General features: G+C 71.4%; 108 protein-coding genes and 1 pseudogene (2 of these 109 only partly in view). 39 read left to right on the top strand and 70 right to left on the bottom strand.

Going from position 1 to position 110,919, the window contains the following annotated elements:
- Positions 1-85, top strand: partial view of a glycoside hydrolase family 43 protein gene (locus AB0M59_RS03330; RefSeq protein ID WP_364607766.1) — the 3' portion only. Its footprint begins 965 nt before the window's first position; 85 of the gene's 1,050 nt are visible here — the last part of the coding sequence; the start codon falls outside the window, past its left edge; the stop codon is at positions 83-85.
- Between the two features lie 51 nt (positions 86-136).
- On the opposite strand, the gene AB0M59_RS03325 is transcribed toward AB0M59_RS03330, so the two are convergent.
- The 5 genes from AB0M59_RS03325 to AB0M59_RS03305 form a co-directional block, all read right to left on the bottom strand.
- Complete coding sequence (locus AB0M59_RS03325) at positions 137-1,348, bottom strand: MFS transporter (RefSeq protein ID WP_364607763.1); 1,212 nt, start codon at positions 1,346-1,348, stop codon at positions 137-139.
- A 99-nt stretch (positions 1,349-1,447) separates the two neighbouring features.
- Positions 1,448-1,846 carry a DUF6294 family protein gene (locus tag AB0M59_RS03320; protein ID WP_364607760.1) on the bottom strand — a complete coding sequence of 133 codons (399 nt, stop codon included), beginning with the start codon at positions 1,844-1,846 and terminating at the stop codon, positions 1,448-1,450.
- Positions 1,847-1,912: 66 nt separating this feature from the next.
- Entirely contained in the window at positions 1,913-3,730 is a 1,818-nt protein-coding gene (locus AB0M59_RS03315) for a RiPP maturation radical SAM C-methyltransferase (protein ID WP_364607757.1), read from the bottom strand.
- Complete coding sequence (locus tag AB0M59_RS03310; RefSeq protein ID WP_364607754.1) at positions 3,727-3,993, bottom strand: hypothetical protein; 267 nt, start codon at positions 3,991-3,993, stop codon at positions 3,727-3,729. Before AB0M59_RS03310 ends, AB0M59_RS03315 begins: the two co-directional genes overlap by 4 nt.
- 21 nt (positions 3,994-4,014) lie before the next feature.
- Complete coding sequence (locus tag AB0M59_RS03305; RefSeq protein ID WP_364607751.1) at positions 4,015-6,798, bottom strand: BTAD domain-containing putative transcriptional regulator; 2,784 nt, start codon at positions 6,796-6,798, stop codon at positions 4,015-4,017.
- Positions 6,799-6,933: 135 nt separating this feature from the next.
- Between AB0M59_RS03305 and AB0M59_RS03300 the strand changes: the two genes are divergently transcribed.
- A complete protein-coding gene (locus AB0M59_RS03300; RefSeq protein WP_364607748.1) occupies positions 6,934-7,536 on the top strand; it encodes a sigma-70 family RNA polymerase sigma factor in 603 nt (200 codons plus the stop codon).
- A gap of 10 nt (positions 7,537-7,546) precedes the next feature.
- Here the strand turns inward: AB0M59_RS03300 and AB0M59_RS03295 are convergent, their stop codons facing one another.
- From AB0M59_RS03295 to AB0M59_RS03285, 3 genes are read right to left on the bottom strand one after another with little or no spacing between them, the layout of a single operon-like run.
- Positions 7,547-8,425, bottom strand: coding sequence for a hypothetical protein (locus AB0M59_RS03295; RefSeq protein ID WP_364607745.1), 879 nt, complete (start codon positions 8,423-8,425; stop codon positions 7,547-7,549).
- A gap of 5 nt (positions 8,426-8,430) precedes the next feature.
- Positions 8,431-8,712: a hypothetical protein gene (locus AB0M59_RS03290; protein WP_364607742.1), complete on the bottom strand. Its 282-nt coding sequence runs from the start codon at positions 8,710-8,712 to the stop codon at positions 8,431-8,433.
- Between the two features lie 2 nt (positions 8,713-8,714).
- Entirely contained in the window at positions 8,715-9,014 is a 300-nt protein-coding gene (locus tag AB0M59_RS03285) for a hypothetical protein (protein WP_364607740.1), read from the bottom strand.
- A gap of 232 nt (positions 9,015-9,246) precedes the next feature.
- Between AB0M59_RS03285 and AB0M59_RS03280 the strand changes: the two genes are divergently transcribed.
- On the top strand, positions 9,247-9,681 hold the full coding sequence (locus AB0M59_RS03280) for an SRPBCC family protein (RefSeq protein WP_364607737.1): 435 nt from the start codon (positions 9,247-9,249) through the stop codon (positions 9,679-9,681).
- Positions 9,682-9,687: 6 nt separating this feature from the next.
- Here AB0M59_RS03280 and AB0M59_RS03275 read toward each other — a convergent pair whose 3' ends face one another.
- From AB0M59_RS03275 to AB0M59_RS03265, 3 genes are all read right to left on the bottom strand, one after another.
- Entirely contained in the window at positions 9,688-10,713 is a 1,026-nt protein-coding gene (locus AB0M59_RS03275) for a hypothetical protein (RefSeq protein WP_364607734.1), read from the bottom strand.
- Positions 10,714-10,817: 104 nt separating this feature from the next.
- Positions 10,818-11,879 (bottom strand): hypothetical protein, encoded by a 1,062-nt coding sequence (locus tag AB0M59_RS03270; protein WP_364607731.1) that lies wholly within the window; start codon positions 11,877-11,879, stop codon positions 10,818-10,820.
- Positions 11,880-11,938: 59 nt separating this feature from the next.
- Positions 11,939-12,394: a MarR family transcriptional regulator gene (locus AB0M59_RS03265; protein WP_364607728.1), complete on the bottom strand. Its 456-nt coding sequence runs from the start codon at positions 12,392-12,394 to the stop codon at positions 11,939-11,941.
- Between the two features lie 95 nt (positions 12,395-12,489).
- Between AB0M59_RS03265 and AB0M59_RS03260 the strand changes: the two genes are divergently transcribed.
- Positions 12,490-13,365 (top strand): alpha/beta hydrolase, encoded by an 876-nt coding sequence (locus AB0M59_RS03260; RefSeq protein WP_364607725.1) that lies wholly within the window; start codon positions 12,490-12,492, stop codon positions 13,363-13,365.
- A gap of 69 nt (positions 13,366-13,434) precedes the next feature.
- On the opposite strand, the gene AB0M59_RS03255 is transcribed toward AB0M59_RS03260, so the two are convergent.
- Entirely contained in the window at positions 13,435-14,595 is a 1,161-nt protein-coding gene (locus AB0M59_RS03255; protein ID WP_364607722.1) for an alpha/beta hydrolase fold domain-containing protein, read from the bottom strand.
- Positions 14,596-14,702: 107 nt separating this feature from the next.
- On the opposite strand from AB0M59_RS03255, the gene AB0M59_RS03250 reads away from it, so the two are divergent.
- The 3 genes from AB0M59_RS03250 to AB0M59_RS03240 all read left to right on the top strand — a co-directional run bounded on the left by AB0M59_RS03250 (position 14,703) and on the right by AB0M59_RS03240 (position 17,514).
- Complete coding sequence (locus AB0M59_RS03250) at positions 14,703-15,641, top strand: dihydrofolate reductase family protein (protein ID WP_364607719.1); 939 nt, start codon at positions 14,703-14,705, stop codon at positions 15,639-15,641.
- 39 nt (positions 15,642-15,680) lie between these two features.
- The gene (locus tag AB0M59_RS03245) at positions 15,681-16,562 is read left to right on the top strand and encodes an aminoglycoside phosphotransferase family protein (protein ID WP_364607716.1); all 882 of its coding nucleotides are present in this window, start codon (positions 15,681-15,683) and stop codon (positions 16,560-16,562) included.
- Positions 16,563-16,719: 157 nt separating this feature from the next.
- Positions 16,720-17,514: a maleylpyruvate isomerase family mycothiol-dependent enzyme gene (locus tag AB0M59_RS03240; RefSeq protein ID WP_364607713.1), complete on the top strand. Its 795-nt coding sequence runs from the start codon at positions 16,720-16,722 to the stop codon at positions 17,512-17,514.
- 287 nt (positions 17,515-17,801) lie between these two features.
- Here AB0M59_RS03240 and AB0M59_RS03235 read toward each other — a convergent pair whose 3' ends face one another.
- From AB0M59_RS03235 to AB0M59_RS03225, 3 genes are all read right to left on the bottom strand, one after another.
- Positions 17,802-18,863 (bottom strand): hypothetical protein, encoded by a 1,062-nt coding sequence (locus AB0M59_RS03235; RefSeq protein WP_364607710.1) that lies wholly within the window; start codon positions 18,861-18,863, stop codon positions 17,802-17,804.
- 195 nt (positions 18,864-19,058) lie between these two features.
- Complete coding sequence (locus AB0M59_RS03230; RefSeq protein WP_364607707.1) at positions 19,059-19,679, bottom strand: DUF3159 domain-containing protein; 621 nt, start codon at positions 19,677-19,679, stop codon at positions 19,059-19,061.
- The gene (locus AB0M59_RS03225; RefSeq protein ID WP_364607704.1) at positions 19,676-20,800 is read right to left on the bottom strand and encodes an NAD(P)/FAD-dependent oxidoreductase; all 1,125 of its coding nucleotides are present in this window, start codon (positions 20,798-20,800) and stop codon (positions 19,676-19,678) included. Before AB0M59_RS03225 ends, AB0M59_RS03230 begins: the two co-directional genes overlap by 4 nt.
- 101 nt (positions 20,801-20,901) lie before the next feature.
- Between AB0M59_RS03225 and AB0M59_RS03220 the strand changes: the two genes are divergently transcribed.
- Positions 20,902-21,510 (top strand): TetR family transcriptional regulator, encoded by a 609-nt coding sequence (locus AB0M59_RS03220; protein WP_364607701.1) that lies wholly within the window; start codon positions 20,902-20,904, stop codon positions 21,508-21,510.
- Between the two features lie 51 nt (positions 21,511-21,561).
- On the opposite strand, the gene AB0M59_RS03215 is transcribed toward AB0M59_RS03220, so the two are convergent.
- The gene (locus AB0M59_RS03215; RefSeq protein WP_364607698.1) at positions 21,562-22,011 is read right to left on the bottom strand and encodes a MarR family transcriptional regulator; all 450 of its coding nucleotides are present in this window, start codon (positions 22,009-22,011) and stop codon (positions 21,562-21,564) included.
- Between the two features lie 61 nt (positions 22,012-22,072).
- Between AB0M59_RS03215 and AB0M59_RS03210 the strand changes: the two genes are divergently transcribed.
- Complete coding sequence (locus tag AB0M59_RS03210) at positions 22,073-22,441, top strand: VOC family protein (RefSeq protein WP_364607695.1); 369 nt, start codon at positions 22,073-22,075, stop codon at positions 22,439-22,441.
- 50 nt (positions 22,442-22,491) lie between these two features.
- Here AB0M59_RS03210 and AB0M59_RS03205 read toward each other — a convergent pair whose 3' ends face one another.
- On the bottom strand, positions 22,492-23,073 hold the full coding sequence (locus AB0M59_RS03205; RefSeq protein ID WP_364607692.1) for a CGNR zinc finger domain-containing protein: 582 nt from the start codon (positions 23,071-23,073) through the stop codon (positions 22,492-22,494).
- A gap of 82 nt (positions 23,074-23,155) precedes the next feature.
- Between AB0M59_RS03205 and AB0M59_RS03200 the strand changes: the two genes are divergently transcribed.
- Complete coding sequence (locus AB0M59_RS03200) at positions 23,156-24,328, top strand: epoxide hydrolase family protein (protein ID WP_364607689.1); 1,173 nt, start codon at positions 23,156-23,158, stop codon at positions 24,326-24,328.
- Positions 24,329-24,346: 18 nt separating this feature from the next.
- Here AB0M59_RS03200 and AB0M59_RS03195 read toward each other — a convergent pair whose 3' ends face one another.
- On the bottom strand, positions 24,347-25,312 hold the full coding sequence (locus AB0M59_RS03195) for a hypothetical protein (RefSeq protein ID WP_364607686.1): 966 nt from the start codon (positions 25,310-25,312) through the stop codon (positions 24,347-24,349).
- Between the two features lie 234 nt (positions 25,313-25,546).
- Here AB0M59_RS03195 and AB0M59_RS03190 point away from each other — a divergent pair, with 234 nt between their 5' ends.
- Complete coding sequence (locus AB0M59_RS03190) at positions 25,547-26,278, top strand: helix-turn-helix domain-containing protein (protein WP_364607683.1); 732 nt, start codon at positions 25,547-25,549, stop codon at positions 26,276-26,278.
- Here AB0M59_RS03190 and AB0M59_RS03185 read toward each other — a convergent pair.
- Positions 26,253-27,218 carry an Lrp/AsnC family transcriptional regulator gene (locus AB0M59_RS03185; RefSeq protein ID WP_364607680.1) on the bottom strand — a complete coding sequence of 322 codons (966 nt, stop codon included), beginning with the start codon at positions 27,216-27,218 and terminating at the stop codon, positions 26,253-26,255. The genes AB0M59_RS03190 and AB0M59_RS03185 overlap by 26 nt on opposite strands.
- Before the next feature lie 106 nt (positions 27,219-27,324).
- Between AB0M59_RS03185 and AB0M59_RS03180 the strand changes: the two genes are divergently transcribed.
- Positions 27,325-28,764 carry an FAD-dependent monooxygenase gene (locus AB0M59_RS03180; protein WP_364607677.1) on the top strand — a complete coding sequence of 480 codons (1,440 nt, stop codon included), beginning with the start codon at positions 27,325-27,327 and terminating at the stop codon, positions 28,762-28,764.
- Between the two features lie 72 nt (positions 28,765-28,836).
- Here AB0M59_RS03180 and AB0M59_RS03175 read toward each other — a convergent pair whose 3' ends face one another.
- Positions 28,837-29,610, bottom strand: coding sequence for a maleylpyruvate isomerase family mycothiol-dependent enzyme (locus AB0M59_RS03175; protein ID WP_364607674.1), 774 nt, complete (start codon positions 29,608-29,610; stop codon positions 28,837-28,839).
- Positions 29,611-29,707: 97 nt separating this feature from the next.
- Here AB0M59_RS03175 and AB0M59_RS03170 point away from each other — a divergent pair, with 97 nt between their 5' ends.
- Together AB0M59_RS03170 and AB0M59_RS03165 are read left to right on the top strand one after the other, a co-directional pair.
- Positions 29,708-30,148: a hypothetical protein gene (locus tag AB0M59_RS03170; protein ID WP_364607671.1), complete on the top strand. Its 441-nt coding sequence runs from the start codon at positions 29,708-29,710 to the stop codon at positions 30,146-30,148.
- A gap of 76 nt (positions 30,149-30,224) precedes the next feature.
- Positions 30,225-31,808, top strand: a complete 1,584-nt coding sequence (locus AB0M59_RS03165; RefSeq protein WP_364607668.1) for a long-chain-fatty-acid--CoA ligase — start codon at positions 30,225-30,227, stop codon at positions 31,806-31,808.
- Here AB0M59_RS03165 and AB0M59_RS03160 read toward each other — a convergent pair.
- The 8 genes from AB0M59_RS03160 to AB0M59_RS03125 are packed head-to-tail and all read right to left on the bottom strand — an operon-like array spanning position 31,775 to position 40,383.
- Positions 31,775-33,163, bottom strand: coding sequence for a DUF6351 family protein (locus AB0M59_RS03160; protein ID WP_364607665.1), 1,389 nt, complete (start codon positions 33,161-33,163; stop codon positions 31,775-31,777). The genes AB0M59_RS03165 and AB0M59_RS03160 overlap by 34 nt on opposite strands.
- Positions 33,163-34,416: a 2-hydroxyacyl-CoA dehydratase family protein gene (locus AB0M59_RS03155; protein ID WP_364607662.1), complete on the bottom strand. Its 1,254-nt coding sequence runs from the start codon at positions 34,414-34,416 to the stop codon at positions 33,163-33,165. The genes AB0M59_RS03160 and AB0M59_RS03155 overlap by 1 nt, the downstream gene beginning before the upstream one ends.
- Positions 34,413-35,444, bottom strand: a complete 1,032-nt coding sequence (locus tag AB0M59_RS03150) for a 2-hydroxyacyl-CoA dehydratase family protein (RefSeq protein WP_364607660.1) — start codon at positions 35,442-35,444, stop codon at positions 34,413-34,415. The genes AB0M59_RS03155 and AB0M59_RS03150 overlap by 4 nt, the downstream gene beginning before the upstream one ends.
- Positions 35,441-36,679, bottom strand: a complete 1,239-nt coding sequence (locus tag AB0M59_RS03145) for a CoA transferase (RefSeq protein ID WP_364607657.1) — start codon at positions 36,677-36,679, stop codon at positions 35,441-35,443. The genes AB0M59_RS03150 and AB0M59_RS03145 overlap by 4 nt, the downstream gene beginning before the upstream one ends.
- The gene (locus AB0M59_RS03140; protein WP_364607654.1) at positions 36,676-37,815 is read right to left on the bottom strand and encodes a CapA family protein; all 1,140 of its coding nucleotides are present in this window, start codon (positions 37,813-37,815) and stop codon (positions 36,676-36,678) included. The genes AB0M59_RS03145 and AB0M59_RS03140 overlap by 4 nt, the downstream gene beginning before the upstream one ends.
- Positions 37,812-38,597, bottom strand: a complete 786-nt coding sequence (locus AB0M59_RS03135; protein ID WP_364607651.1) for an amino acid ABC transporter ATP-binding protein — start codon at positions 38,595-38,597, stop codon at positions 37,812-37,814. Before AB0M59_RS03135 ends, AB0M59_RS03140 begins: the two co-directional genes overlap by 4 nt.
- Entirely contained in the window at positions 38,594-39,469 is an 876-nt protein-coding gene (locus AB0M59_RS03130) for an amino acid ABC transporter permease (protein ID WP_364607649.1), read from the bottom strand. The genes AB0M59_RS03135 and AB0M59_RS03130 overlap by 4 nt, the downstream gene beginning before the upstream one ends.
- Positions 39,466-40,383 (bottom strand): transporter substrate-binding domain-containing protein, encoded by a 918-nt coding sequence (locus tag AB0M59_RS03125; RefSeq protein ID WP_364607646.1) that lies wholly within the window; start codon positions 40,381-40,383, stop codon positions 39,466-39,468. The genes AB0M59_RS03130 and AB0M59_RS03125 overlap by 4 nt, the downstream gene beginning before the upstream one ends.
- 211 nt (positions 40,384-40,594) lie before the next feature.
- Between AB0M59_RS03125 and AB0M59_RS03120 the strand changes: the two genes are divergently transcribed.
- From AB0M59_RS03120 to AB0M59_RS03105, 4 genes are all read left to right on the top strand, one after another.
- Entirely contained in the window at positions 40,595-41,578 is a 984-nt protein-coding gene (locus AB0M59_RS03120) for a PaaX family transcriptional regulator C-terminal domain-containing protein (RefSeq protein ID WP_364607643.1), read from the top strand.
- Between the two features lie 272 nt (positions 41,579-41,850).
- Positions 41,851-43,407 carry an alpha/beta hydrolase gene (locus tag AB0M59_RS03115; RefSeq protein ID WP_364607640.1) on the top strand — a complete coding sequence of 519 codons (1,557 nt, stop codon included), beginning with the start codon at positions 41,851-41,853 and terminating at the stop codon, positions 43,405-43,407.
- 216 nt (positions 43,408-43,623) lie between these two features.
- Positions 43,624-44,769 carry a histidine kinase gene (locus AB0M59_RS03110; RefSeq protein WP_364607637.1) on the top strand — a complete coding sequence of 382 codons (1,146 nt, stop codon included), beginning with the start codon at positions 43,624-43,626 and terminating at the stop codon, positions 44,767-44,769.
- Complete coding sequence (locus AB0M59_RS03105) at positions 44,766-45,440, top strand: response regulator transcription factor (RefSeq protein ID WP_364607634.1); 675 nt, start codon at positions 44,766-44,768, stop codon at positions 45,438-45,440. The genes AB0M59_RS03110 and AB0M59_RS03105 overlap by 4 nt, the downstream gene beginning before the upstream one ends.
- Before the next feature lie 80 nt (positions 45,441-45,520).
- On the opposite strand, the gene AB0M59_RS03100 is transcribed toward AB0M59_RS03105, so the two are convergent.
- From AB0M59_RS03100 to AB0M59_RS03090, 3 genes are all read right to left on the bottom strand, one after another.
- The gene (locus tag AB0M59_RS03100; RefSeq protein ID WP_364607631.1) at positions 45,521-46,012 is read right to left on the bottom strand and encodes a MaoC family dehydratase; all 492 of its coding nucleotides are present in this window, start codon (positions 46,010-46,012) and stop codon (positions 45,521-45,523) included.
- Positions 46,013-46,113: 101 nt separating this feature from the next.
- The gene (locus tag AB0M59_RS03095; protein ID WP_364607628.1) at positions 46,114-47,307 is read right to left on the bottom strand and encodes an AI-2E family transporter; all 1,194 of its coding nucleotides are present in this window, start codon (positions 47,305-47,307) and stop codon (positions 46,114-46,116) included.
- 104 nt (positions 47,308-47,411) lie between these two features.
- Positions 47,412-48,320 (bottom strand): LysR family transcriptional regulator, encoded by a 909-nt coding sequence (locus AB0M59_RS03090; protein WP_364607625.1) that lies wholly within the window; start codon positions 48,318-48,320, stop codon positions 47,412-47,414.
- Positions 48,321-48,425: 105 nt separating this feature from the next.
- Between AB0M59_RS03090 and AB0M59_RS03085 the strand changes: the two genes are divergently transcribed.
- The 4 genes and pseudogenes from AB0M59_RS03085 to AB0M59_RS03070 form a co-directional block, all read left to right on the top strand.
- Positions 48,426-49,544 carry an FAD-dependent monooxygenase gene (locus AB0M59_RS03085; RefSeq protein ID WP_364607622.1) on the top strand — a complete coding sequence of 373 codons (1,119 nt, stop codon included), beginning with the start codon at positions 48,426-48,428 and terminating at the stop codon, positions 49,542-49,544.
- Positions 49,541-51,328 carry a CocE/NonD family hydrolase gene (locus AB0M59_RS03080; RefSeq protein WP_364607619.1) on the top strand — a complete coding sequence of 596 codons (1,788 nt, stop codon included), beginning with the start codon at positions 49,541-49,543 and terminating at the stop codon, positions 51,326-51,328. Before AB0M59_RS03085 ends, AB0M59_RS03080 begins: the two co-directional genes overlap by 4 nt.
- Positions 51,325-51,810, top strand: a complete 486-nt coding sequence (locus tag AB0M59_RS03075; RefSeq protein WP_364607616.1) for a nuclear transport factor 2 family protein — start codon at positions 51,325-51,327, stop codon at positions 51,808-51,810. Before AB0M59_RS03080 ends, AB0M59_RS03075 begins: the two co-directional genes overlap by 4 nt.
- A 24-nt stretch (positions 51,811-51,834) precedes the next feature.
- Positions 51,835-52,032: pseudogene (locus tag AB0M59_RS03070) on the top strand (NIPSNAP family protein); the annotation flags it as partial.
- On the opposite strand, the gene AB0M59_RS03065 reads toward AB0M59_RS03070, so the two are convergent.
- Complete coding sequence (locus tag AB0M59_RS03065; RefSeq protein ID WP_364607613.1) at positions 51,983-53,263, bottom strand: MFS transporter; 1,281 nt, start codon at positions 53,261-53,263, stop codon at positions 51,983-51,985. The pseudogene AB0M59_RS03070 and the gene AB0M59_RS03065 sit on opposite strands and share 50 nt — an antisense overlap.
- Before the next feature lie 86 nt (positions 53,264-53,349).
- On the opposite strand from AB0M59_RS03065, the gene AB0M59_RS03060 reads away from it, so the two are divergent.
- Positions 53,350-53,769: a helix-turn-helix domain-containing protein gene (locus tag AB0M59_RS03060; RefSeq protein WP_364607611.1), complete on the top strand. Its 420-nt coding sequence runs from the start codon at positions 53,350-53,352 to the stop codon at positions 53,767-53,769.
- On the opposite strand, the gene AB0M59_RS03055 is transcribed toward AB0M59_RS03060, so the two are convergent.
- From AB0M59_RS03055 to AB0M59_RS03025, 7 genes are all read right to left on the bottom strand, one after another.
- Complete coding sequence (locus tag AB0M59_RS03055; RefSeq protein ID WP_364607608.1) at positions 53,755-54,981, bottom strand: alpha/beta hydrolase; 1,227 nt, start codon at positions 54,979-54,981, stop codon at positions 53,755-53,757. The genes AB0M59_RS03060 and AB0M59_RS03055 overlap by 15 nt on opposite strands.
- Entirely contained in the window at positions 54,978-55,226 is a 249-nt protein-coding gene (locus AB0M59_RS03050) for a hypothetical protein (protein ID WP_364607605.1), read from the bottom strand. Before AB0M59_RS03050 ends, AB0M59_RS03055 begins: the two co-directional genes overlap by 4 nt.
- The gene (locus AB0M59_RS03045; protein ID WP_364607602.1) at positions 55,223-55,852 is read right to left on the bottom strand and encodes a VOC family protein; all 630 of its coding nucleotides are present in this window, start codon (positions 55,850-55,852) and stop codon (positions 55,223-55,225) included. The genes AB0M59_RS03050 and AB0M59_RS03045 overlap by 4 nt, the downstream gene beginning before the upstream one ends.
- A 292-nt stretch (positions 55,853-56,144) precedes the next feature.
- Entirely contained in the window at positions 56,145-56,858 is a 714-nt protein-coding gene (locus AB0M59_RS03040) for a TetR/AcrR family transcriptional regulator (RefSeq protein WP_364607599.1), read from the bottom strand.
- Entirely contained in the window at positions 56,855-57,607 is a 753-nt protein-coding gene (locus tag AB0M59_RS03035; RefSeq protein ID WP_364607596.1) for a maleate cis-trans isomerase, read from the bottom strand. The genes AB0M59_RS03040 and AB0M59_RS03035 overlap by 4 nt, the downstream gene beginning before the upstream one ends.
- Complete coding sequence (locus tag AB0M59_RS03030) at positions 57,604-59,259, bottom strand: AMP-binding protein (RefSeq protein WP_364607593.1); 1,656 nt, start codon at positions 59,257-59,259, stop codon at positions 57,604-57,606. The genes AB0M59_RS03035 and AB0M59_RS03030 overlap by 4 nt, the downstream gene beginning before the upstream one ends.
- Positions 59,256-60,731 carry an FAD-dependent monooxygenase gene (locus AB0M59_RS03025; protein ID WP_364607590.1) on the bottom strand — a complete coding sequence of 492 codons (1,476 nt, stop codon included), beginning with the start codon at positions 60,729-60,731 and terminating at the stop codon, positions 59,256-59,258. The genes AB0M59_RS03030 and AB0M59_RS03025 overlap by 4 nt, the downstream gene beginning before the upstream one ends.
- Positions 60,732-60,870: 139 nt before the next feature.
- Between AB0M59_RS03025 and AB0M59_RS03020 the strand changes: the two genes are divergently transcribed.
- Together AB0M59_RS03020 and AB0M59_RS03015 are read left to right on the top strand one after the other, a co-directional pair.
- Positions 60,871-62,967 (top strand): hydantoinase/oxoprolinase family protein, encoded by a 2,097-nt coding sequence (locus AB0M59_RS03020; protein WP_364607587.1) that lies wholly within the window; start codon positions 60,871-60,873, stop codon positions 62,965-62,967.
- Entirely contained in the window at positions 62,964-65,258 is a 2,295-nt protein-coding gene (locus AB0M59_RS03015) for a hydantoinase B/oxoprolinase family protein (RefSeq protein ID WP_364607584.1), read from the top strand. Before AB0M59_RS03020 ends, AB0M59_RS03015 begins: the two co-directional genes overlap by 4 nt.
- Here AB0M59_RS03015 and AB0M59_RS03010 read toward each other — a convergent pair whose 3' ends face one another.
- The 6 genes from AB0M59_RS03010 to AB0M59_RS02985 form a co-directional block, all read right to left on the bottom strand.
- A complete protein-coding gene (locus AB0M59_RS03010; RefSeq protein ID WP_364607581.1) occupies positions 65,259-65,858 on the bottom strand; it encodes a TetR/AcrR family transcriptional regulator in 600 nt (199 codons plus the stop codon).
- A gap of 28 nt (positions 65,859-65,886) precedes the next feature.
- Positions 65,887-66,957, bottom strand: a complete 1,071-nt coding sequence (locus AB0M59_RS03005) for a hypothetical protein (protein WP_364607578.1) — start codon at positions 66,955-66,957, stop codon at positions 65,887-65,889.
- Positions 66,954-68,402, bottom strand: coding sequence for an FAD-dependent monooxygenase (locus AB0M59_RS03000; RefSeq protein WP_364607576.1), 1,449 nt, complete (start codon positions 68,400-68,402; stop codon positions 66,954-66,956). The genes AB0M59_RS03005 and AB0M59_RS03000 overlap by 4 nt, the downstream gene beginning before the upstream one ends.
- A 93-nt stretch (positions 68,403-68,495) precedes the next feature.
- Positions 68,496-69,428, bottom strand: coding sequence for a GNAT family N-acetyltransferase (locus tag AB0M59_RS02995; protein WP_364607573.1), 933 nt, complete (start codon positions 69,426-69,428; stop codon positions 68,496-68,498).
- Positions 69,429-69,447: 19 nt separating this feature from the next.
- The gene (locus tag AB0M59_RS02990; protein ID WP_364607570.1) at positions 69,448-69,963 is read right to left on the bottom strand and encodes a hypothetical protein; all 516 of its coding nucleotides are present in this window, start codon (positions 69,961-69,963) and stop codon (positions 69,448-69,450) included.
- 145 nt (positions 69,964-70,108) lie between these two features.
- Positions 70,109-70,312, bottom strand: a complete 204-nt coding sequence (locus tag AB0M59_RS02985; protein WP_364607567.1) for a hypothetical protein — start codon at positions 70,310-70,312, stop codon at positions 70,109-70,111.
- Between the two features lie 244 nt (positions 70,313-70,556).
- Between AB0M59_RS02985 and AB0M59_RS02980 the strand changes: the two genes are divergently transcribed.
- Both AB0M59_RS02980 and AB0M59_RS02975 read left to right on the top strand, forming a co-directional pair.
- Entirely contained in the window at positions 70,557-71,708 is a 1,152-nt protein-coding gene (locus AB0M59_RS02980) for a N(5)-(carboxyethyl)ornithine synthase (RefSeq protein ID WP_364607564.1), read from the top strand.
- Between the two features lie 50 nt (positions 71,709-71,758).
- Positions 71,759-73,135: a PLP-dependent aminotransferase family protein gene (locus AB0M59_RS02975; protein WP_364607561.1), complete on the top strand. Its 1,377-nt coding sequence runs from the start codon at positions 71,759-71,761 to the stop codon at positions 73,133-73,135.
- 149 nt (positions 73,136-73,284) lie between these two features.
- On the opposite strand, the gene AB0M59_RS02970 is transcribed toward AB0M59_RS02975, so the two are convergent.
- Together AB0M59_RS02970 and AB0M59_RS02965 are read right to left on the bottom strand one after the other, a co-directional pair.
- Positions 73,285-74,136: an NAD(P)-dependent oxidoreductase gene (locus AB0M59_RS02970; RefSeq protein ID WP_364607558.1), complete on the bottom strand. Its 852-nt coding sequence runs from the start codon at positions 74,134-74,136 to the stop codon at positions 73,285-73,287.
- Between the two features lie 13 nt (positions 74,137-74,149).
- The gene (locus AB0M59_RS02965) at positions 74,150-74,551 is read right to left on the bottom strand and encodes a cupin domain-containing protein (RefSeq protein WP_364607555.1); all 402 of its coding nucleotides are present in this window, start codon (positions 74,549-74,551) and stop codon (positions 74,150-74,152) included.
- Positions 74,552-74,700: 149 nt separating this feature from the next.
- Here AB0M59_RS02965 and AB0M59_RS02960 point away from each other — a divergent pair, with 149 nt between their 5' ends.
- Both AB0M59_RS02960 and AB0M59_RS02955 read left to right on the top strand, forming a co-directional pair.
- Complete coding sequence (locus tag AB0M59_RS02960) at positions 74,701-75,432, top strand: SDR family oxidoreductase (RefSeq protein ID WP_364607553.1); 732 nt, start codon at positions 74,701-74,703, stop codon at positions 75,430-75,432.
- The gene (locus AB0M59_RS02955; protein WP_364607550.1) at positions 75,429-75,827 is read left to right on the top strand and encodes a hypothetical protein; all 399 of its coding nucleotides are present in this window, start codon (positions 75,429-75,431) and stop codon (positions 75,825-75,827) included. The genes AB0M59_RS02960 and AB0M59_RS02955 overlap by 4 nt, the downstream gene beginning before the upstream one ends.
- On the opposite strand, the gene AB0M59_RS02950 is transcribed toward AB0M59_RS02955, so the two are convergent.
- Complete coding sequence (locus AB0M59_RS02950) at positions 75,778-76,440, bottom strand: hypothetical protein (protein WP_364607548.1); 663 nt, start codon at positions 76,438-76,440, stop codon at positions 75,778-75,780. The two genes, AB0M59_RS02955 and AB0M59_RS02950, sit on opposite strands and share 50 nt — an antisense overlap.
- A 136-nt stretch (positions 76,441-76,576) precedes the next feature.
- On the opposite strand from AB0M59_RS02950, the gene AB0M59_RS02945 reads away from it, so the two are divergent.
- Both AB0M59_RS02945 and AB0M59_RS02940 read left to right on the top strand, forming a co-directional pair.
- Positions 76,577-76,999, top strand: coding sequence for a hypothetical protein (locus AB0M59_RS02945; protein ID WP_364607545.1), 423 nt, complete (start codon positions 76,577-76,579; stop codon positions 76,997-76,999).
- On the top strand, positions 76,992-78,116 hold the full coding sequence (locus AB0M59_RS02940; RefSeq protein WP_364607542.1) for a hypothetical protein: 1,125 nt from the start codon (positions 76,992-76,994) through the stop codon (positions 78,114-78,116). Before AB0M59_RS02945 ends, AB0M59_RS02940 begins: the two co-directional genes overlap by 8 nt.
- Before the next feature lie 78 nt (positions 78,117-78,194).
- On the opposite strand, the gene AB0M59_RS02935 is transcribed toward AB0M59_RS02940, so the two are convergent.
- The 6 genes from AB0M59_RS02935 to AB0M59_RS02910 form a co-directional block, all read right to left on the bottom strand.
- Positions 78,195-80,651, bottom strand: a complete 2,457-nt coding sequence (locus tag AB0M59_RS02935) for a beta-L-arabinofuranosidase domain-containing protein (protein WP_364607539.1) — start codon at positions 80,649-80,651, stop codon at positions 78,195-78,197.
- Positions 80,648-83,560 carry a glycosyl hydrolase gene (locus AB0M59_RS02930; RefSeq protein WP_364607536.1) on the bottom strand — a complete coding sequence of 971 codons (2,913 nt, stop codon included), beginning with the start codon at positions 83,558-83,560 and terminating at the stop codon, positions 80,648-80,650. Before AB0M59_RS02930 ends, AB0M59_RS02935 begins: the two co-directional genes overlap by 4 nt.
- Positions 83,557-86,892, bottom strand: coding sequence for a glycosyl hydrolase (locus AB0M59_RS02925; RefSeq protein ID WP_364607533.1), 3,336 nt, complete (start codon positions 86,890-86,892; stop codon positions 83,557-83,559). Before AB0M59_RS02925 ends, AB0M59_RS02930 begins: the two co-directional genes overlap by 4 nt.
- Positions 86,893-86,903: 11 nt before the next feature.
- Positions 86,904-90,104, bottom strand: coding sequence for a family 78 glycoside hydrolase catalytic domain (locus tag AB0M59_RS02920; protein WP_364607530.1), 3,201 nt, complete (start codon positions 90,102-90,104; stop codon positions 86,904-86,906).
- Between the two features lie 268 nt (positions 90,105-90,372).
- Positions 90,373-90,699, bottom strand: coding sequence for a hypothetical protein (locus AB0M59_RS02915; RefSeq protein WP_364607527.1), 327 nt, complete (start codon positions 90,697-90,699; stop codon positions 90,373-90,375).
- Positions 90,696-91,565, bottom strand: coding sequence for a LysR family transcriptional regulator (locus AB0M59_RS02910; RefSeq protein WP_364607524.1), 870 nt, complete (start codon positions 91,563-91,565; stop codon positions 90,696-90,698). Before AB0M59_RS02910 ends, AB0M59_RS02915 begins: the two co-directional genes overlap by 4 nt.
- Before the next feature lie 69 nt (positions 91,566-91,634).
- On the opposite strand from AB0M59_RS02910, the gene AB0M59_RS02905 reads away from it, so the two are divergent.
- The 5 genes from AB0M59_RS02905 (at position 91,635) to AB0M59_RS02885 (ending at position 95,074) form a co-directional block, all read left to right on the top strand.
- Positions 91,635-92,663, top strand: a complete 1,029-nt coding sequence (locus tag AB0M59_RS02905) for a nitronate monooxygenase (RefSeq protein ID WP_364607521.1) — start codon at positions 91,635-91,637, stop codon at positions 92,661-92,663.
- A gap of 13 nt (positions 92,664-92,676) precedes the next feature.
- Positions 92,677-93,171 carry a nuclear transport factor 2 family protein gene (locus AB0M59_RS02900; protein WP_364607518.1) on the top strand — a complete coding sequence of 165 codons (495 nt, stop codon included), beginning with the start codon at positions 92,677-92,679 and terminating at the stop codon, positions 93,169-93,171.
- Positions 93,172-93,279: 108 nt separating this feature from the next.
- Complete coding sequence (locus AB0M59_RS02895) at positions 93,280-93,657, top strand: hypothetical protein (protein WP_364607515.1); 378 nt, start codon at positions 93,280-93,282, stop codon at positions 93,655-93,657.
- 82 nt (positions 93,658-93,739) lie between these two features.
- On the top strand, positions 93,740-94,414 hold the full coding sequence (locus AB0M59_RS02890; RefSeq protein WP_364607512.1) for a DUF6766 family protein: 675 nt from the start codon (positions 93,740-93,742) through the stop codon (positions 94,412-94,414).
- A 51-nt stretch (positions 94,415-94,465) separates the two neighbouring features.
- The gene (locus tag AB0M59_RS02885; RefSeq protein WP_364607509.1) at positions 94,466-95,074 is read left to right on the top strand and encodes a DUF2231 domain-containing protein; all 609 of its coding nucleotides are present in this window, start codon (positions 94,466-94,468) and stop codon (positions 95,072-95,074) included.
- Positions 95,075-95,144: 70 nt separating this feature from the next.
- On the opposite strand, the gene AB0M59_RS02880 is transcribed toward AB0M59_RS02885, so the two are convergent.
- Entirely contained in the window at positions 95,145-95,612 is a 468-nt protein-coding gene (locus tag AB0M59_RS02880) for a DUF4383 domain-containing protein (protein WP_364607506.1), read from the bottom strand.
- A gap of 173 nt (positions 95,613-95,785) precedes the next feature.
- Here AB0M59_RS02880 and AB0M59_RS02875 point away from each other — a divergent pair, with 173 nt between their 5' ends.
- A complete protein-coding gene (locus AB0M59_RS02875) occupies positions 95,786-96,586 on the top strand; it encodes an MBL fold metallo-hydrolase (RefSeq protein WP_364607503.1) in 801 nt (266 codons plus the stop codon).
- 10 nt (positions 96,587-96,596) lie between these two features.
- Here the strand turns inward: AB0M59_RS02875 and AB0M59_RS02870 are convergent, their stop codons facing one another.
- Entirely contained in the window at positions 96,597-97,388 is a 792-nt protein-coding gene (locus AB0M59_RS02870; protein WP_364608488.1) for an SDR family oxidoreductase, read from the bottom strand.
- 191 nt (positions 97,389-97,579) lie between these two features.
- Here AB0M59_RS02870 and AB0M59_RS02865 point away from each other — a divergent pair, with 191 nt between their 5' ends.
- The gene (locus tag AB0M59_RS02865; RefSeq protein WP_364607500.1) at positions 97,580-98,440 is read left to right on the top strand and encodes an alpha/beta fold hydrolase; all 861 of its coding nucleotides are present in this window, start codon (positions 97,580-97,582) and stop codon (positions 98,438-98,440) included.
- Here the strand turns inward: AB0M59_RS02865 and AB0M59_RS02860 are convergent.
- Both AB0M59_RS02860 and AB0M59_RS02855 read right to left on the bottom strand, forming a co-directional pair.
- Positions 98,424-98,774: a helix-turn-helix domain-containing protein gene (locus tag AB0M59_RS02860; protein ID WP_364607497.1), complete on the bottom strand. Its 351-nt coding sequence runs from the start codon at positions 98,772-98,774 to the stop codon at positions 98,424-98,426. The genes AB0M59_RS02865 and AB0M59_RS02860 overlap by 17 nt on opposite strands.
- Before the next feature lie 772 nt (positions 98,775-99,546).
- Positions 99,547-100,161: a TetR/AcrR family transcriptional regulator gene (locus tag AB0M59_RS02855; RefSeq protein ID WP_364607494.1), complete on the bottom strand. Its 615-nt coding sequence runs from the start codon at positions 100,159-100,161 to the stop codon at positions 99,547-99,549.
- 112 nt (positions 100,162-100,273) lie between these two features.
- On the opposite strand from AB0M59_RS02855, the gene AB0M59_RS02850 reads away from it, so the two are divergent.
- Positions 100,274-101,014 carry a glucose 1-dehydrogenase gene (locus AB0M59_RS02850; RefSeq protein WP_364607491.1) on the top strand — a complete coding sequence of 247 codons (741 nt, stop codon included), beginning with the start codon at positions 100,274-100,276 and terminating at the stop codon, positions 101,012-101,014.
- 192 nt (positions 101,015-101,206) lie between these two features.
- Here the strand turns inward: AB0M59_RS02850 and AB0M59_RS02845 are convergent, their stop codons facing one another.
- From AB0M59_RS02845 to AB0M59_RS02790, 12 genes are all read right to left on the bottom strand, one after another.
- Entirely contained in the window at positions 101,207-102,223 is a 1,017-nt protein-coding gene (locus AB0M59_RS02845; protein ID WP_364607488.1) for an MBL fold metallo-hydrolase, read from the bottom strand.
- A complete protein-coding gene (locus AB0M59_RS02840; RefSeq protein ID WP_364607485.1) occupies positions 102,220-103,677 on the bottom strand; it encodes a class I adenylate-forming enzyme family protein in 1,458 nt (485 codons plus the stop codon). Before AB0M59_RS02840 ends, AB0M59_RS02845 begins: the two co-directional genes overlap by 4 nt.
- Positions 103,674-103,994 carry an EthD family reductase gene (locus AB0M59_RS02835; RefSeq protein ID WP_364607482.1) on the bottom strand — a complete coding sequence of 107 codons (321 nt, stop codon included), beginning with the start codon at positions 103,992-103,994 and terminating at the stop codon, positions 103,674-103,676. The genes AB0M59_RS02840 and AB0M59_RS02835 overlap by 4 nt, the downstream gene beginning before the upstream one ends.
- Positions 103,966-104,364, bottom strand: a complete 399-nt coding sequence (locus AB0M59_RS02830) for a nuclear transport factor 2 family protein (RefSeq protein WP_364607479.1) — start codon at positions 104,362-104,364, stop codon at positions 103,966-103,968. Before AB0M59_RS02830 ends, AB0M59_RS02835 begins: the two co-directional genes overlap by 29 nt.
- Entirely contained in the window at positions 104,357-105,604 is a 1,248-nt protein-coding gene (locus AB0M59_RS02825; RefSeq protein WP_364607476.1) for an FAD-binding protein, read from the bottom strand. The genes AB0M59_RS02830 and AB0M59_RS02825 overlap by 8 nt, the downstream gene beginning before the upstream one ends.
- Positions 105,601-105,963, bottom strand: a complete 363-nt coding sequence (locus tag AB0M59_RS02820) for a nuclear transport factor 2 family protein (protein WP_364607473.1) — start codon at positions 105,961-105,963, stop codon at positions 105,601-105,603. Before AB0M59_RS02820 ends, AB0M59_RS02825 begins: the two co-directional genes overlap by 4 nt.
- A gap of 21 nt (positions 105,964-105,984) precedes the next feature.
- Positions 105,985-107,172, bottom strand: a complete 1,188-nt coding sequence (locus AB0M59_RS02815; RefSeq protein ID WP_364607470.1) for an ABC transporter substrate-binding protein — start codon at positions 107,170-107,172, stop codon at positions 105,985-105,987.
- A 247-nt stretch (positions 107,173-107,419) separates the two neighbouring features.
- Complete coding sequence (locus tag AB0M59_RS02810) at positions 107,420-108,046, bottom strand: TetR/AcrR family transcriptional regulator (RefSeq protein ID WP_364607467.1); 627 nt, start codon at positions 108,044-108,046, stop codon at positions 107,420-107,422.
- A 114-nt stretch (positions 108,047-108,160) separates the two neighbouring features.
- On the bottom strand, positions 108,161-108,877 hold the full coding sequence (locus AB0M59_RS02805; RefSeq protein ID WP_364607465.1) for an SDR family oxidoreductase: 717 nt from the start codon (positions 108,875-108,877) through the stop codon (positions 108,161-108,163).
- A complete protein-coding gene (locus AB0M59_RS02800; protein WP_364607462.1) occupies positions 108,877-109,647 on the bottom strand; it encodes an SDR family oxidoreductase in 771 nt (256 codons plus the stop codon). The genes AB0M59_RS02805 and AB0M59_RS02800 overlap by 1 nt, the downstream gene beginning before the upstream one ends.
- On the bottom strand, positions 109,644-110,858 hold the full coding sequence (locus tag AB0M59_RS02795) for an acyl-CoA dehydrogenase family protein (RefSeq protein WP_364607459.1): 1,215 nt from the start codon (positions 110,856-110,858) through the stop codon (positions 109,644-109,646). Before AB0M59_RS02795 ends, AB0M59_RS02800 begins: the two co-directional genes overlap by 4 nt.
- 2 nt (positions 110,859-110,860) lie before the next feature.
- A protein-coding gene (locus AB0M59_RS02790) for a phosphotransferase family protein (RefSeq protein WP_364607456.1) crosses the window boundary here: on the bottom strand, positions 110,861-110,919 show its end. The gene runs 835 nt beyond the window's last position; the window shows 59 of its 894 coding nt (coding positions 836-894); the start codon falls outside the window, past its right edge — the gene reads right to left on this strand; its stop codon occupies positions 110,861-110,863.

Genomic DNA, 110,919 nt, shown 5'->3' with positions numbered 1-110,919 from the left:
CTGGTGGGGCTCGACGACGTACCACCGCGCCAACGTCCCGGGCGCGACCACCGACACCGGCTGGAGCCTCAAGTTCTTCGAATGAGCGGGCTCGACGGTGCCCGAGCGTCTCGACGTCTTCGGCGAACGGGCGCGGTCAGCGAGCCGCGCACGCCGCGCCGGCCCGGCGTGGCCGGGGGATCCATCTCCACAGCGCGCCGGCCGCCGCGAAACCGATCAACCCGCTCGCCACGATCCCGGCGCCGAGGCCGGCCAGCGCGGTCACCGCCGACAGGACCAGCGGACCCACCCCGGTGCCGATGTCCGCCAGCTCGTTCCAGATCCCGATGTGCGTCGGCCGCCCCACCTTCGGCGACACGTCGGCGCCGAGCGTCATCACGATGCCCGACCCGATCCCGTTGCCGAAGCCCATCACCATGGCCGCCACCGTCAGCAGCGCCGCGCCGCCGGCGAGCGGCATCACGAGGAACGACACGCCCAGCACGAGCGTCGCCGGCACGGCCACCCACCGCCGGCCGTAGCGGTCCATCACCTTCCCGGCCGGGTAGAACGTCAGCGCGTCGACGGCTCCGGCGACGCCGTAGATGATCGAACTGGTCGTCGGCGACAGCCCGATGTGCGCCGCCCACAACGGCACCACCGTCTGACGCGTCTGGCGGATCGCCGACAACAGCAGGATCCCGACGCCGAGCGTCGCGTAGACCCGCCACTGCCGCTTGAGCATCCCCCGCGTCGTGACCGCGGACGCGGCCGCCCGGTCGTCGGCGGTGACCTCCAAGTCGGGCACCCGCATCACCAGGGCGCCCGCCGCGAAGATCGCGGCCAGGCTCACGTAGTACGCGCCGGGCAGCCCGGCGAACTGCATCGCCGCGGCGCCGGCGAACGGCCCGAGGAAGACCCCGATCCGCATGCTCCCACCCAGCGTCGACAACGCGCGGGCCCGCATGTGCGGCGGGACGATCTCGGTGAGGTACGTCTGGCGCGCCAGGCTGTAGACCGCGCTCGCCGCGCCGATCAGCACGACCCCGGAGCCGTAGAGCGGTAGCGACCACAGTCCGTGTCCCAGGTCGACCAGGCAGATCAGGAGGCCGACGACCATGACGGCCGCCGCCAGGAGCATCGACCTGCGCTCACCGAACCGCGTCGCGAGCATGCCGGCCGGGATGTTCGCGGCCAGCGAGCCGACCCCCAGCAACGCGGCGATCAGCGCGGCCGTCGGGGTGCTCGCCCCGCGGTCGATCGCGCTCAGCGCGATGACCGGCAGCACGGCTCCCTCGGACAGCCCGAACAGGGCGGCCGGCCCGTACGCCGCCGCGGCGACCGAGCGCAAGCGGAACTCTTCGACCATGTCCGGCCATCATGCGTGACCGACGCGCGCCGCCGGCGACCGGAGTGATCTTTCTCGCTCGAACAGGCCCCTCCACCAGGGCATTTCGGACTTACCGCGTCAGCAGCTCCAGTGCATCTTCACGGCGGCGATGGCGTCCCACAGGCCGGCGTCGAAGTTCGCCCAGGCGCGGAACCGGTGGTGCTCCCCGTCGCCCGGCGTGGTCCGGACGAACTTGCGCCAGTCGCCGTCGACCGGGCGCTCGGTGGCCAATGATCCCAGGATGGTCCCGTGCGCGTCGAGCAGGTCGACGTGCCAGATCACCCAGGCGTGGCCGGGTTCGCCGGTCACGGTGCCGTCGAAGGTGGCGGTCCCGTCGGGGTAGAGCGTCCACCGGGCGCCCTCGGCCATCGTGCACTGCCCCCGCTCGAGCGGCCCCCAGGTGAACGCCCACGGCGTCCGGCCGGCGAGCCGCTCCGCCGTGGCGTTCGCCGTCGCCACGATGACCGACGGATCCATGTCAGGCGCCTTTCGTCGAACTCGGCCTTGGCGATGGACAGAGGCGCGGACGGCGCTTCTGATACGTCAGCGGCCGGGTGTCGCGGGCAGCGCGAGGGACAGGGCGAGGGTGCCGTCGAGGAACATCAGCCCGCGGTCGGCGAACCCCCGGAAAGCCTTTTCCACGGCCGAAACCGGCATCGCGAGGCCAAGATCCCGGTGCACGGCCCTGGCGGTGCGCGGACGGTCCACACAGGCCAGGTAGACGTCGGCGAGCGTGTCGTGGAAGGTGTAGGTGCCGTGGGTCTCGGGGTGGCGGCCGTCGTAGATCTGCAGGAAGCCCGGGGCGCAGCGGTACACCAGCACCGGCGGCTGCTTCGCATCCCAAGCGGCGGACCACGCCGACACCGCGTCCTTCAGGGGTGCATAGACCTCGGGTGGCAGCTCGTCTTCCGGTTCGTAGTCGAAGAAGTAGGCGATCCGGTCGATGTCCACAGTGGACGGGTAGACGTGGCGATAACTGGACTCGGGCTCGCGCGCCCGCAAGGGGAACCGGGCGGGCTGGGTGAACAGCGGGCTGAACCGCTCCAGCCACAGCCGGTTCGCGCCGGCCGGCGGCTGGAGGTGGACCAGGTGCGGGACGGCCGCCGCCTGCGCGGCGTACTCCTCGGCCGGCTCGCCCGGGAACCCCCACAGGATGTTCCAGGCGACGCCGATGCCGTAGTAACGGGCCCAGCGCAGGAAGTTGACGTTCTGGGCGGCGCGGACGCCCTTGTCCATCAGCCGGAGCACGGCGGAGCTCAGTGATTCCAGGCCCGGCTGCAGCTGCGTGACGCCGGCCTCGGCGAGGAGCTTGAGCTGCGCGCGGGTCAGGTTCGCCTTGACCTCGTAGAAGATCTGGTACTCCCGGTGCGCCTCGGTGAGCGCCGGCAGCAGCTCTTTGAGGTAGCCCGGTTCGAGGATGTTGTCGACGGCGTCGAACCGGAAGGTGCGGTGGCGGCGCGCCTGCTCGTCCAGCTCGCCGAGCACCCGGGCCGGCGACTTGGCGCGGAAGCGCATGGTGGTGCCGTTGAGCCCGCAGAACGTGCAGTGGTGCTTGGCACCCCACCAGCATCCCCGGGCCGACTCGAACGGGAGCGCGACGTGCTCGACCGGCAGCCCGAGCCGCGTCGCCCGCTCGAAGAACTCGCCGTAGTCCGGCACGGGAAGCTCGTCGAGCCGCTCGTGCGGCGGCTCGGCGGGGGTGGCGACGACATCGTCGCCGACCCGCCGCGCGACCCCGGGGATCGCGCCCGGATCCCCGCCGTCTTGCAGCGCCCGGAGCAGCCGGGGGAAGGCCACGTCGCCCTCGCCGAGCACGGCGAGGTCGACGCAGCCGACGGACCGCACCAGCTCCAGGCCCATCTCACCCTCGAAGTTCGCCCCGCCGAACACGGTGACGACGCCCGGATCGCGCTCCTTCAGCCGCCGGGCGAGCGCGAACGACGCGGCGTTCTGCTGGAAGGTCGAACTGAAGCAGACCACCGGGACGCCGACGAGTTCGTCGGCGATGGCGTCGAGGTACGCGGGAACATCCTGCTCGCGGGTGGCGAGCAGACGCTCCGGACCGTCCAAGTAGGACAGTTCGGCGCCGAGTTCGTCGAGCAGCTTCCCGTCGGGGTCCGGCGCGGCGTCGCCGAACGCCGCGACGGAGAACAGCCAGTCCCCGATCTGCCGGCCACGGTGGTCGGCGAGCCGCCGGTAGTGATCGAGCCCGATCCGCACGGCGAAGTCGAGGTTGGCGTGCAGGGTGCGCACGGAGAAGCCGTGCTGCCCCGCGATCGCCTTGAGCAGTCCGAGCTGAATGGACGGCCGATCGGCTTCGAGGAACGGCATGGAAACGAGCACCACCGGCGGCGCGGTCATGTCAGCTTGATGAAGCCTCGGTACAAGCGAGGAAGCAACTGCACGTTCTCATCGGGCGACTGGTAATCACGTACCAACGCGGCCTGCTCCGGCGTGAACGACTCGACAAAACCCTTCTCGAGCTGTTCGTCGGTCGCGGTCGCGACCCACGCGAACTTCACGGACATGTTCAGCAGTGCCTTTTGCGGCTCTGACAGGTCGCTCGTGTGCTCTTGGACAGCTTTCCAAAATCCCGCGAACTCCGCGATTTCTTCCTCTGACATGAGGCTCCTCCTGTTCGACGCCTATCCACTGTGTACTTCTGCCAGCCTCGTCCGCACCTCATCGGCTTCCGGATGAGCGAGGTGCGAGAGGATGTCTTGAGCCTGCTGCCATCCGGCCCGCGCTGATTCGGCTTCACCAAGATCGCGGTGAAGATTGGCGATCTCGATGAGCAATCGCGCTTCCGTGACAAGGCTCCCGTTGCGCCGCACGAGTTCCAGCGCTTTTTCGTAGCACGCCATCGCCTGGCCGAAGTCGCCCAGTTGCTTGTGGGCATAACCGATGCTGTGCCAGCTCTGGGTCGCGCCCAGCTGGTCACCGAGGAGCGTTTGCAGGTCGAGCGCCTGCTGGCAGTACTCGATGGCCGCGGCGTGCTCACCGAGAAGCGTGTGGAACCAGCCGACCGCGTTGAGGGCGGTCGCTTGCCCGGCCTGGTGTTCGGCCGCACGAAACAACCCCAGCGCTTGCTCGGCGTGGGTGAGTGCACCGGCGGCGGCACCCTGGCGATCGAGCAGCCAGGCGAACTGGCGGTGCGCGTAGGCCTGCCCGACTACATCGTCGCTCGCGGTGTACAACGTCAAAGCGGCCTGCAAAGAGTCGCCGGCTTCGGTGAGCCTGCCGAATCGGCCGTGTATCCCGCCGAGGTGCAGGTGTGCGAACGCCTGCTTCCGCTCATCACCCAGCCGCCGCGCCGCACCTAAGGCTGCCGTGAGCACATCGCTCTCGTCGTGCCAATGGCCGCGCATCGTGAGGAACCTGCGCAGCGCCCAAGCCAGCTCCCACACCCGCGCATCGAACTCGGCTCCAACCCCGACCGCCTGCAACAGCACCCGGTGCTCGGTCTCGAACCACGCCAACGCCCGCCCTCGGTCGACGATCCGCTCGGCCTCCGCCCCCGCCGGCAACGGCGTCAACGTGGGCGGCACCTCGAGCCGAGGATCGAGGAACCCGTCCGCGTGGTAAGCCGTGTGGGCGTAGTGGCCGAGCAACCGGTGGACCGCCGATTCCCGCTCGGGAGAAGGGTCCGACTCCTGGACCAGCTCATCCGCGTACGCACGCAACAGGTCGTGCATGGTGTAGCGACCGGGAGCGTGCTCGGCGACCAGGTGCGCGTTCGCCAGCTCGGCCAGCAACGGCCGCGTCCGGGCGATCGGCAGGCCCGCGAGGCTCGCCGCCGCGCGGGTGCCGATGTCCGGGCCGAGGTGGAGCCCGAAGAGCCGGAACAGCCGGGCGGCTGCGGGGTCCAGGCGCAGGTACGACCAGGAGAACACCGCGCGAGGGTCGGTCGCCGGGTCGGCGCCGGCGAACTCGTCGAGGCCGCCGCGCGCGTCACGCAGCTGCGCGGCCAGGGCGGCCAGGCTGAACGCCGGATAGGTCGCCGCGCGCGCTGCCACCACCGCCAGCGCCAGCGGGAGGTGGGCGCACAGGCCGATGATCTCCTCGGCCGCGGCGGGGTCGGCCGCGATCCGAGCGTCGCCGATCCGGCGGCGCAGCACCGCGTGCGCCTCGGCGTCGTCGAGGAGGTCGACGACCAGCGGGTGCGCTCCCTCGGTGACCAGGCCGGCGAGCTGGTCGCGGCTGGTCACGACGACTACGCAAGCCCGCGCGCCGGGCAGCAGCGGACGCACCTGCCCGGCGTCGCGGGCGTTGTCCAGCACGATCAGGACCCGCCGGTTCGCCAGCAGCGTCCGGTACAGGCCGACCTGCGCGTCCAAGGTGGTCGGGATCCGTTCGCCCGGGACTTCGAGCGCTTCGAGGAACCCGCGCACCGCCCCGGCCGGTGTCATCGGCGATCCGGTCGGGTCGAACCCTCGCAGGTTGACGTACAGCTGCCCGCCGGGGAACTCGCGGGCGACCGAGTGTGCCCAGTGGACGGCCAGCGTGGTCTTCCCGACCCCGGCGGTCCCCGAAAGGACGACGATCCGCGCGGCCGGCGACGGCCCGCCGGTCACCTCGCCGAGCCGGCGCAACGCGCTCTCGCGGCCCGCGAACCCCGGGGTGTCCGGCGGCAGCTGGGCCGGCGACGACGGGGATACCACCGGCGCCACCGGAGCCGTCGTCGGCAGCTCGCCCCGCAGTATCGCCTCGTGCAGCGCGCGCAGCTCGGGTCCCGGGTCGGTGCCGAGCGCGTCGGCGAGGCGCTGCCGCACGACGGCGTAGCGGTCGACGGCTTCGGCGTCGCGCCCCGCGGAGTGCAGGGCACGCATGAGCAGGACTTCGAGGGGCTCCGCGAGCGGGTACTCCGCCGCCAGGTCGGACATCGCGGCGATCACCGCGTCGGACCGGCCGAGCCGCAGCTCGAGCTCGCCCCAGCGCACGGCCGCGTCGAGCCGTCGCCGGTGCCAGGCCGCGCGCACCCCGTCGGCCCAGTCACCGTGGAAGCCGGCCAGCGGCGCGCCCCGCCACACGAGCAATGCTTCGTGCAGCGCCGCGGCCCGGTCGTCGTCGGTTTCGCGGACGTCATTCCCGCGCTCGACCAAATGAGCGAACCTATTCAGGTCAACCGCGCCGGGATCGATTTCCAGCACGTATCCCGCGCTTCGCCGGGTGACGCCGGTCTTTGTACCGGTCAGCTCGGTGACCTCGGTGAGCACCTGCCGAATTCGGCTCAGGTGGGAATACACCACATTGCGCGCTTCACCGGGCGGATCGTCACCCCAGACGCGGTCGATGAGCGTCTCGATCGACACCGGGCGTCCGGCGTCGACCGCGAGCGCCGCGAGGACCGCTTGCTGCCGTGGCGTCCCGACGTCCAGCGGCTGTCCCGCGACGCGTAGCTGCACCTCCCCGAACAGCAGGAATTCCATGCGGCGGACTCCTGAGAATCGACACGTCCCGACCGGCCCAGTCGATGCTGCTCGCCCCGCAAGGTCTCTGCAAGGTCGGCGAGCAGGGCGTGGCGAAATCGTGAACCCGGGAACATCCCAGTCCGAGGAGGGGCCATGCACGACTCGCCGGTGCCATTGCTGGAAAATGCCGCTCGAGGTGCCGAATGGGCTTGGCGGGATATCGTCGACCGATATTCTTCGCTGGTCTCGTCGGTGTGCGCGCAGTACCGGCTCGGCAATGCCGATGCCCAGGACGTCAGCGGCGCGGTGTGGCTGCGGCTGGTGGCGAATCTGGCGCACATCCGCGAACCGGAGGCGCTGCCCGGCTGGCTGCGCACCACCACCCGTCACGAGTGCCTGCGGTTGCTGCGTCACCGGAACCGGCAGGTCCCGACCGACGACCCGCTGCTCGGCGAGCTGACCGAGCCCCTGTTCGACGCCGGGCTGATCGGCGCCGAACGCCGGGCCGCCGCCCGCCGCGCGTGCGCCCGGCTGCCGGTACGGGACCGCGAGCTGCTCGCGCTGCTGTTCTGCGACCCGCCCAAGTCCTACCGGGAGATCAGCGCGACGCTCGGCATCCCGGTCGGCTCGATCGGCCCGTCGCGGGCGCGGTGCCTGGCCCGGGTGCGGCGCATGCCGACGATCGCGGCGCTGCTGGCCGACGAGCCGGGCGACTCCGGTGGTCATGCTCTCCGGAGCGGGCTGGGCGCCGCTTGATACGCCGGGTTCACGGGTGCTGGTTCTGGAACCGGAACTGCACGCGCACGGAGCCGTCGAGCGGGACGACGACCGTCGAGCTGCTCGCCGACCACCGGTCGGCCACCAGGAACATCCGGTCCTTGCCGTGGATCAGCAGGCGCAGGTTCCGGTAGCGGAAGTGGAAGGTCTGTCCTTCCGAGGCCGGCAGCTTCGTCTCCTGGACGCCGGGGCTGCGCAGGAACAGGCTTTCCTTGGTGTCGAGGATGACGCTGGGCAGCTTGTCCAGGCGGCTCGCCTCGTACATCGCGAGCCCGCGGCCGGACCACTGCGCCACGGTCGCGGTCATCCAGAACGCGCTGACGGCGATCACGACGTGGACGAGGGCCGTCGAGACCCGGCGGAGCAGCGTCGGGTCCGCCGGCGGCCGGGCGAGCCGCCGGACGAACGAGCCGTAGCGGAACAGCGTGCCGCCGGCGGCGATCAGCACCGGGGTCACGAGCCCGTAGAGCCGCCAGTCACGCAGGAAGGTGTACCCGGACAGCAGCAGGAGCCCGGCGGCCAGCGCGGCCAGGCCCGTCACCTGGCCGCCGCGGCCCAGCCGGGTCGCCGTCCGCGAGGAGGCCGCGGCGAGGGTCCGCCGTCGGACGGCGGTGTGCACCGCGACCGAGCCGGCGCCCGCCGCGGCGAACACGAGCAGCGGCGTGAGCAGCGGCTGCGGGCTGCGCATGATGTAGTCCTGCGTACCCAGCCCGATCGTGTCGACGTCGACGCCGAAGTACTCGTACTGCGAACGCGCGGAGACGTACCCGAAGTAGAACAGCAGCGCGCCGATCAGGGTCAGCGGCGGGATGACGGCCTTGCCCGCGTCGACGAAGCGCTCGAACCGGCCGGGCCCCTCCTCGGGCACCGGGGTCACCCGCTCGCGGTGGTTTCGGGCGTCGACGGTTCCGTGACGTCTTCCGGCTGAGTCAGCTCGACCGAGCCCGGTTCCACCCGGCCGCGGAGGTCCCGGCACGAGCACGTGTCCTTGCCCGAGACGATCAACCGCGTCGTGCCGCCCGTCCCGAGCGCTTTCACCGCGATCGAACACTGGTCGCCGGTCGCGTGGAAGGTGAATTTCGCGCAGGCGTCCTCTCCCCCGCAGCCGCCGCCCACGCTGAAGACACCCGGCCGGTCGAGCCGGATCCCGGTCACCTTCACGCCCGGGGCCGGCGAGAGACCGGACTGCAGCCAGCCGATCGTGACGCACTGGTTTGGGCGGTCGAATCGTCGACGCCGCCGCCGATCGGCAGCTGCGGGATCGAGATCGCGACGCCGTCGTCCCCGGATCTCGGTGTCTCGGAGCCGGTGGGCTCGGTGCTCGGGGCCGACGTCGGCGGCGGCGACTCCGCGGCGGTGGAGTCCTCGGCGCCGGGACCGGCCGGGCTCGAGCACCCGACGGCGAGCACGGCGATCGCGGCGGCGAGGGTGAGAGTGCTGGTGCGGAACGGGTTCATCGCGGTACCTCCTCGGCGTTCAGAGCCGTGCGGGAGCGCGGTGATACGCCGGGTGCGAGGCCCGCAGTAGCCGCCCGGTGTCGCGGCCGGGCTCGTCGCCGCGTACAGGCCCACCGGCTAGGTCCACTGAGGACGGACCGGGACCGGCTCGGGCCTGCGCCGGGGCCCTCGAGTTGTTTCGGCGCGCCGCTGCGGGGTAAGCGGAGACCGGCATCGAGGAAAGGACCTGCTCGTGGTCGAAGTAACCCGCACCTTCACCGTCGCGACCGGACCCGGCGACGTGCTCGAATACCTCAAGGACTTCGGGAACGCCACTGAATGGGACCCCGGCACGCAGTCGTGCGACCGCCTCGGCACCGGTCCCGTCGAGGTCGGCGCCCGCTGGCACAACGTCTCCAAGATCGCCGGCGTGGAAACCGAGCTGACCTACGAGCTCACCCGCCTCGAACCCGGCCGGGTCGTCTTCAACGGCAGCAACGACACCGCCACCACCACCGACGACATCAGCTTCACCGCGGCCGGCGAAGGCAGCACCCTCACCTACCACGCGACGATCGAGTTCCACGGCGCCGCCAAGCTCGGCGCCCCGATCGCCAAGGCCGTCTTCGAAAAAATCGGCAACGACACCGAAGACAGCCTCACGCGCGTCTTCGGCGCCCCCGCCTGACCGAGGTCATCGACCGTCCGCGGTGAGGGAGGAGCTGCCCGCGGGGCCGGTCACGGTGACGCGGACGGTGAACGGGTCCGCCGTGACCTGCCAGGTCCGCGGCGAACCGACGTCCAGGGTGCGGGTGGCCTTCCGGACCAGGTCCGGGATGCGGTCGAAGGGCAGGGCGCGGAGGTCGAACCGCGGGACGGTCACCGCGGTGGGCGCGAACACCACCGACAGCCGCCGCTCCTGGACGACGGCGGTGAGCACCCGGGAAACGTCCGCAGTGCGCCCCAGGGAATCGACGGCCCGGCGCAGTTCCCCGGCGTCCAGCAGGGTCTGGTCCGGCCCCACGGTCACGGTGGCGGAGCCCGAGGAGGACGTGACAGAGGTGGACGACGGCTCGGGCGGCCGCTCGAGGGTCTCCGGGCCGAACAGCTCGGCGCGGAACAGCACCAGGACGGCGGCCGCGGCGAGCAGCAACCCCGTCACGGTGACCGCGCCGAACGCACAGCCTTCCGGCGGAGCGTGCACCAAAGTGGACTCGGGTGCGGATTCGATGGCCGCGCCGGCCACCCGGCGCTCCCAGTCCGGCGCCGGGCGCGGCACGATCCGGGCCTGCCACGGCCGGTCCGGCGGGTAGTCGACCACGAGGACGTCTCCCCGCCGCAGGCTCGGGAGGTCGATCAGGTTGACGTGGTGAGTCACCGTGACCCGGTACGACGGCGCGTCGTCCGGGGCGACCGTGAGGACGAAGTCGACCGGCACGTCGCCCGTTTCGGTGCCGCCGGCGCGCAGGCTTTCGATCTTCGCGAGCGCCACGCGGCGAACAACCGCCGCTTCCCGGGCACGCCGCGGTATGCCGGCGACGAAGAAGAGCCCGCCGTAGACCAGCGGAAGTCCCACAGCGAACAGGATCAGGGGCACCCGCTCGAGGATGATGCCGACGACGAAGGCGCTCAGCGTCGCTCCGATGACCCCGCCGGTCAGGAATCCGCGGGCGAGTGCGACCGGGCCGCGGTGCGTCGGCGCGGCGATGTCCTGTGTCATGGGGGTGCTCCGGACTCTCGAAACGCTCCGGCTCGTCCCGGAACGCCCCCAGGCTGCACCGGCCCGGGCGCTACCGAACCCGGGTTTCGGCCGTCAGCGGCAGCTCACACCAGGCGGAAGCCGCCGACGCAGGGATAGCCCGGCACGCCGGCCTTCGCCGGTTTGCCCGGCCGCGGGTAGCCCAGCAGCCACAGCTGCCCGGTCGTCGCCACGTTCGCGGCCAGCGACACGTCCGCGACGAGCCGGAACCGCGTCTGCCGGCCGTCCGGGTGCAGCGCCCACCCGGTCAGCCGGACGACGGCGCGGGTGCGCGGCACGAACGGCGCGTCGAGCGCGACCCGCAGCTCCACCCAGGTGTCCTCGGTGATCGGCCGGCGGATCCGCAGGATCCCGGCGACCGTCAGCAAGCCCAGCAGCAAAAACACGCCGCTGCCGCCGGCGATGCCGCCCACCGCGGCCGGGCTCGTGATGCCGTCGGGGTCGAACCGCACGTTCGCCGCGGCGGCGAGCCCCGCCGCGCCCAGCACCAGGAAGGTGATCCCGGAGCCGGCCATCCGCCGGACCCGCGACGCCCGGTGCGCGGCGAGCACCGGATCGAGCCGCGGCGGCGTCGGACGGCGCGAAACGGGCTCCACGGGTGTCGCCCCTGGTGTCGGGGTGTCCTCGATCCGCCCGGCCCGCACCCACATCGCACCGGGCAAGCGGACGAACACCCGCCGGCCGGTCCCGAGCACCCACAGCCGTCGCTCCCCGGCCAGTTGCACCCGCGGCCCGCCGGGCAGCCGGGTCCGCAGCCACCGCCCGTCCGGCAGCCGCACGGACACCCGCACTCCCTTGACGAGCAACCCGTCCGGGGCGACGTCGAGCCGGCGGTACGGCTCCCCGGACAGGCGCCGGATCCGCAGGTAGAGGCTCAGGACGTAGCTCCACAGCGCCAGCGAACCGCCGAAGACGGCGAAGTAGAAGTAGGGCAGCGCGCTCCCCGGCCGTTCGGTCAGCGCGAGCAGGAGACCGAAGGCGAGGAGGACCCCGCTCAGCGCCGTGCGGAGGATGGTCGCCGAGGTCAGGTGCCGGAGGTACCCGGAGAACAGCGGCTCGGCCCCGGACGGCACGCCGGGCACGGGTTCGAGGACGCGGACTCTGTCCACGCCGGAAGCGATGTCCATGGCTCGTCGTCCCCCAGTCGGCACGTGCTCGGCCGCGGCAGCGTACCCGGCTTCGCAGGTCAGTCCTGCAGGTCCTCGGCGGTGAACGAGCGGCGCTCGGTCAGCCGGGCCAGGTGTGCTTCCAGGGTGCCGAGCTGCTCGGGTCCTATCCGGACGGCCCAGCGGTTGCGCACGTCGTCGAACAGTGCGCTGCCGATGGTCATCAGCTCGCGGCCCCGAGGGGTGACCCGCACGCGTTTGCGGCGTGCGTCGCCGGGGTCGGGCTCGCGGTTGACGTAGCCGAACTCCTCCAGCGCGGCGATGGTCTGCGCGGCGGCCTGCTTGGTCACCGACAGCCGGCGACCGAGCTCGGAGGCGGTGTCCGCACCCGCGTCCACGGCGCGCAGGGCGAACTCGTGCGCCGGGCGGACGCCTTCGTGGCCGCGCTTGGCCAGCTCCACGTGCACTTCGTCGACCATGGTGTGGAACCCGCCGAGCAGCAGAAGCGCGAGCTCGGCGCCGCTGGACTGCGTCATGGCGACGATCATACGAGACTCCCCGAGATGGACAAGTCACTTGTCTACCCTGTACGGTTCGACAAGTTACTTGTCTATCGGCTCGAAGGAACCCCATGAACCGTCTCGCCGCCACCATCCCCGGTGTCGACCACCGCCGTGTCCGCCTCGACGACACCGAGCTGCACTACGTGGCCGCCGGTACCGCCGGGTCGCCGGTACTGCTGGTGCACGGCTTCCCGGAGACCTGGTGGGTCTTCCACAAGCTGATCCCCCTGCTGAGCGAGCACCACCGGGTGTTCGCCGTCGACCTGCGCGGATTCGGCGACTCCGCCACCGCCGCCCCGGAGCACGACAGCGCGATCTCGGCCGACGACCTCAGCGCCCTGATCGCGCGACTGGACGTCGGCCCCGTCCACCTCACCGGCCAGGACATCAGCGGCCCCACGACCTTCCGCGTCGCCGCCACCCACCCCGGACTCGTCCGCAGCTACACCGGGATCGAGACCGGGCTCCCGGGATTCGGCGCCGAGATGCTGGCCGACGTCACCCACGGCGGCGCCTGGCACATCGGCGTCCTCGCTGCCCCCGGCATCCCGGAGATGCTCCTCGCCGGACGCGAACGCGCGTTCCTCACCGACTACGCGATCCCGTCGCTCACCGCGAGCCCCGACTCGTTCAGCGACACCGACATCGACGAGCTCGTCCGCACGTACGCCCGACCCGACGCGTTCGCCGGCGCGGCCGGTCTGTACCGCTCCCTGCTCTCGGAGGGCGAAGAACTCCGAGAGCTCGCGGCCCGGAAGCTGGCCATGCCCGTCCTCGCCGTCGCGGGCCGCTCGCGAGATTTCACACCGGCGACGCTGCGGCAGGTCGCCACCGACGTGACCGCGGTGCGCATCGAAGGAATCGGCCACTACGTGGCGATGGAGGCGCCCGACCAGCTCGCGGCCGCCCTCCGGTCGTTTTACGCGCGCATCGACGAGAACTGACGAGCCGGTCCACTGCGCGCCCGTCGCCGACGTATGGCCAAGCCGGGTCTTCGCTCGCGGATTCGACTGTCAGCCGGCTGCGGCCTCGGTGGCCGGTTCGCGCAGGAATTCGGCGATCTGCTCGAGCGCGGCCGCGGCTTCCGGCAGGAACGACCAGAACAGGTGGAACACGTGCGTGCCCACCGGATAGAGGTCGAGCCGGACGTCCACGCCGTGCTCGGCGGCGCGGTCGACGAAGCGGCGCGTCTCGTGCAGCACCATGTCGGCGGTGCCGGACTGCACCAGCAGTGGGGGCAGGCTCGAGAGGTCGGCCTCGAAAACGTTCAGCAGCGGGTCGCCGGCCGGATGATCGCCGACGTAAAGCGAAAGCCACCGCGCCACCGGTGCGCCGTCGGGCGGGTCCACGACGTTGACGGACGGGCACAGCAGCACCGCCCGGCCCGGCTGCGGCAGACCCTCCCGCGCGAGTTTCACCATGAGCGACACGGCCAGCCCGCCACCGGCCGAGTCACCGCTGATGGCCAGTTCGCTCGGGTCGGCGCCTTGGTCGAGTAGCCACCGGTAGGCGCGGAAGGCGTCGTCCAGCGCGGCCGGGAACGGGTGTTCAGGCGCGAGCCGGTAGTCCGGCACCAGCACGGTCGCGCCGGTCGCGGCGGCCAGCGCGCCGGCCAGCGGGCGGTAGCCGAACGCGGAGCCGGAGATGTACCCACCGCCGTGCAGGTGCAGCAGTGTCGGCGAGCCGTCCGCGCCGGGCGACACGACCAGCGCGGACACACCGCCGGCCTGCACCGGCCGCACCCGGGTTCCCTCCGGCACCGGGAACTGGGCGTTGAGGGCCTCGTACGCCTCCCGCATCGGGTGCAAGCCGGTCTTGCCGTCCTCGGCGACCGCGTCCCACAGCTGCGCGACCCGGGCGGCGACCTCGCCGCCGGCCGAACGCGTCAGGGCGACCGCGTCGTCGAGATCGGCCAGCAGCGGCACGGCGGCGCCGAGCAGCGCCTCGCCCGCCAGCGTCAGCTCTACGCGGTGGGTCGAGCGTTGCAGGAGCGGGCAGCCGATCAGCCGCTCCAGCGCCTGGATCTGCCGGCTGAGTGCCGGCTGCGACACGTACAGGCGAGTCGCCGCACGGCTGAAATTCAGCTCGGTGGCAACGGCGACGAACGCGCGCAGGTGCTTGAGTTCGATCGCGTCGACGGCGGGCAGCGGCGTCATCGACCGCAGATCGGACATGCCGTCGAGTATCCGCGACCGGCCCGGTCCGTGTCATACGGACCGCGCAAGACGGTGATGCGAGACCGGCATTTCCGTCGTCGACGACCGCCATGGCAGGGTTGGTCGTGGCTGAAGAAGCTGATCAGCGGGGCGCGAAGCTGCACCTGCGTGGCGGTGTGGCACGGGTGCAGTGGCCGTCCCGGCGCATCCTCGCGCCGCCGCTGCTGGTCTGGTTCACCGAAGCCGGTTCGGCCGCCGAACCGGCCGTCACCGGGGTCGTCGTGATCTCGGCCGGGCTGCGGGACTTCCCCGCTGCACGGGAGGTCTTGGAGTGGTCGGCCGCCCACGCCGCTGACCTGGGCGCGGATCCGGGGCGGCTGCTCGTCGGCGGTGACGGCTCCGGAGCGGCGGTCGCCGCGATGGTCGCCCGGTACGCCCGAGCCCAGGGATGGCCGACCGTGTTCGAGGTCGGCCGTCGCGCAAGGGCAGTGAAATCTCTCGAAGCAAAGGACGATCGCATGCGCAAGCTGGTGTCGAATCTGTTCGTCTCGCTCGACGGTGTCGTCGAAGCCCCGGACAAGTGGTCCCTCCCCTACTGGAGCGACGAAATCGCGGCGTCCGTCGACGCCGGCATGGCCGCCGCCGACGCCATGCTCCTCGGCCGCGTCACCTACGAGAACTTCGCGTCCGCCTGGCCCGACCGCACCGTCGAGGACGACGAAGGCGCCGATTTCATGAACAAGGTCCGCAAATACGTCCTCTCCACGACGCTGTCCGAGGTCACGTGGCGCAACTCGGTGCTGCTGCCCGGCAATCCCGCATCGGCCATCCGCGACCTCAAGGCCGAAACCGGCGGCGACATCATGACCAGCGGCAGCGGGACCACCGTCCGGTGGTTGCTGTCCGAAGGCCTGGTCGACGAGCTGAACCTGTTGCTGTACCCGGTCGTGGTCGGCACCGGAAAGCGCCTGTTCCCCGCGGAAGGACCGAACTTCCCGCTCACCCTCAAGACCTCCACCGCCTTCGGCAACGGCGTCGTCCAGCTGACCTATGCACAGGTATGAACCGGCGCATGGTGGCAGGTCGGGGGCAAACTGGCCGGCGTGGACATCGGAGAAGTGGGCGCGCGGTTGGTGAGTCGGTTCGGTTCCGAGGTCGAGGGGTGGCTCGATGAGGTTCCGGCCCTCGCCGCGCGGCTGGCCTCCCGATGGGGCCTCGTGCTCGGCGAACCTTTCGAGAGTGGAGCGTCCTCGGTCGTCCTGCGGTGTCGATGGCCGGACGGGACGCCGGCGGTGCTCAAGCTCAGTCCGGACCGGGCGCTGCTGACCAAGCAGGCGGAGATGCTGCGCGTGTTCGCGTCCTCGGGCCGGGTGCCGGCCGTGTTGTCCGCGGACGCGGAGGCCGGCGCGATGGTGCTGGAGGAGGTCCTGCCCGGCACCGAGGCCGAAGACCTGCCGCAGACGTCGTTACCGCGGCAGTGGGGAGAGTTGCTCGGGGCACTGCACGCCGTGCCCCCGCCCGCGGGCTGGCCGTGGGATCTGTGCGGTCGGTGTGACGAGGCCTTCGCCCGGATCGGGCGGAGGCTGTCCGAGCCGGCCATCGGCGCACGGATCGACCAGGCCACGTGGGAGCGGGCGATAGAGCGCTGTGAGACGCTGCTGAATACGCAGGACCGGCTTGTGTTGTTGCACGGCGATCTGCACCTCGGCAACGTCCTCGACGGCGGCCCGTCGCGCGGTCTGGTCGCGATCGATCCCAAGGCGTGCCTCGGCGATCCGTGCTTCGACGCCGTCGACTACGTGGTCGCCGGCGCCGGACACGAGGGTGTCGAGACCCGTTGCCGGCAGGTGGCGACCGCCTGCGGGCTCGACGGCGACAGGCTGTACGCGTGGAGCCGGGTGATCGCCCCGATGTTCGCCATCGCCTACCTCACCTACGACGGTCCAGAGTCGGCGATCGACGAACTACTCGCCCTGGCTCGGTGAGCACGAGGACTCGGCCGCGTGCTCAGCCTGAAAGATCGAGAATTTTCATGGGGTTGTCGATCCTGGCTATCGTCGTTCGACGCGTAGTCGAAGGCGCCCGCAGGGGGCGGGCACTCACGGAACGATCACCGGCTACCGAGACACCGAGGACACTCCCATGACCGAACTGAACGCGGACACCATCCGGCGCGCGATCGTCGAACACACCCGGCGCCTGGCGGAATCCGCCGCCGCGGCCGGGCCTGACGCCGCCGTGCCGACAGCCCCGGAGTGGACCGTCACCGACCTGGTCGCGCACGTGGGCCAGACCCAGAACTGGGTCGCGGAAATCATCGAGCGGCGCGTCACCGACCCCACCCAGCTGCCCACGGAGATGGCCGCGCTCCCCACCGATCCCCGCGAGTGGCAGGCGTGGCTGTCGGAATCCGCGCAGCGGGTCGCGAGCGCGTGCTCCGATGACGCGCTCGACGCGCCGGTGTTCAACGCCGCGGGCGACGAGCGATCCGGGACACGGTTCTGGATGACCAGCATGCTGAACGAGGCGGTCCTCCACGGCTTCGACGCGGCCAACGCCGCGGACCGGCCGGCCGACGTCGACGCCGACATCGCGGCCGCGCTCATCGACAACCACCTCGCGATGCTCACCTCCCCCACGTGGGAAATGCAGCGGCCCGAGTCCGCCCACGCCATCCGGGGCACCGGGCAGACCCTGCAGTGGCGGGCCACCGACGGCGCGGGCGCGTGGTTCGTCGAGCGGCGGCCGGACGGGGCGACGTGGCAGCCCGGAACCCGGCAGGCCGACGTGACAGTGACCGGCCCGGCACGATCACTGCTGCTGATCTTGACCCGACGGCTCCCCCTCACCGACCGCGAAGCCACCGACATCAGCGTCGACGGCGACACCGACCTCGCCCAGCGCTGGCTCGACAACACCGCCCACGCCAGCAACTGAGCACCATGACCATGCCAGCACCCGGGGTGACGCACCTGCACTACCGGCTGGAGCGATGACGACGACCGCCGTCGACAACCGATGGGACCGCCAACGGCGCCGACGGACACACTCTCACGCCGAGAAGTGGACGCCGAGGCCGATCCGTTCAACCGACTGCCAAGCTCGCGCGGAGTACGTCCGCTGGCGTGTCGTCGGCGAACGCATCGGGTCAACCGGATCGAACTGTCGGTCGTTGGGCCGGTACACCGCCACGGGCTCTCCGCGCGAAGGATCCGGTTAATGCCTCAGCCAAGAATGGAACTGGTGTAAATAAGTGCTGCTTCGATACTGGAGTCGAGTTGGGAGTCGGAGACTCCGGGAGTCCTCTGGAGAGCATCGATGTCCGACCTAGTGAAGTCGAAGGTGGAAGTAACAGGGACGACCGTTTGGAGACGGCTGCGATTGGCAATTCTCCGATAGATTAGCAGTTGACACATAAGTAGGCGCCAGTATACTGGTCGAGATTCCGGCGTGAAGTTATACAGCGGATTGCAGAACAGTCCCAGTGATTTGTTCCGGGAATCTTCGACTGCGTCGAAAAGGGTGATGTAACGTTCCTCGAACTCGCTAATCGTCGTGACTCGGCCGGCATCGCGGTGGATGCACAGCTCCACTGCGGGGTCCAAACGGACGCGAGTGAGGCCTTGCCACCAGTACTTGGCAGGGTCGACAGCACGCTTGGCGCGCCAACCAGGGACGACGGGATCATAGTCGAGAGGCTGGCCGATAGCTGCGATCTGGTAGTCGTCGAGATGGGTCTGATACGCGGCGCGTGCGAGGGTGTAGATCTCGGCCAGGCGCTGATCGAAGCCTAGGTCGACAAGCGTGACCTTCTCACTCAGCAGGGCGAACAGGCTCAGTGGTTCAAGCAGCGCGTGCGCAGTTGAGATGACCTCAGACGACTTGGTGAGCATCCAGTACCGATTGGGATCCCGTGTAGCGCGCAATTCTCCCCATCTGCGCTCGTCAGTGAGGGAAATGATTCGCGCCGCGGCATAGTCGCAACTTTCGGCAAGGCGGATGACCAACGGCTCACACTCGGCATAGATCCGCTTCCGCGCCTCGTATTCATAATCGCGGCGGGACTTGTCCGCGGCGGCTTCGCGAGCGAGGTCAGCCTTGAGTACCTCGACCTCACGGCTCGTTCGGGTGGTCAATCGAACTGAGTATGCCGCTGAAAAGAGTGCGACCAGCGCGGCGCCAACTGTGGCGATCATCCCGAAGATCTGTCCGTTCAGCACGCGAACCTCCACCTTGTCCACCGTCAACACACCGTCGATCATCGACAGCTTGGCGCTGCGTCGCAAGACGTCTCCTGCAGGATCAGCCTGGTAATCCAGAAGCCCGAGATCCTCGCGGGACGACCTTCAAGGTGGTCTGCCTCAAGGGCGAAAATCCCCTCATGCCGCTGATCTAGCGTCGCACGCTCATGCCGATGAGCGGACGAAATCGGACTGCTTGCGGTGGCACGAAACGCCGTCGCGCTGGACGCTCGCCGCGGGTTACTGGGCAGTCTTCGGGTCCTCGCGCAGGATCCGCCAGCACAGGTAGATGCAGGCGCCCGCCGCCGGCGCGCCTCCCAGCAGCGTGGCAGCGATGCCGAGTGCGGTTGTCTGACCGGCCAGATACAGCGGCAGCTGCACCGCTGTGGCGATGGCGCACTTCACCACGAACACCGCCGTGCACAGCTGGTAGCGCCGCCGCCATGCCGGATCGCGGCGCCAGCCGAAGCGTTCGCCGCGCACCGCCCCGACCACCAGCCCGATCACCGGCCACCGCACCAGCATGGACAGCAGGAACACCGCTCCCTGAACCGCCTGGATGAGCACCGCCGGCAGGTAGAAGTTGATCGCCTGCCCGGTCGTCCCGGCCAGCAAGGCGGACCCTCCGACGATGGCCAGGCCGATCACCGCCGGCCAGTAGCGCCGATCAGTCCACACTCGCACGGCCGCGAGTACCACCACACCACCGACCGCGATCAGCGCGGAGGTCCACACCTGGCCGGTCAGCAGGTAGGCGATCAGGAACACCACCCGGGACGCGACACCTTCGGCGACCGTGCGCCAGCCGCCCACCGCGCTGAACAACGACAAAGACTTCTGGGTCAGCACATCGAGGCTCATCTGCCCGCCTTCGCCGTGACAGACGGGAAGCTGTTGCGGCGCATCGTGTCCTCGTAGGCGCCGATCGCGTCGAGCAGGTCGAGCCGGCCACGGTTCGCCGCGACCAGTTCCTGGCAGAGGCTCTGCGCATCCCGCATCGCCAGGTTGCCGCCGAAACCCGGGGCCAGGTGGATGGCGTCGCCGATGACCGTCACCGGACTGGCGGGCCAGGCGGGCATCGGCGGGATCATCCCGATCCGCAGCGCGGCCGTGACGTCCGGCCACGCCTCGGCGACGATCAGCCGCAACGTCGGGTGCAGGTCCGCGGCCAGGTCCTGGGCCTGATGCCACGCCATGACCGGGGACCCGAGCCGCTCTCGCGTGCTGGGCAAGGCCCACATCACGTAGTCCTCGGCATCGGCGACGACGTGGGAGCGCAGGGCGGGCAGCCACTCCTGCCGCGCGAGCACCGGCTGCTGGGTGAACCGCAGCACCGCCAGCGCCATCGTGGTCCCGCGCACCTGCGCGGCAGCCGGGCTGTCGCCGATCAGCCCCGGCAATCCGGTATCGACCACAGTTCGCACCGGCGTCGCCCCCATGATCATGCGTCGTCCCGTGTCGACCACCCGCACGTCGGGCAAGTACCGGCGGCGAACCGCCGACCCGATCCCGTCCGCGCCGACCAGGACGTCCGCGGTGTCCGTGCCGCCGTCGGCGAACCACACCCGGACCGTGCCGTCGGAGCGCTGCTCGAACCGCGTGAACTCCGTCCCGAACCGGACGACGTCGTCCAAGTCCGTCAGCAACACCGCCCGGAGCAACGGCCGGTGGGCCTGCCGGCCGGGCCGCGCCCGGCCCGCCACCCCGTCGGACGGCCGAGTGTCCACGACGGTGAGCTCGTCGGACAGCGTCAGCGTCCGATCACGCGGTCCTCCCATCGTCGCCTCTGCCATCGCGGCGTGCGCCGGGGGCAGGCACGCCCGCAGCGCCGCAGTACCCCGGTCGTCGATGTGCAGGCTCACGCCCTGCGGACGTCCCCGCGCGCCATCTCGCTCGTACACCGCGACGTCGATCCCTGCCCGGCGGAGCCCGTGGGCCAGCGTCAACCCACCGAGACCAGCGCCGATCACGACCACCCTCATCCGGTCACCCCTTTCTTCACCACCCGATGAAGAACACGCTACGGCGGGTTCGGCAAAAACTCCACCGATCGATGAAGAAAGGGTGTTAGGCTTCGGCGGTCATGGCAGAAGACGGCACCCACGGTCGCCCCGGACGCTGGCGGTCCGGCGCGGAGAGCAAGCAGCGGATCCTCCGGACCGCGCGCGAGCTGTTCGACGAGCACGGCTACGGCGCTACGACCGTGCGCGCGATCGCCACCGCGGCGGGTGTCGACCCGGCGATGGTGTTCTACTTCTTCGGCACCAAACAGGACCTGTTCGCCGCCGTCGCCGGCATGTCCGGCACCGTCCCGCCCGCCATCGATTCGATCTTCGCCGGCGGCCTCGACACCATCGGCGAGCGCATCGTCCGGACCCTGGTGGAGAACCTCGACAAGTCCGACCGCACACCGCTCGTGATGCTGACCAGATCGGCGCCGACCAACCCTCAGTCCGAAGCGCTGCTGCGCGAGTTCATCGACCGGGAAATCACCGACCGGATCGCGGCGATGCTCGGCACGCCGGACGCCGCGCTGCGGGCAGCCATGGTCAACGTCCAGATCCTCGGTCTCACGGTGGCGCGCTACATCATGCGGATCGAGCCGATCGCGTCCTCGTCCGTCGACGAACTGGTCGACCGGTTCGGTCCACTCGTGCAGCACTGCCTGACCGGCCGAACAGGACAGTCGTGAGTGCGGCCCTCAGTGGTGATCTGGTGGGTCGTCTGATGGCCGGGGAACGACTTAGGCGCCGTCGCGCAGGGAATCGATCATGCTCCGCAGGATCCGGAACGCGCCTGACTGCTCGGCCTCGGTCATGCCGGCCAGCATCCTGACCTCCACGGACCGGACCGCCGTACTCGCCTTCTCCAGGCTCCGCCGGCCGCGAGGCGTGAGCCGCGCCGGAAGGACCTTCCCGACGGGCGCCTCCGCGGGCCTGGTCACGTAGCCGTCTCGTTCCAGGGCCTGGAGCAACACGTTCATCGACTGCCGGGTCACGAACGCGCCCCGCGCGAGCTCGGAGTTCGACAAGCCCGGTCGTTGGGCCAGCAGCTCGAGGCAGGAGTAGTGCGTCACGGTCATCCCGAGCGGCCGCAGCACCTCCTCCATGGCTGCGCGCAGCGCGCTCGACGCCTCTTTCAGCAGGTAGCCCAGTGACGTCTCCAGGTCGACGCCGGCACCGTCTTGACTCATGTCAGCATTCTGACATAGATTGATCCGTGTCAGAATGCTGACACGAACGAAGGAGCTGCACATGCCCGTCACCGGCCCCGACTTCATCTCGCTCCAAGCGCGCGACCTCGACGCTTCACAGGCGTTCTACGAGCAGTACCTCGGGCTCGTCCGCTCGCCGGCCGGACCTCCGCACGCCGTCGTCTTCGAGACGAAGCCGATCGCGTTCGCACTCCGTGACGTCGTTCCCGACACCGATCTCGCCTCCGTTGCCCAGCCCGGCATCGGTGCCGCGATCTGGCTCCACGCCACCGACGTCCAGGCCATTCACGACGCTCTCGTCGCTGACGGGCACCCCATCGTCTCCGCACCGATCGACGGCCCCTTCGGCCGGACGTTCACCTTCGCCGACCCCGACGGCTACCAGGTCACTCTCCACGACCGCGCCTGATCGGCCGAACGCCACCGGACGCGGTCGTCAGCGGCCGCCGATCCAGCGGTTCACGTTGTCTTCCACCGCCCAGGTGACGGTTGGTGGCTCGCGTTGAAGCGCGCCTTCTTCTGACGGTTCCCACACGTGTTCATGTCACACCACCTGCGGGTGCGACTTTGGCTGGCGTCGAAGAAAGCGGCTTGGCAGGTCGGCGAGGCGCACAGGGCCAGCTTTCCGTCTCGTTCACCCGCGATGATGCTGATCGCGTCGGCGGCGATCACGCCCAGGGCATCTTCTACGCAGGAAGCCGAGCTGAGTCGCCATCGCCGCTCACCCTCGGGCGTCAGGACGGCCGCGGCGCGGCCCTGAGTGCTGCGGTCGTTGATGACCCGGACAGCGGACGCGGGGAGAGCGTCGTGGATCGCGGCCGCTGACGCGGCGGCGTGGATCGCTTCCCTCAGCTCCCAAGCGAGTTCGAGCTGGGCGGTGGTGCAGGACTCCACGGCGAGGCCGCTCACCACCAGCCAGTCGACGAGCCGGTGCGGTGTGGGAATGCGCTCCACGGCGTTGCCCCGACGCTCCGAGAGAGTCCCCGTGAAGCTGGTCGCCAGCACGTTGCCGAGGCGAAAGTCAGGGAACTCGGCGCGCATGGAACCAGCTTAGCAGGTTGCGCATGAGCTCAGAGGGCTGCTAGAACCGTCTAAGCCGGTTCCGCGACAGCCAGGAGGTCTCATGCCCCGCCCGACCAGCGACGTGGAAGCATTCGAAGCCCACGCGGCCGAAGCCGACCTCGACGATCTGCGCGCGCGACTGGCCGCGGCGCGGCTGCCGGAAGCCGAGACGGTTTATCGCGCCGCGCCCGACCCTCGCCGATGGGACCAGGGCGTTCCGCTCGCCGATCTCGTCGAGGTCGTGGACTACTGGCGCACCGGGTACGACTGGCGGTCGTTCGAAGAGCGCCTCGACCGTCTCAGCCAGTTCCGCACGACCATCGACGGTCTGGGAATCCACTTCCTGCACCGCCGATCCGCGCGCGCGGACGCCACTCCGCTGATCTTGACGCACGGCTGGCCAGGCAGCATCGCCGAGTTCGTCGATGTAGTGGACGAGCTCGCAGACCCGAAGGATGTCGACGCGCCGGCGTTCCACGTCGTGGTTCCCTCGCTACCGGGCTTCGGTTACAGCGACAAGCCGGCCACCACCGGCTGGGGAACCGAAAAGATCGCCGCCGCGTGGGTGGAACTGATGGGAAGACTCGGCTACCGCGAGTTCGCGGCCCACGGCGGCGACTGGGGAGGCAACATCACCACGGTCCTCGGCGGCCGGTTCCCGGCGCACGTTCTCGGCATCCACACCACGTTCGCGGAGGGACCACCCGGGTTGACAACGGACGGGCTGACGGCGGTCGAGCGCAAGTGGACCGAGGAAACCCACGATTTCTGGCACCACCGCGCGGCGTACGCGAAGCAGCAGGCGACCCGGCCGCAGACCATCGGCTACTCGCTCGTCGACTCACCGGTCGGGCTGCTCGCCTGGATCCTCGACAAGTTCGCCGAGTGGTCGGATACCGAAGACAGCCCGTTCGAGACGATTTCCCGGGACCGCATTCTCGACGACGTCACCCTGTATTGGCTGACGCGGACCGGCGCGTCGTCGGCGCGCATCTACTACGAAAGCCACAACTCGCTCGACCCCGAACTCCGGGTCGACGTCCCGTCGGCGATCACCATGTATCCCCGCGACATCGAGAAGTATCCGCGCACCTGGGCGCAGGAGCGGTACCGGCAGATCGTCCGGTGGAGGTCGCCCGAAGCCGGGGGGCATTTCCCATCGTTGGAAGTTCCCGGATATTTCGTCAAGGATCTGCAGGAAGGCCTCGCGGCAGTGCTGGCCGCCGGTCGGTGAACCCCGCCCGCCCACGCCTCATCGATATGCCTTCGCCATGGCGTGGAAGGACTTCTTCGGGGCCAAGCTACCGTCGGGCAGGAGTTTGCACACCCCGTAGGACGCCATGTCGAGATCGAAGCGAGGGTCCGTGTGGTGCGGGGACTCGTAACCGGCGAAGGTGAACCAGAAGGCGGTGTCCACGCCTTCCTCGTCGAAGAGGGCGATCATCTCGCGCAGGTAGCGGGCCTGTTCGTCCTCGTCGCGGGTGTAGTCGCCGTCGAGGCGGGGTGGGTCGGCTTCGTGGTCGACGATGGCCCAGCCGAGGCCGCCACGCTCGGCCGCGCCCCGGTAGGTGCAGCAGCCGAACTCGGTCGCCGCCAGCGGCTTGCCGTGCCGGCGGTATTCGCGCACACCTTGACGGAAGGCGTCGCCGGTATCGCCGTAGGCGTCGACGCTGACGATGTCGAAGGGGGCCCACTCGATCTGTTCCCAGGTTCCGGCGGCGTAGGTGACCTTGCCGCGGAACCGTTGACGCACCGCGGCCGCGGTGTCGGCCAGCACGGCGTCCAACCGGGCGGGGACCTCGGCGAGCTGGGCCATTGCTTCGGGTGCGCCGGCGGCCAGGGCCTTGATCCTGGCGAAACTGTCGTCCCCGGGCAGGAAGCCGGCGGCGAAGAGGCTCAGCTCGCAGCCGGCGACGAAGACGTCCGCTCCCACCTCCCGGGCGCGGTCCGCGCAGCCGGCGAAGTACGAAACCAGGTCCGGTGCGGGCAGTTCGCAAGGGAACGGGGAGAACCAGACCTCCAGCCCCACGTCGGCGGCGTACCCGGCGGCGACCGACAGCCGGTCGGGATCGCCGCCGGTGATCCGCACGGCGTCGCAGTGCAGATCGTCGGCGATGACCCGGATCTCGCGGCGCACCGCCTCGGCGTCGAAGACGGGCCGCGAACTCCGGCCACCGGGAGTGAAACCGGTGTCGTAGGTGATGCCCTTGGCCCGCATGCAGCGCTCCTCATCAGGTGACCGAAAGCCGCTTCCGGATCCGAACGTTAGGCAGAGCGCGAAACACCGGTCAACGGAGATTCTCTTGTGTTCGCACCGTTTTCGCTGTTCGCACGGTCGTCGGCGATTGCAATGACCGTGCCGGTTAATGCACACCGGAACCCGGCGGTTGCAACGGTCGACGACTCGCTCGCATACTGGCGGCGAGACGATCGACGACGAGGAGCCGGCCGAGTGCCAGGACGCAGGCTGACCGGAGCCGACCGGCAGCAGATCGCCGACGGCTTGGCGCGGGGCTTGGACTACGCCCGGATCGCCGGCCGGCTGGGCCGTCCCACCTCGACGGTGAGCCGCGAGGTCGCACGCAACGGCGGGCCCGGCCGCTACCGCGCGGACCTGGCCCAGCTCGCCACCACCCACCGCGCCCGGCGTGGTCCCCGCCCGCCGGCAGCCGCGAGTCCGGCCGGCAAGCGCCGCGGCCCCGAGCCCGACGCAACGGCCGTCTTCCAGGCCGACCTGACCGCGGCCCTAGTCGAGACCGGCATGCCACGCACCGCCGCCGGCGTGCTGGCCTGCCTGTTCACCTCAGAGACCGGCAGCGGCACCGCCGTCGAACTGGCCCAGCACCTGCAGGTCAGCGCGGCGACCATCTCGCACGCCATCGGCCTGCTGCACCAGCACGGGCTGATCCGTCGCGGCCGCGACGGTCAAAGCCGGCGCCACCGGTACTTCCTCGACGAAGACGCGGGCCTTCGCTCCGCGGTGGTCGGTGTCCGCGCCAACCAGCGGTTCGCCACCACCGTCCTGCGCGGTGCCGACCTCTTCGGGACCGACACCGCGGCCGGAACCCGGCTCGCCACCGCGGGCCGGTTCCTCGAGCGACTCGGCGACGACATCCTCCGTGCCGCCGAAAAACACTGGCGCGCCACCGCGGAAGGCGCTAAGTCCGGTTCGCGGCCCGCTTGACGGTCTTGATCACCGGCGCGGTCTCGACGTGGGCGATCGCCGGCAGCGCGGCCACCCGGGTGGTCAGGTACCGGTACAACTCCCGCTGGTTCGCGCACGCCACGCTCGCGAACAGGTTCGTCGGCCCGGTCGTGGCGGCCGCGAACGCGATCTCCGGGTGCACCGCCAGCGCCGCGCCGGCCTCCGCCAGGTGCGCGGGGGCGACCGACAGCCACAGCAGGGTCCGGGGGCCGACACCGAACATGCGTCCGTCGACGTCGATGTCCAGGTACAGCACCCCGCGTTCGCGCAGCTCGGTCATCCGGCGCCGGACCGTCGTCGGCGACCAGCCGGTCGCCGCGGCCAGCTGCGCCAGCTCGGTGCGGCCGTCGGTGGCGAGCGCGGCGAGCAGCCTGCGGTCGCCGTCGTCGAGCCGTGCCGGTCCCGGCCGGTTCGGCACGGGAGGCGGGCGCAGCCGCCCGATCGCCTCCTCGTCCAGTGACCCGAGCTTGGCGACCAGGCTGTCCGGGCCGCCGTAGAACGCGTGCAGCACGGAGTGCGCGGTCACTCCCTCCACGCGTGGGGTGCGAGGGAGCTTGGCCAGCAGCAGCGCCTCGCTGTCGGCCTCGCTCTCGGTGCGGACCGTGCAGGTGATCTCCGTGCCCCCGGAGGTGATGCTCACCCAGGACGTGTCCGGACGCCGGGCCAGCGCCTCGGCGACCGGGACCGACGCGGCGGGCGCGCACCGGACCCGCAGGAACCACAGCACCGCCCCCAGCGCGGTCGGGTCGACTCCGCCGAGCACCCGCACCGCGCCGGCCGACCGGAGCCGGGCGTACCGGCGGGCGATGGTGCGATCCGACACGCCAAGCACCTCGGCGATCGTGCTGAACGGGGCCCGGCCGTTGATCTGCAGGGCGTGCACGAGCCGGCGATCCAGCTCGTCGTAGTCGGATTCCACCTTAGTAAGCCTAATCCACGCCGGATATCGACACGATCAAGCTCGTTTCTGGCGCGACCGCGTCGGACGACGGAGCGTTGCTCCCGACACGACGAGGGGAGAACCCATGGACACCGATGTGCTCATCGTCGGCGCGGGCCCGACCGGCCTGACACTGGCCGGCGAACTGCGGCTGGCGGGAGTATCGGCCGTGCCGGCCGACAAGCTGGCGCGGCGCAGCACGTTGTCGAAGGCGGGCGGCGTGCAGTCCCGCACGCAGGAGGCATTCGACCAGCGAGGCTTGCTGGAACCCTTGCTGGCCACCGGAAACCACCCGGCCGGCACCGCCCACTTCGCCGGGATCACGCTCCCGCTCACCCGGGACCGGCACCGCCATCCGTGGCGGTCCATCCCGCAGGTGACGATCGAGGGATTCCTCGAGCAACACCTGGCCGCGCAGGACATCCACGTGCGGCGGGACCACGAACTGATCGGCATCGCCCAGGACGAGGACGGGGTCACCGCGACCTTCGCGAACGGCCGTGTCGTCCGCTCCCGCTACCTGGTCGCGGCCGACGGCGGCCGCAGCACGGTGCGGTCGCTGCTGGGGGCCGAGTTCCCCGGCCGGCCGGGGACGGTGACCGTGGTCGCCGCCGACGTGCGGTTGAGCGGCGACGACCCGGCGACGACGCACACCCGGAGCGAGGACGGGCATTGGGTGTCGGTGTTCCCGCTCGGCACCGACGCGCGGGGCAGGCCGTTGCGCCGGCTCTCGTTCGGCGGACCGGGCCGGTCACTGCCCCGGGACGTCCCGGTCACCGAGGACGAGATCCGCGAGGGGCTGCGCGCCGTCTTCGGCTCCCGGGTGCGGCTGCTCGAAGTGCGCTACGCCCGCCGCATCACCAATGCGGCCCGGCAGGCCGCGCGGTACCGGCACGGGCGGGTGTTCCTGGCCGGCGACGCCGCCCACGTCCACCTCCCGATCGGCGCGCAGGGCATGAACACCGGGATCCAGGACGCGCTCAACCTCGGGTGGAAGCTCGGTGCTGCGGTGCGCGGGTGGGCCCCGGAGCACCTGCTCGACACCTACCACGCCGAACGCCATCCGGTCGCGGCCGCCGTGCTGCGCAACGTCCAGGCGCAGAGCCTGCTGATGGACCAGCAGGGCACCCGCGACCCGGACCTGGCGGCCGCCAAGGAGCTCTTCACGACCCTCACGCGACTACCCGAGGTCCAGTACCACCTCGACGACATGTTGTCCGGCATGGGCATCCGCTACCCGATGCCCGGCGCGGAGGGCCGGCCACTCGTCGGCCTGCCCGCGCCGGACCTGGACCTCGGCCCGGTCCGGTCGCACGAACTCCTGCGTTCCGGGCGCGGCTTGCTGATCGACCCGGCCGGCCGGTTCGCCGAGGTCTCGGCCCCCTGGAAGGACCGGGTTGACCGCGCGGGTCTGAGCGCCCGCACCCAGCCGATGCTCATCCGGCCGGACGGCTACGTGTGCTGGGCCGGCGACGCCGACGACCTCGAACCGGCGCTCGGTCACTGGTTCGGCGAGCCGCGCTGATCGACGGCGCCCCGACGGCGGGCGGCGACCGCGACCACCGGACCCGGTCGCGTCGCCGGCCCGCCGGTTCCGTCAGAAGCCGGGGAACACGCGGCGCAGGTCGTCGAGCGTGATGCTGCCCTCGACGGTGACGCCCTGGTCGTACGGTGCCTTCAGCCGGCCGCTGAGCAGCCGGACGAACGCCTCCGGCGACCCGGTGAACGTCGCGGAAGGCGACTCGAGGTCGTTCACCACGGTGACCGCGTCGTCGATCACCAGAGCGCCGCCGGGGACCGCCACCGACACCGGGTTCGCGAGCTCGGCCGGCTTCGCGAGGAAGCTCAGCATGAACCCCACGGGACCGGACAGGAGGTCGACGAGCACTTCGGCCGAGCCGGCGTCCACCCCGGCGGCCGGGTCGAAGGCCACCCGCACGTCCCACGAGTGGTTGGCCACCTCGCTCAGCCGCATGCCCACCGCGGTCACCAGCGGGACCGGCTCGGGCAGGAAGCCGAGGTCGACGGTCAGCGACGAGCGCTGCTCGGGCGTGAGCGCCTCGACCGTCTCGAGCCAGCGGGCGTTGTGCTCCAGGAAGCCCTCGGCCTGCGCTCGCGGCGCGGACGCGTCCCAGCGGGCCCAGATCGTCGGGTTGTCTTCGGCCGCCACGGTCTCTCCGGCGGCCCGCGCGATCGGCGCGCGGCCGATCTCCGCGCCGCTGCCGAGGTGGGAAAGCGCCTGGGCGACGGTCCATTCCGCGGCACCGCTGGTCGCGGCCAGCTGGTCGTCGGTGAGGGTGCGGACGAGGGCGGCGAGCGTGTCGTGCTCGGAGCGGAGGGCGGTGATCGTGCGGTCCACGAGTTGACTCATGCCACGCTCAACTCCCGGATGGACGCGTGTGTTCCGCTGATCACCGTCTGGCCGGTGCGGTGCGCGGGGCGGCGGCCGGTCAGGCTAGTTTGCCCGGATGAGTCTCCTCGATGACGTGGCCGAGCGCGACGGCTGGCGGTGCTGGGTGTGCGACGAACCGGTCGACCCCGACATGTCGGTGAACGACCCGCGGGGACCCAGCGTCGACAGCCGCACCGCCGACCGGAAGGCCAAGGTCGCCGAGCGGCTCGCGCACCGCGGGTGCAACACCCGCAAGGGCGCGGTCAAGGTGGTCATCGCCTGGCCGGACCGCCTGCACGTGGTCGAACCCGCGCCGCTGATCACCGTGGCCGGCAGGCTGGAACGCAAGGGCGGCCGCGAGATGGTGGCGCGCAGCCCGACCAAGCAGGACGCTCAGGAAGCGGCGGACTGGCTGGTCGACCGGTTCTCCCGGCTGGTGCCGGGGCTGCCGGTGACCGCCACCGTCGAGCCGGGCGGCGGCCAGTTCCTCGTCATCCTGGCCACCGGCCGCCGCTGAGCGGTAGACCCTCCGGCCGCCACCGTGATAGAAGTAGAACCTGTTCCACTTCTGCCGCCGGTGCCGGGAGGTGCGGATGAGCGTCCCGACGGTGACCGAGCTGCTGCTGGCCCGCGCCGAGGACGAGCGTCCGGGCCTGCGGTTCGAGGACGAGACGTATTCCTGGGCCGAGCACGTCCGGGCTTCGGCGCGCGGCGCGGCGCACCTCCGCGCGACGGTGAACTGGGACGAACCGCCCCACGTCGGCATCCTGGCCGACAACGTACCGGCGTTCTCCGTCCTCTTGGGCGCCTGCGCGTTCGCCGGGGCGGTCCTCGTCGGGCTCAACCCCACCCGCCGCGGTGACGCCCTCGCGCGCGACATCCGGCTCGCCGACTGCCAGTTCGTGCTCGCCGAGCGGAAGTACCAGCCCTTGCTGGAGGGCTTGGACCTCGGCGGGATCGGCGTGCGGGAACTGGAGTCGTGGCCGGCGGCGAGCGCGCCGATCGATCCCGTCCCGGCGTCGGCGGACGACCTGCTCATGCTGATCTTCACCTCCGGCACCAGCGGCGACCCGAAGGCGGTGCGCTGCACCCACGGCAAGATCGCGTTTCCCGGTGCCATGCTCGCCCAGCGCTTCGGACTGTCCACAGCGGACACGGTCTACGTCACGATGCCGATGTTCCATTCCAACGCCGTCATGGCGGGCTGGGCCGTCGGGCTCGCGGCCGGCGCGGGCATCGCCCTGCGGCGCCGGTTTTCCGCTTCCGGCTTCCTGCCCGACGTGCGGAAGTTCGGCGCGACCTACGCCAACTACGTGGGCAAGCCACTGTCCTACGTGGTCGCCACTCCCCCACGGCCGGACGACGCGGACAATCCCCTGCGCCTCGTCTACGGCAACGAAGGGGCGAGCGCCGACCTGACCGCGTTCGAGAAACGCTTCGGCTGCAAGGTCGTCGACGCGTTCGGCTCCACCGAGGGCGGCGTGGGGTTCGCCCGCACCGACGACACGCCGCCCGGCTCACTCGGCAGGCCGGCCGACGACGTGGCCATCTTGCACCCGCACACCGGCCGTCCGTGCCCCCCGGCCGAGTTCGATCCCGACGGCCGGCTGGCCAACGCCGAGGAAGCCGTCGGCGAACTGGTCAACACCGCCGGCGCCGGCTGGTTCGCCGGGTACTACCGCGACCCCGAAGCCGACGCGGAACGGCTCCGCGACGGCCGGTTCCACACCGGTGACCTCGCCTACGCCGACGCCGCCGGATTCTGCTACTTCGCCGGGCGGCTCGGCGACTGGCTCCGCGTCGACGGGGAGAACCTCGGCACGGCACCGATCGAGCGCATCCTGCTGCGGCACCCCGCGATCACCGACGCCGCCGTCTACGCGGTGCCCGACCCGGTGACCGGGGACCAGGTGATGGCCGCCATCGTCACCGGCGGCACCCCCCTGGACCCCGCCGAGTTCGGCCGATTCCTCGCCGAGCAGCCCGATCTCGGGCCCAAGCAGGTGCCCCAGTACGTGCGCACGATCCGGGAGCTGCCGCGGACCTCGACGTTCAAGGTCGTCAAACGGCGGCTCTCCGCCGAAGGCCTGGACTGCCCAGACGTGCTCTGGGAACGCGCGGGGCAGCCCGGCGGCAGCCGCCCTCAGTGGCCGGCGGGGTATCGCCGGTTGAACTGAGGCGGCGTGTAGCTCGAGTACCGTCCCGGCGTGCCGTCCGCGGCGGCCGACAGCGCGTTCATGGTCCGGGGCGAGGTGTCCGGCCAGTGCCCGGTCCGCAGCCGCGTCAGCATCCGGTCGATCGCCGCCTGCTGTTCGCCGGTGGTGTAGGTGCAGTGCCCGGCGGTCCGCACGTACGTCTGCCGGAGCAGCGCCGCGTTGCCCGCCCGGCGGACCAGAGCGTCGTAGGACTGCTGCTGGGCGACGGTCGAGATCTGGTCACCGGTGCCGTTGACCGTGAGCACCGGGATCCGCAGGTCGCCGGTGAACACGATGCCCCGCTCCAGGTAGCGGACGGCGGCGGGCTCGGCGGACACGCGGGGTTCGGCGGCGAGCCGGGCGAGGTCCGCGCGCAGGTCGAGCCCCGCGCGCTGGTACAGCCGCCGCACGGCGTTCTGCTGGCTCGGCGCCGCGGTCGTGAGCTGGCGCGCGTAGTCCACTCCCGTGTTCCAGGACGGATTTCCGCCCGCCAGCTGCTCGATCGTCCGCCGGCTGCCGGCCGCCTGCCCGAGGTACGGCAGCGGGCCGCCCGCGAGGGCCAGGAACATCCCCTGCTCGACGCCGTCGACGTCGCGGCCGTCCGGCACCGGGGTCGCCGTGCCGTCGGCGGCCACGCCCCAGCCCGGCAGCTGGCCGATCGCCGCCGCGAGCGCGATGCGCGCCTTGCCCGCGGCGGTCGCCTGGGCCGACTGCACCGCCGAAATCCAGTGCTGCTGGGTTCCGGGGACGTCGGCGGGGATGCCGGTCACCGGGAGGGCCGAGTCGCGGAACAGCAGCGACTTCAGCGTGAAGACGGTGTCGAGCTTCTGGTTCCACTGGCCCACCGAACCACCGAGACCGCCGCACATCGGGATGGCCGCGTCGAACCGGCCGGGGTACACCTGCGCCACCCCGGCGGCGACCATCCCGCCCATGGAGCGGCCTTCGGCGATCGCGTACCGGGGCCGGCCGAACGCGGCTTCGAAGCGGCCGAGCGCGGCCGCCTGGTTGTCGATGGCCCGCGCGATGTTCCAGCTGCTGATCGTGCGCGTGGTGCCGCCCACCGCGTAGCCGCGCCGCAGGAGGCTCGCGGTGAGCGGGCTCGCCAGGCCGCCCGCGGCGAAGTCGAGGTCCACCAGCACGGAACCGTTCCACCGGGTGGGCTTGGCGAAGGTGTAGGGCGTCCCGTCGGTCAGCTGCCCGCCGGCGCACCTCGCGTCCGTGACCGGGGCCGGGCACGCCTGCCCGGGCTCCGCGGCCTCGGCGGTCGCGGGCACTCCGGCGACCAGGGCCGTCACCGCGGCGACGAGAGCCGTTCTGAGGAAGGCGTTTCCCATCAAGAGTCCTTTCCGGACGGTCGCGTCAGTTCGTCGAGCCACGCGCTCATCCGCGCGTCCAGACCGTCGCCCGTGCGGGCGTCGACGTTGTCGGCGTGCAGTTCCAGCACCGGAATGCCCGCGGCACGCAGGGCGCGGGTCGTGAAGTAGCTGCCACGAGCGTCGTCGGAGACGAGGTGCACCACCCCGTCGACGCCGTGGTGCCGCGCTTCCTTGACGTACCACTCCGCCGACCACGGCGGCGTGTAGAGCTGGTCGCTGAAGGCGGCGAAGCGGGCGGCGAGGGCGCGCAGCGGATCGTCCCCGTAGCGCAGGTAGCCGTCCGCGGCGATGGCGAGGTACATCGACCACACGAACACCGCGCCGTGCGAACGCTGGAACCGCTGGTAGAACTCGAGGTCGAACCACAGCCCGCGGCCGACCCACATCAGCCGCAGCCCCTCGTCCGGGCACACCGCGACCCCGGCGTCGATCCGGTCGCGCACCTCGTCGTGGAACGCGCGAGCGGCGTCGCGGGCCCACTCGGTGCCCCGGTGCCACTGCGGCACCATGACGCTCGGGATGCCGTCGGTGACGGCGATCGGGCACGGTCGCGCGGCGGCGATCAGGTCGCGGGTGCGGCGGTTCCACTCCTGCTGCTCGTTGACCAGGTCCAGGACCTCCCGGAACCGCGTCTCGGAGAACACCCGGCCGGTGGTCTGTTCCAGGAACCGGATGAGCCCGGTCAGCTCGCCGGTCAGCAGGTCCAGGCGGTCGCTGCCGATGGCCTCCTCCCAGCGGTGCGGCATGAGCTCCCACCACCGTTCGGGCACGGAGTCCTCCGCCGCGCTCTCCAGCGGGTAGTAGGTGACGCCGGGCTGGGCGTCCCAGACGTCGAAGATCTTGCGGGAGGCGTCGCCGGTCGTCTCGCCGAGCACGATCGACGGCTTCGGCAGACCGCCCCACGGCGCCTGGCCGGGATCGTCCTCGAACGCCGAGGCGAGCGAGGTGGCGCTGTACTGCTCGACGTAGTCGGGGTAGCCACGCTCGCGGAGCAGGCCGAGGTAGCGCTGGGTCTGGCGTTTCGCCGCGACGATCGAGGCCCACCACTGGTTGACCACGTACGGGATGTCCATCGCGCGGAAGATCTCCTGGGGCGCGTCCGCGTTGACCAGCGCCAGCGGCGCGCCGGCGGTCACGTCGTCGCGCATCCGGGCGAACCACTCGCGCTGGTAGGCGGTCGCGGTGGTCGCCGACGCGAGCCGGCCGGTCATGCCGCCGCTCCCGCGGGGAGCAACGCCGCGAGAGCATCCTCGGTCAGCTCGCCGTACGGCTGCCGTTCGGCCAGAACGGCGCGCAGCCCCGTCGCGGCTCGCTGGTCGGGGAAGTCCCACGGCGGCGCGTCGTCGTGGATGCGTGCGTAGGACAGCAGGACTTCCGCGTCGCACGCTCGAGCCGCCGCGGCGGTGTGCGCGGCGCGCTGCCGGATCGAGGCGCGCGGCGCGGACGGGCCGTTGTACTGGTAGCGCTCGGCGAGCGCGAGTTCCGTCGGCGCCGCGCACGTGCGCGCGAAGAGCAGCTCGCCCCAGTCGTGATCCTCCCCCATGATCAGGAAACCGTTGCGCTCCACCGTCTCGTACACCGTCGGGTCGTCGTGGGAACTCCCGGTGAGGAACAGTCGCACCCCGTCGATCTCCGGGGAGTCGGCAGCGAGCACGCGGTCGACGAGCGCGGTGGCTTCCGCGACCGGCAGGGCGGTGGTTGCGGCGACGAGCGCGAGGAACCGGGTGCCGCTCACCCGGTTCGCCCGGCGCAGGGCGGCGACCCGGGCGAGCGACCGCCGCAGGGTGTCGTGGGCCGTGATGGCCGCGGCGAGGTCGTCGTCGCCGATGGGCCGCCACCGGCCCAGCCACTCGCGCAGCTGCGCGACCTTCGCGTGGACGTACCGCGTGGTCGTGTGGTGCGGCAGGTGCAGGATGTCCACCAGGTGCACCGGCGGCAGCCGCAGCTCCGGCTCGACCCGGTGCAGCTCCCGCAAGGCGTAGAACAGGCGCAGCGAGGCCTCGCAGTCGCGGGAGACCACGATGGCTTCCAGCGGCCCGTAGTCCGCGGTGAGGATCCGCGTCAGGATCGACCGGGCGACCGGGTCCACGCCACGGCCGAGGTAGCGGTCGCCCAGCGTGCGGTCCCCGCCCGGCTTCCCGGCCAGCCGCAGCGGCAGCAGCCCCGCCGCGGTGATCAGTTCGACCGGGACGTCGGCGCCGACGTACCCCACTGCGGGCAGCTCGGCCGGGGCGCTCAAATCACGGCCTCCGCCGCCAGTTCCGCCAACTGCTCTTCGGTGTAGCCGAGCAGCTCGCGGTAGACGTGCTCGTTGTGCTCGCCGAGCGCGGGCGCGGGCCGGTCCAGCGACACGCGGGCGGCGGAGAACCGGATCGGCACGCCGGTCCCGGCCAGGTCGGCGACGGCTCCGTGCCGCGGGTGCCGCAACGGCACGACCTCCTCGCGCGCCAGGACCAGCGGATCCCGGACCGCGTCGCGTGGCTCGCGGACCTCGGCCGCGGGCACGCCTTCGGCGGTGAACGCGGCGAGGATCTCGGCCAAGGGCCGCTCCCGGCACCACTCGCGGATGAGTTCGTGCAGCTTGTCGGCGGCCCGGACCCGCTGATCGCGCGTGCGGTAGCGGTCGTCGTCGGCCAGGTCCGGCCGGCCGATCGCCCGGAGCACGCCGTGGGCGAACGCGTCGGTCGGCGCGCAGAGGGCGAGGTGACCGTCGAGGGCGGGCAGGATCCCGAACGGCGCCAGCCGCGGCACCATCGACCCGGTGCGCTGGGGCAGGCCGACCGCCTCGAAGGCGTCGAAGGGCTCGCAAGCGACCAGCGAGGTCAGCGCGCCGAGCATGGACACGTCGACGTGCTGGCCCTCACCGGTGTGCTCGGCCTGCAGCAGCGCGGACACCGTGCCGACCACGGCGAACAGCGGCGCCAGCAGATCACCGATCGGCAACCCGAAGCGGACCGGGCCCTCGTCCGGTTCGCCGGCGGTCATCATCACGCCGCTCAGCGCCTGGATGATCGAGTCCATCGCCTTGCCCGATCCCGGGCCGCCCTGGGCGCCGAACCCGCTGATCGAGGTGTAGACGAGCCGGGGGTTGATCTCCTTGACGTGGTCGTAGGAGATGCCGAGCCGGTCGGTGACGCCCGGGCTGTAGTTCTCGACCAGCACGTCGGCGTCGCGGATCAGATCGGTGAACACCGCTCGCGACCGCGGGTTCTTCAGGTCGAGCGTGACGCTGAGCTTGTTGCGGCCACGCAGGAGCATCGACACCGACAGGTCGTCCTCGTGCCGTCGGGCGAGGTTCAGGCCGTCGCGGCCGACGTAAGGGGCGTTGTTGCGGGAAGAATCGCCGCCCGTGGCCGGGTTCTCGACCTTGATCACGGTGGCCCCGAGCCCGGCGAGCAACAGCGTCGCGTACGGCCCGGCGAGCGCGGTGGTCAGGTCGACGACGGTGCGGCCGGCCAGTGGCTGGTCGGTCATGGGGTGGCTCCCTCGGAAAGGTCGACGAGCACTTCGGTGCCGCGGGTGGTGAACCGGGCGTTGAGGTTCGCTTCGCGGGTGATGTGCTCGACGTACTTCGTCACGGACTCGCCCTCCGGTGTGCCGCCGACCGGCACCGGACGCCCCTGGTCGTCGACCCAGCAGGGCACGAAGCCGGCTTCGCGCAGCCCGGTCTCGTCGAAGCGGCAGAAAGCGATGGCGGTGTTGCGGCTTTCGGGGTGGAACGGGAAGAACGGCATGTCCGGATCGGGCGCGAAGCCGTACAGCTTCGTCCGCCGCTCGGCCCACGCGCGCAGCTCGTCCGCGCCGACGCCCGCCCCCGGCGTCAGGGCGTGGGTGACGGTGGCGAAGTTGCCGAGCCCGTGGAAGATCGGCCGTCCTCGGTGGACTTCGATGCCGCGCATGATGTGCGGGTGGTGGGAGAACACGGCGTCGGCGCCGGCGTCGATCGCCGCGCGGGCGACCGGGCCCTCGTACATCGCGACGACGACCGGGGTGTGGCCGACGCCCTTGTGCAGCGACACGAGCACGACGTCGACCTCGGCGCGCAGCCGGCGCACGTCGTCGGCCATCGCTTCCAGGCTGTCCGGGTCGGCGAAGGTGTAGATCTTGGGCGGCCCACCCGGGCTCGCGTGGTCCAGCTCGTAGTGGGTGAGGACGTGGACGTACGCGCACCCGGGCTTGCGCGAGGCGGCCCAGGACTCGCGGGGGCCGACGCAGTTGTACGACAGCACGCCGACCCGCAGGCCACCCCGCTCGACGATCGCCGGGCGCCGTGCCTGCGCGAGGTCCGGGCCGGCCCCGGCGGTCGCCATCCCCGCCGCGCGGGAGTAGGCGATCGTGTCGTCCAGTCCGCCGTCGCCGGCGTCGAGGACGTGGTTGCCCGCCAGCGTGACGACGTCGAACCCGGCTTCGGCGACCGCTTTCAGCGCCGCGGGGTCCGCGGGCGGCGCGGGGACGTCGGTGCTGTGCTGCACCGCCGTGGTCGAGTGCGGGACCTCGACGTGGCCGATCGCCAGGTCCATCCCCTTCAGCACCGGCGCGGCCGGGGCGAGGAAGAACTCCGGGTCGGGCTCGTCCAGGATGAGGTCGCCGACGGCGCCGACAGTGATCACGAAACACCCTCCTTTTCGGACAGATGACGGGACAGGAAGGCGCGCAGCCGGTCGGTCCGGGGCCGGGTGAACAGCTCGGCCGGCGGGCCCTCCTCGACGATCCGGCCCGCTTCCATGAACACGCACCGGTCGGCCACTTCGCGCGCGAACGCCATTTCGTGGGTGACCACCACCATCGTGGTCCCCGCCGCGGCGAGGTCCCGCAGCACGGCCAGGACTTCGTCGACCAGCTCCGGGTCGAGCGCGCTGGTGGGCTCGTCGAACAGCATGATCCGCGGCCGGACCAGCACCGCCCGGGCGATGGCGACCCGCTGCTGCTGCCCGCCCGAGAGCTGCCGCGGGTAGTGGTCCTCGCGACCGGCCAGGCCGATGCGCTCGAGCAGCTCGCGTGCTTCCCGCTCCACAGTGGACCGATCGCGGCCGTGCACGCGGATCGCCGCGTCGGTCACGTTGCGCAGCACGGTGAACTGCGGGAACAGGTTGAACTGCTGGAAGACCATGCTCATCCGGCGCCGCTGGCCGGCGATCCGCCGCTCGGTCAAGGGGCGCAGGCCGCCCGGCGAGCGCCGGTGGCCCAGCAGCTCGCCGTCGAGGTACATCGCGCCGCCGTCGATGGGCTCGAGCTGGTGGGCGCAGCGGACGAGCGTCGACTTGCCCGATCCCGACGGCCCGATCACCACGACCGCTTCGCCCTCGTGCACGTCGAGGCTGACCCCCGCCAACGCGGTCACCGTTCCGAACTCCTTGCGGACGTCGTCGATCCGCAGCACCGGCGCGCTCATCGGGCACTCCGGTGGCCGCGGGAGAACCGGCGTTCCAGCCGGCGTTGCCCGGCCGTCAGGACGGTGACGACAACCAGGTACCAGAAGCACGCGACCAGCAGCATCGGCACGATCTCGTAGGTGCGGTTGTAGATGACCTGCACCGAGTGCAGCAGGTCCGACATCGCGATGACCGACACGAGCGCGGTGCCCTTGAGCACGTTGATGAACTGGCTGCCCGCGGGCGGGATGATCACCCGCATCGCCTGGGGCAGCACGATCCTCAGCAGCGTCTGGCCCGGCCGGTAGCCCATCGCGCGGGCCGCGTCGCGCTGGCCGGGGTCGACCGACGACACCCCGGCGCGGAAGATCTCCGCCAGGTACGCCGACTCCACGAGCGACAGGCCGATCACCGCGGCGGTCAGCGGCGTGATGACGGTGTTGGCGTCCCAGCTGCCGAAGACCGGGCCGAACGGGATGCCGAGCGACAGCTTCGGCAGCAAGTAGGCGAGGTTGAACCAGAAGATCAGCTGCACCAGCGGCGGGATGCCGCGGAAGAGCCCCACCCACAGCGTCGCCACCCAGCGGGCGGGGCCGAACCCGCTCAGCTGCATGGCCGCGACCAGCCCGCCGGCGAGCGAACCGAGGACCATCGCCGCGACCGCGAGCAGCACCGTGGTGCCCAGGCCCGCCATGACGCTCTTCTCGAAGAGGTACTTCGCCACGACGTCCCACTGGAAGCGGGGGTTGCCGACGAGGAAGACGACCAGCTGCGCGGCCAGCACCGCCAGCACGAGCACGAACAGCCAGCGCAGCGGCCGGAACCGGCCGCGGGCTTCGCCGACGTCGTCGCGGGCCGTCGCCGTCTCCTCCACAGTGGACATCGCGGTCATTTCGCCGAGGCCACGTCGAACAGCGGCTGCGGGACCGTGACGTCCTGGAGACCCCACTGGTGCATGATCCGGGTGTAGGTGCCGTTGCGGAACAGCTCCTCGAACGCCTTTTGCAGGACCGGGCCGAGCTTGCCGGACTTCGGCGTGTACAGCGCCAGGTTGTCCTTCGTGGCGCCCTGCTCTTCCGTCTGCGTCACGTACTCGTACTGCCCCTTCTGCTGGGTGGTCACGTCGATCGCCGCAGCCTGGGTCATCCCGGCGGCTTCGGCGCGGCCGGACTTGGCGGCCAGCAGGGTGGCGTTGGTGTCGTCGAGCCCGACGACCTGCACGGCCGGCCGCTGTGCGCGTTCACAAAAGGTGGACAGCTTGGCGAGCTGGTCCTCCACGACACTGGCGGTGACCACCGCGACGCGCTTGCCGCACAGGTCGGCGGCCTGCTTGATGCCGGCGGAGGAGCCGGTGGGGACCACGTAGGAGGTGCGGGTGGTCATCCACGTGACGGTGTCGAACTGCTTCTCGCGTTCGGCGGTGGCCTTGACGGGTCCGTTGAACGCCTCGTAGCGGCCGCTGAGCATGCCCTGCAGCGCGGCCGGCAGACCGCTGACGATGGTGGTTTCCGTGCGCACGCCCAAGAGCTGGCCGAGCGCCTGCTGGAAGTCGTGGTCGATGCCGGTGACGGTCTTGCCGTCCGGGCCGACGGTGCGGTACGGCGGGTGCGAGTCCCCGGCGAACCGGAGGACGCCCGAGTCCTTGACCGCCTGGGGCAGCTGGTCGTGCAGCGCGGTGACAGCCGAGAGGGCGGCGGCGGTGGGCGCGGAGGCCGCGCCGTCGTCGACCGTGCACCCGGCCAGCGCGAGTCCCGCGGCGACCGCGGTGAGCGTGCTTCGACGCCATTGACGAAGTGAGGAACCCATGTCGTTTTCTTCCTGCGGAAGGCCGTCCGGAGCGGGCGGCGCGGGAACCGGGAGGGTCGATTGGTTGCTATCTTGGCGCCGATCGTCGCATGATGTGTCGCGTGATTCAACCCCTCGATGCGACGGCGTGGACGGCACTGCCACCATGGACACCCGCGGTGGGCACGTCCGGCCGACCGCTGAGCCGACCCCCGGAAGAGGCAGGCGCGCGATGACGACGGGCCCGCTGCCCCGAGCACAGCAGGGAGCCGAACCCCAGCTGCTGCTGACGTCCTTGCTCGGCGACTTCTGGTACTGGCGCGACGAGCACATCCCCTCGGCCGCGCTGGTTCAGCTGCTCGGCGAGTTCGACATCAGTCCCGCCAGCGCGCGGGCCGCGATCCGCCGCCTCGCCGCGCGCGGTCTGCTGACCGTGTCGCGAAGCGGGCGGACGACGGCCTACGGCATTCCCGCCCGCACGTCCGAAGTGATCATCGAGCGCACCCACCGGATGCTGACCTTCGGCACGAGCGCGCCCGGCTGGGACGGGCAGTGGACCGTGGTCACCTTCTCCGTGCCCGAACAGGACCGCGGGCTGCGCACGGCGCTGCGTTCGCGGCTGCGGGTCCTGCGCTTCGCCGCGCTCTACGACGGGGTGTGGGTCAGCCCGCACGACCTGACCGGCCCCGCGCTCACCGCACTGCGCGAACTCGACCTCCGCAGCGCGACGGTGTTCCGCGCCACCGAGGTGCCGGGCGAGACCGGCAGTCCGGTCGCGGCCTTCGACCTCGAACCCCTCGCCCGCGAGTACGACGGGTTCGTCGAGCGCTACGAACAAGTGCTCACCGGCTTGGCGGCCGGTCTGATCAGCCCGGCGCAGGCGCTGCGCACCCGCACCGAGCTGCGCGTGGACTGGCGCCGGTTCCCGGAGACCGACCCCGACCTGCCCGCCGAGCTGCTGCCCGCCGACTGGGCGCGCGACCGGGCCCAGAAGGTGTTCCTGCAGATCTACGACCGGCTCGGCCCGCTCGCCGAGCTCCGGTTCCGGCAGGTGCTGGCCGCCACCGACCCCGCGCTGGCCGAGTTCGCCACCCACCACGACTCGGTGAAGGTGGCCGCGCTGTTCGCCGAGCTCGGCGACCGCCACCCGGCCGGCGACACCCCGTTCGAGCAGGCTGCCGAGGCCCGCCGCCTCGACGACGCACGTCGTCAGTGAGGGCAACACTTCTCACGTCGACCGCATGGTGACTTGCCGCGTTTGAGCGGTCACCCGGCGTTCGCGACCACATTCCCCCGTCGGTCCACATCGGACACCGGCGGTCCCGCGCTGTCCGCTCCGCACGAGCGTTGTCCCCCCTGCGAGCTACCGGACCTGCTCGCCCTGGGGTGACGTTTTCCCGGCCTCAGTCCCGATAACTTCGGCGCCGTCAACGCGGGCGGCGGACCGGAAAGGCCCGCCGACGCCGAACATCGGAGGGCGAGCACCCCATGAGCAAGACAAGTGGGCCCGGGCTACGGGGCCATCGGTTCGCCGCGGCCCTGGCGGTCACCACACTGACCGTCCTGGGCGTGGCCGCCTGTGACAGCGCGGACGACGAAGACCACCCGGCGGCCGCGGCCCTCACCTGGGGACCGTGCCCGGCGGCGGCACCGGGCGCGCCCCGGGATCCCCGGCTCACCTGCGCGAAGGTGAAGGTCCCCCTCGACTACGGCCATCCGGACGGCACGTCGATCGAGGTCGCGATCTCCCGGCTGGGCGCCACCGACCCGGCGAAGCGCCACGGTGTCCTGCTGCTGAACCCGGGTGGCCCGGCACTGCCGGGTCTCGACACGCCCAGCGCGATGGCACCGACGCTGCCGAAGACCGTCCTGGACGGCTACGACCTGATCGGCTTCGACCCGCGCGGGGTCGGGACCAGCACCCCGCAGAGCTGCGGCCTCGAGAACCCCGGCGTCGCCGCTCTCTTCCCCTACCCCGCCGCCGACGGCTCGATCGACGCGAACGTCCAGGCCGCCCGCGCCACGGCCGGCAAGTGCGCCGCCAAGGCCGGGGAGAACCTGCGCTACTTCACCACCGCCAACACCGCTCGCGACCTCGACCGCGTCCGCGAAGCCCTCGGCGAAACCAAGATCTCGTACTGGGGCCAGTCCTACGGCACCTACCTCGGGTCCGTCTACAGCTCGCTGTACCCGGACCGGACCGACCGCATGATCCTGGAGGGCAACGTCGATCCCGCCCACGTCTGGGCCGGGGAAGCGGAGAGCTGGGGGAAGGGCATGGCCGAACGGTTCCCCGACGCCGCCGCCGTGGCCGCCGGGCAGAACGGCGCCCTCGGGCTCGGTGCCACTCCCGAAGAGGTCACCCGGACCTACCTCGCGCTCGCCGAGCGGCTCGACCGCACGCCGGCGCCGGTGCCGGGTACGCCGCAGTCGTTGAGCGGGGCGATGCTGCGCGGCGTCACCTACGCGCTGCTGATCCACAACAACACCCTGCCGGTGCTCGCTCAGGTCTGGAAGGCCGCCGCGGACCTGGCCGACGGTCACCTCACCGAGGCCGACGGCAAGGTGCTCCAGCAGGTGTTCGCCCACAGTCCGCCCACCCCGGGCGTTCCCGCGGACAACCAGGCGACCATGTTCCTGGCCCTCACCTGCGGTGACGCCGAGTGGTCCCACGACGTCGAGATCTACGCCAAGCGCAGCGCCGCCGACCGCAAGACCTGGCCCCTGACCGCGGGCATGCCGGCGAACATCTGGCCGTGCGCGTTCTGGCCGCAACCGGTCGAGAAGCCGGTCACCGTGACCGGCACCGGCGCCCGCAACACCTTGATCCTGCAGAACCGCCGCGACCACGCCACCCCGTGGGACTCCGGCGTCGGACTGCGCCGCGCCCTGGGCAGCCGCGCCGCCTTGGTCGGCGTCGACAACGGCGGGCATTACGTCTACCACGAAGGATCGGCCTGCGCCGACAACGCCACCGTGGACTTCCTCGACACCGGCCGGTTGCCGGACAAGGACCTCGACTGCACCGACGTCACGCGGCAGTGACCCACCCGGCGCGGGCGGCCTCCCTTCACCGGCCGCCCGCGCCTTCGGTGCTCGATCCACTCGAGGTCCGTCCGGCCGCACGCGCGCAGCGGATTCGGCACCGAAATGCCTGCCAGGCCACGATTCGTGCCCTCGCGCACGGTCGAGCTCCCGCGGGCGATCACCTTTTCCCGCCGGGGCGAACAGCAAGAGCCCGGCCTCGCTAGGCTCCCCGCCATGCCGACGCTGGGACGTCTCCGGAACCGCTGGGCGAGTGTCACCCCGGACGTCCGGGACCGGGCACTCGCCGCGGCCGTCACGGCCGCCGCGTTCGTGCCGGGACTCGCGATGCTCGGAGCGCAGTTCGGCGACCTGCCGAGGCACGACGGCGGATTCGCGGCGGTTCTGCTCGTGCTCGGGCAGACAGTCCCGCTGGCGGTGCGCAGCCGGTGGCCCGCGGCGACCCTCGCGATCATCGGGACCTGTTTCGCCGCACACGAAGTACTCGCGTACTCCCCCACGATCGGCAGCCTCGCACTGTACTTCGCGCTCTATTCGGCCGGAGCGCGCGAGGAGCGGTTCCGCCGGGCGGTGCCCGCGGCGGCGTCGGCGGAGTACGTCGTCTTCGCGGTCCTGGTCACCTTGCGCGGGTCGCCGTCGGATGTGCTGACCTACCTCCTCTACTACGTGGTGCTGGTCCTGTTCTGGTCGCTGGGCGCCCTGGTGCGGCAACGACGGCGGCAGGAGGCCGAACAGCGGCGGCTCACCGCCCGGGCCGCGGCGGCGGACGAGCGGGCGCGGCTCGCCCGGGAGCTGCACGACGTCGTCACCCACCACGTGACGGCCATGGTGGTCCAGGCCGACGCCGCCCGGTACCTCCCGTCCGAGCGCTTTCCCGAAGTGCTCGCCACCATCACCGGCTCGGGGCGCGACGCCCTCACCGAACTGCGGTTCCTGCTCGGCGTCCTCGAAGCGACCGGCGCGCGCACGCCGGGTCTCGACGCGCTGCGCGGCCTCGTCGAGCAGCCGGGCCGGGTGGTCGAGCTGGTCGAAGCGGGCGAGCGCCCGGCGTTGCCGCCGGAAACCGAGCTCACCGCGTACCGGATCGTGCAGGAAGCACTGACCAACGCGGCCAAGTACGCCGCCGGCCGTCCCGCGAAGGTGCGCGTCGGCTACGGCGTGGACCTCCTCGAAATCGAGGTGACCACCCAGGGTCCGGCGACCACGCCCGGCGCGCTCGGCTCCGGCGGACGCGGGCTGGCCGGGCTGCGCGACCGCGTCGACGCGCTCGGCGGCCGGTTCACGGCAGGCCCGTCGGGGGACGGATTCCGCGTCAGCGCGCAATTCCCCGTCGCCGGCACTCCGGTGCGGTGCGGCCGATGACCGACGGCCCGATCCGGGTGCTGATCTGCGAGGACCAGCAGCTCATCCGCGCAGGGTACGTGGCCGTGCTCGGCGCCCAGCCGGACATGGAGGTGGTGGGGCAGGCCGCGAACGGCCGCGACGCGCTCACCGAGATCGGCCGGCTGCGCCCGGACGTCGTGGTGATGGACATCCAGATGCCGCTGCTGGACGGGATCGAGGTGACCCGCCGCGTCGCCGGTCCCGACGCGGCGATCCCGGCGAAGGTCCTCGTCGTCACGACGTTCAACGTCGGCCAGTACGTCTACGACGCGCTGCGGGCCGGCGCGAGCGGGTTCCTCCTCAAGGACGCGCCCCTGGACGAGCTCGCCGAAGGGGTGCGCACGGTCGCGCGCGGCGAGTCGCTGCTCTCCCCCGCCGTGACCCGGACGCTGATCGGCCGCTACGCCGACCGGATCCAGCCGGTGGCTCCCGCCGGAGGTCCCCTGGACCGGCTGGCGCCCCGGGAGCTGGAGGTCCTGGAGCTGATCGCCGGCGGCCTGTCGAACGCCGAGATCGCGGCCGAGCTGGTGCTGAGCGTGGAGACGGTGAAGACGTACGTCTCGCGGATCCTCACCAAGCTCGACCTGCGGGACCGGGTGCAGGCCGTGGTGCTGGCCTACCGGACCGGGCTCGTCAGCGCCGCAGGATGAGCGTCCACAAAGGCCGCTGCCGAAGTGATCCGGTGGCGCTCACGCGACGGGAATCACCTGGTGAGAATTCCTCCGAGTCGTCAGGGGTTGCGCAGCAGCATGAGGTTCATCGCGGTGAGGCTCAGCGGGACCTCGTCCCGGTCGTTGCGCAGTTCGACCCGCGTCCGCAGCAGACCCCGGTCGGGCTTGCTGCGCGACCGGCGCGCCTCCACGGTGGTGGCCCGCAGGCGCAGCCGGTCGCCGGGCCGGACCGGGACGGCCCAGCGCAGCTCGTCGCAGCCCGGTGACGCCACCCCGGCCACGGTCGGCAGGTAGTGGTCGGCGAACAGCCGCATCATCAGGCCGCTGGTGTGCCACCCGCTGGCGATCAGCCCGCCGAACGGTCCCCGCGCGGCCGCTTCGGGATCGAGGTGGATGGCCTGCGGGTCGAAACGCCGCGCGAAGGCCAGGATCTCCTCCTCGGTGACCGAGGTGTGGCCGTACTCGTAGACCGACCCCTCCGGGTAGTCCTCGAAATAGCGCTCTTCGCGCGGTACGGCAAAGTCCGGGCCCAGTGCGGTCGTGGTGCTCAAGCAGGTCACTCCTCGTCGTAGGCAGTCGTGCCGGTCGGCCGTCTTCGGCGATCGTGCCCCGCACCCCTGCGCTCCCGGTCGGCGGGGCCTGCGCAGAGCGCTCAGGCCTGATCGAGGCGCGGGTAGGCGACTTCACGCAGGATCAGCAGCAGCGCCGCGGCGATCGGGATCGCGACGAGCGCGCCGACCACCCCGAGCAACACCCCGCCGAGCAGCACCGCGACCACGGTGACCAGCGCGGGCACCTTCACGACCTTCCCGATGATCCGCGGGACCAGCAGGTAGTCCTCGAGCAGCCGGTAGACGAGGAAGAACCCGACGGTGGCCAGCGCGACCGGCCACGACACCGTCAGCGCGACGAGGGAGACGGTGATGCCGGCGATGGCCGTGCCCAGCACCGGGATCAGGTCGAGCAGGGCGACCAGGATCGCCAGCAGCAGCGCGTACGGCACGCCGAAGATCAGCAGCCAGCCGAAGGTCACCGTCCCGGCGATCAGCGAGATCAGCGCGTTGCCCAGCACGTAACCGCCGACCTTGGCGAAGATCTCGTCGCCGATCAGGATCACCCGCGGCCGGCGGGAATGGGGCACCAGCCGGTAGAGGCCCCGGCGGATGCGGGGCAGGTCGGCCAGGAAGTAGATCGTCAGCACGATCACGACCAGCAGGTCCCCCAGCGTCCCGAGCACGGCCTTGCCGGCCGACACCGCGGTGTCGAGCACTCCCGACCCGCCGCTGAGCAGCTGTTGCAGGTGCTGCTGCAGGCCGAAGCGGTCGTTGAGCTGCCCCAGCGGGGAACTGTGGTCCTTCAGCGTCTGCAGGTACTGCGGCGCTTGGTGCGCGAACGCGGTCGCCTGTTCGACGATCACCGGAATCGCCAGTGCGAGGAACCCGCCGCCGACGACCAGCAGACCGAGCAGCACGCTCAGCACCGCCGCCCACCGCGGGAGACGGCGGCCCACCAGCCACGACACCGCGGGTTCCAGGCCGATCGCGAGGAACAGCGCCAGCCCGATCAGCACGAGGGTGTCCTGCGCGGTCACGATCACCTGGGCGACGACGTAGGTCACGGCGACCCCGGCGGCCCCGAGCATGCCGATGAAGAACGGCGACTTGCGATCGAGGCGGCGGCCGGGTTCGCCCAGCGGCTGGGTCCGGGTGCTCAGCTGCGCGGCCTCCGCTTCCGCCTCGGCCACGGTGCCTTCGTCCTCGGTGTGGGGCTGGGCCACGAGCTCGTGGTGCCCCTCGTGCGCGGAGTCCGCGCGGTCGCCGGGCTCGCCACCGGAAGACGCTGCCATGGTCGTGTCCCTCCGTACCGCCCGCTGCCGACGGCCGCGAGTTCCCCGGATCGGGTGGTTTCAAGCGAGATCGGTAAAAGACGTTTCCCTTCCGCGCGGAAGCGTCAGCTCGATGCGGCGAGGGTGGCCATGATGTGCCGGGTGCGCGCACGCAGCAGTTCGTGCGTGCGGTCGTGGTGGTTGCGGGGGTGCCAGGCCATGCCGATCGCGATGTCCGGCAGGGCCAGGGGAATCGGGAACGTCCGCAGCCCGAGCGTGTCCAGCATCGAGCGTCCCAGCCTGGCGGGAGCGACGCAGACGACGTCGGTTTCGCGGGCCAGGTACAGCGCGCTCGCGAAGCTGGGGACCACGGTGAGCACGCGCCGGCTCAAGCCCAGGTCGGCGAGGCGCTCGTCGATCGGGCCGTGCGCCCGGCCCCGCCGCGACACGGCGATGTGGTCGGCCGCGGCGAACCGCCGCGGCGTGACCGTCTTGACCCGCGCGAGCGGGTGGTCCGGCCGGACCGCGCCGACCAGTGTCTCGGTGACGAGCGTTTCGGAGTGGATCTCCGGGTCGCCCGCGCGGATGGTCCCGATTTCCAGGTCCACGAGGCCTTCGCGCAGAGCCGGGGTGTCCTCGAGGTTTTCCGGCCGCAGCCGCAGGGAGATTCCCGGCGCCTGGCTCCTCAGGTCGTCGATGAGGGACGGGATGAACGTCGTGGACAGCATGTCGGTGACCTGCAGGTCGAACATGCGCACCGCGGTGCGCGGATCGACGGCGTTCGACGGGCTGAACAACGCTCGTGCCCGGGCGGTGACCGCGTGCACCTCGCTGCGCAGCTCCAGCGCCCGAGGTGTGGGCACGAGGTCGCGTCCGGCACGGACGAGGAGCGGGTCGTCGAACGCGCGCCGCAGGCGGGCGAGGGTGCGGCCCATCGCCGGCGCCGAGGTGTGCAGGCGCGCCGCCGCCTTCGTCACGCTGCTCTCGGTGAGCAGCGCGTCCAACGCCTCGATGAGGTTCAGGTCGTAGTCCACTTCCCGATTATCACAGACGGAATCAGTCCCTATCGACGTTGCACTGGAGTAAAACGGCGTCCGTGCCTAGCGTCGAACTCGAACGACGATCGAAGGAGGAGCCTGATGCGAGCTGTGGTGATCGGGGGCGGGATCGTGGGCCTGACGAGCGGGCTCGCCCTGCGCCGCGCCGGAATCGACGTGGTGATCCACGAGCAGGCACCGGAGCTCCGAGCCGCCGGGGCGGGGCTGGGACTCTGGGCCAACGCGCTGGCGGTCTTCGACGACCTCGGCGTCGGCGACCGGGTCCGCGCCATCGGCAAACCCGGCGAAATGTACTTCCACGACGCGGCCGGCCGGCTGCTCGAAACCCCGGAGTTCGGCGTCGAAGACCACCGGTTCCTCCTGGTGCACCGCGCGAAGCTGACCGATCTGCTGGCCGACGCCGTCGGGCGGGAGAACCTCCGCCTGGCCACCGGATTCGCCGGCTACGAGGAGCACGCGGACCACGTCGGGGTGCGGTTGACCGATGGCAGCGAAGAGAACGCCGACGTGCTCGTCGGTGCGGACGGCGCGTACTCGGCGGTGCGCGGGCAGCTGGTGCCGGGTACGCCCGTGCAGGAACACCTCGGTCACCACGCCTGGCGCGCGGTCATCCCGGACCCGGGCCTCGCGCTGACCGAGGATCGGCTGATCCTGGGCGCCCACGGCTGCCGCGGCGGGTACGTGCGCACCCACGACGGCCACGTTTACTGGCTGGTGAACCAGTTCGACGCGCCGGAACCGGCCGGAACCCTGAAGCAGCAGGCGCTGGACCGCGTCGCGCACCTGGAGGACGGCGGGAACAGCGGAGTCCTGGCCGAGCTGATCGCCGCGACGCCCGAGGACCGGATCCTGCACAACCGGATCATGCTCGTACCTCCGCTGCCGCACTGGGTTTCCGCGCGCGTCGTGCTCGCCGGGGACGCGGCGCACGCGATGTCACCGCACATCACCGCAGGCGCGACGCTGGGCATCGAAGACGCCGCGCTGCTCGGCCGTCTGCTCACCCCGGCCGGGGACGTGCCCGCGGCGCTGGCCGCCTACGAAGCGGACCGGATCCCCCGGTACGCCCGCGTCGCGGAGCTCTCGGCGGCGGTGGAACACGCGCCCACCCCGCGGCAGTTCGCGCGGCACTACGCCGCGTTCAGCCACTGGATGATGACTCCGGCACACGCGGCCACCGAGAACCCGGTGCAGGCATGACCTTCACGGTGGAAGTCGACGTGCGGGTGCCGATGCGCGACGGCGTCGAACTCGCCACCAACGTGTGGCTCCCGGCCGGGCCGGGACCGTTCCCCGCGTTGCTGGTCCGCACGCCCTACGGCAAGGACGACGCCGGACTGTACGGAAACCCGAAGCTCCCGGACGTGTTCGCCCTCGTCGAAGCCGGCTACGCGGTGGTGGCGCAGGATGTCCGTGGCACCTCCCGCTCCCCCGGGACGTTCGAGCCGCACACCCACGAAGGCCCGGACGGCCTCGACACGCTCGCGTGGCTGGCCGGGCAGCCGTGGTGTGACGGCGCGGTCGGCATGTGGGGCGGCTCCTACATGGGTTTCGCGCAGTGGCAGGCGGCGCCGCACGACACGCCGGCGTTGCGCGCGATCGCCCCGGCGATGACCTCTGCCGACCCGTACGCGGCACCGTGGCGTTCGCCGGGCGGTGCGTTGTCGCAGGACGCCGTCCTGACCTGGGGCACACTTTCGGCAGTGCGCAACCTGCGCCGCGGTCTCACCGACGGACACGGTGACCCCGCCGACGCCGGGGCACTGCTGGCCGGCTTGGCCGACCCGCGATCACTGCACGAACCGCTGCCCCTCGCCCGGCGCGACGCGCTGACCCGCTCCCTGCCCTGGCTCGGTCAAGTGCTCGGCCACCCGGAACGAGACGACTTCTGGCAAGAGATCGCGGCGATCGACCACTGCGATCGCATCACCGTTCCCGCGCTCCACACAGGAGGGTGGTACGACGTGTTCATCGGCGAGACCGTGCGTGCCTACACGATGATGCGCCGCCACGGCGGCAGCGCCGAGGCACGGGACGGCCAACGGCTGCTCGTCGGTCCGTGGTCCCACGCCGACGGCACCGATCTCGGCACCTACCCCGACCGGTCGTTCGGGCTCGCCGGCAGCATCAAGGCCGCCGGCGTCACCGAAGCCCACCTGCGGTTCTTCGACCGCTGGGTCCGCGGCCGGACGGACGTTCCCGACGACCCCCACCGGGTCCGGATCTTCGTCATGGGCGTCGACCGGTGGCGTGACGAACCGGACTGGCCACTGCCGGACACCCGCTACACCGGCTACTTCCTCACCGGCGGCGGCCGGGCCAACACCGCGACCGGCGACGGCGTCCTGACGCGCGACGCCCCGTCGGCGGAGACGGCCGACACCTTCGGCTACGACCCGCGCGACCCGGTCCCCACCTTGGGCGGCACCGTGCTCGCCGCCGCGCCGGGCGCCTACCCCGGCCCGGCCGACCAGGCAGCGGTCGAAACGCGCGAGGACGTGCTCTGCTTCACCACTCCCGTCCTGGAGCGTCCCCTCGAGGTCACCGGCCACGTCACCCTGGTGCTGCGCGTGTCCTCTTCGGCGCCGGACACCGACTTCACCGGCAAGCTCGTCGACGTGCACCCCGACCGCCGGGCGATCCTGCTGTGCGAAGGCATCCAGCGCGTCCGCTACCGCGACTCCCTGACCGAGCCCACGCTCCTGGAACCGGGAGCGATCGGCGAACTCACGATCGACCTGGGCGTCACCGCGAACGTCTTCCTGCCCGGGCACCGCATCCGGCTCGAGGTCTCCAGCAGCAACTTCCCCCGCTACGACCGCAACCCCAACACCGGCGGCACGGTCGCCACCGACGGCGAGGACGACCTGACCGTCGCCGTCAACCGCGTCCACCACGGACCCGCCCACCCCAGCCGGCTGATCCTGCCGCTGATCGACCGGCCGGACACCGGACACCCCACGGCCGAGGAGGCTCGCGCATGAGCGCACTGCAGGAGCTGGTCGACCGGACGGCCATCGCCGACGTCGTCGCCGGTCTCGCCCACGCCCAGGACGACCGGGACTGGATCGCCCTGCGGCGGCTGTTCGCCGAAGAGGTCATGCTGGATCTCTCGACCCACCACCACGGCCGGCCACCGGAGACCGTCACGGCCGCCGACCTGGTCGAGCTGGCCCGGGCGACGCTGGAGGGTTTCGACTGCACCCACCACGCCGCCACCGGCCTCGTCGTGCGGCGGTCCGGCGACGAGGCCGACTGCCGCACGCACATGGTCGCCTACCACCACGTCCCCGCCGATCCCGGCGTGGTCGATCACTGCACGATGCGCGGCTACTGGGAGCTGAAGCTGCGCAAAGTCGGCGGACGGTGGCTCATCCGGCACTGGGCCGTGCGGCGCACCGCCCCGTGGGAAGGCTCCCCGGACGTCTACGCACTCGCCGCCGCACGCCGCATCCCCCGAACCTGACCGCTGTCCCGAGGAGCACCATCGATGTTCTACGAACTGCGCACCGAGCACGCCCACCCGGGGCACGGCGCCGAACTGGCCCGCCGCATGACCGAGACCGTCATCCCGCTGCACCGGGAACTGGGGATGCAGGTGGTGGGATCGTTCACCGCGCTCGGCGACGAAGACTCCTTCATCTGGATCCGGCGGTTCGAAGACGCCGCCGACCGCGAACGCGTCCTGACCGCCGTCCACCGGGATCCCCGGTGCGCCGCCATGGTCGACGCCGTTTCAGCACTGACTGGTGAAGGCGCGTCGACCTTGCGCCTGGCACCGACCACTGAGTGAACCAGACGATCAGGGCGCAGAAGGCCAGTGCCGCGCCCAGGATGGTCGAGCCCGGCCAGCCCCAGGCGGCGAACACCCTCGTGGTCGCCGCGGCTCCGAGTGCCGAGCCCAGCGAATAGAACACCATGTACGCGCCGATCGTCGTGCTGGTGCGGTCGGCGAACGTGGCCGTCAGGAGGTGCTGATTGCTCACGTGCACGACCTGCACCGCGAAGTCCAGCACGAGCACGCCGACGGCCAGCACCACCAGGGACCGACCGAGCTGCCCGATCGCGAGCCACGAACCGAGCAGGAGAACCAGTGCGATGCCCGTGACCCGCCCCGCGTGGCCGGCGTCGCCCCAGCGGCCGGATCGAGCCGCTCCCCAAGCTCCCGCCAGGCCGGCGATGCCGAACAGCCCGATCTGCGTCTCGCTCAAGTGCCACGGCTCGCCGGCCAACGGAAGCGCCAAGCCACTCCACAGGGTGCCGAAGGACGCGAACACGAAGAACGCGCTCAGTCCGCGACCGAGGAACAGCGGCCGGGTGAACAACCCGAAGAACGCTAGGAGGGTCCGGCCGTAGGGCTCGGCGCCGGTCCGGAGGTCCGCCGGCAGCGCGACGAGACACAGCACGCAGAGAACCAAAGCGAGCGCTGCCAAGGCGAAGTAGCTGCCACGCCACCCCCACAGGTCCGACAGAGTCCCGGTGACGACCCGGGCGCCGAGGATGCCGGCCACCACGCCGGACGTCACCACGCCGAGGTTGCGGCCTCGCTCGGACGGGCACGAAAGCGACGCCGTGTACGCGACCGTCGTCTGCACCACCACCGCGAAGACTCCCGCGGCGGCGAGGCCGGCGAACGCCATCCACGCGACCGGAGCCGCCGCCGTGACCGCCAGGCCCACCGCCACCAGACCCAGGTGCCCGGCGATCAACCGACGTCGGTCGAGCCGGTCGCCCAGGGGTACCAGCAGCACCAGACCCGCCAGGTAGCCCAGCTGGCCCGCGGCCACGAACCAGCCGGCCGACTCGCGGGGAACACCGAGGTCGTCACCCATCGGGCCCAGGACCGGTTGCCCGGCGTAGACGCCCGCGACCGCGACCCCGCACACCACCGCCAGCAGCAGCCTCGTTCCGCGTCCCACCACGCCTCCCCAATTGGTTGCGGTTTGCAACTCTTCGAAGAGTAGGTCAGAATGGTTTCATTACGCAACTCAGTGGAGGTGGCGCGATGTGGACGGACCCGACCTGCCCGGTCGCGCGGACCGTGGACCTGATCGGCGATCGGTGGAGCCTGCTGATCGTCCGGGACGCGATGGACGGCGCCCGCTCGTTCACCGACTTCCAGCAGCGCACGGGCATCGCCCGCAACATCCTCGCCGACCGGCTCCGCAAGCTGACCGCCCACGGCCTGCTCGCGCAGGTCGAGGCGCCGTCGGGCAAACGCCGGCAGTACGCGCTCACCGCCGCCGGACAGGACCTCTTCGCCGTGATCGTCACCCTGCGGCAGTGGGGTGAGCGGCACGCCTTCGAAGCCGGCGAGCCGCATTCGGTCCTGGTCGACGAGCACGGCGCGGTCGTCCCGCCGGTGGTTCCGACGAGCCCGGACGGAACACCGCTGAGCAGCGGCACGACCTCAGTGCGGAAGTGACAGCGGGAAACGCTTGCCCAGCCACTCGGTGATCTCGGCGGCGGCCAGCTCGTTGCCCGTGGGCTCGCCGTCGGCGATGGCGCCGCCGAAGTGGAGGCCACGGACCGTCGTGCTCGTCAGGTCCGCGGCACCCAGGGCCTCGATCATGCGCCGGGAGTCGGCCGGGAAGGCCGCCTGGTCGCCGGTCAGCTCGACGAACAGCGTCGGGATCGTGACGCCCGGCGCGCAGCGGACGAAGTCGGCGCGGGAGCTCAGGCCGGACCACGTCGACAGCCACGCTTCGGGCGTCGCCAGGCGGCCGAAGCCGACCAGGCCGTAGTCGATGAGGTCGGGGCGCTTGCCGAACAACGAGCCGTACGGCCGTTCGCTCGGATCCAGCGTGAGGTCGACCGTGCGCGGGTCGGCGTCGGTGCGGAACACCGTGATCACGCGAGGAGCCAGCGAACGACGGCGGTCTTCGGCCCGGCCGCCGGACTTGAACGCCTCGCGCGCGGCGGCCGTCTCGGCCAGGTGCGCGCGGGCCACCGCGTCGATGCGGGCGACGCGGTCGCGTTGCGCCGCGCGGTAGCGGTCCAGGAATTCCGGGGCGTAGGAGGAACTTCCGGGCGGCTCGGCGAAGCCGTTGGCCGGGGAGAACGGGTCGAGCTCGGGCACCACCGACATCGGGTCGGTCTCGTCGGCCACCGACGGGTCGATGCAGGCGAGCAGGAGCCGGCCCTGACCCGGGTGCGGCGCCAGGAAGACGACGCCGTCCGGTAGCGGCATCTCCGCCTCGGCCAAGCGGGTCGGCCGGCCGCCGGGAGTGGTTTCGACGCGGTCCGTGCGGGCCGCCTGCTCGCAGTAGTACGCGAAGAGCGTGCCGCCGCCGGAGTGCCCCAGCAGCACCAGCGAGTCGAAACCCTGCTGCCGCAAGAAGACCTGACCGGCGGCGACGTCGTGCAACGCCTGCTCGTGGACCAGGTTCAGGTCGTTGTTGACCGAGCGGGTGTGCTGGGTCCACACCGCGACCCCGGCACGCAGCAGCAGCGGGACGAGCGGGTGGTGCGTCAGGTCCTGACGCGGGTGCATGAGGGTCACGACCGTCCGGGCACCGGCCACAGTGGACAGCACACCGCGCACGGTGGCGCCGTCCGCGGTGGTCAGTTCGTGCACGGTGGAAGCCGGCCGCTCCCCCGCCGCGACGTACCGCCCGGCACCCAGTCGCTCGCTCACACCGGCTCCACGCGCAGCGCGTTCTTGTCGTGCTGGGTGATCCGGCTGTCGCGGGCCACGCCGGCGATGCACGAGTACCAGACGGCGTGGCGGCAGCCGGTCGCGCGCCGGTCCACCACGATCGGGCCCGTCGCGCTGATCTCGAAGTACGGCCCGATCCGCCCGACCGTGACCGCGGGGTCCACGGCGGCGATCTTGGCCACGGCGGTGTTCTCCGGGACGTCGAGGACGTAGAGCGCCGTCATCGCGCGGGTTCCCAGTCCGCCGCGTGCTCGACGATCAGCTCCGCCTTGCGCGCCAGCAGCTTCCCGAACGTCGGCTCCGGCTCGCCGACGACGTCGAGCAGCGCGTCGATCGTCAGGTTCGCGTCCAGGTCCTCCTGGGGCGTCACCGGGCGCATCGCGCGGGTGATCTCGAACATGTAGCCGTTCGGGTCGTGGGTGTAGATCGACTCGATGGTCTCGTGCTGGATCTGCATCTCGACCGGCCAGTCGCTCGCGTCGAGCCGGCGCCGGTACTCCAGCAGGTCCGCTTCGTCGTTGACGTGGATCGCCAAGTGCCGCGACCGCACGAAGAACTCGGGCACCTCGGCGCCGAACCGCGCGTAGACGTCGCCCTGGACCCCGGGTGCGCCGCCGATCTCGGGAGTGGTGCCGAAGTAGTAGAAGAACGCGATCCGGTCGTCGTTGCCGATGTCGAAGAAGAAGTGGATGAAGTCGGGGTGGTTCTCCGGACCCCAGCCCGCCGCGCAGATCGAGTGCACGACCGGGAACCCGAGCACGTCCCGGTAGAAGCGCACCGTGGCGGCGGGGTCGAAGGTGGGGAACGCGACGTGGTCGACGCCCCGCACCCGGTGGTCCAGCTCGGTCATGACTGCCTCCCGCATGGTCTCGTGAAGTTCAAGGTACGCGGAAGTCAACGATCGAGTCAATATTCTGACGCCTGCGCAGAATCACCCTGCGGCTCCACCCGGACGTCGCGTGATCAGAGCCGGAACTCGCGTGTTTGAAGCCGGAACTCGCGTGATCAACGACGTTACGGGCCCAATCACGCGAGTTACGTGCCCAATCACGCGAGTTCCGGCCCTGATCACGCGAGTTACGTGCTCGATCACGGCACGGAGAAGCCCCTCCGCCGTGGCGAAGGGGCTTCGAGCCGGAGCATCAGACGTCGAGGATGCGCTCCAGGTGATCGAGGTCCTGACGCAGCATCTTCAACGCCGCGGCCGGCCCCTCACCGTCGAGAACGTGCTGGTCGGGACGCTGCAGAGCGCCGACGGCCATGTCGGCGAGCTGCTCGACGACCGCGTCGGCGGTGTCGCGGCCGCCCGGGTGGAACCACCACGCCACCCAGTTGCACATGCCGAGCACGCCGAGGGCCGCGACGCGCGCGTCGACCGGACGGAACCGTCCCACTCGCACGCCCTCGTCGATGACGCCGGCGATCGTCTTGAGGACGGCGCGGCGGCCCTCGTCGTAGGCCTCGGTGAGTTCCGCGGGCAGTTCGGCCTCGGACCGGATGAGCAGCCGGAACCGCTCGGGCTGCCGGGCGCGGCGGCCGACGATGATCTCCACGATGCCGCGCAGCTTCGCCACCGGGTCGAGGTCCCGCGCCACCAGCTCGGTGAGCTCTTCCAAGGGCCCGTTGGTGACCTCGGTGACGAGCTTGGCGAGCAGCTCTTCCTTGCTCTTGACGTAGTAGTAGAGCGCGGGACGCGTGATGCCGAGCGCGTCGGCGATGTCCTGCAGGCTCGTGCCGGCGAAGCCGCGCTCGGCGAAGAGCCGGGTGGCGTGCTCGTACAGCTCGTTCTCCACCAGTTCCCGCCGGGCGGTGGTCCCCTTTTCGCGGGGCCCGCCCCGCGGTGTGCTGCCGCTCATCCTCGTGATGGTAGAGGTCCCGCGAGCAGCCGCCCGGCTCCCGGCAGCCGCGGCGCGAGGTTCAAGCCCCGCAAGAGCGCGTACGCGCCCGCCGTGGCGGCCGACAGCACCGGGAGCCCGAACTCCGTCTCGGCGGGTTCGACCAGGTCCAGCGAGGGCATCTGGACGCAGGCGGAGATGACCAAGGCGTCGGCATCGGTCAGGTTCAGCCCGCGCGCGGCGGCCAGCACCTGGTCGCCCGGGATGCACCCGACTTCGGCGTTGTCCGCGACTTCGAGCGCGACCCAGTCCACGACGTCGAAGCCTTCGGCCCGCAGGTAGGCGACGACTTCTTCGGCGAGCGGCCGCAGGTACGGCGTCACGAGGGCGATCCGCCGGGCGTCGAGTGCGCGCAGCCCTTCGACGAGCGCTCCGGCGCTGGACAGCACGGCCGGGTGCGCGTCGCGGGCCGCCAGCTGCCCGGTCACGGCTTTCTCCGTACGCTCGTGCTCCCCCGGCCCCTGCGCCATCACCGCGACGAGGCACGCGTAGAGCAGCGCGTCGACGCCCGCGTCGGCCAGCTCGTCGACGCAGCGTTCACGCTGGGAGTTCATCGCGCGCAGCTCCTCCGGCGACACCTTGTGCATGCGCATCCGGCTGCTGTGGAAGGAAAACGCGGCGGAGGGGTGGCGCGCGAGCAGCGCCGGGATCTCCGTCTCGACGGTGACGTTCGAGCTGGGGACGACCAGGCCGATCCGGTGCGGGGTCACGGGGTTCCTCCTTGTTCGGCGGCGAGCTTCGCGGCGATCTCCGCCTGCAGCCGCTTCTTGTCCAGTTTTCCGACGAGGGTGCGGGGGATTTCGGCGACGACTTCGACGCGTTCGGGCCACTTGAACTTCGCCACGCCCTGTTCGGCGAAGTGCCGCTGGACTTCCGCCAGGTCCAGCGGACCGCCGGTCACGAACGCGCAGGTGCGCTCCCCCAGCCGCGGGTCGGGCATCGCCACCACGGCCACGCCGGTGACGAGCGGGTGGCGCAGCAGGAGCAGTTCGACCTCTTCGGCGTTGATCTTCTCGCCGCCGCGGTTGATGACGTCCTTGATCCGGCCCTCGATCGACACATAGCGCACGCCGTCGATCACCCGCACCGCGGCGAGGTCGCCGGTGCGGTAGAAGCCGTCGGCGGTGAACGCGCGCGCGTTGTGCTCGTCGGCGTCGAAGTAGCCGCGCAGCGTGTACGGGCCGCGGCAGCACAGCTCGCCGATCTCACCGTCCGGGACTTCTTCGTCGGTACCGGGTTCCAGCACGCGCACTTCGTCCAATTCGGACAGTGGCGTGCCGACGGTCGTGGCCCGCGCGGCCCGGGGTGCGCCGGGCCGGGTGGTGAGGAACAGGCCCTCGCCCATGCCGAACAGCTGCGCCGACCACAGTCCGCGGCGCTCGAGGTCGTCGAACAGCGCGGGCGGGACCTTGGTGCCGGACAAGACGATCTGGGTCAGCGCCGCCGCCGCGGCGGCGAACCCCGGGTGCCCGACGGCCCGGAAGTGGCCGTGCCCCAGCAGGACGTGGGTGGCCGCCTCACGCGCCAGCAGCGGGAGTGACGCGTCCAGGTCGGCGGTGCCGAGGATCAGCGAAGCGCCGACGCTGTGCGGGCCGTGCAGCGCGCAGACGATGCCGGCGTTGTGCACGATCGGGATCAGGTGGGCGACGCGGGATTCCGGGGACCAGCCCCAGGATTGCGCGTAGGCCAGGGCGTTGTACCAGTACTCCGCGTGCAGCCGCGGGATCACCTTGGGCACGCCGGTGGTGCCGCCGGAGAGCTGGAACACCGCGACGTCGTCCGGGCCGATGCCCGCCTGGATCTCCTCGACGGTCTTGCGCGCGGCCCCCGCGTCGAGGTCCCTCCCGAGCCCGGAGACGGCGATGCCGCGCGGGTCGTCGCCGAGGACCAGCACGTGCCGCAGGGTCGGGTGGTCGACGCCCTGCTCGAGAGCGAAGCCGACGAGGTCGAACCCGCCGGTCTCGACGACGTGTGCGACGGCGCCCACCCGGCGGCTGATCTCGCCGATCTCGTGCCCGCGGTGCGCCGCCAGGGTGCACACCGGCACCAGACCGGCTTTGAGCACGCCGTACCAGGCGAGCACTGTCGCGAGCCGGTTGCCGGCCTGGAAGAGCACCGGGTCACCGGGTTCGAGGCCGAGCGCGGCGAGCCCCGCGGCCAGCAGGTCGGTGCGCTCGTCCAGCTCGCGGAAGGTGACCCGGCCGTCGAGCGCGACGACGGCGTCGCGATCCGGGTGGGCCAGCGCGACCTGGTGCAGCTGGTCGGCGATCGTCCGGGTATCCCACAGCCCGCCCTCCCGGTACGCGCGCACGGCGTCCTCCGGGTACGCGACGACCTTGTCGCCCCAGCGCGCGGCGCTCATGCGGTCTCCTCGATCAGGTCGGTGCGGGCGCTGACCAGCCCGGCGGCCAGGTCGTCCCGCAGCGCCGCCGGTCCCTCCACCAGCACGATCCCACCCGCTTCGAGCCGGACGCGCTCGGCGAGGTCCAGCCGGGTGAGCAGGGCACCGCGATCACCCGGTCCGGTGAACCGGAACCCGGCGGCGCCACGCTCACGGGCGGTGCGGGCGCGGGCCACGACCGCGTCCCCGGCCTCGTCCCACGGGTCGGCGACGACGTCGTCGATCGTGACGAGGTCGCCGGGCGGGGCCGGCTGCTGGTCGAGCACCCAGTCGACGAGCCCGTCCGCGGGTGGTGATGTCCCGGCGTACTGGGTCAGCGCGGTGGCGACGAGGTCCGGGCTGGTGGCCGCGAAGCGCTCCAGCGGGACGTTCCCCGCGCGGGTCATGTAGGCGACCATCAGCTGTTCCACCGGCAGGTGCAGCCGCGCCGGGAACGCCTCCCACCACAGCCGGCTGCGGCGGGCCAGCTCCTGCAGCCGCTCGACGGCCGGCCGCCGGTCCGCCTCGTACCGAGTGAACGCTTCGGCGGTGCCGGGCGCGGAACGCAGGGCGTCGACCAGGCCGATCGCGTCCTCCATGGCGAGTTTCGTGCCGGATCCGATGGAGAAGTGCGCGGTGTGCGCGGCGTCGCCGAGCAACACGGTGTTCCCGGCCGACCACCGGGCACAGTGGACGGTCCGGAAGCGCAGCCAGCGCGTGCGGTTGCCGATCAGCCGGTGCCCGCGCAGCGGCTCGGCGAACGCGTCCTGCAGGTACCGCAGGGACACTTCGTCGGACGACGTTTCGTCGGTGGCGCGGTCGAAGCCGGCCCGGCGCCAGGTGGCTTCGTCGGTCTCGATGAGGAACGTGCTGTTGCCCGTGCCGTACGGGTAGGCGTGCGTGACGAAGACGCCGTGCTCGGTGCGGACCGGCTCGAACAGCGCGTCGTCCAAGGCGAAGTCGGCCCCGCACCAGAGGTACAGGCCCCGCCCGGTGCCGATCCGGGCGCCGAACGAGCCCTGCTCGCGCGTCACGCTGCCGACGCCGTCGGCGGCGACCACGACGTCGGCGTCGAGGTCGGCGGCCGAGCGTCGGCTCCCGAAGTTCAGCTCCACCCCGGCCTTCTCCGCGTGGCGCTGCAGGATGGCCAGCAGTTCGGTGCGGGCGACGCCGACCAGCCGGTCGTTGCGAACCCGGGCGACGCGGCCGTCGACCCGCAGGGTCATGTCGTGCCGGCAGCCCGCGGCGACCAGGTCGCGCAGGGTGTCGGGGTCGGCCGCGGCCAGTTTGCGCTGGGTGCCGGCGGCCAGCCCGACGCCGAATCCGAAGGTCGTGTCCGGCTCGCCCTGCTCGTGCACGGCGACTTCGCAGGACGGAAACGCGAGCTTGAGCAGTCGCGCGGCGTAGAGCCCTCCTGGCCCTCCGCCCAGCACCGCGACTCGGCGTGGCTGCATCCCGACCTCCCTGTTTGACGTGTACGTCGACTATTTGACGTCATCGACCATACCGCGTCAAGAGGGTTGACTCTTGTCACATGTGTTGAATAGTCTACGCCTCAGTTAGCAGCTTTCTCCGCGCAAAGGAGCGTGAGTCATGGCCTATGTCATCGGCGTGGACGTGGGCGGCACGTTCACCGATGCCGTTCTCGACGACGACGCCGGGACCGTGCTCGCCGCGAAGTCCCCCTCGACCCCGCCCGACTACTCCCAGGGCGTGCTCGACGTGCTCGGGCTGCTGGCCGAGCAGCTCGGCAAGCCGCTGCCGGAGATGCTGGCGGACACCCACCACATCGCCCACGGGACCACGTCGTCGCTCAACGCGCTGGTGACGGGCAACGTGCCGCCGGTCGGGTTCCTCACCACCAAGGGCCACCGCGACTCGATCTTCATCATGAACGTCGAAGGCCGCTACCTCGGGCGCTCGCCCCACGAGCTGCAGAACGTGCTGCGGCAGAAGAAAGACCACGGTCTGCTGCCCAAGCGGCTCGCCCTCGAGGTGACCGAGCGGGTCGACCGCGACGGCACCGTCGTCGTCCGGCTCGACGAAGACGATGCCCGCGCGAAGATCCGCGAACTGCTGGGTGACGGCGTCCGCGCGATCGCCGTGTCGCTGCTGTGGTCGTTCCGCAACCCGGCGCACGAACAGCGGATCCGCGAGCTGATCGCCGAGGAGGACCCGGACGTCTTCGTCGCGCTGTCGTCCGAAGTGAGCCCGCGCATCCGCGAGTTCGCCCGCAACGCCACCACGATCATGAGCACGCAGATCGGCCCCGGCCTGCGCGACTACCTCACGACGCTCGAAGACACGCTGCGCGAGAACCGGCTTTCCGGGCCGCTGCTGGTGATGCAGAGCAACGGCGGCGCGGTGGCCGCCAAGGAGGCCCCGGCCGCGGCGATCAGCACCGTCGGGTCCGTCCTCACCGGCGGGGTGATCGGCTCGGTCGCGCTCGGCCGTCAGCTCGGGCACCGGAACATCATCTCCACCGACGTCGGCGGCACGACGTTCCTCGCCGGGCTGGTGGTCGACGGCGAACCGGTGCGCGACACCACGACCGTCATCAACCACCACCCGATCAACGTCCCCACGCTGCGGGTCGACGCGATCGGGTCCGGCGGCGGCGCGATCGCCTGGCTCGACGCCGGCGGGAACCTGCGCATCGGGCCGCACAGCGCCCAGGCCGTGCCGGGTCCCGCGTGCTACGGCAACGGCGGCACCGAGCCGACCAACACCGACGCCAACCTGGTGCTCGGCATCCTGCCCGAGCGCGGGCTGCTCGGCGGCCGCAAGCCGCTGTCGCTGGAGCTGGCGCGCGAAGCGATCGACACGCACATCGCCAAGCCGCTCGGCCTCACCGTCGAGGAAGCCGCGGCCGCGATCTACACCGTGCAGAACGCCCAGACCGGCGACCTGCTGCGCAAGACCGTCGTCGAAGCCGGGCACGACCCCCGCGGGTTCGTGCTCTACGCCTTCGGCGGCGCCGGCCCGGCGCATTGCGCGGGCTACGCGGCCGAAGTCGGGTGCACCGAGGTCGTCGTCCCGCTCGGGCCGGTCGCGTCGGCGTTCTCCGCGTTCGGGCTCGCGTCGTCGGACATCGTGCTGGCGGCCGAGCTGTCCGACCCGCTGAACGTCCCCTTCGACCCGCAGCGCGCCGAACGCAACTTCGACCGGCTGGAACAGCGCGTCCGCGAGGGCTTGGACCGCCAGGGCCTGAAGTTCGAGAAGGTCGAGCTGTATCGCGAAGTCGACATGCGCTACTCGATGCAGCTCGCCGAGGTCACGACGCCCGTCGTCCAGGGACCCCTCGACATGGCGGCGATCGAGGAAGCCGCCGCCGGGTTCGAAGAGCGTTATGCCGCGCTGTACGGCAAGGACGCCGGGTTCCGCGAAGCCGGGATCCAGGCCATCACGTTCCGGGTCCGCGGCGTCGGCATCCTGCCGTTCAGCCCGCGGCTGCCCGAGGTTCCGGTTGCGGATTCGCCCGCCACGCCGGCCGGCACCCGGCCTGTCTGCCTCGACGCCGCTCTCGGGTACGTCGGCACCGCCGTCTACGACTACCGCGAACTCCGCAGCGGGCACGTGCTGACCGGCCCCGCCATCGTCGAAGTCCCGACCACCACCGTCGTGGTGCCCGCCGGCTCCACCGGCACCGTCGACCACCTCGGCAACCTCACGATCAGGAGCGCGTCATGAGCATGCCCATCCCGGGGTCGGAGCAGTTCTCCAGCCGGCCCGTCGACCTCGGTGAGCTCCAGCGCTCACTGCCGTCCTCTTTGGACGTCCACAGTGTCACCCAAGACCAGATCGACGCCCTCGACCCGCTGACCTACGAGGTCATCCGGCACCGGCTGTGGTCGGTCACCGACGAGATGGGCGAGGCGCTCAAGCGCATGTCCGGCTCGCCGATCGTCACCGACGCCAACGACTTCGACTTCGCCATCTCCGACGAGCTCGGCCAGGAGGTGCAGGTCGGCCTCTACAACACGATGCTCGTCGGCGCCGTCGACCTCGCCATCTACTGGACGCTGCGCAACCGCGCGGCCAACCCGGGCATCGAGGCCGGCGACATGTTCCTCTGCAACGACCCCTGGGTCGGCGGCGGGCTGCACCAGAACGACGTCATCGTCTACCAGCCGGTGTTCCACGACGGCAAGCTCTTCGCCTGGACCAGCGCCATCGCCCACCAGCCCGACCTCGGCGGCGTCGGGCTCGGCTCCTTCTCCCCCGCCGCCGAGGACGTCTTCTCCGAGTCCCTGCCGACCCCGCCGGTGAAGGTGGTCCGCGACGGACGGCTCCAGCGCGACGTCGCCGACCTCTGGGTGCGCCGCTCCCGCGTGCCGATGCTCGTCGGGCTCGACCTGCGCGCGAAGATCGGCGCGAACAACGTCGGCGCCGAACGCCTGCACGCGCTCATCGAGCAGTACGGCCCCGACACCGTCAAGGCCGTCATGAAGCGGATGATGTCCGACGCCGAAAGCCGGTTGCGGGACAAGCTTTCCGCGCTGCCGGACGGCTCCTGGTCGGCGACCGGCTACCAGGACCAGTCGCACGAGGGCGACCGCGGCCTGCACAAGATCACGGTCACCACGACCAAGACCGGCGACCACCTGACGTTCGACTTCACCGGCACCGATCCCCAAGCAGGCGTCATCAACTGCACGTACGCGGGCATGCGCGGCGGCGTGATGCTGGCGCTGCTGCCGATCCTGGCCGGCGACATCCCGTGGTCGGCGGGCGGGCTGATGCGCTGCTTCGACCTCGTCACCGAGGAGGGGACGCTCAACAACGCGACGTTCCCCGCCGCGGTCGGCCGCGGCCCGATCGGCCCGGCCTGGCTCACCGGCAACCTCATCGCCGAATGCCTCGCGCAGATGCTCGACCGGGACTTGGAACTCGGCAAGAGCGTCCAGGCGACGTGTTGCGGCACCTGGGACACCGCGGTGATCGCCGGGCTCGACGAACGCGGCGAGACGCCGGCGCCGTTCCTGAGCATCATCATGGAACCGATGGCCGGCGGCTACGGCGCGCGCCCGGACGCCGACGGCATCGACACCGGCGGCCTGTTCTGCATCCCGATGGGCCGCGTCCCCGACGTCGAGATGACCGAGTTCCTCTACCCCGTACTGACGTTGTGGCGGCGCGAAGTCCCCGACTCCGGCGGGCCGGGAAGGCACCGCGGCGGGCTCGGCGCGTCGATCGCGATGACCCCGCACGGCACTAGCATCCCGATGGGACTCGTGCTGGCGTCGGCGGGCAAGGCGATCGCGCAGAACGGCGGGCTCGCCGGCGGGCACCCGGGCAATAGCGGTCTCGACGTCGTCGCGCGGCAGAGCCCGGTCGCGTCCCTGCTCGCTTCCGGACGCATTCCGTCCACAATGGACGAACTTGGGGACGCGCTGGAGCCCGGTCAGAACTACGCGTCGAGCTACCTCGCGCCCGGTGAGGTCTTCGCGATGACGTGGCAGGGTGGCGGCGGCTACGGCGACCCCCTCACCCGGGAGCCGGCCGCCGTGGCCCGCGACCTGCGCGAGGCCAAGATCAGCCCGGCGGCGGCACTCGACGTCTACGGCGTCGTCGTCCGCGAGGGAGTCGTGGACACGGCCGCGACGACGGCCGAGCGGTCCCGGCAGCGCGACGCACGCCGTTCGCGTTCGCAGGTGCCGGGAACGTCGCTCGGCAAGACCGGCCTGTCCGGCGCCCGCCGGCTCGACGACAACCTGGTCGAGCCCGCGGACGGCGGTCTGGCCTGCGGTCACTGCGGCGAGCACCTCCGCACGGCGGACGGCGAACCGGCGGTGGCGGTCTACGAAGGTCCGCCCACGGACGCGGGCCCGCAGATCATCGCGAGCGCGGCCGACTACGTGGACGCGGCCGTCGTGTTCCGCCAGTACTGCTGCCCGTCCTGCTGGACGGCGGTGTACTCGGGCGTGGTCCCGGCGGACCACCCGAACTCCCTGCGGGCCCTCGGCCACCTGGTCGGGTGATCACCCGCGCAGGGCGGGTCCGATCCAGCGGCGGACGAGCGCGCGGATCCCGTCGTCGGTGAGCGGCGGGGTCGACGGGTACTGCAGGAACGACAGGAAGAGGCGCATCAGGAGCTCGGCGAGCCCCTGGAGGTCGTCGTCGGTGGTGACGCCGACGGCGGCCCAGTCCACCGGGACGTTGCGCAGGATCCTTGCGCCGTAGGAAAAAGCCAACGGTGAGATCACGCCCACCGTGAAGAAGTCGGCTTCTCCCGCTTGCAGGAGCAGACCCAGGTGGGGCTCGCCGGGCAACGTCCGGACCGCGAACACCACGGATTCCACGGCGACTTCGGTGGCGCTGCCGAAGGAGGCGAGGTGGCGTTCCATCCGCCCGGCGAACTCCTCGACGCCGGCCAGCGCGACCGCGCGCAGGATGTCGTTCAGGCTCGGGAAGTAGCGGTAGACGGTCTGCCGCGTCACCCCGGCTTCGGCGGCGACGTCGGACAGGCTGGTCTTCGCGAGCCCGGCCCGGTCGAGGCACGCCGTCGCCGCTTCGACGATGCGGCGGCGTGCCTCGTCCTCCGTGCCGGGCGGGTTGCCCCGCCATCCGTGGTGCCCCATGCGCCCCATCTTCCCCGACCGGCCGGGCTCAGACCGGGGCAGGGGCCCGCGCCTTCCGGTACAGCGCGACCAGCACCAGGCCAGCCGCGGCGAAGCAGGCGAGCGCGTAGGGCCCGCTTCCGACCGGAGTGCCGTCCGCGGTGACGCCGTCGTCCGCGGCGAGGTACGCCGGGAGGGCCCCGACCCAGAACACCGCCATCGCCCCCAGGTAGACGGCGGGATAGCTCCGCGCGAACGCGGATTGCGGTGCGCGCTCCGCCCGGGTCGTGACGATGATCCAGGCGCCGGCCAGCCAGACGAGCGCCAGCTCGGCGCCGAGGATCCAGGCCTGTGCGGCGGTGTTCCCGTCGACCAGGCTCGACGGGATGCCGGCGATCGCCATCGTGGGTGGGGTGAGCACGCCCGCCGCCAGGGTGCGCAGCGCCAGCGGCCACCCGCGGCGCGGGCCGCCGGTCAGCCGCACGACCAGGTAGGTCAGCGCGCCGAACGAGACGGAGGCGAACAGCAGCATGCTGGTCATCGGCACCGACGCCAGCGCGGGGTGGTTGACGATCCGGTTGCCCGGGTTCCACGCCCACCACTTCAGCTGCGGGCCGAGGTGGTCGAAGACCTCGTAGAACACCTGGCAGACGAAGGCGACGGCGACCGAACCGGCGAACGGGCCCCGGCTCCGGAAGATCCCGAGCGACCGCACGAGCTCGTAGGCGAGCTGGCTGATCGCCGGGTAGAACGCCACGATGTAGAGCGGCAGCCGGTCCGCCATGAACTGCACGGTGAACTGGTTGTGGGCGAAGATGAAGCCGTACAGCTTGTCGAGGCCGAACCACTCCGGGAAGTACAGCGGTGGCTCGGTGACGAAGAGGTAGACCAGCGAAGCCCACCACAGCGCCAGGTTGACCGGGTCGCCCGCGCGGTACCGCCGGACGGCGTGCACCAGCGCGAAGACGGCACCGCCGACGATGAGCAGTTCGAGCAGCGGCATCGTCCAGTGGGCGAGCGCCCAGGGGAAGCGGACCGAGACGACGGGGGCGACGTCGTGGCAGTCGAAGCCGAGCCCGCGGGTGAGGGCTTCGGCGTCCGGCCCGCAGGCCGCGGTCATCGCGCGGTCGCCGTCGAATAGTCCGTGGCGGGCGGTTCGGCCTGGGCGTCGAACCCGAAGGGCACCCGGTGCCGGCCGAGCGCCGCGCGGACGCGGTAGCGCACGAGCCCCCCGATGACCCGCGGGTTGCGCAGCATGTCCCCCAGCGACTCGTCGAGGTTGAACACCTTGGCGAAGTGCTCGTCGACGACCTCGTCCTCCCGGGCGGCCCCGACGATGAGGCTGAACGCGGGCGCGGAGACGGCCGCGAGGATCCGGCGTTTCCACTCGCGTGGTTTCTCGGTGCCCTCCGCGCACTCGTACCCCTGGTCGCGGGCCATCGCCAGGCTCCACGGCACGTTGAGCAGCTTGCGTTGCGCGGCAAGGAACTTGGCGGAAAACTTCGCGTCGAGGTGCTTCGTGCGGGCGAGGTGGTCACGCAGCAGTAGGGCCGAACCGGCCGCGGAGCTGATGCCTTGGGCGTAGAAGGGGTTGAACGCGCAGATCGAGTCGCCGACGAAGACCAGCCTCTGCGGCGGGGTGCGCAGGCGGTCGTAGCGCCGCCACTTGTTGCCGGTCGAGCGGGTCAGGTGGACTTCCGAGGTCGGTTCGCACCGGTCCATCGCGGCGGCGAACATCGGCGTCCGCACGCGGCGGGCCGTCTCGACGAACGCGTCGGTCGTGCGCGGCATGTCCAGGCCCCACGAACCCATGCAGGCGATGACCCGGTTGCCCTCGACGGGGAAGAAGTTGACCAGGTACTCGTGTTCGGCGGGGTGCTCGCCCTTGTCCGGCGTCGGCATGATCACCAGGTGGCGCCACCACCAGGTCGCGGGCCGCGGCGCCGGCAGGTCGTACCAGCGCGAGGTGTAGGTGACCTTGGCGTCGAGCGTCCTGGTCTCCGGCTCGGGCCAGCCCGCCGCGACCAGCCAGCCGCCGACCGGGGAGCCGCGGCCCATCGCGTCCACGACGAGGTCGGCGTCGACGTGCTCCTCTCCGTCGGCGGTGAAGCCGACGCCGGTGATCTCGCCGTCCCGCGTGGTCAGGCCGGTGACGGCGGCGCCTTCGCGGATGACGACGTTGGGCAGTTCGCGCACTTTGTCCCGCAGGACGCGTTCGATGAGGATCCGCGAGCTGTAGACCATGGTCATCGCGCTGCGCTTGCGGGCGGACCAGCCTTCGCCGTCGAGGTAGGCGGCGTCCATGGACGGCATCAGGTGCAGCCCGCCGGCGGCGATGAGGTCGTCCTCGAAGCCGTCGAAGAGCGCCCCGATCGCGCGGCGGCCCGAGTTGAGGAGGAAGTGCGGGTGCTTGCTCTGCGGCACCCCGCGGCGGTGCTCGGCTTCGGCGGGGAGCTCGTCGCGTTCGAGCACGAGGACCTGGTCGAAGTGCCGGGCGAGCGCCCCGGCGGAACACAGTCCGGCGGCGCTCCCACCCAGGACGACGGCGGTCTTGCCGAGCCGCATGCGGATCAACTCCCCACGTCGAATCATACAAAGTGACGACGAATGTATGAATGAGTGGGCGTGAGTGTCAAGGCTCCGTTCGCCGCGCACCCGCTAGTGCGCCGGCGGCGAACTCACCCTCAGCACGGTGCGGTCCGGATCGAGGACCCGCATCTCGTACATGCCCCACGGCCGCACGAACGGCGGCTCCGCGATGTCCACCCCACGCCCGGTCCACTCCCGGAACAGCTCGTCGACCTGCGCCGCCGAAGGGACGTCGAGGTGCAGGCGGGTCCCGTGGACGCCGGTGACCTGGGTCAGCATGATCTGGACGTTGTCCCGCCCGACCAATGCGGTTCCCGGCTCGTGCGGCTCGTCGTCGGCCAGGAACCGGGCCCGCGGGTCGGACCACCGCCAGCCGATCCGGAAACCCAGCGCACCGGCGTAGAAGTCGAGGCTGGCACCGAGGTCGCCGACCAGGAGGTTCGGCCGGCAGGCAAAGATCGCCGGCGGGGACGCACGCCGCCTCTCGGCCAGCAGCCCGAACAGGAGATCGTCCGTCCACTCCCCCTTGAGCCACGTGTGCCGGCGCCGATGACCTTCCGCGCCGAACCCGAGCCGCTCCAGCAACCGCGCCGACGCCGTGTTCCGCGCGTCGCACTCCGCCGACACCCGCCGCACGCCGGCGGCGAAGACCCGGTCCAGCACGCACCGCACGGCTTCGGTCGCGTAGCCCTTTCCTTGGTGGGCCCGGGCGATCGTGAACCCCACCTCGGCCTGCATCCGGTTGCGGTCCAGGCACACCCCGACGTCCCCGATCAGGACGCCGGCACACTCGACGGCGTACTGGAACCAGCCGGGCGTGCCTTCTTCGGCGGCCGCGAACTCCGTCACGAGCCGCCGGGCGGCCGCCTCCGGAACCGGTGCGTCCCAGCCCTGATAGCGGGCGACCTCGGGATCCGAGCGGTACGCCGCGAACGCCGCCACGTCCCCCGCGGCGAACCGCCGCACGATCAACCGCTCGGTCGAAACCGGCAATTCGCGCATGCGCCCAGACTAGGCGCCTTCAGCGGGCCGAACCGTGGGAGCCGCGGATCCGGAGCCCGTCCGACTCGATGATCAGCTCCGTCGGGCAGTCGTTCACGCCGACTCCGGCGAACCGGATCGGCTCGCGGCCGGCGCCCACCAGTGTCGTGGTGCCGTTCTTCTCCTCGAGCCGCACCGTCCGCGGGCCCGACCGGGTGTCGAACACCTGCAGGCTGCCGAAAGCCGCCTCGAGGTCCGGCCACGCCGCCTCGCGGGGACCGCCCAGGACGACGGACGGCAGCGGTTGCGGTTCCCCGTCGAGGAGGACCTCCAGCCGGCAGGTCTCGCCCGTCTCGATCCGCAGGCCGGTCTCTTCTTCGCTGTCGAGCGTGAGCTCGACGTACCCGCCGCGCGGCGCGGTCTCGCGGATCTCGAGCTCACCGCCCGGCCGGACGAGGAACTCGGCCGGGTATCGGGCCACGACCGCCAGGAGCGGGTGGCGCAGTCCGTTGACGATGCGGATCGACTTCACCCGCTGCGCTAGTGATTCGGTCAACGGAAATACCCTTCGAAGTGGCTGGGAACCGGCCGATCGTACCTCTGCCGCCCGGCTCTTCCGCGCAACCCTAGGGGTGTCTTAGGGGATGGTCCGGACCGGTGCGGAGTACGCACCGACCCGAGACCGACGACGGGCGGTTCGCTCAGCGGCGACCGCGGCGACCGGACGGGTCGTGGGCCGCCCTGCCGCGCTGGCGCGGGGCAGGCTCGGTCGCCTCGTCGGAGAACGGCGCCGGGCTGTACGCCGGCTGGCGGAACAGGCTCCCGTACCGGTCGTCCTGGGGCGCGGAGAGCGCTTCGGAGCGGGGTTCTTCGGCGACGGGGTGGCTGAACAGCGAACTGTCCACTGTGGAAGACGTGATGAGGGGATCCTCTCGTGGGCGCCAACGGAAGTGGCGTGATTCAGGTGTGCGACGGGACACGCCCGGCGACATCACGGCCGGCCGCGAACGACGCGGGACACCGGCCGGAATGGGGACCGAGGACGGCGCAGGTTCGATCGTCTGCGCACGAAATGCTCTCGGACACCACCCAGCGTACACGACGCCTTCCCGGAGTGTGTTAAGACTGGCCTCTAGCAAAGGGGCCACCGTGCACCAGCTCAGTCTCGGCGTCATCGCGCGTTCACGGAAAGAGAACGAACGGCGGTTGCCGATCCACCCGCACCACCTCGACCGGATCGACGCCGATCTCCGGAAGTCCATCTACCTCGAACACGGCTACGGCGAACCCTTCGGCGTACCCGACGAGCACCTCGCGGCCGCCGTCGCGGGACTGCGCACGCGCGAACAGCTCATCGCCGAGTGCGACGTCGTCCTGCTGGCCAAGCCGCTGCGCGAAGACGTCGCCGAACTGCGGCCCGGCCAGGTGCTCTGGGGCTGGCCGCACTGCGTGCAGGACGCCGAGCTGACCCAGCTGGCCATCGACCGGAAGCTGACCGTCATCGCCTTCGAGGCCATGAACCACTGGCGGCGCGACGGCTCATTCGGCCTGCACGTCTTCCACAAGAACAACGAGCTGGCCGGCTACTGCTCGGTCCTGCACGCCCTGCAGCTGATCGGGTCGACCGGCGACTACGGCCGCCGGCTGCGGGCCGTGGTGATCGGCTTCGGCGCCACGGCGCGCGGCTCGGTGACCGCGCTGAACGCCCACGGGATCCACGACGTCGACGTCCTCACCGCCCGCGGCCTCAGCGCGGTCGGCTCGCCGATCCACTCCGCGACGATGGTGCACATCGACCACGACGCGAACAACCCGGGCGATCTCCGCCGCAGCCACGCCATCACCGACCACGGCCGGGTGCCGCTGGCCGGGTTCCTCGCCGAGCACGACATCGTCGTCAACTGCGTGCTGCAGGACACCGCCGCCCCGCTGACCTTCCTCATCGAGGACGACCTCGCCGCCTTCACCCCCGGCAGCCTCATCGTCGACGTCTCCTGCGACGAAGGCATGGGCTTCAGCTGGGCCCGGCCCACGACGTTCAGCCGGCCGACGTTCCCGGTCGGCGACGGCGTCACCTACTACGCCGTCGACCACAGCCCCTCCTACCTGTGGAACTCGGCGACCTGGGAGATCAGCGAAGCCCTGCTGCCGCACCTGCGAACGGTCCTTTCCGGACCCTCCACATGGGACGATCACGAAACCGTCCGGCGCGCCGTGGAGATCCGGGACGGCACGATCCGGAACCCCGCGATCCTGTCCTTCCAGCACCGCGCACCGGAGTACCCGCACCAGCACCGCTGATCGCCGAGTCCCGCGGCGTGCCGCAGAATGGGCCGCGGAGGTGGACCACGGTGGACAAGCTGGGCATCGACCTGCACCTCGACGTCGGCGAGCCCCGGGCGCGGTCGATCGAATCGGCGCTGCGCGAGGCGGTGACCACCGGCCGGCTGCCCGCCGGGACCCGCCTGCCCGGCACCCGCGGTCTCGCCGAGGACCTCGGGATCGCCCGGGGCACGGTCGTCGCGGCCTACGCCCAGTTGGTCGCCGAGGGGTGGCTGGTCAGCGCGACCGGGTCCGGCACCCGGGTCGCCGACGTCACGCTCCCGCCCACCCCGCGCGACATCCCGGTGCGCCGGGTCGTCGACCTGCGCCCCGGCCGGCCGGACCTCAGCCTGTTCCCGCACGGCCCGTGGGCGGCCGCGGTGAAGCGCGCGCTGGCCGCGGCGGGCACCGGCAGCATGGACTACGGCGACCCGGCGGGCTCGCGGGAACTGCGCGAGGCGGTCGCGACGTACGTCTCCCGGGCGCGCGGGGTGCGCGCCGAAGCCGGCGCCGTGGTGATCACCAGCGGGTTCACCCACGCGCTCGCGGTACTGGCCAGGGCGCTGCGCGGTTCGGGGACGATCGCGACGGAGGATCCCGGCCTCGCGCACCACCGGCGCCTGATCCACGGCGCCGGGCTGGAAACCGCACCGTTGCGCGTCGGACCGGACGGCGCCGACCCGGCCGAGATCCCTTCGCGGGCCTCGGCGGTGCTGCTGACGCCCGCCCACCAGCACCCCCGCGGCGTGGTGCTGGGCCAGGCGGCGCGGACGGCGTTCCTCGCGTGGGCGCGTGACCGCGACGGGTACATCATCGAGGACGACTACGACGGCGAGTTCCGGTACGACAAGCAACCCGTCGGCGCCCTGCAGGCCCTCGACCCCGATCGGGTGATCTTCGCGGGCAGCGCCAGCAAGGCACTGGCGCCCGGGCTACGGCTGGGCTGGCTGGTCGTACCGCCGCGGCTGCGCATCCCGGTGCTGGACGCGTTGGCGGCGACCGGCGCGACCGTCGGCACGCCCGGCCAGCTCGCCCTGGCGGACTTGCTCGACCGCGGCGACTACGACCGGCACGTCCGCCGCGCCCGGGTGGTCTACCGGAAGCGGCGGACCGAGCTGGCCGCCCGCCTCGCCGAGCTGACGGAGGTCCCGCTCGACGGGGTGCCGGCCGGGCTGCACGCGCTGCTTCCCCTTGCTTCGGCGCGGGAGGAGCGCCGGCTCGTCGACGCCGGCTTGGAGGGCGGCCTTCAGCTCGCGGGCCTGCACGCGGCGGGGTACTGGCATTCCGCCGAGGGGGCGAAGGCCGGGCTGATCATCGGCTACGGCACACCACCGCAGCACGCGTGGCGGCCGGCCTTGGACGCGCTGACCGAGGTGCTGCGGGGTGCGGAGATCGCGCCTTGGTGAAATTGGGCGCCGAGACCTGCGGCTCGGTACTTCCGTAGCCGGCTCTCAATGCGCCGCGCGGTGCGGGGATCGCGCCCTGGTGAAGGCGCCGCGCCGCGGACAAGCGGCCCAGCTCCCCCGCCCGACCTCACCCACACCGCGAGCGGCCATCACAACCCGGCAAAACCATCCCGCCACGACACGAAACCCGGCACCCACCCCAGCTCCTTGCGCGCCCGGGTGTTGTCCGCCCCACGCGCCCAGCCCGTGCGCTCGGCGTCGACCCGAGCCGGCTCCGGAGCGCCCACAGCGGCGCAGAACACCGGGACCCACTCGCGCCCCGGGGCGGGCTCGTCGTCGCACACGTTGACCGCTCCCGTCGGCCAGTCGAGTGCCGCGACCGCCGCCGAAGCCGCGTCGTCGACGTGCACGAAGCTCGACACGTCCGCGTTCGCGGGCAGGTTCCCCTCCTCGGCCGCCCGTGCCATGAGGGCGCCGCGCTCGTACCAAGTCCCGGGGCCGTACAGCAAGCCGTACCGGAGCACCACCCATTCGGGCAGCTCCGCGATCGCCGTCTCGAGCGCCTCGATGCCGCCGACCGTCGCCACCCGATCGGGTGCGCCGTGCAGGTCCAACGGCGTGTCCTCGACCGCCGGCGAGACGCCCGGCTCGTATGCCCACGAGATGCTTTGCGCGACGATCCGCCGCACGCCCGCCGCTTTCGCGGCGTCGACCAGGTTGCGCGTGCCGACCACTCGCACCTTCGCGTTGGCGGCCCGGTCGCCGGCGCCGAGGTCGGTGAGCTGGTGCATGACGACGTCCGGACGCGCCGCTGCCACAGCGGAAGCGAGTCCCGCCGCGTCGTAGACGTCACCGAGCACGGCCGTCGCCCCGGACGCCTCGATCCGGGCGGCCGACGACGGGTTTCGGGTCAGGCCGACCACCGAGTGGCCCTGGCCGGTCAGCGCCGGGATCACCCGGCGGCCGACGGCGCCGGACGCGCCGGCGAGGAAGATCCGCATGCCGTTCTCCCGTTCAGTTCCGCGGCGCGCGGCGGCCGGCCCGCTCGGCCAGCTCGTCCGCGCCGACGAAGGTCAGCATCTCCTGTCCCGGCGCGCAGATCATCACCACGACGAACCGGCTCCACGCGCCGGCCAGGTTGTTCGCCGCCTGGTAGTGGATCACGTCACCCCCGGGCTCCCAGAACGCTTCGCCGGCTTTGATCACCCGTTCGGGTTCACCTTCGAGCTCGAAGATCATCTCGCCTTCGAGCAGGTACCCGAACACGGGCCCGGAGTGCCGGTGCGGCGGAGTGCCCGCGTCGCCGGGCGGGAGTTCGATGGTGGCCGTCATGACGTGCGCACCGTCCGGAATGGACGGAGTCTGCGAGGCCAGCATGGTGAGGACGGAGTTCGTCCTCGGCTCTGCGTGGGTCATGCGTCCACGCTAGGCACAACGCGCCGGGGCCGGGTGGTCCACTTCCGAGCCGGCGCAGTGGACCGCTTCCTGTGACGCGCGCCGCACCCTGTCACGTTCCGCGGGGCCGGTTCGTCCGGTGGCCGACGCTGAACAGGAAGGGGACAACGATGCGAGTGGCCGTCGCCGGTGGGACCGGCATGATCGGCAGTCTGGTGGTCCGGGAGCTGACCGGAGCCGGACACGAACCCGTCGTCCTCGCGCGATCGCGCGGGGTCGACCTCGTCACGGGCGAAGGGCTGGGCGCCGCGCTGGCCGGGTGCGAGGAGATCGTCGACGTGACCAACGTCGTCACGCTCCGGAAGAAGCGGGCGATCGGCTTCTTCGGCGCGGTGGCGCGCCACCTCGCCGCCGCCGACGTCCGGCACATCGTCACGCTGTCGATCGTCGGGATCGACGACGTCGGCCTCGGGTACTACTTCGGCAAGCGCGAGCAGGAGCGCGTGGTCCGGGAGGGGCCGGTGCCGTGGACGATCCTGCGGGCCACGCAGTTCCAGGAGTTCCCCGAGCCGCTGATCGACGGCGCGCGCGGCCCGTTCGTGGCGATTCCGCGCCAGCTGTCGCAGCCCGTCGCCGCGATCGACGTGGCCCGCGCGCTGGCGGCCCGGGTCGGGCAGGCCCCGGCCGGCTACCTGCCCCCGCTGGCCGGGCCCGAGCGGCTGCGGATGGTGGACATGGCGCGGCAGCTGGTCAAGGCGCGCGGGGATCGCAAGATCGTCGTCCCGGTGCGGTTGCCGGGCGCGGTCGGCAAGGCGATGGCCGACGGCGGTCTGCTGCCCCCCGACGAGCACGTCGAAGGCACCCGCACGTTCGCCGAATACCTCGGCCAGGTGCGCCGATGAACAGTCTAGCGATCCGCCTGGCCCTGGTGATCCCGTTCGGCGAGCAGCTGGTGGTGGGCACGTGGAACCAGCTGTTCCCGCGCAGTTTCTACGACGACTTCCCCACGGTGGACCTGAACCCGCCGTTCAGCGACCACTTCGCCCACGACTTCGGCAGCGCGACCCTCGGCATCGCACTGCTGCTCGGCATCGCATTGGTGAAGCCGAAAACGCACTACGTCGTGCCGGCGTCGCTGGCGTACTCGGTGTGGTCGGTGCCGCACTTCTTCTTCCACCTCTTCACCATGGAGGCGGCCGGCACCGGAGAAAAGGTGTTCTTGACCGTGACCAACGCTCTGGTCGCGCTCATCGGTCTGACGCCGATCGCCTTGGCGCTGCTGCGGGACCGCCGGTGAGGTGCACGTGGAGCATGGCGGCCGGGTTCCGGCGGTGGTGCGGCTTCCACGGTCCCAGCCCGATTTCCGCGCAGACGTGGGTTTCTCCGGCCAGGTGCGCCGGGCCGTCCTCGGCCAGGGCGCGCACGTTTTCGGCGGCGAGCTCGTAGGCACGCCTGCTGCCGATGAGGAACAGGGTGTCCGCGGCGAAGGCGTACCTCAGGTGGTCCCGGAAGTCCTGGTGGAAGAACCGCTCGTGGTCGGCCCGCCCGAAGACGGGGAACGGCCGGCGCGGCAGCGTGACAGTGCTCACCGCCGGCGGGGACAGCCGTGACCGCAGCCGCTTCCAGCTCGACACCCGGAACCCGAGGCTGTGGTGCAGCAGCACCAGGTCGAGTGCTCCGCCCGAGCGCAGCGGGAGGTGGATGAGGCTGTGCGGCGAACGCGCGGCCAGCCACCAGGCGACGGGGAGGTCGACGGCCGCGGCCTTGTCGAGCGCCAAGTCCGCCCCGTACCGGTATTCCGCCAGCGCGGCCGTCCGAATCGGACGTCGGGGGCGAACCACTCGGTAGCCGACGCCGTCGAGGCGCGCCGTGCTGACCTCGGCACGCCACCGCACCCCTGCGAGCCGCATCACTTTCCTCCTCGTTTCGGCTGACGCCGAAACCATAGGTGCCGGGGAACTCCCGCGGCCACCGGATTGTCAGACCTCGTAGCCTGGCCGAAGATCTTGTGGAGGGAGTCTCGTGGTGGCAGGAGAATGGCGAGTGGTGTCCGAACCCACCCCCGGGGTGACCCCGCCACCGCCGTCCCCCGGCGACCACGACGCGAAACCCGAGCCTGAGCCCACGCCGTCGCCCTCCCCCGGGCCGCCACCGAAGCGCGTGCCGCCTTGGGGGCAGCCGGACATCGGCGTGACACCGTCCTGGCTGCGGCAGCGCGCCGATGCCTGTGACGAGACCGCCGACGCCGTGAACGCCCTGCGCGGCGCGGCCGACGACACCTTCGACCCGCTCGGGCGCGCCGCGCCGGGCTGGGACTTCGTCGGCAGCATCGACGACATGCAGTCCCGCTGGGACGGGCTCAACGACCTCCTGCACCGACGGCTCGCCGAGGGCGCGGAGAACTTCCGGCTGAGCGCCGACGCCTACACGAAGACCGACGCGGCGGGCGGGGAGCGGATCGGTGGTTGACTTCAAGCAGCTGACGGAACTCGACGTCGCCGGGCTGGAGACGTTCGCCGAGCAGTGGGCGCAGGTCCACGAGAAGCTCCACCGGATCCGCGACGCCTACGAATCCGCCGTCGTGACCCCGCTGGAGGATGGCGACTGGGCCGGCAAGGGCGGCGACGCGGCGACGAAGTACTGCGCCCGCATCCGCTGGGACTTCGACGCCGTGGACGCCGAAGTCAAGGCGCTGCGCAAGTACATCGACGTCGAAGCCGACGGCAGCGAGGGCACCGCGGGCCTCAAAGGCCTGGAGGGCCACCAGCGAGCCGTGCTCGACCTGCAGCGGCAGGCGCGCGAACGGGGCATGACGGTCACCGCCGCGGGCAAGGTCACCTGGGACGACACGCCGGGCGTGTCGCCGGGGTACTTCGACGCGCTCGGCGAGCAGGCCGACATCGCGGACGGCCTCGAAAAACAGATCCAAGCGCACCTCAAGCAGGCCACCGAAATCGACGAAGAGCTCGCCCGCAACCTCAAGGTCGTCTTCGGCACGCAGGACAACTTCGAGACCGAAGACCGCCGCTACGGCGTCCTCCCGCCCACCGAACACGACCGCCGGGTCTGGAACCAGCTGCACAACGTCGTCCTGCTGGGCCTGGTGAAGCAGGGCAACGACCACGCGGCCTGGCTGCTGCAGCACTACCTCGACGGCGACGGCAAGACGGTCGAGGCGCCGGTGCAGGACATGCTCGACGACATGCCGTCCTTCCAGGAAAAGGTCGACAAGTCGGTCGCGGAGGCCGGGAAGGGCCCGGACGGCCCGTTCACGACCGGCTGGACGACGACCGCGCCGGACCTCCAGCGGGACGGCAAGGGCGGCCAGGACTGGTACTACTCGTTCAACCACTTCCAGTACCGGCTGGTCGGCGAAAAGCACGGCGACGAGGTCACCTACCACGTCGAGATCCAGAAGCGGTACGACTGGGGCATCCCGAGCGAGCACCGGCGCGACCTCGAGAAGGACTCGCCGGTGCTGGACGTCGACTTCGAGCAGGCCGACATCGCGCACCTCAACACGACGGGCAAGGCGCGCGACTTCGACGTCGTCGGCAGCTCGGGACAGAAGACCGCGACCGTCTAGCCCGCGGTGCGCGCGTTCCAGGCCGCGAGTGCAAACGTCTTGAATGAGTCATTCAAGTCTTCGGAGGTCCTGAATGACTCATTCAAGACCTTTGGTCCGGGCGGCCAGGGCCCGCACCTCCGCCTCCCCCAAGGCCCGGCCGTACAGGCGGAAGTCGGCGACCGCGCCCTTCAGGTACGGGTGCTTGACATTCTGCGAGCGTCCCAGGTAGTTCAGCTGGGTGGCGCCCAGCAGGAGCGGGCTCATCAACGGGGCCGGGTTCACCCCGGTCAGCTCGCCGCCGAAGTACAGCCGCAGCCCGGCGCCCGCCGTGACCGCGACGTGCGTCCACACGCCCGCGGGGAGCGCGACCGCCGCGTCGACGAAGTCCTCCGCCTCCATGCCGCCCAGCTTCATCGCGCAGCGGGCGACGCCGAGACCCGTGCGAGGCGTCAGGAACAGGTACGACTGCGCGTTGAACCCCAGGTCGAACACCCGCGCCGAGTTCACGATCGTGTCCGGCCGGACCCACATCGACACCGTCAGCTCGGTCAGGTTCGCCGGCAGCCCCGGCGCGAGCCGCACGTGCCCGCTGACACCGTCCAGCTCGATGCCCCGCTCGCCCTTCACCGCGCCGCCGGCGAGCACCGCGTCCGGCCACCGCCCCAGACCCTCCGCCAGGTTCGCGCTGAGCGGGTACACCGCCACCGTCTTCGGCGCGGGCCGGTCCGGCGGTGAAGCGAGGTAGACGCTGTAGTGCTCGTGCTGCACGTCGAGGAACGGGCTCAGCCGCAGCCGCTCCGCACCCGCCCGCACGCTGAACTCCGCCCGGCCCGGCTCACGCCGCAACGTGCGCGGATCGATCGTCGGGATGACCGGGGGCGCCGACGACCCGTGCCGGGCCGCGAGCACCAGCGGGCCGTACGTCAGCGCCGACACCGCGGGGTTGTCCGGCGCGGGCAGCCACCGCGGGGTCATCGGCAGGTGCAGCTCGACGACATCGCCCTTGCGCCACCTCCGCCGGATCGTCGCGAAACGCCCCGGGGTGGCGGCCACCGGGACGCGGTTGACGGTCAGGCGGGGATGGGAAACCCACGAGGGAATCCGGACGCGCAGGGCGAACGAGCCGGAGCCGTCGACGCGCAGCCGGACGGTCTCGTCGTACGGGTACTCGGTCTCCAGTCGCACCGAGGCGCCGTGGAAGTCCACTGTGGACGGGATGAACAAGTTGACGTACAACGTGTCGCCCGAGGCGACGTAGATGTTCTCCGCGTACTTGACGTGCGTTTCCAGGCCGGTGCCGTGGTCGCAGGTGAAGTTGCCGTAGTCGCTGCTGTACGTGCCGGGATCGGAGTCGACCCCCTGCTTGCCCTGACGCTGGGTGCCGGGGGTCAGGCCGGTGTAGTAGGTGACGAACCCGTGCGCCGAGTCCGGGTCCTGCTCGCCCAGCAGCTGGTTGAGCAGCGTCCACTCGTAGTGGTCGAGGTATTCGGTGCGGTCCGGGTCCTGCAGGAACAGCAGCCGGCCGAGCTTGAGCATGTTGTAGCTGTTGCAGTTCTCGCAGGTGTTCTCGCCGAGCTGGCTGACGACCTGGTCCGGCGGGCCGAAGAACTCCGCGTTGGCGTTGCCGCCGATGACGTAGCTGTGGTGGTGCACGACCTGGTCCCAGAAGTACGTCGCGATCGTGCGGTAGCGCTGCTCGCCCGTGACGTCGTACTCCGCCGCCGCGCCGACGATCTTCGCGATGTCGGTGTTGGCGTGGCGCCCGGCCAGGGTGTCCTGACGCGCCGAGAGCGGCGTGAAGATCTCGTCGTGGTCGAACCGGCGGGCCAGCGCGAGGTGCAGCGGGTCGCGGGTGATGGCGTAGAGGTTCGCCAGGGCCTCGTTCATCCCGCCGAACTCGGTGTGCAGGACCTTCTGCATGGCGTCGTGGGACAGCGGTGCCGTGCGTGCGTCGATCCAGCGCGCGATGCCGCGGACGACGTCGAGGGCGCCGGCGGTCCCGAGCAGGCGGTGCTGGTCGAGCAGCCCGGCGAGGATCTTGTGGATCGTGTAGTACGGCGCCCAGACGGACTTCCCGGCTTCGAGGTTGACGAAGTCCGACTCCGGGAACGCCGACAGGTAGCCGGTGGTGAACCCGGCGGCCGGCGACGCCGCCTGGCACTCGGCCAGCGCCGCCACCAGCCGCGTGCTTTTCGCGACCAGCTCGGTGTCCCCGGTGTTCGACGCCGCGAGCGCGAGGCCGGAGAGCAGGTGCCCGGTCGTGTGCCCGCGCAGCTGGATGTCCGGCGCCTCCCAGCCACCGCAGGGCTCGGCCGACGTCGGCAGGCCGACGGTCAGCCGGAACGTGTGCAGCAGCCGGTCGAGGTCGACGAACTCGAGGTACGCCACGGTCCGGCGCATGTTCGCCAGGTACCGGCTCTCCAGCAGCCGGACGCCGCCGAGCGCGACGGGCCGCACCGACGCCCCCGGAGAAGCCGAAGCCTCCCAAGGGACCACCGCCGCCAAGCCGAGGGCGGCACCGAGACCGATCGCCGTGCGCCGGGTGACCTTCATCGGATCTCCTCCTGGCGGTAGGGCAGCAGGCGCACCGGCCCGACCAGCCCGTACGCCTGCCGTGCCGCGATCGCGAACACTTCGGGACGGCTCACCCGGAGCCGGTTGCTGAGCGTGGTGGCGACTTCCACCTCGATGCTGTTGCGCCCGGACCGCAGCCAGGGTCCGACGTCGACGACGGTGTCGAGCACGTCGGCCGGCGGCAGCGTCGCGCCGTTCACCCGCACGCGGTAGGTGTCGAACACCTCCCCGAGGTCCAAGTAGGCACCAAGCCCGCGGTCCCACCGGCCGAGGTCGACGGTGGTCCGGTAGCGGCCGACACCCGAGACGTCCTCGAGGCCGGGGATCGACGGCCAGGCCGCGAGCGCCGTCAGCGAGAGCCGCCGTTTCGGTTTGAGCGTGGACGTCGGGGTCGCGCCCGGCTGCCAGTCCTCGACTTCGAGGTCCCAAGCGGACAAAGCGATCGGCGCGGGCGGAGCGGCGACCGACGTCCGCGCGACCCGGCCGTTCGACAGCGTGGTCGAGTACGTGCCCGCCGCCGAGGCTCGCACCACGAGCTTGCCGTCGAGATAGCGCACTTCGGGGGCGTCCGTCGACACGGCGCTCGGGCCACGGTCGCCGCGGCCGAGCGCGATGATCACCGATTGGCCCGGGTTGAGCGACACCGAAACCCGGACCTTGTTACCGGACCGGGTGAACACGCCGAGCCGCTCGGCTTCGCCGGTCCACGCATTGAGCGCGAACGGCTGCGCGTCACGATCCTGCGCGGTCAGCCACACGTCCTGCGTGACGGCGGTGATCTTGCGGTTCTCCGCGTGCCGCGCGTTGCAAAGGTAGTAGTAGTCGGTGTCGCCGTCGATGCGGTGCACGCTCATCACCGTGGACGGGTCGTGCTCGACATCGCGCGTGACGCCCAGCTCGGCGAGCGCGGCCGGGATGCCGGTGGCGTCGGCGACCACCCGGACCGTCCGCTGTGCGAGCAACGCCGTGATCAGCGACCTGAGCCGGTCGTTCTCCCCCGGCTGCGCGATGCCCTCGGCGTGCACGTCGGTCCAGGTGCCGATGACGATGGTCGGCAGGCCCGCGCGGGCGAAGTCCAGCAGCTTTTGCGCCGCGGGCACGGACAGTGTGTGCTCACTGCCGTGGAACTGGTCGCCGCCGAGGATCATCGCCTTGTACGCGGGCCCGTCCGGCGCCAGCCGTCCATGCCGCACGACGGCGCTGGGCAGTTCCAGGACCGCCTCGCTGAGGAAGCCGTGGGTCCAGCCGGCCGGGATGCCGTCGTTGGTCGCCCACGGCGCGCCGATGCCGGTGGAGGTCCAGCCCTTCTGCCGGAAGAACGCGATGTCGGTCTGCGGTTTTCCGGTGCGCAGCACGAGTTGTGTGCGGGCGAACCAGCCGGCGATGTCCGGCACGTGCCCCCACGTCGGCTGCCGCGGGCCCCACGCCTCGGCGTACCCGATGCCGGTGCCGTTGTACGGCGAGAACGCCGCGAAGCCGGGCCACTGCGCGCCGGGCGCCATCGCGTACGCGAAGCCGTGCAGCACGGCCTGGTTGACGCCGCCCGCGAACACGCTGCCCATCGTCTGGAGCACCTTGTCCCAGGTCGTGTTGTACGCGCCGTTCGCGTAGGCCGCGGACTCGCACGAGAGCAGCTTCCGGCCGCCCATGTCGCGACCGGACGCCAGCACGCGGTAGTCGTCGAGGTTCTTGAACCCGAGCGACTCGCTCTCCGGCACGTCCAGCAGCGCGGCGCTGCGGATGGCGTCGGTCTGCAGGCCGTAGGGCTGCACGCGCAGGGTCATGCCGAGGCGGTGCGCGAAGTCCCGCACCGGGATCAGGTGGTTCTCGTGGTAGAGGTCCGAGAGCACCTGGTTGTAGTCGTCACGCACGTGGTTGGACGTGTCGGAGTCGAACGCGAACAGGTACTTGCCCTTTTTCTGCACGACGACCGGCAGGTACGGCAGGAGGTCGTAACCCGCCCTACGACGGAACTCGGTGAGGAACGCGGGCGTCCAGATCGTCGCGTCGGTCTCGATCTCCAGGGAGTCCTCGAACAGGTCGCCGCCGACGTCCTTCAGCAAGCCGCGGATGGCGCGGGTGAGGATCGTCGAGTTCCACTCGTCCAGGACGACACCGGTGCCGGCCGCACTGAAGTGGTCGACGACGTAGGCGAGCGGCGTGGTGTGCGGGCCCGCTTCCGGTTGCTGCGCCGAGCCGCGGGCCCAGTACGCGAACAGCATCCACGTGCCCTCGGGCGCGGTCCAGTCGATCTGTCCGTTGTGGACGTCCACGGTGCGCACCGACGCCGGGTCCAGGGTCACCGTGGCCGCGGTGGGCGAGCCGATCACCTGCGCTGCCTGGACCGCGATCAGGTCCTGTTTTCCCACCGCGGATTCGGCGGGCACCACCGCGGCCGGCGGCGGGCCGGTGTAGCTGCCGACGACCGTGACGACGCCGTGCGCCAGCTCCTTGCTCGCCGCGACGTCGTCGGGCGTGATGGTCGGGACCGCGGTCGGCCAGCACGGGCCCATCGCGAGGTCGACGGTCAGGCCGCGAGCCTTCGCGCGGCGCAGCGCCGTCTCGACCGCCGCGAGCCACGCCGGCGTGCCCCAGCCGTAGTGCTCCGGATCCATGACCGTCTGGACGCTGTGGTGGACGTCCTGGATCTCGACGCCACCGAAGCCGGCGTCGGCGATCTGGTCCACCTCGTGGGCGATCTCGCCGAGGTCGACGAGCCCGTGCGGCCACCACCAGCGGAACTTCGCGGCGGTCGACGCGTCCGGCTTCGCGAACTGCTTCACGAACGGCTTCCCGGGCGAGCCGAGGGCGGGCGGGGCCCACGAGAGGGTGGCGCCCACGCCGAGCGCGGCGCCGATCGTGAGCACCGTGCGTCTGCTGACGGTCATCGGGTGGCCTCCAAGCGGGCGGTGACGGCGGCCTGCGGGCGCAGCGCGACCGGGCCGACGAGGCCCGACGGCAGGATCTTGTTGCGCATGTTGGCCAAGGTGTTGGTGACGCGGACGCTGATCGTGTTGACGCCCGGGTGCAGCGCCTTCGTGGCGTCCACTGTGTACGGATGCCAGAGTGCGGCGGGCAGCTCGGTGCCGTTGACCGTCGCGGTGGCGAGGTCGCGCACCTCGCCGAGGTCGAGCACCAGGTTGCGCTTCGCGAGGTCGGCGGCCGTGATTGTCACCGTCGTGGTGTAGACGGCGCTGCCGGAGAACGTCGGCGCGAAGGTGGTCCAGGAGCCGAGCGGGCGTTCGGTGGCGACAGCGCCGTCCTGCTCCAGCCGGACGGTCCACGGCCCGTCGAGCGCGATCGGGCCCAGGGTGTCGGTGACCTGCACGGTGCCGCGGTAGGTGCGGCCGTTCGCCTGCCCGGTGAGCGGATACGTGCCGGGCGCCGTCGCGGTGACAGCGGCCTGGAGGTCACGCCCGGTCTGGGACACCGAGGTGGCGGGCAGGGTGCCGTCGGTCAAGTGCGCGGTGTCGCGGACGCCCTTGCGGAACACCACGCCCAGCGTCTCGTACGGCTGGAGCGTGACCGGGACCCCGGTGGTGACCCGGCCGGTCGAGTACGCCGTGGCGACCTTCGCCGTGCCGGTGCGCGGGTCCCAGATCTCCGGCGTGCCGTCGACCGGGAAGGTCGCGTTGGTGGTCACCACGGCGTCGCTCTCGTTGTTCAGCAGGAACGCGGTGTCCGCGCCGCGGCCGGTGCGCTGCACCCGCACGGCGTCCGCCGCCGGCTGCAGCCGCGCCGCGCCGTACCCGGTGTTCTGCGCCAGGCCCGCGATCGCGTTGACGTCGGTGACCAGCGCGACCGCCCCGGCGCCGCGGCGGGTCCAGGACGAGCTGCCGGACAGGTTCCGCAGCTCACGGGCCAGGTCGGCATCCCGCCCGGCCGCCTCCCGCGTGGGCAGCGGGCCGACCGCGATGAGGTGTCCCCCGCTCTGCACGAACTTCGTCAGGGTGCGTGCGGTCTCGAGGTCGAGCACCGGCGTGTGCGGCAGCACCGCGAGCTGGTAGTCCGCCTCGCCGACCCGCAGGGTCCCGCCGCGTGAGACGGCCTGGAAGCGCGCGGCCGGGTCACCGGAGAGCGACGAATCGCTCAGCAGGTCGAAGTCGACCTGCCCGCGTTCCAGCGCGAAGGCCGTGGCGGAGAAGTCCTTGTCGAGCTGGTGGGCCGTATCCGAAACCCGGGTCTGCTCGGCCGCGCGCTGCGGCTGCACGAGCGCGGTCCGGGCCAGGTTCTCGCCCCGGCCCAGCTCCATCACCCGGCCGATCCACGCGTCGACGTCGGGCATGTCCTCCCAGAACGTGCTGCGCGGCCCGAACGGCGGCGCGAACGTCACCGACGTCTCGTCGGTGTACATCGCGTGCAGGAAGGTGAGGTTGACGCCGCGGGTGGCCAGCGCGCCGACGGTGGCGTGCATGTAGTCCGGCGCGACCTGCCAGCCCGCGTTGCCGAAGGTCTCCATCAGCGACCGCGGCGCGCCGCTCTGGTGCGCGGCCGCGGAAGCGTTGCGGCCCAGCGTGGTCTGCTCACCGGCGGTGTAGTCGGTGGTGATCATGTCGCTGCCGGGGACCTGCGCCCACTGGTTGTCCTTCGACAGATCGCCGGTCGAGTTCATCCGCTGCTGCGGGCCCTGCTCGTCGAGCAGCGGGTTGGAGATCAGCTTCAGGCCGTGCTTGGCCATCCAGTCGGCCTCGCGCTTGTAGTAGCTGGTGGAGAACAGGTTGTCCACGGCCCGCCAATACGTCCCGGCGGCCTGGTCGGCGACGGCGTCGAGGCCGTCCGCCGCCGCGGTGTAGGCGACGCCGGGAGTGCCGCCGGCCGCGCGGACGGCGTCGGCGAGGCCGGGTGAGGACGGCAGGCGCTTGAACGGGTGCGGCTGCGCGGAGGCGATGAACGGCTCGTCGTCCCAGAACCCCGGCACGACCGTGCCCATCGCCCACGGGAAGCGTCGCGCGTACTCCTCGGGCGCGATGCTGAGGAAGGCGTCGGTCGCCTTCGGGTCGAGCAGGTCGAGGTAACCGCGGACGTATCCGCTGGAGTCGTCGCGCAGGAGGACCTGGGAGTAGACGTCGACCTGCCAGCGGCCCGCCGGGACCTGCCAGGTGTCGCCCTTGAGTTCGACGGCGGCCGTCGTGCCCACCGGCCGCGCGGCCGCCGCCGTGACACCGGCGAGGTTCACGCGGCTCTGCGAGAAGTCGGCGAGAGCCGTGGCGTCGTCGAAGGTCGACGTCCACAGCTTGGCGCCGTCCGGAGCGGTCACGGTCAGGTCGTCCCACAGCGACCGCTGGGTGCCTTCGGCCGACACCGCCGCGGCTCCGGCCGGGTAACTCGCGTCGGTGGCCGCGGGCTGCACGGTGTTGTTGATCTTCGGTGTGATCGTGGTCCCGGAGACGGTGACGCTCACCGTCTGGACGTGGGTCGGGGTGAAGCCCGGCGTGTTGACGCCGGTGGTCAGCCGCGTCTTGCCCGAACCGTCCACTTTGTACACACTGGCCGCACCCTTCGAGTCGACGTCGACGAGGTAGCCGTGCGAGCCGTCCGAACGCACGGCCAGCTGGACACCACCGGCGGTCAGCGTGACCTTGCCGCTGACGGTGTAGTCGGTCCAGCCGGCGCCGGGCGTGAGCGGGGCGGCGCCCGGCGCGGTGGCCGGGTCGACGACGAGCTTGCCGGTGTCCACGCTGAGGCCCGAGGTCTCGGCGAGCTTCAGCGTCGAGGGCCCGGTGACGATCCGGGTCGAGCGCAGCAGGCCCTTCAGCCGCAGGTCCGGCCGCGCGGTGATCGTGCGGTCGCCCAGGGTGCCGCCGTTGACGACGTAGTTCGCGCCGCGGCCGCTCGGGAAGTTGTTGTCGTTGAACAGCCACATCTTCATGCCGGTGCGCTGCGCCTCGCGCAGCACGTGCCCGACGAGCGTGAACCAGTCCTCGCTGAGGAAGACGGGCTGCATCGAGTCGCCGCCGAGCGGGAAGATGACCGCCTCGAAGATGCCCTTGGCGCGCATCTCGGCCATCTGCCGGTCGGTGATGTCGCTGGTGATGGTGTTGTTCCAGTACCAGTAGATCGCCGGGCGGCTGTCCTTCGGCGGGTTCGCGAAGGCGGCCGGGTCGAAGTGGGCGAGCGTGGTCGTCGCGGCCGGGCCGGGATCGTGGCCGGCCGTCGCCGGCGTGGCCGCGCTCACGGCGGTGGCCGCCGCGAGTACGAGGGACAGCAGTGTCCTGCGCATGGGATTGCCCTTCAGCCGCGCGGAATGGAGGAACGGAAGGTGTGGGTGCCGGAGCCGACGCGGTAGACGGCGTCGTCCCCGCCGCGGAACTGCGGAACGTGCACTTCGGCCGTGCTGCCCGGCGGCACGGTGACGGTCAGCCGGTACTCGCGATCGGACTTCGTCCACGCCGTGCTGACCCGGCCGTGCGGGCTCTCGTAGCTGCCCGACGCGGACGTCAGGTCGCCGACGACCGCCGGGTCGATCACCAGGTCCCGGAAGCCCACGGAGTCGGCCGCCTGCCCGATGCCGGTCAGCCGCGTGGTGAGCCAGCCGTCCATCGCGCCGAGCATGAAATGGTCCTGCGACTGGCCGCTGCCGCCGTCCCAGGTCTCGCCGAGCGCGGTCAGCCCGGCCTGCACCTGGTGGCCCAGGCTGGGGCTGGTGGTCTGCGTGGCGATCCGGTAGACGACGTCGTCGCGCCCGGCGTTCGACAGCACCCGCAGCACGGACGGGAACGAGATCTCGCCCATCACCAGGTGCCGGCCGGCGGCCTCGATCGTGTCGACCAGGTGCTGGGTCTGGCCGGCGCGCAGGTCGGCGGGCACCGCGCCCATGTCGAGCGCGAGCGCTGTCGCGCCCTGCCCGCCGCTGCCGAACAGCCCGGTGGTGGCGTTGTAGTACTTGGCCCACACAGCTTTCGCCAACGTGTCGGCCTGGGCACGATACGCCGAAGCGTCCTGGCCGAGCGCCGTCGCCACCTTCGCGAGCCCGTCTTCGACCGCCCAGACGCCGAAGCTGCTGACGATCGCGCGCGGCATCGCCGGGGACTCGGTGGTGATCCAGTCGCCGAGGCCGTAGTCGTAGACGCCGTCGACCCAGCGTGTGGTCTGCCCCTGCAGATAGCCGAGGTAGCGCTGCATCGCCGGGTAGTACTGCGTCAGGAGATCCGTGTCGCCGTAGGTCTGGTACGCCTTGAGCGGCACCTGGACCAGCGCGCCGCCCCAGTTCGGGTCGTCGCGGTAGGAGCCGGCGAGCGTCACGTGGTCCGGCACGGTGCTGGGCACCAGGCCGCTCGCCTCCTGGCCGTCGGCCATGTCTCCGACGATCTTGCCGAGGTAGGCCTCGACGTCGTAGTTGCGGGCGAGCGCGTCGAACGCGAGGTGGTCCTGCTCCAGCCAGCCGAGCTTCTCGCGACTCGGGCAGTCGGTGAGGATGCTCTGCATGTTGTTCTCGACGGCGGTGCGGGTGAGCCGGTGGATCCCGTCGAGGGTCGCGTCGGAGGAGTCGAAGTCGCCGGCGGAGTCGTTGTCCGCCATCGTGCGCAGGCCGGCGACCGACAGCTGCGCGTCGTCCGGGACGCCGACCACCTCGAGGTAGCGGAAGCCGTGGTAGGTGAAGTCGGGGTGCCAGGTCTGCCGGCCACCCTTGCTCGTGAAGCTGTCCCAGATCGGCGCGCCGACGTTGCTGATGGACTGGTCCACCTGCCCGTCCCGCAACGCTTCGGCGGGGTAGATCCGCACGGCCGTGCCCTTCGGCGCGGTGAGCGTCACCTGCGGCAGGCCGGCGACGTTGCGGCCGAGGTCGTAGACGCGCACCCCGGGCGCGGGACGCGAGATTTCCTTGCCGGGCAACTGTTCCACGACCCGAACGGGTGCACTCTGACGGGCGGTCAGCTTCGCCGTGCTCGTCGCGGGCACCACCGGAGACCAGGTCTTGCGGTCGGTGCCGGGCTTGTCCCAGCCGGGGATCTCGCGGCGGGCGTCGTAGTCCTCACCGCCGTACCACTGGGACACGGTGGTGGCGCCGAGCGCGGTGCGCCAGCTCGAATCGGTGCCGATCCGCTGCACGGTCCCGTCTGTTAGCGTTAACTCCAGCTGCGCGATGACTTGCGGATCACTGGCCGTGCGCGCGAACTTCCGGTAGCGGCCGGAGGTGTGCAGCGCGTCCGCGGTGCCGTTGCCCACCGCGATACCGATGGTGTTCGCCCCGCCGCGGACCTGGTTCGTGACGTCGTAAGCGGCATAGGGAATGCGGTCGGCGTAGTCGCTGTCGCCGGGCTCCAGGACGGCGTCGCCCACGCGGTTTCCGTTGAGACTGGGCACGTAGACGCCGAGACCGCTGACGTACAGCCGAGCACTGGCGACGCGGCCGCGCACGGAGAAGTCCTTCGCGAACACCGGCAACGCGGGTGGCAGCCACGTGTCGGGCGTCGGCTGGTTCGTCACGGTCTTCGCGACGGTGAACGTCCCGCCGGTGGCCGTCTGCACCGTGTAGTCGACCGGGAAGTTCGCGGTCTTGCCGTCAGCGGTGAGGGTGTCGGTGCGCGGGTAGAGCACGACCTGATCGAAGGTGCGAGGGGCGCCGAGGTCGATCGTGAGCGAGACGTCGGCGTCCGCACTGGTGTGCGCGGCGCTCTGGTAGCCGGCGTTCCCGGCGTCCTCGGGGTTGGACGTCGTGAGGCCGTCGGCGACCAGGCCGGGCTCCCACTCTTTGCGCACGGTCTGGGTTTCCGACGCGGTGACGTACTTCTGGCGTCCGTCGGCGAAGTTCACGGCCGGGTCTGCCGAGTCGCGCACCTGCAGCTCGGCCAGCTGCAGGCGGTAGGTCAGGTCGGGGAAGCGGCGGGTGTCGCCGGTGGTGACCATGCGGTTCTGGCTGTCGAGCGGCTGCTCGGCCAGGGGCAGGCCGAGCTTCGTGACGTCGAGCTTCACGAACTGCGCGGTCTGAGGCGGGAGGGTGACGACCACCGGCTGGGCCGGCTTGGCGCCGAGCTGCCACTGGCTGTTCGTGACCCAGCCCGCGGACCAGTCCTTTTGGTCGGTCAGGCCGGTTTCGAACCAGGTCGGCGTGCTCCAGGCCGAGGCGGCGTTCCCGGCCCAGACGCGGACCCGCCAGTGGACGCGCTGCCGGCTGCCGAGGGCGCGGCCGGCGTAGCCGAGGTCGGCGGTGGCGCTGGTGACGCGGCCGGTGTCCCAGAGGTCGGGGCGCGCGAGACGCGCTTCCGAGGTGGCGGCCTGGACCTCGTAGGCGGTCTGGTCGCGGGCGGTGGTCCGCCAGCTCAGCTCGGGGGTGGTGTCGTCCGTCCCCAGTGGCCGGTCGAGGTGGTTCGCCCGGAGGTCGGTGGCGCCGAAAGCGCGGCTTCCGGTTTCGGGCGCGGCTTCGGCCGGTACCGCGGTGCCGGCGACGAGCAGCGAGACGAGGGCGAGGAGACGGCGGGATCTGTGGCGCACGGCAGCTCCTGGGGACGGCCAGTGGGGCGCGGCCTGGATTCGACGATGAATCGTTTCAAGTTACGGAACGTTTTACGGCTTCGGCAAAATGGGGAACGTGTTCGGAACCAGACAGCGCGACCCGGTCTCAGGCGGGCGCGCGGGCTCAAACTGGCGGGTAACAACGCTTCGGATCGCCCTGTGGGACCAGAAGGGGCCCGTGGCCCAGCCTCCGTCGCTTCATCGCGATCTCCGTATTGAAAGGTTTCACATGTCCGACGCCGTGACGCTACCTTGCGTCCGAAGAGGAAGTCAATGACGAAGGGAGCCCGCGAAGCGACATGGTGAGGGGGCGGCCCTCCCCGCTCGGCCCGAAGCTGCGCGCGCGAACCGCGCTCCCGACCGCCGGGAAATCGGCCGGCCCGCGGACGAGGGTGCCCCCGACTTCGGGGATGTCGACGTGGGCGTAGGCGTCGTACTCCGCCAGGTGGAGGCCGAGCCCGAACGGGTGGTGGCAAACGACTTCGGCGTCCACGACCTCCCCCGCGGGCAGCACGAAGCGTTCCGCGCTGCCGGCCCGGTGCAGGTCCCAGCCGGGCTCGAGGTGACGCGTCACCCGGCCTCCTCCGCATCCAGCGCGATCTCCACGAAGCGCCGCAGGAGCGCCTCGTGGACGTGCGGGAGGAACACCAGCGTCACCGGGCTCGGCGGGGCGCCGCGCAGCGGGACGAACCGCACCGCCGGGTGGATGTTGCGCCGCATCGCCACCTCCGGCGCGATGCCGATCCCGCGATCGGCCGCGACGCTCTCGATCCACTCGTCGAAGTTCGCCGTCTCCACGACCGTCTCCGGCCGCTCGTCCGGCGGCCACGACCACGGCCCGGTCGTCCCGCTCACGATGTTCACCACCAGCGGCCACCGCGGCACTTCCGACCACGCCAGCTCTTCCCGGCCGGCCAGCGCCGACCGCACCGAACACGCCGCGACCCGGGCCTCGTCGAACAGGTGCACCACGCGCAGCGCGGACGACCGCACCGGCCCGCGCACCACGGCGAGATCGACCTTGCCCTGCTGCAGGGCGGCGAGCGGGTCGTCGGTGCGCACCAGGTCGACGCTTCGCCCGGTCTCCCGCTCGAACCGCGTGACCGTCCGCTGCGCCCACGGGTCCGGCAGCAGCCAGCTGAACCCCAGCCGGACGCTCGACTCCCGGCGGACGGCGCCGAACCCGCGTTCCAGCTCCGCGAAGGCCCGTTCGACGTGGGCCAGCAGGGTTTCCCCCGCGGCGGTCAGCTCGACGTGCCGGGTGCTGCGGTCGAACAGCGTCACACCCAGCGCGTCCTCCAGCTGCCGGACCGTGCGGCTCAGCGCGGGCTGGGTGATCGCGAGGTCGGCCGCCGCCCCCGTGAACGACCTCAGCCGCGCCACCGCTTCGAAGCCGCGCAGGTGCCGCAGCTCCACCCGGCCCGACCCCAACTCGTTCATGCCTGAGCAGCATAGATGCACCCCAGCAGGCATTTCCCAGCCGGCCACGCGCTGCCTAGCCTCGGTTTCATGCACACCACGCTGGACGCGCTCGGACTCTCGGCGCCGATCCTCGCCGCGCCCATGGCGGGCGGCCCGACGACACCCCGGCTCGTCGCGGCCGCGGCGTCGGCCGGCGCGGCCGGGCTGCTGGCCGGCGGCTACAAGACTCCCGAAGCGCTCGAGGAACAGATCTCCGAGGTGCGGGCCGCGGGCGTCCCGTTCGGGGTGAACCTGTTCGCGCCGAACCCGGTCCCGATCGCCCCCACCACCTACGCCGCCTACGCCCGCACGCTGCAGCCGGAGGCCGACCACTACGACCTCGACCTGGCCGGCATCCCCCGCACCGAGGACGACGACGGCTGGCGCGACAAGATCGACCTGCTGCTCGACGCGCCGGTCCCGGTGGTCACCTTCACCTTCGGCCTCCCGGAGGCCGCAGTGCTCGCGGCGTTCCGCGGGGCGGGCACGCTCGTCGGCCAGACGGTCACCTCCCCCGACGAGGCACGCCGGGCTGCGGACGCCGACTTCCTCGTCGTGCAGGCATCGGCGGCCGGCGGGCATTCGGGCACGCTCACGCCGGGGTGGACGCCCGCGGACATCCCGGTCACCGACCTCCTGCGCGCCGTCGCCCGGGTGAGCGAGCTGCCCCTCGTCGCGGCCGGCGGGATCGCGACCCCCGGCGCCGTGGCCGGCGCGCTCCGGGCCGGCGCCGAGGCCGTCATGGTCGGCACCGTGCTCCTGCGCTCCGACGAGAGCGGCGCGTCGAAGACGCACCAGGCCGCGCTCGCGGATCCTCCCGGTGCCGGCCGGACGGTCGTCACCCGCGCCTTCACCGGCCGGCCCGCCCGCGCCCTGGCCAACGCGTTCACCGGCCGCTACGACCGGCTCGCACCGGCCGGCTACCCGGCGGTCCACCACCTGACGAGCCCGCTGCGCAAGGCGGCGGCCGCCGCGGGCGACGCGGACCGGCTCCACCTGTGGGCGGGCACCGGGTTCCGGCACGCGTCCACCGAGCCCGCGGCGCGCATCCTCGGCCGTCTCGTCGCGAACCTCTGAAGGAGATCCCTCGATGATCGAACTCGTCGACTACCAGTTCGGCCCGCAGGCACGTCGTCGGCTGGAGGAAGCGCGCGATCCGGGCCGGGAAGGCGCGATCGCGGCCCTGGAGAGCTTCTACCACGCCCTCAACCGCCGCGACCTCGACGCGCTGTCCGCCGTGTGGTCGCAGGACGAGCTGGCGCAGCTGAACAACCCGGTGGGCGGCATCCTCCGGTCCGGGGCGGCGGTCACCGGCCTCTACCGCCGCATCTTCGCCGGCGACCTCGGGCTGACGGTCACGTTCACCGACGCGGTCACCTACTGGTGGGCGGACGCTGTCGTGTTCGCGGGCCGCGAGATCGGCCAGTACCACGACCACGACGGCGCGACGGTCCCGCTGACGATCCGGACATCACGGGTGTTCGGGTACGACCAGGACGCCGGACGCTGGCTGCAGGTCCACCACCACGGCAGCATCGACCACCCCGAAGAGCTTGCGGCGTACCAGAAGGCCGTCCGCGGCTAGTCCTTTTCGGACGATCCTCGGGGTCCTCTGAAAGCACCCGCATATGTCGTTCCCATCTCTTCGGCACCTGAAACGTGTGAAGACGACTCCGCCGGGGTATCCCCCGGTGTGCACAAGATCATCGCCGGCCTCGGTGCCGTGGCGGCCGTCCTCTGCGGATGTTCTTCGGCGGACACCTCCTCCGCCGAAGAAGCGGCGCAGCGGTTCGAAGCGGCCGTCGCCGACGGCGGCGGCCCCGCGTGCGCGCTGCTGGCCCCGCGGGCTCGCGACGGCTTGGGACCGGTCGGGTGCGGCACGGGTTCGCCGGTCGCGACGCTCCCCCACGCGCCGGTCGGCTCGATCGTCGTCTGGGGTGACGAGGCTCAGGCCCGGTCCACCTCGGACACCCTGTTCCTGCACGACTTCCCCGACGGCTGGCGGGTGACCGGCGCCGGCTGCCGGCCGCGCAACCAGCAGGTCTACGACTGCGCGGTGGGTGGCCGATGAAAGCCCGGGCCGTCTACATCGGATACCTCGTCGTCGTGCTGGGCGGCTTGGCGTACTTCCTCGTGATCGGGGTGCTCGGCCGATGAAGAAGTTCGTCCGCGACAACGGCCTCTCCCTGGGGTTCGGCGCCCTGTTCCTGGTGAGCCTGGTCGGGCAGGCCCTGTCCGGCCTGGCCGACTTCAACGACCGCCAGGTCGCCCACGGCGTCGACCCGATCGGGATGGGCAGCTACCTGACGTCCTCGTCGTTCGCGGTGGACGTCGCGGAGAACTGGCAGTCGGAGTACCTGCAGTTCTTCCTCTACGTCTTCGCGACCGTCTGGCTGGTCCAGCGCGGTTCGCCGGAGTCGAAGCCGCTGAGCCGGATCGGCACCGAAAGCGACCAGGACCAGCTGGTCGGCCGCTACGTCAAGGCAGGTTCTCCGCCGTGGGCGAAGGCGGGTGGCTGGCGGACCGCGGTTTTCGCCCGCTCGCTGGCGCTGGTGATGGGCGGGATCTTCCTGCTGTCGTGGCTCGCGCAGTCGGTCGCCGGCGTCGCGGCGTACAACGCCGAGCAGCTGAGCGACTTCGGGGACCCGGTGTCCTGGGCGGACTACCTCGTGTCCGCGGACTTCTGGAACCGCACGCTGCAGAACTGGCAGTCGGAGTTCCTGGCCATCGGCTCGATGGCGGTGTTCAGCGTGTACCTGCGCCGGCGCGGCTCACCCGAGTCGAAACCGGTGGGTGCCCCGCACGGCGTCACCGACGAAGCCGGCTGATCCCCCGGCCGGCGGTGGTTGACCCACGACCGGCGGGGTAGCCGGGACGACATGGACCCAGCAACCGAAACCCAGCCGACCCCCGCACCGCACCGAGCGCTCCGGGCCGTGGAAGACGCCCAAGCGCTCGACGGCCCGGCCACCGGACTCAGCCGGCTGCTGCGCGGCCCGGCCGAAAGCACGATCGGCGGGCTGGTGCGCGGCCGCTGGCTGGGCCATCCGCTGCACCCGCTCGCCGTCACCGTCCCGGTCGGCGCCTGGCTGTGCTCGGCGGCGTTCGACCTGATCCCCGGACAGCAGGAGACCGCGCGGCGGCTCGTCGCCGCCGGACTGCTGGCGACGCCACCCGCCGTCCTGCTCGGCTTGGCCGACTACGCCGAGCTCGACACGCGGCAACGGCGCGTCGGCCTGGTCCACGCGGCCGGCAACGCGGCCGCGACCGCGCTCTTCGGCGCGTCCTACCTGGCCCGCACCCGCGGCCGCACCGCCCGCGGCAAGCTGCTGGGCGCCCTCGGCCTCGCCGCGGCCAGCGCCGCCGGGGCGCTGGGCGGGCACCTGGCGTACGCGCAAGGCGCGGGCGTCTTCCGCTGGCAGCAGCCCGGCGCCGACCCCGCCGAACTCGCCGGAGAAGACCCGACGGCACCGCGGAACCCGGCCTGACCGGCACACAGGGCCGCCGGCGGCTGGGAAAGCGCCGCCGACGTCCCTGTGTGCACGCCGTACGTGGTGGCTAGCCGAGCCCGGGACCGCGAGCGGCTCGCGAACGATCGCCGGCGCGGGCGGTGAGCAGGCCGAGCGCGATCATGCCGACACCCAGGACGAGGTGCAGCCAGTTGTCCGCGGTGTTGAGGGGCACGAAGTTGGCGTCGCTGCCGTGGTCGATGAGCAGCCCGTACAGCCAGAGCACGAGGTAGACGACCCCACCGGCGATCAGGTAGGTCCGCGCACCTCGTGCGGTGCGCGCCGAAGCGAGGCCGGCGATGCCGAACAGCAGGTGCACGATGTTGTGCAGAATCGACACCATGAACACGCCGAGCAGCATGGCCATCGAGTCGTGGCCGGCGAAGCTCAGCTGGTCGTAGTCCGTCGTGACGCCCGGGACGAAACCGAGCAGGCCGACGAGCAGGAAGACGACCGAAACGACCATGGCGGTGATCTGCACCGGTGTGCGCGTGCGGGTGGGGCTGGTGGCCGACATGACTTTCCTTTCGTGGGGCGCGGGAACCGGATCCTCGGTCCGGTTCGGAACAGGGTCTGGGCTGGCTTCCCCGTTTCCCCGCGAACACACATCGATCGGACGCCGGGAATCGCCCGGTTAGCCCCGGTGCGACGGGGTAGCCGCGCCGGACAGGCACGGCGAAAGGACCACCGATGTCCGAACCTTCCGGCGGCGACTCCCTGATGTTCGTCGGGACCGCGACCACGGTGCTCCGGCTGGGGCCGTTCACGGTGCTGACCGACCCCAACTTCCTGCACCGCGGCCAGTGGTCGTACTTCGGTCAGGGCCTGTTTTCGCGGCGCCGCACCGAACCCGCGCTGCAGCCGGCCGAACTGCCGCCGCTCACCGCGGTCGTGCTCTCCCACCTGCACGGCGACCACTTCGACCGCATCGCCTCCCGCGAACTCCCCCGTGACGTCCCGATCCTCACCACCGAACACGCGGCAGGCCGGCTGCTCCGCCGCGGCTTCCACGCCCCGCTCCCCCTCCCCACCTGGATGAGCGAAACCTTCACCGACGGCGAAGCCCGGCTGACGATCACGTCCGTGCCCGCCCGGCACGCGCCGGGGCTGATGCGGCGCGTCCTCCCGCCGGTGATGGGCAGCGTCCTGGAGTACCACGCCGGTCCGGACGCCGGCCCGCTGCGGATCTACGTCAGCGGCGACACGGTCATGCACGACGAACTGCGCACCATCCGCGACCACTTCCCCGACCTCGACCTCGCCGTGGTGCACCTGGGCGGCACCCGGGCGTTCGGCGTCCTGGTCACCCTCGACCACCGCGGCGGCGTCGACCTGCTGAACCTCCTGGAACCGCGCCGCGCGGTCCCGGTCCACTTCGACGACTACGGCCTGTTCCACTCCCCGGTGTCCAACTTCCTCGAGGAGGTCCGGCTCCGCGAACCGGTCACCCGGGTCCACCTCCTGCAGCGCGGCGAGCTCCTCCCGCTCTGACCGGGGCGGCTCAGAGGATCGGCTTGCCGCCGGTCACCGCGACGCGCGCCCCGGACACGTAACTGCCGTCGTCGGACGCGAGCAGCACGTACACCGGGGCCAGCTCCGCCGGCTGTCCCGCGCGTCCGAGCGGAACCTGCTCCCCGAACGACTTCACCGCCTCCTCGGGCATCGTCGACGGGATCAGCGGCGTCCAGATCGGACCCGGCGCCACACTGTTCGCGCGGATTCCCCGCGGCCCCAGCAGCTGCGCCAGCGCCGCGGTCATGTTCGCGATGCCCGCCTTCGTCACGTCGTAAGGCAGCAACTGAGGCTTCGGATTATCGGAGTTCACCGACGAACTGCCGATGATCGACGCCCCCGGCTTCAGGTGCGGTAAAGCCGCCTTCACCAGGTGGAAGAACGCACTGAGGTTGATCGCCAGCGTGCGATCCCACTCCTCGTCCTCGATTTCCTCCAGCGTTTCGTGGCTCATCTGAAAAGCCGCGTTGTTCACCAGGACGTCGAGCCGTCCGAACTCCTCCACCGCCCGGGCGACCAAGGCCCGGCAATGCGCCGGATCGGCGACGTCACCGGGCACGACGACAGCCTTGCGCCCGGCCTCCTCCACCCAGTACCGCGTCTCCTCCGCGTCGTCGTGCTCGTCCAGGTAGGAGATCAGCACATCGGCACCCTCCCGCGCGTACGCGATCGCCACGGCACGGCCGATCCCGCTGTCCGCGCCGGTGATCAACGCCGCCTTCCCGGTCAATTTGCCGGAACCGCGATAGGAGTGTTCCCCGTGGTCGGGTCGCGGGGTCATCTCCGCGGTCGATCCGGGCGGATTCTGCTGCTGGGCGGGCTGAGACACGGGCTGACTCCTTGCCGGCGGGGACCAGAACCGTCCCGTGGTACCCCGGCACGCCCGTTTCACGCATTTCCCAAGCCACGGGTTCGCCACAGTTTGCCCGGCCGGCTTCGCGGTATCCAGGCCCCGATTCCCCGAGGAGGGCCATGTTCCCGTCAAGCTCGACCGTGCTCTCCGCCGCCGCGGGCACCGTGCGGTTGCTCGCCCGTGAAAACGCTTACACCTCGCTGCGAGACCTGCCACGGCTGCTTCGGCATCCCGTGTGGCGCACCGGCCGCGGAAATCGTGGCGAAGGCCTCGGCGTACTGCTCGTTCCCGGTTTCTTCGCCGGCTCCCCGAGCTTGGCGCTGACCCGCCGATGGCTGCAGGCCCGCGGTTTCAGACCGCGGAGCGCCGACATCGGTTTCGACATCGGTTGCACCGGCGAACTCGTCGACCGGCTCGAGGAACAGCTCGCCGAGCACGTCCGCGACACCGGAGGCCGCGTCGTGCTGCTCGGGCACAGCCGCGGCGGCGGACTGGCCCGCCTCACCGCCGCCCGTCGTCCGGACCTGGTACGCGGGCTGATCATGCTGGGCTCGCCGGTGGTGGACCCGCTGGGCGCTCACCCGGCCGTCCTCGGGGCGGCACGCCTGCTCGCCCGGCTCTCCGCGGTCGGCTTGCCCGGGCTGCTCACCGCGGACTGCCTCACCGGCCGCTGCCGCGACGACAACGTGGCCGGCCTCGCCGCCCCGCTGTCCCCCGGCGTGCCGGCGCTCTCGGTGTTCTCGCGCCGCGACGCGATCGTTCCGTGGCGATCGTCGCTCGACCCGTCCGCCACCCACGTCGAAGTCCGCAGCACCCACCTCGGGCTGCCGGTGGATCCCGACGTGTATTCGGCGATCGAACCGGTGCTCACGACGTGGGCGCACGACGCCGTCGAGCTCGCCGCCGCACAACCGGCACGCGGCGGCGGTGCCGCGTGCCGAGCCGGTCGGCGGGAACGGCAGGTCAGTCGAGGGCGTTGAGTTCGGGGTCGGCACCCCGGGTTTCGTTGAGGCGCTGGGCTTCGTAAAGCTGGTCTTCGAGGCTGACGATGCGGCAGGCGGCGTCGATGGCGGTGCCCTGGTCGACCAGTTCCCTCGCCCGGCCGGCCAGGCGCAGCTGGTGCCGGGAGTAGCGGCGGTGCCCGCCGGCGGAGCGTTGCGGCGTGATCAGCCCGGCCTCGCCGAGGCTGCGCAGAAAACCTTGGGTCGTACCGAGCATTTCCGCGGCCCGGCCCATGGTGTACGCGGGGTAGTGCTCGTCGTCGAACTTGTCGGCCCCGCCGGGCGTGGCCGGTCCTTCTTGCTCAGGGATCATTCCACCTCCACATCACGAAGGACCCCGGGTGCCGTGGACGGCACCCGGGGTCCTCAAGGGTTGGGTTTCACCATTGTCTACCGGCGCGACCGCCGGTTTCCTGCACCCGCGTCCGGCCGAAAGCCGGATTCCGCGGGGATCGCTCATTCGTGACCGAGCACCACCTCCGAACTCGATGGGACTACGGCACCCGCGCGGCGCTACCCAGCCGCTGCGGGCGATCCAATGATGGCTCCGTTCCCTTCTCTCCTGCGTTTTCCACTTACTCGGTACTGCCACTTCACTTGCTGCGGACGTCACTGCCAGGACCCTTCCACTGATCGGTCCCAGCACGCTGACGCCGCTGGTCACTGCCCGGAGCCCCGTTCACTGATCGGCTCCGGCCACCTGACCGGTCTTGCCACTGCACTTGCACGGACAACTACCACTGATCTTCACGGGCGCACCCGCTCCGCCCGCGTCCTGCACTACCGCTCCGGACCGGTACTGCCCGGTCGGACGTCATCACGACCCCGGTTCGGAGTACTGCTCCGGTCACCAGCCGAAACCTTGTTCCTTGATCGGCTCCGCACTGCCTGACCGTCTTGTCTCACCTCGCGGGCAGTTACGTCCTCTCCCGCGCTCGCTTGACGTTGTCTCTCTCGCTACGAGCAGAACACTACACACACCCGCCGCCGAATGTCTACTCCAGTCGGCATAGATTTTCGGAGCCGGCCGCCCGATGCCACGGAGAGGCCGCTGACCTCGCAGGATGCGCCGAGTACCGCGACACTCAGCCGTCCCGGCCGACAATGCGCAGGGCCAGGTCGCCGTACTGGTAGGCCAGCTGGTCGACGGAGAACTCGCCGCCGTCGTGGAACCAGTTCGCGACTCCCATGCCCATGTCGAGGATCGAGTACGACGCGAGGCGCGCGGACCGGACCGCGAACACCCCCTCCGCCACACCGCGTTCGATGAGTTCGCGAAAACCGCGCTCGTACGTGCTGCGCAGCCTCAGGACCCGGCCCGGCTGCTCGAGACTGCCGATCTCGCGGTTGCCGACGAACGCTTCGAGCCGGTGCCGGGCGTGGTAGCGGACGTGCGCCTCGACGGCCCGGCGCAGCCGTTCCGTCACGTCGGTGACGCCGTCGACCGCCTCGGTGTGCATCGCCAGCAGCGTGTCCATCGTGCCGAGCATGAGCTCCGCGAGCAGCACCTGCTTGCCGGACACGTGCTTGTACAGGCTGGGTCCCCGGATGCCGACCGCGGCGCCGATGTCGGCCATCGTCGTGGCCCGGTAGCCCTGCGCGGCGAACAGGCGCAGCGCGGCCAGCCGGATGGCCGCGGCCCGGTCGGCCGGCAGCCCGGCCGCGACGTCGCCGGGGCGATGGGGGCGTTCCACCTTCATGCCCACAGGCTAACGCTGATTAGCCACAATGTCTTGACTTCGGCCCCGAGCCGGCGTTCTCATGGCTAATAGCCATTAGCCGGTTGGCGGTTCTGCGCACCCAGGAGGAGTCATGCGGTTGTCCGGGAAAGTCGCGCTCGTCACCGGCGCGACGGGCGGCATCGGCGAGGCGATCACGCGCCGGCTCGCCGGAGAAGGCGCGCGGGTCGTCGTCACCGACGTCGACGCCGAACGCTGCAAAACCCTGGCCGCCGAGCTGCCCGACGCGCTCGCCCTGGCCCTCGACGTCACGTCGGAAGAGGTCTGGCGGGCCACGGTCGCCCAGGTCGAAGCCGACCTGGGCGGGCTGACGGTGCTGGTGAACAACGCCGGCATCGGCGAGCCCGCCAACGTCGAGACGGAAACCCTGGAGACCTGGGAGAAGGTCATCGCCGTCAGCCAGCGCGGGGTCTGGCTCGGCATGAAGCACGCCGGCGCGGCGATCGAGCGCGCGGGCGGCGGCTCGATCGTCAACATCGCGTCGATCTTCGGCACGGTCGGCGGCTTCGGGACGCATTTCTCCTACCACGCCGCGAAGGGCGCGGTCCGCCTGATGACCAAGAACGCGGCCCTGCACTGGGGAAAGCGCGGGGTGCGCGTCAACTCGGTGCACCCCGGCTTCATCGAGACGCCGTTGTCGCGGCAGCTGTGGGAAGGCTCTCCCCGCCACACGGCGATGGTCGACGGCACCCCGCTCGGCCGGCTCGGCCGCACCGACGAGGTCGCGGGCGCGGTGGCGTTCCTGGCATCCGAGGACGCGAGCTTCGTGACGGGCTCCGAGCTGTACGTCGACGGCGGCTGGACCGCCCGCTGACCCGGCCCGTGGCCGGGTCCCGGCCCGTGGCCGGGTCCCGGCGAAGTCGGATCGGGGGTTGCTCGGGCGTCGGCGTGTCTTGAATGAGTCATTCAGGACCTCCGAAGACCTGAATGACTCATTCAAGACGTTCGGCGGGACCGGCGGCGAGCGTGCGACCGGGACCTTGCCGGAGTCCAGCGACCCGTGCTGTCAGGCCGGGGAATACCGCGCCACACCGTCCACTTCGGACACCACCGCCCGGCCGCGGGCGACCAGCACGTCCAGGTGGGCGACGGTCTCGTTCACCGCGAGCATCCGGTTGAAGTCGTTCAGGTCGCCGAACGGGACCGACCGGCGGGTCCACCCCAGCCGGCCGGCGACGGCGTGCCCTTCCCGGGCCCCGGCACCAAGGGCGTCCTCGGTCTCGGCGAGGCGCTTGTCGTGGTGGGCCAGCAGTTCGTCGACGCGGGTGTGGGTGCTCTCCGCGACCGGGCCGTGCGCCGGCAGCAGCCGGTTGTCCGGGAACGCCGTCATCAGCCCCAGCGAATCGAGGTAGTCGCCGAGCGGCAGGCCCGGTTCGCCCAGCTCGAACCCGATCGACGGGGTGATGTGCGGCAGGACATGATCGCCGGAGAACAGCAGCCCGCGGGGCTCGTCGAGGTACACGACGTGCCCGCGCGTGTGGCCCGGCGTCGGCACCACCCGCAGCGGATGCCGCAGCGGCACCAGGCCCGGGTCGAGCCAGCGGTCCGGCGGCTCCCAGCCGGACGGGTCGAACTCCCCGTACCCCTCGGCCATCCGCTCGGCCAGGTCGGTCGCGCCGCCGCGGCGGAGGACGTCCAGCGAGGTCACCGGGACGTCGGTGCGGAGCGTGGTCAGCAGCTCGAGCCCGGGCCGCTCCCCCGCGCCGAGGTGCACCCGCGTCCCGAACCGGCGGCGGAGCTCGACCGCCTGCGTGTAGTGGTCCCGGTGGATGTGGGTGACGTAGACGTCGGTGATCTCGTCGAGCCGGCGGCCGCCCAGCTCGGCCAGCGACTCCGCCAGCACCGCCAGGGACTCGGGGATCGACCAGCCCGCGTCGATGAGGACCAGGCCGTCCGGCTGTTCGAGGGCGTAGACGTTGATCGCGCGCAAGCCGTCGTTGGGCAGCGGCAGCGGGATCCGGTGGACGCCCGGCGCGACCGTCTCCGGGCCGCCGGTCGCCCACTTCCCGCGGTCGAAACTCATGAGACCCCCGCGTGCAGGCCTTCGGCGACCTTGCGCGCACCCGCGCGGTCGAGCTTGCCGACCTTCGTCTGCGGCAGCGCGTCCACCAGGTACACGAACTCCGGCCACTTCGTCTTGGACAGCCCGGCCTCGCGCAGGTAGCCGGTCACGTCTCCCAGCTCGACAAGCGAACCGTCGCGGGAGACGGCGAGCAGCGCCACCCGCTCCCCCAGGACCTCGTCGCGCACCGGCACCACGCAGGAGTGCGCCAGCCGTTCGTAGCCGGCGACCGCCCGCTCGATCTCGGTGACGTCGATGTTGCGGCCACCGCGGATGATGACGTCCTTCTCCCGGCCCATGATGGTGATCAGTCCATCCACAGTGGACACGACAAGATCACCGGTCGGGAAGAACCCGTCCTCGGTCAGCTCCGGCGGCTCGACGCGGCCGCCGCGGGCGTACCCGAGGAACAGCGACGGCCCGCGCACCTGCGCGCGTCCGGTCTCGCCGGGCCCGAGCACGATCCCTTCCGGCGACACCGCCCGGACCTCGGTGCCGGGGAACGGCCGGCCGTCGTGACCCAGCCGGATCCCGGCGGGCTCGGCCGGGTCCGGGGAGGTGTGGCCGAGGCATTCGGACATCCCGAACACACGCAGGATCTTCGTCCCCAGCGCGGTCTCGGCGCGGGTCAGCGCGAGCTGGTCCATCGGCCCGCCGCCGACGGTGATCGACCGGACACCCGGCAGGGCCCCGGCGGCCGCCAGCTGGAGGGCCATCGTCGGGACACACATCGTCCAGCGCGCGCCCGTCTCGGTCAGCCTGGTGAGCACCGCCGGCGGGTCCCACTTCGCGGTGAGGACCAGCGGGCCGCCGAGGACCAGTGAGCAGTAGGCGCCGAAGCAGAACGCCGCGGTCGAGGACAGCGGCACGATCGCCGCGACGGCGTCGCCCGGCTGGAGTCCGTTGATCTCGATCGTGCAGGCGCACGCGTAGTGCAGCGCCGCTTCGGACTGGACCACGCCCTTCGCCCGGCCGGTCGACCCGGAGGTGAGGCCGATGAACACGCCGCCGTTCCACCGCGCCGGGTCACTGCGGCCCGCCGTGGACACGGCGGACCAACCGTCGAGCACGGTTCGCGCGGCGCCGGGGACGTCCCATTCGTCCACGGCGGACGGTTCGGCGACGACGACGTCCGGCCGGATGTCTTCGCACGCGGCCGCGAACTCGGCCCGGGTCGTGTGCCGGTTGACCACGGCGAGGACACCGCCGGTCAGGCCGGTGGCCAGGGCGGCGACGACCGTGCGCCAGGAGTTGTCGGCCTGGACCAGCGCCGTGGCGCGCGGCCCGAGGACGTCGGCGAGAGCCTCGGCGTCGGCGAGGAGCCGGCGCGCGGCGTGCTCGCCGCTGTCGTCGACGACGGCGACGAAGTCCGCCTGCTCGGCGCGCTTCCTGAAATCCTGGACGGCGTCCTTCATCCCGCGAACATCTCCCGTTCGGTGCCGAGGACGGCGACCCGGCGGCCGCGCATGTCGCCGACCTGGGCGACGGCTTCGGCCCATTCCGGGCTGGCCAGCGCCTTGCGCAGGTCCTCCTCGGTGTCGAAGCCGAGGATCGAGACGCCGTCCCAGCCTTCCGAGCGCGGTTCGAGCGCCGCCTCGACCTCGGTGTGCCGCCACGACCGCAGGCCGGGCAGCCGGTAGGTGAGCTCGGCGTGGTCGGTCCGCCACCACGTGATGAACCGCTCGTGGGTCCAGTCCGGCGGCTTAGCGGCCAGCAGCACCAGGTTGTACATCCGCACCTCCCTCGAAGCGGACGCCGGGCGAGCGTCCGATGATCAGGCGTTCGAGCCGGCCGGACGCGCCGACCTGGCCGGCCGCGACGAAGGTGGCGACCACCTCGCCCGCGCGGCGGACCTCGCCGAGGTAGAACTCGCCGTGCCCGGTCGAGCTCACGTCCAGGGGGTGGTGCGTGAGCGTGTTCTTCTCGCGCTGGGCGAGGTAGCCCTCCATCGCCTCGCGGCCGCCGGCGAAGTCCGTCGCGCGGCCGTCGGTGGAGAACAGGATCGAGAACGTGAAGTCGTCGGTGATCAGGTCCAGGATCCGCGACGGCGCGTCGCTGTCCATGATCTCGAACCACTTCGTCAGGAACGGCGCTTCAGGCATGTTCGACCTCCTTGCGGGTGCGGAGGGCCGCCAGCCGCCCGGCGCGGCGGCCGGACACCACGGCCAGGCACAGCCCGCCGCCGTAACCCTCGTTATACACATCGGACAGGTCGGCGCCGGCCGGGTAGAGGCCGTCGATCGGGGTGCCGGTGCTGTCCAGTGCGGTGCCGTCGGTGTCGGCCTCGACGCCGCCGAAGGTGAAGGTGATGGCCGGGACGACGTCGGCGTGGAAGACGCGGCCGTCGCCCAGTCGCGCGCGGGCCTCGGGATCCAGCTGCACCGGCAGCGCGTCGACGTTGTCCGCGACGCCGACGGCGCCGCCGCGGTCTCGGGAGAACGCCCAGCGGTCGAGGCACGGGCTGCCGGGGATGAACGGCGCCTCGGCGGCGGCGCGCTGGACGGCTTCGGACCACAGCAGCAGGCCCCGGCCGCCGTGGGCGGCGAGCGCCATGGCGTTGTTGTGGTCGCCGCGGGTCTCGTCGGCGAACCGGTGGCCTTCCGGGTCGAGCAGGACGCCGTGGTCGCTGTGGTAGAGCGCGAAGGCGATGTAGTCGACCGGGCTGACGGGCTCGACGCCGTCGGCGAACAGGTGGCCGTAGAAGCCGGTGTTGGCGGTGTTGATCGACGCGCCCAGCCCGGCCGCGAGGGCCGCGCCGGTGCCGCGGGACCAGGGGTTGCCGCGCAGCGGCGGGACGAACCCGCCGCCGACCAGCGAGGCCCGGACGTCCGGGTCGGCCTGCCGCCCGCCGGTGGCGAGCACGACCGACCGGGCGGTGACCCGTCGTGGTCCGGCCGGCGTCGTCACGTCGACCAGGTATTTACTGCCGTCCCGGGTCAGCTCGTCGGTCTGCGCATCGACGACGATCCGGCCGCCGGCCGCGGTCAGCGCCCGGGTCAGGTGGGCGAGCAGCACCGGCATGTCGAACTTGTGCCCGCGTCCGGCCAGCGCCCGTTCCACGCCGGTCAAGGGCGGCGCGAAGCCGGAGAGCCACGCGATCGCGTCGGGGTAGCCGTCGACGACCACCATCCCGTGCCGCTGGTACGGGCCGGGATCCTCCCGGCGCAGCGCGGCCTCGTCCTCGATGGCCCAGACGTACCCGCCGGAGATCGCCGCGGAGCCCCCGATCCCCGGCGCGCGTTCCACGACCAGCGTGCGCGCGCCGCCGATGGCCGCCGTGACGGCCGCGGACAGCCCGGCGAGCCCGGCGCCGAGCACGACGACGTCGAAGTCCTCGGTCATCGTCGCGCTCCTTCCGACCGGTCGATCAAGGCGAACGTCGTGCTGAAGAACGACTGGTAGCCGGCCAGCAGGCCGTTCGGCGAGACGACCGCGGCCGAGTGGAAGGCGCCGACGGGTTCACCCGCTTCGGTGACGACGCCGTACACCATCTCGGTGTCGCCGTCGGCGCAGTAGCGGAGGACTTCGTGCACCCGGTCGACCGGGTTCCGGCTGCCGAGGTAGGCGGCGAAGTCCGCTTTGGACGTCCCGGCGACCTCGCCGGAGGGCAGCGCGATCAGGAACCGCAGGTCCGGCTCCATCAGCTCGAGGGCCTTGGCCGGGTCTTCGTCCATACAGGACAGGTATTCTCGCAACGCCACGGTCGGTCTCCCTCGGGTGGTTCAGCGGGCGGGCGGGGTGAAGAAGTCCCCTTCGGAGGTCCACTTGCCGTTCTTGACGACGACCTTCTGCACGTCACGCGTGCCCATGTGGCGGTCCGGGCCGAAGCTCATCACGGGAGCGACGCCGGGATCGATATTCTTGGCCTGTTCGTAGGCTTTCGCCAGTGCGTCGGAGGTCACCGGGCCCGGGATGGTCTGCGCGATCTGGCCGAACACCTTCGCCCCGGCCCAGCCCCAGAGCGCGATGAAGTCGGCGGGCTGCCCGGGCTCGTACTTCGCCATGGCGTCCCGGAACTCCTTCACCGCCGGGTCGTCGTCGTTGGGGGACTTGACCAGCTGGACGGCGCGGGCGCCTTCGGCCGCGCCGCCGGCGAGGGTGAGCGTGGACTGCGCGGCGACCGGGGCGTAGCTGTAGGTCGGCGCGGCGAGCCCCTGCAGCTTCGCCTCCTTCATGAACGCGGCCGCTTCCGGCGAGGCGAGGATGAGGATGACCGCGTCCGGCACCTTGCCCTTCACCTGGCTGACGACCGGGCTGTAGTCGGTGGACTGGAACTTGACCGGCTGCAGGCTGACGTTCATGCCCGGATCGGACTTCTTGGCGACGCCCTGCGCGGCCTGGGCGACCTTGACGAAGGCGGCGGGATCGCTGTGCACCACGACGACGTTCTTGCGGCCGTCCTTGGCGACCCAGTCGCCGAGCGCGGCGGCCTGGTCCTCGTACAGGGTCTGCGTGCCGAACAGGTTCGCGCGCGGCGGGGTGTACCAGGAGTCGAGGCCGCCGAGCTCGTTGAGGATCGGCACCTTCGACTGCTGGAGCACGAACGGGAACGCGGCCTCGGCCTGCGAGGTCCCGTTGGCCGCGACGATGGCGGAGACCTTGTCCTGCCCGATCAGCTCGCGGGCGATCTGGACGGTCTGCTGCGGGTCGAACGCGTTGTCCTTGACGATCCAGTTGACCTTGCGGCCGTTGATGCCGCCGCGGTCGTTGATCATCTTGAAATAGGCGTCCGCGCCGGCGCGCTGTGGGACGCCGGAGGCGCTGACCGCGCCGGACAGCGGGTACCACGCCCCGATGGTGATCTCTTTGTCGTTCGCTCCGGCCGAGTTCGCGCTCGCGCAGGCACTGGCGGCGAGAATCAGGGTCGCGGCGACGCTGGCAACTTTGACGTGCGTCGAGCGGAGGCGCATGACTGCTCCTAGCAACCTGAGTTCAGTTCAGTTTGACTTTAGCTGCCGGGTCCCGGACGGACAAGGGACGCGGGGAACTATCCGAAATGGAGGGTCGGCGGGAAAGTCCTACCCGGGCTACCGCTGTTGACCGGTTGCCAGCGCCCCAATGTGGCATTGGGTGCGTTCAACGCACCGAAGGGCCCCTTGGGTGCGTTGAACGCACCGAAGGCCACATTGGGGCGTTCGGGGCCGGCCGGAGGCGAGGTTATTCGGTGACCATGCGGAGGCAGCAGCCTTCGATGAGCTCCCGGACCTCGGCCAGCGGCGTCGACCCGGTCGGCCGGTACCAGCGCCAGACGCTGATGATCAGGCCCAGCAGGGCGAGCGCCAGGGTGTGCGCGTCCCGGACCGGGAACGCGCCCTCCGACATGCCCCGGGTGAGCAACCGGGTCCAGTCGCGCTCGATGCTCTGCACCAGCTCACGCGCGGCGCGGCGCTCGGTCTCCTCGCGCTTGGACGCGCGCGGCCCGGCCAGCAGGACCATGTTGTTCTGCAGGATCCGCATCTGGAGGATCTCGGCTTCGGACACCGCGAACGCCGCGCCCACCGCGGCCCGCAGCGCCGCCACCGGGTCCTGCTCCCCCTCGGTCGCCTCGACGAACTGGTCGCGCGAACGCTGCAGCTCCAGCCGCATGATGGTCAGCAGGCAGTGCGCCTTCGACTCGAAGTAGTGGTACAGCGCGGTCTGGCCGATCCCGACGCGGCCGGCCACCGCCGACCACTTGGTGGCCTCGTACCCGGCCTCGCCGAAGTACTCGATCGCCGCGGCCAGGATGGCGCCACGCTTGGACCGGGGCCCTTCGTCCGGTTCCACGAGCCTTGCCCCCGTCATCGCCTGTCCTCCCGTTCGGCGTCACCCTGTGACCCCCGAGCGTAGTACCAACTTGAATTCGGTACAGCATGGCTATCCGGAGCGAAGCGGGCGTTTCGCGAGAAAAGCCCGGACTCATCGCGCGGTCCAGCCGCCGTCGACCACCATGACCTGGCCGGTGTAGTACGACGAGGCGTCCGAGGCGAGGAAGAGCAGCGCGCCGTCGAGCTCCCCGATGTCGCCGCCGCGGTTCAGCATCGTGTTGCGCTCCACCCACCGGCTCGAGCGCTCGTCCGCGAACAGGTCTTCGGTCATCTCCGTGCGGAACCAGCCCGGCGCCAGCGCGTTGACGCGAACACCCGCGCCACCCCACTGCCCGGCCAGCTCGCGGGTGAGCCCGATCAGTCCGGCCTTCGACGCGGCGTAGCTCGCCCCGCCCAGCGGCGCGGCCGAGATGAGCCCGAGGATCGAGGCGACGTTGACGATGCTGCCGCCGTCCCCGCTTTCGGCCATCAGCCGGGACAGGTGGAACGGCGCGACCAGGTTGACCGCCAAGACGTCCGCGAAGTCCGAGGCGCTCTCCTTCTCGGCTCGCTGCTCCCCCGGCACGCCCGCGTTGTTGACGAGGATGTCGATGCGGCCCGCGGTCTCGGCCAGCCGGACCCGGTCCTGCTCGATCGAGACGTCGCAGGTCACCGGGTGGACGTCCGGGCCCAGGGCGGCCAGCCGGTCGGCCCGGCGGGCGGCGGCGAACACGGTCGCGCCCGCCTCGGACAGCACCGTGGCGAACCGCGCGCCCAGCCCGGACGACGCCCCGGTCACCACCGCGGTCTTCCCCGCCAGGGAGAACATCACGCGTCCACGGCGATCGGGAGGGCGGTCGCGCCGCCGTCCAGCACGAGCGCCTGGCCGGTCATCCACGACGACGCCTCGCTCGCGAGGAACAGGGCCGCGTTGCCGACGTCCTCGGTGGTCCCGAGCCGGCGCAGCGGCAGCTTGGCGGTGAGGACCGGTTCGCGCGCCTCCCAGACCGCGCGCGCCAGCTCGGTCTTGATCACGCCCGGCGCGATCGCGTTGACCCGGACCTTCGGGCCGAGCTCGTAGGCGAGCTGGCGGGTCATCAGCAGCATCGCGGCCTTGGTGGCGTTGTAGTAGCCGATCTGCGGGTCGACGATCAGCCCGCCGACGGAGGCGATGTTGACGATCGTGCCGCCGTGCTCGCTCATCCAGGCGTGCCAGGCCGCACGGCTCCACGCGATCATCCCGTACTGGTTGACCCGTACGGTCTTCTCGGCGCGCGGCAGGTCCAGCTCGAGCAGGTCACCCATGTACGGGTTGGTCGCCGCGTTGTTGACCAGGACGTCGACCTGTCCGAAGTGGACCATGGTGTCCGCGATGCAGCGCTCGGCCTGTTCGGGTTCGCCGGCGTTGGCGACGATGTCCAGGACGTCACCAGTGCCTTCTCCGCGCAGCAGCTCCGCGCGGGCGTCTCTGAGCCCTTCGGCCTTGCGCGCCGCGATGACGATGTGTGCCCCGGCGGCACGAAATGCACGAGCGATGCCGAGGCCGATGCCGCGGGAACCGCCGGTGATCACGGCCACCCGGCCGTCGAGAACCTTCATCGCGCCTTCTCCTTGTAGCGGGCGAGTTCCTGGCGCGCGACGGTGCGCAGGTGCACCTCATCGGGACCGTCGGCGATCTTCAGGGCGCGGGTGATCGAGAACAGCCGGGCCAGCACGGTGTCGTCGCTGACCCCGGCCGCGCCGTGCGCCTGGACCGCGCGGTCGACGACGCGGTGGGCGACGTCGAGGGCGGCCACCTTGATCGCCGCGACCTCCAAGCGGGCGGCCGCGTTGCCGACGGTGTCCATCAGCCAGGCCGACTTGAGCACGAGCAACCGCAGCTGCTCGATCTCGATCCGGCTGCGCGCGATCCACTCGCGCACCACGCCTTGGTCGGCGAGCGGGCCGCCGAACGCGACCCGGGAGAGCGTCCGCTCGCACATCAGCCGCAGCGCGCGCTCGGCGAACCCGACCGCGCGCATCGCGTAGTGCATGCGGCCGGGGCCGAGCCGTCCCTGGGCGAGCGCGAACCCCTCGCCTTCGCCGCCGAGCAGGTTCGACGCGGGCACGCGGACGTTCTCGAACAGCACCTCGCCGTGGCCGAGGCGGTCGGTGTAGCCGAACATCGGCAGGTCGCGCAGCACGGTGACACCCGGAGCGTCGCGCGGGATCAGCACCATGCTCTGCTGCCGGTAGGTCGGCGCGTCCGGGTCGCTGACGCCCATCAGGATGATGAGCTCGCAGTCCGGGTCGAGGATGCCGGAGGTGTACCACTTGCGGCCGTCGACGACGTAGTGGTCGCCGTCGCGGGTGACGCGGGTGCGGATGTTGCGGGCGTCGGAGCTGGCGACGTCGGGCTCGGTCATCGCGAAGCACGATCGGATGCGCGCGTCCAGCAGCGGCTTCAGCCAGCGGTCCTGCTGCTCGGCGGTGCCGAACAGGCTGAGCAGCTCCATGTTCCCGGTGTCCGGGGCGGAGCAGTTGAACACCTCGTTGCCGATGATCGAGCGGCCCATCAGCTCGGCCAGCGGGGCGTACTCGAGGTTCGTCAGCCCCGCGCCCCAGCCGCCGTGGGCGAGGAACAGGTTCCACAGGCCTTCGGCGCGGGCCTTCTCCTTGAGTTCCACCATGATCGGCGGCAGCGCGTGAGGGTCGTCGGCCTCCGCGAGCTGCCGGTCGTACACCGGTTCGGCCGGGAGCACGTGAGTGTCCATGAAGGACCGGACGCGGTCCTGCAGTTCGGTGGCGCGTGGGGAAAACGCGAAGTCCATGCCTAGCTCCTCAGAATGTCCGCGGCGGACCGGACCATCGCGGCGATCGTCGGGGGCAGCC

Origin of the sequence: Amycolatopsis sp. NPDC051371, from assembly GCF_040682155.1 — a bacterium.
In the GTDB taxonomy this organism is placed as follows: Bacteria; Actinomycetota; Actinomycetes; order Mycobacteriales; family Pseudonocardiaceae; genus Amycolatopsis.
The sequence above is the reverse complement of the archived record's forward strand: the minus strand, read 5'-3'. Positions and strand labels throughout refer to the sequence as shown.

What these genes read in the sequence shown, in the direction of transcription:
- AB0M59_RS03325 (WP_364607763.1), bottom strand. Translation starts at nt 1,348, where the DNA reads ATGGTCGAAGAGTTCCGCTTGCGCTCGGTCGCCGCGGCGGCGTACGGG.
- AB0M59_RS03320 (WP_364607760.1), bottom strand. Translation starts at nt 1,846, where the DNA reads ATGGATCCGTCGGTCATCGTGGCGACGGCGAACGCCACGGCGGAGCGG.
- AB0M59_RS03315 (WP_364607757.1), bottom strand. Translation starts at nt 3,730, where the DNA reads ATGACCGCGCCGCCGGTGGTGCTCGTTTCCATGCCGTTCCTCGAAGCC.
- AB0M59_RS03310 (WP_364607754.1), bottom strand. Translation starts at nt 3,993, where the DNA reads ATGTCAGAGGAAGAAATCGCGGAGTTCGCGGGATTTTGGAAAGCTGTC.
- AB0M59_RS03305 (WP_364607751.1), bottom strand. Translation starts at nt 6,798, where the DNA reads ATGGAATTCCTGCTGTTCGGGGAGGTGCAGCTACGCGTCGCGGGACAG.
- AB0M59_RS03300 (WP_364607748.1), top strand. Translation starts at nt 6,934, where the DNA reads ATGCACGACTCGCCGGTGCCATTGCTGGAAAATGCCGCTCGAGGTGCC.
- AB0M59_RS03285 (WP_364607740.1), bottom strand. Translation starts at nt 9,014, where the DNA reads ATGAACCCGTTCCGCACCAGCACTCTCACCCTCGCCGCCGCGATCGCC.
- AB0M59_RS03275 (WP_364607734.1), bottom strand. Translation starts at nt 10,713, where the DNA reads ATGACACAGGACATCGCCGCGCCGACGCACCGCGGCCCGGTCGCACTC.
- AB0M59_RS03270 (WP_364607731.1), bottom strand. Translation starts at nt 11,879, where the DNA reads ATGGACATCGCTTCCGGCGTGGACAGAGTCCGCGTCCTCGAACCCGTG.
- AB0M59_RS03265 (WP_364607728.1), bottom strand. Translation starts at nt 12,394, where the DNA reads ATGACGCAGTCCAGCGGCGCCGAGCTCGCGCTTCTGCTGCTCGGCGGG.
- AB0M59_RS03260 (WP_364607725.1), top strand. Translation starts at nt 12,490, where the DNA reads ATGAACCGTCTCGCCGCCACCATCCCCGGTGTCGACCACCGCCGTGTC.
- AB0M59_RS03255 (WP_364607722.1), bottom strand. Translation starts at nt 14,595, where the DNA reads ATGTCCGATCTGCGGTCGATGACGCCGCTGCCCGCCGTCGACGCGATC.
- AB0M59_RS03240 (WP_364607713.1), top strand. Translation starts at nt 16,720, where the DNA reads ATGACCGAACTGAACGCGGACACCATCCGGCGCGCGATCGTCGAACAC.
- AB0M59_RS03230 (WP_364607707.1), bottom strand. Translation starts at nt 19,679, where the DNA reads ATGAGCCTCGATGTGCTGACCCAGAAGTCTTTGTCGTTGTTCAGCGCG.
- AB0M59_RS03225 (WP_364607704.1), bottom strand. Translation starts at nt 20,800, where the DNA reads ATGAGGGTGGTCGTGATCGGCGCTGGTCTCGGTGGGTTGACGCTGGCC.
- AB0M59_RS03220 (WP_364607701.1), top strand. Translation starts at nt 20,902, where the DNA reads ATGGCAGAAGACGGCACCCACGGTCGCCCCGGACGCTGGCGGTCCGGC.
- AB0M59_RS03215 (WP_364607698.1), bottom strand. Translation starts at nt 22,011, where the DNA reads ATGAGTCAAGACGGTGCCGGCGTCGACCTGGAGACGTCACTGGGCTAC.
- AB0M59_RS03210 (WP_364607695.1), top strand. Translation starts at nt 22,073, where the DNA reads ATGCCCGTCACCGGCCCCGACTTCATCTCGCTCCAAGCGCGCGACCTC.
- AB0M59_RS03205 (WP_364607692.1), bottom strand. Translation starts at nt 23,073, where the DNA reads ATGCGCGCCGAGTTCCCTGACTTTCGCCTCGGCAACGTGCTGGCGACC.
- AB0M59_RS03200 (WP_364607689.1), top strand. Translation starts at nt 23,156, where the DNA reads ATGCCCCGCCCGACCAGCGACGTGGAAGCATTCGAAGCCCACGCGGCC.
- AB0M59_RS03195 (WP_364607686.1), bottom strand. Translation starts at nt 25,312, where the DNA reads ATGCGGGCCAAGGGCATCACCTACGACACCGGTTTCACTCCCGGTGGC.
- AB0M59_RS03180 (WP_364607677.1), top strand. Translation starts at nt 27,325, where the DNA reads ATGGACACCGATGTGCTCATCGTCGGCGCGGGCCCGACCGGCCTGACA.
- AB0M59_RS03175 (WP_364607674.1), bottom strand. Translation starts at nt 29,610, where the DNA reads ATGAGTCAACTCGTGGACCGCACGATCACCGCCCTCCGCTCCGAGCAC.
- AB0M59_RS03170 (WP_364607671.1), top strand. Translation starts at nt 29,708, where the DNA reads ATGAGTCTCCTCGATGACGTGGCCGAGCGCGACGGCTGGCGGTGCTGG.
- AB0M59_RS03165 (WP_364607668.1), top strand. Translation starts at nt 30,225, where the DNA reads ATGAGCGTCCCGACGGTGACCGAGCTGCTGCTGGCCCGCGCCGAGGAC.
- AB0M59_RS03160 (WP_364607665.1), bottom strand. Translation starts at nt 33,163, where the DNA reads ATGGGAAACGCCTTCCTCAGAACGGCTCTCGTCGCCGCGGTGACGGCC.
- AB0M59_RS03155 (WP_364607662.1), bottom strand. Translation starts at nt 34,416, where the DNA reads ATGACCGGCCGGCTCGCGTCGGCGACCACCGCGACCGCCTACCAGCGC.
- AB0M59_RS03145 (WP_364607657.1), bottom strand. Translation starts at nt 36,679, where the DNA reads ATGACCGACCAGCCACTGGCCGGCCGCACCGTCGTCGACCTGACCACC.
- AB0M59_RS03135 (WP_364607651.1), bottom strand. Translation starts at nt 38,597, where the DNA reads ATGAGCGCGCCGGTGCTGCGGATCGACGACGTCCGCAAGGAGTTCGGA.
- AB0M59_RS03130 (WP_364607649.1), bottom strand. Translation starts at nt 39,469, where the DNA reads ATGACCGCGATGTCCACTGTGGAGGAGACGGCGACGGCCCGCGACGAC.
- AB0M59_RS03125 (WP_364607646.1), bottom strand. Translation starts at nt 40,383, where the DNA reads ATGGGTTCCTCACTTCGTCAATGGCGTCGAAGCACGCTCACCGCGGTC.
- AB0M59_RS03120 (WP_364607643.1), top strand. Translation starts at nt 40,595, where the DNA reads ATGACGACGGGCCCGCTGCCCCGAGCACAGCAGGGAGCCGAACCCCAG.
- AB0M59_RS03115 (WP_364607640.1), top strand. Translation starts at nt 41,851, where the DNA reads ATGAGCAAGACAAGTGGGCCCGGGCTACGGGGCCATCGGTTCGCCGCG.
- AB0M59_RS03110 (WP_364607637.1), top strand. Translation starts at nt 43,624, where the DNA reads ATGCCGACGCTGGGACGTCTCCGGAACCGCTGGGCGAGTGTCACCCCG.
- AB0M59_RS03105 (WP_364607634.1), top strand. Translation starts at nt 44,766, where the DNA reads ATGACCGACGGCCCGATCCGGGTGCTGATCTGCGAGGACCAGCAGCTC.
- AB0M59_RS03095 (WP_364607628.1), bottom strand. Translation starts at nt 47,307, where the DNA reads ATGGCAGCGTCTTCCGGTGGCGAGCCCGGCGACCGCGCGGACTCCGCG.
- AB0M59_RS03085 (WP_364607622.1), top strand. Translation starts at nt 48,426, where the DNA reads ATGCGAGCTGTGGTGATCGGGGGCGGGATCGTGGGCCTGACGAGCGGG.
- AB0M59_RS03080 (WP_364607619.1), top strand. Translation starts at nt 49,541, where the DNA reads ATGACCTTCACGGTGGAAGTCGACGTGCGGGTGCCGATGCGCGACGGC.
- AB0M59_RS03075 (WP_364607616.1), top strand. Translation starts at nt 51,325, where the DNA reads ATGAGCGCACTGCAGGAGCTGGTCGACCGGACGGCCATCGCCGACGTC.
- AB0M59_RS03060 (WP_364607611.1), top strand. Translation starts at nt 53,350, where the DNA reads ATGTGGACGGACCCGACCTGCCCGGTCGCGCGGACCGTGGACCTGATC.
- AB0M59_RS03050 (WP_364607605.1), bottom strand. Translation starts at nt 55,226, where the DNA reads ATGACGGCGCTCTACGTCCTCGACGTCCCGGAGAACACCGCCGTGGCC.
- AB0M59_RS03045 (WP_364607602.1), bottom strand. Translation starts at nt 55,852, where the DNA reads ATGACCGAGCTGGACCACCGGGTGCGGGGCGTCGACCACGTCGCGTTC.
- AB0M59_RS03040 (WP_364607599.1), bottom strand. Translation starts at nt 56,858, where the DNA reads ATGAGCGGCAGCACACCGCGGGGCGGGCCCCGCGAAAAGGGGACCACC.
- AB0M59_RS03030 (WP_364607593.1), bottom strand. Translation starts at nt 59,259, where the DNA reads ATGAGCGCCGCGCGCTGGGGCGACAAGGTCGTCGCGTACCCGGAGGAC.
- AB0M59_RS03025 (WP_364607590.1), bottom strand. Translation starts at nt 60,731, where the DNA reads ATGCAGCCACGCCGAGTCGCGGTGCTGGGCGGAGGGCCAGGAGGGCTC.
- AB0M59_RS03020 (WP_364607587.1), top strand. Translation starts at nt 60,871, where the DNA reads ATGGCCTATGTCATCGGCGTGGACGTGGGCGGCACGTTCACCGATGCC.
- AB0M59_RS03015 (WP_364607584.1), top strand. Translation starts at nt 62,964, where the DNA reads ATGAGCATGCCCATCCCGGGGTCGGAGCAGTTCTCCAGCCGGCCCGTC.
- AB0M59_RS03010 (WP_364607581.1), bottom strand. Translation starts at nt 65,858, where the DNA reads ATGGGGCACCACGGATGGCGGGGCAACCCGCCCGGCACGGAGGACGAG.
- AB0M59_RS03005 (WP_364607578.1), bottom strand. Translation starts at nt 66,957, where the DNA reads ATGACCGCGGCCTGCGGGCCGGACGCCGAAGCCCTCACCCGCGGGCTC.
- AB0M59_RS03000 (WP_364607576.1), bottom strand. Translation starts at nt 68,402, where the DNA reads ATGCGGCTCGGCAAGACCGCCGTCGTCCTGGGTGGGAGCGCCGCCGGA.
- AB0M59_RS02995 (WP_364607573.1), bottom strand. Translation starts at nt 69,428, where the DNA reads ATGCGCGAATTGCCGGTTTCGACCGAGCGGTTGATCGTGCGGCGGTTC.
- AB0M59_RS02970 (WP_364607558.1), bottom strand. Translation starts at nt 74,136, where the DNA reads ATGCGGATCTTCCTCGCCGGCGCGTCCGGCGCCGTCGGCCGCCGGGTG.
- AB0M59_RS02965 (WP_364607555.1), bottom strand. Translation starts at nt 74,551, where the DNA reads ATGACCCACGCAGAGCCGAGGACGAACTCCGTCCTCACCATGCTGGCC.
- AB0M59_RS02960 (WP_364607553.1), top strand. Translation starts at nt 74,701, where the DNA reads ATGCGAGTGGCCGTCGCCGGTGGGACCGGCATGATCGGCAGTCTGGTG.
- AB0M59_RS02955 (WP_364607550.1), top strand. Translation starts at nt 75,429, where the DNA reads ATGAACAGTCTAGCGATCCGCCTGGCCCTGGTGATCCCGTTCGGCGAG.
- AB0M59_RS02950 (WP_364607548.1), bottom strand. Translation starts at nt 76,440, where the DNA reads ATGCGGCTCGCAGGGGTGCGGTGGCGTGCCGAGGTCAGCACGGCGCGC.
- AB0M59_RS02935 (WP_364607539.1), bottom strand. Translation starts at nt 80,651, where the DNA reads ATGAAGGTCACCCGGCGCACGGCGATCGGTCTCGGTGCCGCCCTCGGC.
- AB0M59_RS02930 (WP_364607536.1), bottom strand. Translation starts at nt 83,560, where the DNA reads ATGACCGTCAGCAGACGCACGGTGCTCACGATCGGCGCCGCGCTCGGC.
- AB0M59_RS02925 (WP_364607533.1), bottom strand. Translation starts at nt 86,892, where the DNA reads ATGCGCAGGACACTGCTGTCCCTCGTACTCGCGGCGGCCACCGCCGTG.
- AB0M59_RS02910 (WP_364607524.1), bottom strand. Translation starts at nt 91,565, where the DNA reads ATGAACGAGTTGGGGTCGGGCCGGGTGGAGCTGCGGCACCTGCGCGGC.
- AB0M59_RS02905 (WP_364607521.1), top strand. Translation starts at nt 91,635, where the DNA reads ATGCACACCACGCTGGACGCGCTCGGACTCTCGGCGCCGATCCTCGCC.
- AB0M59_RS02900 (WP_364607518.1), top strand. Translation starts at nt 92,677, where the DNA reads ATGATCGAACTCGTCGACTACCAGTTCGGCCCGCAGGCACGTCGTCGG.
- AB0M59_RS02890 (WP_364607512.1), top strand. Translation starts at nt 93,740, where the DNA reads ATGAAGAAGTTCGTCCGCGACAACGGCCTCTCCCTGGGGTTCGGCGCC.
- AB0M59_RS02885 (WP_364607509.1), top strand. Translation starts at nt 94,466, where the DNA reads ATGGACCCAGCAACCGAAACCCAGCCGACCCCCGCACCGCACCGAGCG.
- AB0M59_RS02880 (WP_364607506.1), bottom strand. Translation starts at nt 95,612, where the DNA reads ATGTCGGCCACCAGCCCCACCCGCACGCGCACACCGGTGCAGATCACC.
- AB0M59_RS02875 (WP_364607503.1), top strand. Translation starts at nt 95,786, where the DNA reads ATGTCCGAACCTTCCGGCGGCGACTCCCTGATGTTCGTCGGGACCGCG.
- AB0M59_RS02870 (WP_364608488.1), bottom strand. Translation starts at nt 97,388, where the DNA reads ATGACCCCGCGACCCGACCACGGGGAACACTCCTATCGCGGTTCCGGC.
- AB0M59_RS02865 (WP_364607500.1), top strand. Translation starts at nt 97,580, where the DNA reads ATGTTCCCGTCAAGCTCGACCGTGCTCTCCGCCGCCGCGGGCACCGTG.
- AB0M59_RS02860 (WP_364607497.1), bottom strand. Translation starts at nt 98,774, where the DNA reads ATGATCCCTGAGCAAGAAGGACCGGCCACGCCCGGCGGGGCCGACAAG.
- AB0M59_RS02855 (WP_364607494.1), bottom strand. Translation starts at nt 100,161, where the DNA reads ATGAAGGTGGAACGCCCCCATCGCCCCGGCGACGTCGCGGCCGGGCTG.
- AB0M59_RS02850 (WP_364607491.1), top strand. Translation starts at nt 100,274, where the DNA reads ATGCGGTTGTCCGGGAAAGTCGCGCTCGTCACCGGCGCGACGGGCGGC.
- AB0M59_RS02845 (WP_364607488.1), bottom strand. Translation starts at nt 102,223, where the DNA reads ATGAGTTTCGACCGCGGGAAGTGGGCGACCGGCGGCCCGGAGACGGTC.
- AB0M59_RS02840 (WP_364607485.1), bottom strand. Translation starts at nt 103,677, where the DNA reads ATGAAGGACGCCGTCCAGGATTTCAGGAAGCGCGCCGAGCAGGCGGAC.
- AB0M59_RS02835 (WP_364607482.1), bottom strand. Translation starts at nt 103,994, where the DNA reads ATGTACAACCTGGTGCTGCTGGCCGCTAAGCCGCCGGACTGGACCCAC.
- AB0M59_RS02830 (WP_364607479.1), bottom strand. Translation starts at nt 104,364, where the DNA reads ATGCCTGAAGCGCCGTTCCTGACGAAGTGGTTCGAGATCATGGACAGC.
- AB0M59_RS02825 (WP_364607476.1), bottom strand. Translation starts at nt 105,604, where the DNA reads ATGACCGAGGACTTCGACGTCGTCGTGCTCGGCGCCGGGCTCGCCGGG.
- AB0M59_RS02815 (WP_364607470.1), bottom strand. Translation starts at nt 107,172, where the DNA reads ATGCGCCTCCGCTCGACGCACGTCAAAGTTGCCAGCGTCGCCGCGACC.
- AB0M59_RS02810 (WP_364607467.1), bottom strand. Translation starts at nt 108,046, where the DNA reads ATGACGGGGGCAAGGCTCGTGGAACCGGACGAAGGGCCCCGGTCCAAG.
- AB0M59_RS02805 (WP_364607465.1), bottom strand. Translation starts at nt 108,877, where the DNA reads ATGTTCTCCCTGGCGGGGAAGACCGCGGTGGTGACCGGGGCGTCGTCC.
- AB0M59_RS02800 (WP_364607462.1), bottom strand. Translation starts at nt 109,647, where the DNA reads ATGAAGGTTCTCGACGGCCGGGTGGCCGTGATCACCGGCGGTTCCCGC.
- AB0M59_RS02795 (WP_364607459.1), bottom strand. Translation starts at nt 110,858, where the DNA reads ATGGACTTCGCGTTTTCCCCACGCGCCACCGAACTGCAGGACCGCGTC.